The organism is Leptospira congkakensis (assembly GCF_004770265.1).
Taxonomy (GTDB): Bacteria; Spirochaetota; Leptospiria; order Leptospirales; family Leptospiraceae; genus Leptospira_A; species Leptospira_A congkakensis.
In genome coordinates, this window is record NZ_RQGQ01000004.1 from 1 (window position 1) to 115,343 (window position 115,343).

The 115,343-nt window shown below is 39.4% G+C and carries 107 protein-coding genes (1 of these 107 running past the window's edge); 60 read left to right on the plus strand and 47 right to left on the minus strand.

Going from position 1 to position 115,343, the window contains the following annotated elements:
• Positions 1 to 548 precede the first annotated feature (548 nt).
• The 4 genes from EHQ70_RS00965 to EHQ70_RS00980 form a co-directional block, all read right to left on the minus strand.
• Positions 549 to 2,843, minus strand: a complete 2,295-nt coding sequence (locus EHQ70_RS00965; protein WP_135583119.1) for a DNA polymerase domain-containing protein — start codon at positions 2,841 to 2,843, stop codon at positions 549 to 551.
• Between the two features lie 23 nt (positions 2,844 to 2,866).
• On the minus strand, positions 2,867 to 3,124 hold the full coding sequence (locus EHQ70_RS00970) for a DUF8156 family protein (RefSeq protein ID WP_135583120.1): 258 nt from the start codon (positions 3,122 to 3,124) through the stop codon (positions 2,867 to 2,869).
• 1 nt (position 3,125) lies between these two features.
• Positions 3,126 to 3,731, minus strand: coding sequence for a hypothetical protein (locus EHQ70_RS00975; RefSeq protein WP_135583121.1), 606 nt, complete (start codon positions 3,729 to 3,731; stop codon positions 3,126 to 3,128).
• A gap of 310 nt (positions 3,732 to 4,041) precedes the next feature.
• Positions 4,042 to 4,419, minus strand: coding sequence for a hypothetical protein (locus tag EHQ70_RS00980; RefSeq protein WP_135583122.1), 378 nt, complete (start codon positions 4,417 to 4,419; stop codon positions 4,042 to 4,044).
• 425 nt (positions 4,420 to 4,844) lie between these two features.
• On the opposite strand from EHQ70_RS00980, the gene EHQ70_RS00985 reads away from it, so the two are divergent.
• A complete protein-coding gene (locus EHQ70_RS00985; protein WP_135583123.1) occupies positions 4,845 to 5,408 on the plus strand; it encodes a penicillin-binding protein activator LpoB in 564 nt (187 codons plus the stop codon).
• Here EHQ70_RS00985 and EHQ70_RS00990 read toward each other — a convergent pair.
• The 3 genes from EHQ70_RS00990 to EHQ70_RS01000 are packed head-to-tail and all read right to left on the minus strand — an operon-like array spanning position 5,396 to position 9,450.
• Entirely contained in the window at positions 5,396 to 6,682 is a 1,287-nt protein-coding gene (locus EHQ70_RS00990) for a hypothetical protein (RefSeq protein WP_135583124.1), read from the minus strand. The genes EHQ70_RS00985 and EHQ70_RS00990 overlap by 13 nt on opposite strands.
• Before the next feature lie 32 nt (positions 6,683 to 6,714).
• The gene (purL, locus tag EHQ70_RS00995; protein ID WP_135583125.1) at positions 6,715 to 8,961 is read right to left on the minus strand and encodes a phosphoribosylformylglycinamidine synthase subunit PurL; all 2,247 of its coding nucleotides are present in this window, start codon (positions 8,959 to 8,961) and stop codon (positions 6,715 to 6,717) included.
• Positions 8,962 to 8,970: 9 nt separating this feature from the next.
• Positions 8,971 to 9,450, minus strand: a complete 480-nt coding sequence (locus tag EHQ70_RS01000) for a flavin reductase family protein (RefSeq protein ID WP_135584283.1) — start codon at positions 9,448 to 9,450, stop codon at positions 8,971 to 8,973.
• A 104-nt stretch (positions 9,451 to 9,554) separates the two neighbouring features.
• On the opposite strand from EHQ70_RS01000, the gene EHQ70_RS01005 reads away from it, so the two are divergent.
• Genes EHQ70_RS01005 through EHQ70_RS01020 form a run of 4 tightly spaced genes read left to right on the plus strand, consistent with a single transcriptional unit; the run spans position 9,555 to position 13,022 of the window.
• Positions 9,555 to 9,929, plus strand: a complete 375-nt coding sequence (locus tag EHQ70_RS01005) for a Fur family transcriptional regulator (protein ID WP_135583126.1) — start codon at positions 9,555 to 9,557, stop codon at positions 9,927 to 9,929.
• A gap of 41 nt (positions 9,930 to 9,970) precedes the next feature.
• The gene (gene mutL / locus EHQ70_RS01010) at positions 9,971 to 11,794 is read left to right on the plus strand and encodes a DNA mismatch repair endonuclease MutL (protein WP_135583127.1); all 1,824 of its coding nucleotides are present in this window, start codon (positions 9,971 to 9,973) and stop codon (positions 11,792 to 11,794) included.
• Positions 11,795 to 11,854: 60 nt separating this feature from the next.
• Positions 11,855 to 12,460, plus strand: a complete 606-nt coding sequence (locus tag EHQ70_RS01015) for an RNA polymerase sigma factor (RefSeq protein WP_039926724.1) — start codon at positions 11,855 to 11,857, stop codon at positions 12,458 to 12,460.
• 4 nt (positions 12,461 to 12,464) lie between these two features.
• Positions 12,465 to 13,022 carry an LIMLP_12425 family protein gene (locus tag EHQ70_RS01020; protein WP_135584285.1) on the plus strand — a complete coding sequence of 186 codons (558 nt, stop codon included), beginning with the start codon at positions 12,465 to 12,467 and terminating at the stop codon, positions 13,020 to 13,022.
• 6 nt (positions 13,023 to 13,028) lie between these two features.
• Here EHQ70_RS01020 and EHQ70_RS01025 read toward each other — a convergent pair whose 3' ends face one another.
• Positions 13,029 to 13,901: a hypothetical protein gene (locus EHQ70_RS01025; protein WP_135583128.1), complete on the minus strand. Its 873-nt coding sequence runs from the start codon at positions 13,899 to 13,901 to the stop codon at positions 13,029 to 13,031.
• An 8-nt stretch (positions 13,902 to 13,909) separates the two neighbouring features.
• Positions 13,910 to 14,197, minus strand: coding sequence for a ribosome hibernation-promoting factor, HPF/YfiA family (gene hpf, locus EHQ70_RS01030; RefSeq protein ID WP_135583129.1), 288 nt, complete (start codon positions 14,195 to 14,197; stop codon positions 13,910 to 13,912).
• A 103-nt stretch (positions 14,198 to 14,300) separates the two neighbouring features.
• Between hpf and EHQ70_RS01035 the strand changes: the two genes are divergently transcribed.
• The 3 genes from EHQ70_RS01035 to EHQ70_RS01045 all read left to right on the plus strand — a co-directional run bounded on the left by EHQ70_RS01035 (position 14,301) and on the right by EHQ70_RS01045 (position 16,916).
• Complete coding sequence (locus tag EHQ70_RS01035) at positions 14,301 to 15,059, plus strand: hypothetical protein (protein ID WP_135583130.1); 759 nt, start codon at positions 14,301 to 14,303, stop codon at positions 15,057 to 15,059.
• A complete protein-coding gene (locus EHQ70_RS01040) occupies positions 15,056 to 16,642 on the plus strand; it encodes a glycoside hydrolase family 57 protein (RefSeq protein ID WP_135583131.1) in 1,587 nt (528 codons plus the stop codon). Before EHQ70_RS01035 ends, EHQ70_RS01040 begins: the two co-directional genes overlap by 4 nt.
• A 67-nt stretch (positions 16,643 to 16,709) precedes the next feature.
• The gene (locus EHQ70_RS01045; protein ID WP_135583132.1) at positions 16,710 to 16,916 is read left to right on the plus strand and encodes a hypothetical protein; all 207 of its coding nucleotides are present in this window, start codon (positions 16,710 to 16,712) and stop codon (positions 16,914 to 16,916) included.
• Positions 16,917 to 16,972: 56 nt separating this feature from the next.
• Here EHQ70_RS01045 and EHQ70_RS01050 read toward each other — a convergent pair whose 3' ends face one another.
• Positions 16,973 to 17,410: an SET domain-containing protein gene (locus tag EHQ70_RS01050; protein ID WP_135583133.1), complete on the minus strand. Its 438-nt coding sequence runs from the start codon at positions 17,408 to 17,410 to the stop codon at positions 16,973 to 16,975.
• Positions 17,411 to 17,515: 105 nt separating this feature from the next.
• On the opposite strand from EHQ70_RS01050, the gene EHQ70_RS18560 reads away from it, so the two are divergent.
• From EHQ70_RS18560 to EHQ70_RS01100, 11 genes are all read left to right on the plus strand, one after another.
• A complete protein-coding gene (locus EHQ70_RS18560) occupies positions 17,516 to 17,668 on the plus strand; it encodes a hypothetical protein (protein WP_167481681.1) in 153 nt (50 codons plus the stop codon).
• A 23-nt stretch (positions 17,669 to 17,691) separates the two neighbouring features.
• A complete protein-coding gene (gene ribH / locus EHQ70_RS01055; RefSeq protein ID WP_135575361.1) occupies positions 17,692 to 18,159 on the plus strand; it encodes a 6,7-dimethyl-8-ribityllumazine synthase in 468 nt (155 codons plus the stop codon).
• Positions 18,156 to 18,578 carry a transcription antitermination factor NusB gene (nusB, locus tag EHQ70_RS01060; protein ID WP_135583134.1) on the plus strand — a complete coding sequence of 141 codons (423 nt, stop codon included), beginning with the start codon at positions 18,156 to 18,158 and terminating at the stop codon, positions 18,576 to 18,578. The genes ribH and nusB overlap by 4 nt, the downstream gene beginning before the upstream one ends.
• An 8-nt stretch (positions 18,579 to 18,586) precedes the next feature.
• Complete coding sequence (locus EHQ70_RS01065; protein ID WP_135583135.1) at positions 18,587 to 20,689, plus strand: tetratricopeptide repeat protein; 2,103 nt, start codon at positions 18,587 to 18,589, stop codon at positions 20,687 to 20,689.
• Complete coding sequence (locus EHQ70_RS01070; protein WP_135583136.1) at positions 20,686 to 21,534, plus strand: class I SAM-dependent methyltransferase; 849 nt, start codon at positions 20,686 to 20,688, stop codon at positions 21,532 to 21,534. Before EHQ70_RS01065 ends, EHQ70_RS01070 begins: the two co-directional genes overlap by 4 nt.
• Positions 21,535 to 21,542: 8 nt before the next feature.
• Entirely contained in the window at positions 21,543 to 23,147 is a 1,605-nt protein-coding gene (locus EHQ70_RS01075) for a DEAD/DEAH box helicase (protein ID WP_135583137.1), read from the plus strand.
• A gap of 80 nt (positions 23,148 to 23,227) precedes the next feature.
• Complete coding sequence (locus EHQ70_RS01080; protein ID WP_135583138.1) at positions 23,228 to 24,223, plus strand: N-acetylmuramoyl-L-alanine amidase family protein; 996 nt, start codon at positions 23,228 to 23,230, stop codon at positions 24,221 to 24,223.
• Entirely contained in the window at positions 24,198 to 25,025 is an 828-nt protein-coding gene (locus EHQ70_RS01085) for an LIC_10740 family protein (protein WP_135583139.1), read from the plus strand. Before EHQ70_RS01080 ends, EHQ70_RS01085 begins: the two co-directional genes overlap by 26 nt.
• Positions 25,026 to 25,402: 377 nt before the next feature.
• Complete coding sequence (locus tag EHQ70_RS01090; protein WP_135583140.1) at positions 25,403 to 26,248, plus strand: flagellin N-terminal helical domain-containing protein; 846 nt, start codon at positions 25,403 to 25,405, stop codon at positions 26,246 to 26,248.
• Between the two features lie 172 nt (positions 26,249 to 26,420).
• Positions 26,421 to 27,269, plus strand: a complete 849-nt coding sequence (locus EHQ70_RS01095) for a flagellin N-terminal helical domain-containing protein (RefSeq protein WP_002982274.1) — start codon at positions 26,421 to 26,423, stop codon at positions 27,267 to 27,269.
• A 208-nt stretch (positions 27,270 to 27,477) separates the two neighbouring features.
• Entirely contained in the window at positions 27,478 to 28,353 is an 876-nt protein-coding gene (locus EHQ70_RS01100) for a hypothetical protein (RefSeq protein WP_208729485.1), read from the plus strand.
• A 58-nt stretch (positions 28,354 to 28,411) separates the two neighbouring features.
• On the opposite strand, the gene EHQ70_RS01105 is transcribed toward EHQ70_RS01100, so the two are convergent.
• Complete coding sequence (locus EHQ70_RS01105) at positions 28,412 to 28,783, minus strand: hypothetical protein (protein WP_135583141.1); 372 nt, start codon at positions 28,781 to 28,783, stop codon at positions 28,412 to 28,414.
• Positions 28,784 to 28,967: 184 nt separating this feature from the next.
• Between EHQ70_RS01105 and EHQ70_RS01110 the strand changes: the two genes are divergently transcribed.
• From EHQ70_RS01110 to EHQ70_RS01120, 3 genes are read left to right on the plus strand one after another with little or no spacing between them, the layout of a single operon-like run.
• A complete protein-coding gene (locus EHQ70_RS01110; protein ID WP_244288186.1) occupies positions 28,968 to 29,354 on the plus strand; it encodes a DoxX family protein in 387 nt (128 codons plus the stop codon).
• Between the two features lie 47 nt (positions 29,355 to 29,401).
• Entirely contained in the window at positions 29,402 to 29,944 is a 543-nt protein-coding gene (locus EHQ70_RS01115; RefSeq protein WP_135583143.1) for an NAD(P)H-dependent oxidoreductase, read from the plus strand.
• Positions 29,937 to 31,790 carry a monovalent cation:proton antiporter-2 (CPA2) family protein gene (locus EHQ70_RS01120; protein WP_135583144.1) on the plus strand — a complete coding sequence of 618 codons (1,854 nt, stop codon included), beginning with the start codon at positions 29,937 to 29,939 and terminating at the stop codon, positions 31,788 to 31,790. The genes EHQ70_RS01115 and EHQ70_RS01120 overlap by 8 nt, the downstream gene beginning before the upstream one ends.
• 214 nt (positions 31,791 to 32,004) lie before the next feature.
• Here the strand turns inward: EHQ70_RS01120 and EHQ70_RS01125 are convergent, their stop codons facing one another.
• Entirely contained in the window at positions 32,005 to 32,517 is a 513-nt protein-coding gene (locus EHQ70_RS01125; RefSeq protein WP_135583145.1) for a peptidylprolyl isomerase, read from the minus strand.
• A gap of 106 nt (positions 32,518 to 32,623) precedes the next feature.
• Between EHQ70_RS01125 and EHQ70_RS01130 the strand changes: the two genes are divergently transcribed.
• The 3 genes from EHQ70_RS01130 to EHQ70_RS01140 are packed head-to-tail and all read left to right on the plus strand — an operon-like array spanning position 32,624 to position 34,864.
• Positions 32,624 to 33,178 (plus strand): rhodanese-like domain-containing protein, encoded by a 555-nt coding sequence (locus EHQ70_RS01130; RefSeq protein WP_135583146.1) that lies wholly within the window; start codon positions 32,624 to 32,626, stop codon positions 33,176 to 33,178.
• Positions 33,179 to 33,224: 46 nt separating this feature from the next.
• Positions 33,225 to 34,493: a GAF domain-containing sensor histidine kinase gene (locus EHQ70_RS01135; protein WP_135583147.1), complete on the plus strand. Its 1,269-nt coding sequence runs from the start codon at positions 33,225 to 33,227 to the stop codon at positions 34,491 to 34,493.
• Positions 34,490 to 34,864 carry a response regulator gene (locus EHQ70_RS01140; protein ID WP_135583148.1) on the plus strand — a complete coding sequence of 125 codons (375 nt, stop codon included), beginning with the start codon at positions 34,490 to 34,492 and terminating at the stop codon, positions 34,862 to 34,864. The genes EHQ70_RS01135 and EHQ70_RS01140 overlap by 4 nt, the downstream gene beginning before the upstream one ends.
• A 10-nt stretch (positions 34,865 to 34,874) precedes the next feature.
• Here EHQ70_RS01140 and EHQ70_RS01145 read toward each other — a convergent pair whose 3' ends face one another.
• On the minus strand, positions 34,875 to 36,101 hold the full coding sequence (locus tag EHQ70_RS01145; protein ID WP_135583149.1) for a lipoprotein LipL46: 1,227 nt from the start codon (positions 36,099 to 36,101) through the stop codon (positions 34,875 to 34,877).
• A 51-nt stretch (positions 36,102 to 36,152) separates the two neighbouring features.
• Between EHQ70_RS01145 and EHQ70_RS01150 the strand changes: the two genes are divergently transcribed.
• Genes EHQ70_RS01150 through ychF form a run of 6 tightly spaced genes read left to right on the plus strand, consistent with a single transcriptional unit; the run spans position 36,153 to position 41,202 of the window.
• Positions 36,153 to 37,397 carry an exo-beta-N-acetylmuramidase NamZ family protein gene (locus tag EHQ70_RS01150; RefSeq protein ID WP_135583150.1) on the plus strand — a complete coding sequence of 415 codons (1,245 nt, stop codon included), beginning with the start codon at positions 36,153 to 36,155 and terminating at the stop codon, positions 37,395 to 37,397.
• A 7-nt stretch (positions 37,398 to 37,404) separates the two neighbouring features.
• Entirely contained in the window at positions 37,405 to 37,998 is a 594-nt protein-coding gene (locus EHQ70_RS01155) for an LIC_11883 family protein (RefSeq protein WP_135583151.1), read from the plus strand.
• A 5-nt stretch (positions 37,999 to 38,003) separates the two neighbouring features.
• On the plus strand, positions 38,004 to 38,879 hold the full coding sequence (locus EHQ70_RS01160) for a DUF2797 domain-containing protein (protein ID WP_135583152.1): 876 nt from the start codon (positions 38,004 to 38,006) through the stop codon (positions 38,877 to 38,879).
• Complete coding sequence (locus EHQ70_RS01165) at positions 38,863 to 39,552, plus strand: RluA family pseudouridine synthase (protein WP_135583153.1); 690 nt, start codon at positions 38,863 to 38,865, stop codon at positions 39,550 to 39,552. The genes EHQ70_RS01160 and EHQ70_RS01165 overlap by 17 nt, the downstream gene beginning before the upstream one ends.
• 12 nt (positions 39,553 to 39,564) lie before the next feature.
• Entirely contained in the window at positions 39,565 to 40,056 is a 492-nt protein-coding gene (locus EHQ70_RS01170) for a hypothetical protein (RefSeq protein WP_135583154.1), read from the plus strand.
• Between the two features lie 48 nt (positions 40,057 to 40,104).
• The gene (gene ychF, locus EHQ70_RS01175; RefSeq protein ID WP_135583155.1) at positions 40,105 to 41,202 is read left to right on the plus strand and encodes a redox-regulated ATPase YchF; all 1,098 of its coding nucleotides are present in this window, start codon (positions 40,105 to 40,107) and stop codon (positions 41,200 to 41,202) included.
• 135 nt (positions 41,203 to 41,337) lie between these two features.
• Here ychF and EHQ70_RS01180 read toward each other — a convergent pair whose 3' ends face one another.
• From EHQ70_RS01180 to EHQ70_RS01205, 6 genes are all read right to left on the minus strand, one after another.
• Complete coding sequence (locus EHQ70_RS01180) at positions 41,338 to 41,871, minus strand: hypothetical protein (protein ID WP_135583156.1); 534 nt, start codon at positions 41,869 to 41,871, stop codon at positions 41,338 to 41,340.
• An 18-nt stretch (positions 41,872 to 41,889) separates the two neighbouring features.
• Positions 41,890 to 42,459: an RNA polymerase sigma factor gene (locus EHQ70_RS01185; protein ID WP_135583157.1), complete on the minus strand. Its 570-nt coding sequence runs from the start codon at positions 42,457 to 42,459 to the stop codon at positions 41,890 to 41,892.
• Positions 42,456 to 43,325 carry a hypothetical protein gene (locus EHQ70_RS01190; protein WP_135584289.1) on the minus strand — a complete coding sequence of 290 codons (870 nt, stop codon included), beginning with the start codon at positions 43,323 to 43,325 and terminating at the stop codon, positions 42,456 to 42,458. The genes EHQ70_RS01185 and EHQ70_RS01190 overlap by 4 nt, the downstream gene beginning before the upstream one ends.
• A gap of 155 nt (positions 43,326 to 43,480) precedes the next feature.
• Positions 43,481 to 44,824, minus strand: coding sequence for a CHAT domain-containing protein (locus EHQ70_RS01195; RefSeq protein ID WP_135583158.1), 1,344 nt, complete (start codon positions 44,822 to 44,824; stop codon positions 43,481 to 43,483).
• A gap of 9 nt (positions 44,825 to 44,833) precedes the next feature.
• Complete coding sequence (locus tag EHQ70_RS01200; RefSeq protein WP_135583159.1) at positions 44,834 to 45,964, minus strand: cysteine desulfurase family protein; 1,131 nt, start codon at positions 45,962 to 45,964, stop codon at positions 44,834 to 44,836.
• A complete protein-coding gene (locus EHQ70_RS01205) occupies positions 45,942 to 47,198 on the minus strand; it encodes a hypothetical protein (protein ID WP_135583160.1) in 1,257 nt (418 codons plus the stop codon). Before EHQ70_RS01205 ends, EHQ70_RS01200 begins: the two co-directional genes overlap by 23 nt.
• A gap of 38 nt (positions 47,199 to 47,236) precedes the next feature.
• Between EHQ70_RS01205 and EHQ70_RS01210 the strand changes: the two genes are divergently transcribed.
• The 3 genes from EHQ70_RS01210 to EHQ70_RS01220 are packed head-to-tail and all read left to right on the plus strand — an operon-like array spanning position 47,237 to position 51,171.
• The gene (locus EHQ70_RS01210) at positions 47,237 to 49,237 is read left to right on the plus strand and encodes a tetratricopeptide repeat protein (RefSeq protein ID WP_135583161.1); all 2,001 of its coding nucleotides are present in this window, start codon (positions 47,237 to 47,239) and stop codon (positions 49,235 to 49,237) included.
• The gene (locus EHQ70_RS01215; protein WP_135583162.1) at positions 49,234 to 50,022 is read left to right on the plus strand and encodes a hypothetical protein; all 789 of its coding nucleotides are present in this window, start codon (positions 49,234 to 49,236) and stop codon (positions 50,020 to 50,022) included. Before EHQ70_RS01210 ends, EHQ70_RS01215 begins: the two co-directional genes overlap by 4 nt.
• Positions 50,023 to 51,171, plus strand: coding sequence for a CapA family protein (locus tag EHQ70_RS01220; RefSeq protein WP_135583163.1), 1,149 nt, complete (start codon positions 50,023 to 50,025; stop codon positions 51,169 to 51,171). It abuts the gene before it with no gap.
• Here EHQ70_RS01220 and EHQ70_RS01225 read toward each other — a convergent pair.
• The gene (locus tag EHQ70_RS01225) at positions 51,126 to 51,908 is read right to left on the minus strand and encodes a hypothetical protein (RefSeq protein ID WP_135583164.1); all 783 of its coding nucleotides are present in this window, start codon (positions 51,906 to 51,908) and stop codon (positions 51,126 to 51,128) included. The genes EHQ70_RS01220 and EHQ70_RS01225 overlap by 46 nt on opposite strands.
• A gap of 92 nt (positions 51,909 to 52,000) precedes the next feature.
• On the opposite strand from EHQ70_RS01225, the gene rpsF reads away from it, so the two are divergent.
• From rpsF to EHQ70_RS01295, 14 genes are all read left to right on the plus strand, one after another.
• Positions 52,001 to 52,276: a 30S ribosomal protein S6 gene (gene rpsF, locus EHQ70_RS01230; protein ID WP_135583165.1), complete on the plus strand. Its 276-nt coding sequence runs from the start codon at positions 52,001 to 52,003 to the stop codon at positions 52,274 to 52,276.
• Positions 52,269 to 52,709 (plus strand): single-stranded DNA-binding protein, encoded by a 441-nt coding sequence (locus tag EHQ70_RS01235; RefSeq protein ID WP_135583166.1) that lies wholly within the window; start codon positions 52,269 to 52,271, stop codon positions 52,707 to 52,709. Before rpsF ends, EHQ70_RS01235 begins: the two co-directional genes overlap by 8 nt.
• Before the next feature lie 72 nt (positions 52,710 to 52,781).
• Positions 52,782 to 53,066: a 30S ribosomal protein S18 gene (gene rpsR, locus EHQ70_RS01240; protein WP_012389070.1), complete on the plus strand. Its 285-nt coding sequence runs from the start codon at positions 52,782 to 52,784 to the stop codon at positions 53,064 to 53,066.
• Between the two features lie 9 nt (positions 53,067 to 53,075).
• Positions 53,076 to 53,522, plus strand: a complete 447-nt coding sequence (rplI, locus tag EHQ70_RS01245; protein WP_135583168.1) for a 50S ribosomal protein L9 — start codon at positions 53,076 to 53,078, stop codon at positions 53,520 to 53,522.
• Between the two features lie 21 nt (positions 53,523 to 53,543).
• Positions 53,544 to 54,887, plus strand: a complete 1,344-nt coding sequence (dnaB, locus tag EHQ70_RS01250) for a replicative DNA helicase (RefSeq protein WP_135583169.1) — start codon at positions 53,544 to 53,546, stop codon at positions 54,885 to 54,887.
• Positions 54,888 to 54,899: 12 nt separating this feature from the next.
• The gene (gene aspS, locus EHQ70_RS01255; RefSeq protein WP_135583170.1) at positions 54,900 to 56,705 is read left to right on the plus strand and encodes an aspartate--tRNA ligase; all 1,806 of its coding nucleotides are present in this window, start codon (positions 54,900 to 54,902) and stop codon (positions 56,703 to 56,705) included.
• Position 56,706: 1 nt separating this feature from the next.
• Complete coding sequence (locus tag EHQ70_RS01260) at positions 56,707 to 57,714, plus strand: PhoH family protein (protein ID WP_135583171.1); 1,008 nt, start codon at positions 56,707 to 56,709, stop codon at positions 57,712 to 57,714.
• A complete protein-coding gene (locus EHQ70_RS01265; protein WP_135583172.1) occupies positions 57,711 to 60,077 on the plus strand; it encodes an HD family phosphohydrolase in 2,367 nt (788 codons plus the stop codon). Before EHQ70_RS01260 ends, EHQ70_RS01265 begins: the two co-directional genes overlap by 4 nt.
• Entirely contained in the window at positions 60,074 to 60,541 is a 468-nt protein-coding gene (ybeY, locus tag EHQ70_RS01270) for an rRNA maturation RNase YbeY (protein ID WP_135583173.1), read from the plus strand. Before EHQ70_RS01265 ends, ybeY begins: the two co-directional genes overlap by 4 nt.
• Positions 60,542 to 61,291 carry a DNA repair protein RecO gene (gene recO / locus EHQ70_RS01275; RefSeq protein WP_135583174.1) on the plus strand — a complete coding sequence of 250 codons (750 nt, stop codon included), beginning with the start codon at positions 60,542 to 60,544 and terminating at the stop codon, positions 61,289 to 61,291.
• On the plus strand, positions 61,288 to 61,542 hold the full coding sequence (locus tag EHQ70_RS01280; protein WP_167481682.1) for a hypothetical protein: 255 nt from the start codon (positions 61,288 to 61,290) through the stop codon (positions 61,540 to 61,542). The genes recO and EHQ70_RS01280 overlap by 4 nt, the downstream gene beginning before the upstream one ends.
• A 1-nt stretch (position 61,543) precedes the next feature.
• Positions 61,544 to 63,319 (plus strand): arginine--tRNA ligase, encoded by a 1,776-nt coding sequence (gene argS, locus EHQ70_RS01285; RefSeq protein WP_135583175.1) that lies wholly within the window; start codon positions 61,544 to 61,546, stop codon positions 63,317 to 63,319.
• A 6-nt stretch (positions 63,320 to 63,325) separates the two neighbouring features.
• Positions 63,326 to 64,582, plus strand: coding sequence for a nicotinamide-nucleotide amidohydrolase family protein (locus EHQ70_RS01290; RefSeq protein ID WP_135583176.1), 1,257 nt, complete (start codon positions 63,326 to 63,328; stop codon positions 64,580 to 64,582).
• Between the two features lies 1 nt (position 64,583).
• Positions 64,584 to 65,651, plus strand: a complete 1,068-nt coding sequence (locus EHQ70_RS01295; protein WP_135583177.1) for a hypothetical protein — start codon at positions 64,584 to 64,586, stop codon at positions 65,649 to 65,651.
• 86 nt (positions 65,652 to 65,737) lie between these two features.
• Here the strand turns inward: EHQ70_RS01295 and EHQ70_RS01300 are convergent, their stop codons facing one another.
• From EHQ70_RS01300 to gap, 7 genes are read right to left on the minus strand one after another with little or no spacing between them, the layout of a single operon-like run.
• Complete coding sequence (locus tag EHQ70_RS01300) at positions 65,738 to 66,754, minus strand: response regulator transcription factor (protein ID WP_135583178.1); 1,017 nt, start codon at positions 66,752 to 66,754, stop codon at positions 65,738 to 65,740.
• The gene (locus tag EHQ70_RS01305; protein WP_135583179.1) at positions 66,751 to 67,896 is read right to left on the minus strand and encodes an LIC_12097 family sensor histidine kinase; all 1,146 of its coding nucleotides are present in this window, start codon (positions 67,894 to 67,896) and stop codon (positions 66,751 to 66,753) included. The genes EHQ70_RS01300 and EHQ70_RS01305 overlap by 4 nt, the downstream gene beginning before the upstream one ends.
• 2 nt (positions 67,897 to 67,898) lie before the next feature.
• Positions 67,899 to 68,567, minus strand: coding sequence for an LIC_12096 family protein (locus EHQ70_RS01310; protein WP_135583180.1), 669 nt, complete (start codon positions 68,565 to 68,567; stop codon positions 67,899 to 67,901).
• Complete coding sequence (gene secG, locus EHQ70_RS01315) at positions 68,527 to 68,859, minus strand: preprotein translocase subunit SecG (RefSeq protein ID WP_135583181.1); 333 nt, start codon at positions 68,857 to 68,859, stop codon at positions 68,527 to 68,529. The genes EHQ70_RS01310 and secG overlap by 41 nt, the downstream gene beginning before the upstream one ends.
• 9 nt (positions 68,860 to 68,868) lie before the next feature.
• Positions 68,869 to 69,618 carry a triose-phosphate isomerase gene (tpiA, locus tag EHQ70_RS01320; protein ID WP_135583182.1) on the minus strand — a complete coding sequence of 250 codons (750 nt, stop codon included), beginning with the start codon at positions 69,616 to 69,618 and terminating at the stop codon, positions 68,869 to 68,871.
• 1 nt (position 69,619) lies between these two features.
• A complete protein-coding gene (locus EHQ70_RS01325; RefSeq protein ID WP_135583183.1) occupies positions 69,620 to 70,810 on the minus strand; it encodes a phosphoglycerate kinase in 1,191 nt (396 codons plus the stop codon).
• A 1-nt stretch (position 70,811) separates the two neighbouring features.
• Entirely contained in the window at positions 70,812 to 71,819 is a 1,008-nt protein-coding gene (gene gap / locus EHQ70_RS01330; RefSeq protein ID WP_135583184.1) for a type I glyceraldehyde-3-phosphate dehydrogenase, read from the minus strand.
• Between the two features lie 186 nt (positions 71,820 to 72,005).
• On the opposite strand from gap, the gene EHQ70_RS01335 reads away from it, so the two are divergent.
• The gene (locus EHQ70_RS01335) at positions 72,006 to 73,664 is read left to right on the plus strand and encodes a GAF domain-containing sensor histidine kinase (RefSeq protein WP_135583185.1); all 1,659 of its coding nucleotides are present in this window, start codon (positions 72,006 to 72,008) and stop codon (positions 73,662 to 73,664) included.
• A 13-nt stretch (positions 73,665 to 73,677) separates the two neighbouring features.
• Here EHQ70_RS01335 and lepB read toward each other — a convergent pair whose 3' ends face one another.
• Positions 73,678 to 74,208: a signal peptidase I gene (gene lepB / locus EHQ70_RS01340; protein ID WP_135583186.1), complete on the minus strand. Its 531-nt coding sequence runs from the start codon at positions 74,206 to 74,208 to the stop codon at positions 73,678 to 73,680.
• A complete protein-coding gene (locus EHQ70_RS01345) occupies positions 74,201 to 76,696 on the minus strand; it encodes a methyl-accepting chemotaxis protein (RefSeq protein ID WP_135583187.1) in 2,496 nt (831 codons plus the stop codon). Before EHQ70_RS01345 ends, lepB begins: the two co-directional genes overlap by 8 nt.
• A gap of 74 nt (positions 76,697 to 76,770) precedes the next feature.
• Here EHQ70_RS01345 and uvrC point away from each other — a divergent pair, with 74 nt between their 5' ends.
• Genes uvrC through EHQ70_RS01365 form a run of 4 tightly spaced genes read left to right on the plus strand, consistent with a single transcriptional unit; the run spans position 76,771 to position 84,523 of the window.
• Positions 76,771 to 78,612 (plus strand): excinuclease ABC subunit UvrC, encoded by a 1,842-nt coding sequence (gene uvrC, locus EHQ70_RS01350; protein ID WP_135583188.1) that lies wholly within the window; start codon positions 76,771 to 76,773, stop codon positions 78,610 to 78,612.
• Between the two features lie 36 nt (positions 78,613 to 78,648).
• A complete protein-coding gene (locus tag EHQ70_RS01355) occupies positions 78,649 to 81,480 on the plus strand; it encodes an LIC11755 family lipoprotein (protein ID WP_135583189.1) in 2,832 nt (943 codons plus the stop codon).
• Positions 81,481 to 81,494: 14 nt separating this feature from the next.
• The gene (locus EHQ70_RS01360) at positions 81,495 to 82,904 is read left to right on the plus strand and encodes an LA_2168 family protein (RefSeq protein ID WP_208729497.1); all 1,410 of its coding nucleotides are present in this window, start codon (positions 81,495 to 81,497) and stop codon (positions 82,902 to 82,904) included.
• Positions 82,901 to 84,523 carry a phospholipase D-like domain-containing protein gene (locus tag EHQ70_RS01365; protein ID WP_135583191.1) on the plus strand — a complete coding sequence of 541 codons (1,623 nt, stop codon included), beginning with the start codon at positions 82,901 to 82,903 and terminating at the stop codon, positions 84,521 to 84,523. The genes EHQ70_RS01360 and EHQ70_RS01365 overlap by 4 nt, the downstream gene beginning before the upstream one ends.
• On the opposite strand, the gene EHQ70_RS01370 is transcribed toward EHQ70_RS01365, so the two are convergent.
• The 5 genes from EHQ70_RS01370 to EHQ70_RS01390 all read right to left on the minus strand — a co-directional run bounded on the left by EHQ70_RS01370 (position 84,524) and on the right by EHQ70_RS01390 (position 88,540).
• On the minus strand, positions 84,524 to 84,709 hold the full coding sequence (locus tag EHQ70_RS01370; RefSeq protein WP_135583192.1) for a hypothetical protein: 186 nt from the start codon (positions 84,707 to 84,709) through the stop codon (positions 84,524 to 84,526).
• Positions 84,710 to 84,752: 43 nt separating this feature from the next.
• A complete protein-coding gene (locus tag EHQ70_RS01375) occupies positions 84,753 to 85,994 on the minus strand; it encodes an MFS transporter (protein ID WP_135583193.1) in 1,242 nt (413 codons plus the stop codon).
• Positions 85,995 to 86,056: 62 nt separating this feature from the next.
• Entirely contained in the window at positions 86,057 to 87,043 is a 987-nt protein-coding gene (locus tag EHQ70_RS01380) for an LBF_2017 N-terminal domain-containing protein (protein WP_135583194.1), read from the minus strand.
• A gap of 7 nt (positions 87,044 to 87,050) precedes the next feature.
• Positions 87,051 to 87,839, minus strand: coding sequence for a FecR family protein (locus EHQ70_RS01385; RefSeq protein ID WP_135583195.1), 789 nt, complete (start codon positions 87,837 to 87,839; stop codon positions 87,051 to 87,053).
• Between the two features lie 158 nt (positions 87,840 to 87,997).
• Positions 87,998 to 88,540 carry an NUDIX hydrolase gene (locus tag EHQ70_RS01390; RefSeq protein WP_135583196.1) on the minus strand — a complete coding sequence of 181 codons (543 nt, stop codon included), beginning with the start codon at positions 88,538 to 88,540 and terminating at the stop codon, positions 87,998 to 88,000.
• Positions 88,541 to 88,664: 124 nt separating this feature from the next.
• Here EHQ70_RS01390 and EHQ70_RS01395 point away from each other — a divergent pair, with 124 nt between their 5' ends.
• The 5 genes from EHQ70_RS01395 (at position 88,665) to EHQ70_RS01415 (ending at position 94,580) form a co-directional block, all read left to right on the plus strand.
• Positions 88,665 to 89,261 (plus strand): glutathione S-transferase family protein, encoded by a 597-nt coding sequence (locus EHQ70_RS01395; protein ID WP_135583197.1) that lies wholly within the window; start codon positions 88,665 to 88,667, stop codon positions 89,259 to 89,261.
• Positions 89,262 to 89,329: 68 nt separating this feature from the next.
• Positions 89,330 to 91,345 (plus strand): ATP-dependent helicase, encoded by a 2,016-nt coding sequence (locus EHQ70_RS01400; protein WP_208729498.1) that lies wholly within the window; start codon positions 89,330 to 89,332, stop codon positions 91,343 to 91,345.
• A complete protein-coding gene (locus EHQ70_RS01405) occupies positions 91,345 to 92,037 on the plus strand; it encodes an LIC12587 family lipoprotein (protein ID WP_135583199.1) in 693 nt (230 codons plus the stop codon). Before EHQ70_RS01400 ends, EHQ70_RS01405 begins: the two co-directional genes overlap by 1 nt.
• Before the next feature lie 66 nt (positions 92,038 to 92,103).
• Positions 92,104 to 94,227, plus strand: coding sequence for an LIC_12586 family protein (locus tag EHQ70_RS01410; RefSeq protein WP_135583200.1), 2,124 nt, complete (start codon positions 92,104 to 92,106; stop codon positions 94,225 to 94,227).
• Positions 94,212 to 94,580: a hypothetical protein gene (locus tag EHQ70_RS01415; RefSeq protein WP_135583201.1), complete on the plus strand. Its 369-nt coding sequence runs from the start codon at positions 94,212 to 94,214 to the stop codon at positions 94,578 to 94,580. Before EHQ70_RS01410 ends, EHQ70_RS01415 begins: the two co-directional genes overlap by 16 nt.
• Here EHQ70_RS01415 and lpxB read toward each other — a convergent pair.
• From lpxB to EHQ70_RS01480, 13 genes are all read right to left on the minus strand, one after another.
• Positions 94,554 to 95,765: a lipid-A-disaccharide synthase gene (gene lpxB, locus EHQ70_RS01420; protein WP_135583202.1), complete on the minus strand. Its 1,212-nt coding sequence runs from the start codon at positions 95,763 to 95,765 to the stop codon at positions 94,554 to 94,556. The genes EHQ70_RS01415 and lpxB overlap by 27 nt on opposite strands.
• Positions 95,740 to 96,600 carry an LpxI family protein gene (locus tag EHQ70_RS01425; RefSeq protein ID WP_135583203.1) on the minus strand — a complete coding sequence of 287 codons (861 nt, stop codon included), beginning with the start codon at positions 96,598 to 96,600 and terminating at the stop codon, positions 95,740 to 95,742. The genes lpxB and EHQ70_RS01425 overlap by 26 nt, the downstream gene beginning before the upstream one ends.
• Before the next feature lie 9 nt (positions 96,601 to 96,609).
• Entirely contained in the window at positions 96,610 to 96,840 is a 231-nt protein-coding gene (locus tag EHQ70_RS01430) for an FmdB family zinc ribbon protein (protein ID WP_135583204.1), read from the minus strand.
• 11 nt (positions 96,841 to 96,851) lie between these two features.
• Positions 96,852 to 98,306, minus strand: a complete 1,455-nt coding sequence (locus tag EHQ70_RS01435) for an SH3 domain-containing protein (protein WP_135583205.1) — start codon at positions 98,304 to 98,306, stop codon at positions 96,852 to 96,854.
• A 21-nt stretch (positions 98,307 to 98,327) separates the two neighbouring features.
• Positions 98,328 to 99,869 (minus strand): TolC family protein, encoded by a 1,542-nt coding sequence (locus EHQ70_RS01440; protein WP_135583206.1) that lies wholly within the window; start codon positions 99,867 to 99,869, stop codon positions 98,328 to 98,330.
• Positions 99,870 to 99,927: 58 nt separating this feature from the next.
• Positions 99,928 to 100,818 carry a succinate--CoA ligase subunit alpha gene (gene sucD / locus EHQ70_RS01445; RefSeq protein ID WP_135583207.1) on the minus strand — a complete coding sequence of 297 codons (891 nt, stop codon included), beginning with the start codon at positions 100,816 to 100,818 and terminating at the stop codon, positions 99,928 to 99,930.
• Positions 100,819 to 100,830: 12 nt separating this feature from the next.
• Positions 100,831 to 102,000: an ADP-forming succinate--CoA ligase subunit beta gene (gene sucC, locus EHQ70_RS01450; protein ID WP_135583208.1), complete on the minus strand. Its 1,170-nt coding sequence runs from the start codon at positions 101,998 to 102,000 to the stop codon at positions 100,831 to 100,833.
• A 162-nt stretch (positions 102,001 to 102,162) separates the two neighbouring features.
• Entirely contained in the window at positions 102,163 to 103,293 is a 1,131-nt protein-coding gene (locus tag EHQ70_RS01455) for a sensor histidine kinase (RefSeq protein ID WP_135583209.1), read from the minus strand.
• A gap of 82 nt (positions 103,294 to 103,375) precedes the next feature.
• The gene (locus tag EHQ70_RS01460; protein WP_244288188.1) at positions 103,376 to 104,407 is read right to left on the minus strand and encodes an NHL repeat-containing protein; all 1,032 of its coding nucleotides are present in this window, start codon (positions 104,405 to 104,407) and stop codon (positions 103,376 to 103,378) included.
• Positions 104,408 to 104,985: 578 nt separating this feature from the next.
• A complete protein-coding gene (locus tag EHQ70_RS01465; RefSeq protein ID WP_135583211.1) occupies positions 104,986 to 108,165 on the minus strand; it encodes a fibronectin type III domain-containing protein in 3,180 nt (1,059 codons plus the stop codon).
• A 205-nt stretch (positions 108,166 to 108,370) separates the two neighbouring features.
• Positions 108,371 to 109,066: a hypothetical protein gene (locus EHQ70_RS01470; RefSeq protein WP_135583212.1), complete on the minus strand. Its 696-nt coding sequence runs from the start codon at positions 109,064 to 109,066 to the stop codon at positions 108,371 to 108,373.
• A 49-nt stretch (positions 109,067 to 109,115) separates the two neighbouring features.
• Complete coding sequence (locus EHQ70_RS01475; protein ID WP_135583213.1) at positions 109,116 to 110,537, minus strand: Lcl C-terminal domain-containing protein; 1,422 nt, start codon at positions 110,535 to 110,537, stop codon at positions 109,116 to 109,118.
• 47 nt (positions 110,538 to 110,584) lie between these two features.
• Positions 110,585 to 112,885 carry a PP2C family protein-serine/threonine phosphatase gene (locus tag EHQ70_RS01480; protein WP_135583214.1) on the minus strand — a complete coding sequence of 767 codons (2,301 nt, stop codon included), beginning with the start codon at positions 112,883 to 112,885 and terminating at the stop codon, positions 110,585 to 110,587.
• A gap of 137 nt (positions 112,886 to 113,022) precedes the next feature.
• On the opposite strand from EHQ70_RS01480, the gene EHQ70_RS01485 reads away from it, so the two are divergent.
• Together EHQ70_RS01485 and EHQ70_RS01490 are read left to right on the plus strand one after the other, a co-directional pair.
• A complete protein-coding gene (locus EHQ70_RS01485; RefSeq protein WP_135583215.1) occupies positions 113,023 to 113,781 on the plus strand; it encodes an SDR family NAD(P)-dependent oxidoreductase in 759 nt (252 codons plus the stop codon).
• 114 nt (positions 113,782 to 113,895) lie between these two features.
• Positions 113,896 to 115,343, plus strand: partial view of a PAS domain S-box protein gene (locus EHQ70_RS01490; protein ID WP_425270015.1) — the 5' portion only. The gene runs 1,132 nt beyond the window's last position; 1,448 of the gene's 2,580 nt are visible here — the first part of the coding sequence; its start codon is at positions 113,896 to 113,898; its stop codon lies off the right edge, out of view.

Below are 115,343 nucleotides of genomic sequence, written 5' to 3' on the forward strand. Positions count from 1 at the left end.
AGACTTCCGTATAAATAAAAAAGTAAAATAAAGAAACCTGACGAGAACGAAATCTAGCATATTGCAACTAACGAACTTTTTCTGTATTTCTAATATTTCTTACTAGTTGGTAGCTTCTTGAGTATATTTTCATATAATTCTTTCATATAGCGGTTATCTGATTTTCGTCTTTATCGTAAAATACAGAGAATATCTGAATTGCGTATATTTCGCATTTGGCGTTGTTTATTGTATCTCGTTAAGCGGCATGTTTTGGATTGTAATCTGCTACTTCCCCTCAGTATGAGACATAATATTATTCCTGTCTATTCTCTCCAAATAGTTTGTTTTATCTGTTAGGGCATAGCTCCGCCCCCTGAGTCCCAGATGTAAAAACGAATCTGAGTCTTTTTTGTAATATAGTTTGCGCAAACGTTTTTTGAAGGAGTTATCGAAATTCTCATCTAACAGGTATTTTTTATACTCATTTTATTGAATTTTTTTTCAATTCATGCAATAAAAGTAAATTTGCATATTGTAATGAGTTTGTTTTTTTATTTTGTTTATTTCTAAAACTTGAATGGTAATAGCTGTTCGTCGCTAATCAATTCGTTGAAATCTTTGAAACTGGAAATTCCTGCCCAGATTTCTTTGAATGAAGCGAGTAGTCGTTTTCGATAATAGACTTTATCGTAGATTAATAGATTTTGTGGGTTTTTACTTTCTATTCTTTCTTCGGTTTTGTAGCGTTTTCCTTTCTGTTCTGATTTTTGGTTTACTACTAAATAACGAATTTTTTCTCCTGCTTGGACATTGATCCCCATTTCTAATAGGTCTTTAACTGCCACCGCACTAGGTGCGTCTACACTGTAATCTCCCGGATCGTGAGAAGTGGATCTTAGTATGAGGAGCTCTTTCCAGAAAACATCACCTTTTGAGAGTGGGGCATCATATTTTTTGAAGATTTCTAAAATTTCAGTTTCTCTTGATTGCATATCAGCTATCGTTTCAAACTGACACATCCACCGAATCATTTCCTGTTGTGCGGCTTTTATGTAATAAGGGTAGTCTTTTCTCCGTAAGGCGATTCCTCTTCCTTTGAAATGTCCATCGTTGAATCTTCCCATGTAACGATTGGCAACTGGCATTTTTTCATCTTGAGTAGATGGTGGAAAATATAACCAGGAGAAGATAGCTTCTATATCCATTGTTATTTTTGTTTTTACTTTTATTGTTTGGCAAATTTCTTGAAGGTGTTCTTCTCTGATTGGTGATTTATCTTTTTTTTGAATGAAGATACAATCTGTAATTGCATGCACTAGGTTGTATCCATAGCCTTCTGCAATTTCTTTTGCCAAAATTAATTTTTCTCTTCCAAAAGCTGTTACTGCTTCATGGCTTTCGAGTTTTCCGAATTTTGCATTCCGGTAACCCAAATATCCGAAAGAGGTAACCAACATCCATTTTAAACTGGATTGTTTTTGTTCTATATAATGTTTGTTGGTCTGGCTCGGTTCCTTACATTGTTTTTTATAATGGGCTCTGCGTTCTATGACATGTGCGAGTGCTTCAGAAACAACACCTCTTCTTTTGTTACAGATTCGATATCCTAAAGATGGAACCATTTCTACTTCATAATCGTCTTTACAACACAAACAATTGATTGTTTCGGGAGATATATTGTGTGTAACCATCACTTTGGGATACATTTGAGAAAAATCTAATTGAGCAACATTTTCTAATACAAATCCATTTTGAATGTCTGCTTGAAAAACCAGTCCTCCTTTATCTGCGTTTAAAAGATCCAACGCTGTTTTTGGAGCCTCTAATGCACTTTTTTGCCAAGGGACAAGATAGTTCATACGTAGTGCTACATCTACCTCAATATATGTGAGAGCTTTTCCTGTTGATGCTCTTGCCATCTTTTGAATTGGTAAACGAGAGATACGAGCAAGCTCAATAATTCCCATAAGGTCTGCTTCTTTGTAAACAAATCCGTTTTTTGAGTCTATATGCCATCGACCGAACAACGGATAGGATGGTGCTCTAAACACGATTGTCCCGTAAGTATTAAAACTAGTTCCTTGTGTTTGTATCGAACGTCTGATTGTGCTTGTTTTGTCTCTATCAAATTCAATTGGTATATGATTTTCTTGTGAAGCTTTAAAGAGATAAGGAAATAGAATTTGGTCACCGTAGGAGGTGAGAACTATATCAGGATCATATTTTTTGAATATTTGATTTAGTTTATGGATCAGATTTGTAGAATTGTTTGTTGGTATTTTATACTTGTCGGAATTGATTTCAACAATGAGTGTGTTGTGTTCTAAAGAGATCCTTTGGCTTTTTTCTAAGTAGAGAGAGACTACCCTAAAGTTTGGAACTTCGTAATCTAAATCATGGATATCTGATAAACACTGAATGTTTCTAATTTGATTTTGGTTGTGTTTTTTTTCGTAACTTATTTCTAAATAAGCTAGCGGGTAGATCTCTTTTTCTAACATATAACCCGTCGTGATCTCGATATCAGAATGATAGATATCGTATTTTCCATAGAGATTAAAAAGTTTCCTTGTGATTTTGGGTAGGAGTTGTGGTTTAGAAATTACTAATTTTAAGACTGAGACTTTTTTGTTTTCATAGAAGAGAAGTTTTTCTGTGAAAGTGGGGATTTCTGCTAACGCGTTTAACTCATAAAATCGTTTTACTAACTTTTGAAGAATGTTTTTGGATGCGTGAATGTAGATTGTTGGAAAAAACTCATCAGAAAATAATCGAAGTTCTCCTTCGTGAGACCTTATCCAAAGGTAGATTTTTTGTTCAGAGTGGTAGATATCAAACAAGTAACCTTTGAATGTTTCCATAATCTTTTTACTTTAATGCGTAGTCACTTGTCGGGGATTTTCTGTAGGTCTTTTTTGATTTCGTTCACCTCTTTTTTTAATTCTATGAGCATGGATAGGATCATGGAGTCAATTGGATACGGTAGAGAGGCCATAACACCGGCTTGCACTTGCAATTTGGAAGTTCTCATTAGCTCATCGAAAATTTCTTGGTCTTGTCTTCGGAGAGATCTTCGAAAATCCGATAAGTTTCCTTCTATCTGTAACATTTGGCGAGAGTAGGGGGCAATGGTTCTTCCCATGTTAAAATCCTGTGATTGAAGTTTTTCTTGTACGAATGCGAGAGAGGCCTTCTTCCATTTTGAGTTCCCATAGGTTTTGGGTGGTCCGTAGTAGTTTTGGAAAAAAAGTTTGAAAATTTTTATGTGTATAAGTCCAGGATTCGATGATAAGTAGTGGGACATTTTCGCCGGGAAATTTTTCTATAAATTCTAACATCCGGTTTAATAAAAACAAACCTTCGTCTTCTTTGACATCTCCATCTAGAAATTGTTTACATGGAGCTAACAGAAAGTAGATTGTGTTTTCTTCTTTTAAACTTAGAATTGTTTTTAGTGCATCTAATATTTGATAGGGGGTGAAGGCCCTTTGAACTTTGATTTGTTCTAAAAATGGCTCTGGTTGTAAATTTTGTCTTCTGGTTTCTTCGGCAATGGTGAAGGGATTAAATCGAATGGCACAGTCTAGATTGAAAACCTGAAACCCTGAACAAACCATGGCATACTGCCAATAATGAGCCAGCCTGTACATTCCTCTTTCTCCGGTGAGTAAACCGATATCTCTTTGGTTCCAGTTTTTGATGGGTTCGTAAACATCAGCAGAAATGGGAGATGCTTCAGTGAGAATCATAGATACTATTTATTTGTATAGTAAAAATATGTAAAGTGTAATTTCTCAGTAAGTTTCGTTTTTCACTTACTGGAAAAAGTAAGTCACTTACCTTTTTTACGGGAAAACTGAGGGTTGGTAGGCGGTTTGTTTCGATTTGGAAAAATGCTACGGACTATCCGAAAATGAAACTGGCGAGGGTGGGAAATTTCTAGAAAGGTAAGGGGGAACTCTCGCGGCCGGAGATTGCCTCCGGTCCCAGAGTTACAGTCGTAAAAATGGATTCATCTAGTGACTTTCTAAAAGTTACCGATGGATCAGAGCTTAGGATTTATAGAGGAGGAACTTCTTGGACGGTTTTGACTCCGGTCACAAAATAGCTGGTTTCGGCAAAACAACTAAAAGGAACTCCAATGTGTTCTTCGTATTCTAAAACCACTCGTTTGCCAATGGAATCGTTTAATTGTTCGGCTATGGCCTCGTCCCGAATGCTGAAGTAGAATTTTTCTGTCATTGTTCCAGGCATAGTGACAAGGGCCATTTCTCCTTCCCAAGTTTTACAAACCCAACCTTTTTTGGACAGTTTTTGGATATAACCGGCACGATCTCCTTCGGAATAACTCCACTGAAGAGTGAGCCAAGTGTAACCCGCAAAAAGAATCGCGAGGAGGATGAGAAGGAAGCTGAAACGAATTAAAAATTTACCCATAAGTTAATCCAGCATTCTGAAAAGAAAAGAGAAAGTTTCAAGACAATATTTTGGTCAGAAAGGATCAAATATGTAATTTACCGTGCTTTTCTTCGCGCCAGGACTACGGAGGGCTTGGTCTGCCTTTGGCAGACGGGAGCGAACGCGCACCCCGAAGTAGCCCGGTCCGTGATATATGAGAGCCATCTCCACTAACGGGGTGGAGGCGCCCAAAAGGAAATCATACACTGGCCTTAAGTCATAGTATGAACTTTTTAATATAAAAAATTTGAAGGATGTTGATTGAGGTGGAAAGTTTAGGCCGTTCGTGGTAAGTGTGAACCATTGGGTGGCGGGTCTAGTTCCCCACCCTCAAATCGGGCGGGGATACTATATTCCCACATTCTTTCTTGCCAAACTCCCGAACCCCCACCAAACTCTCCCCAATGCGCATTTTATTTTTCTCACTCTTGTTTCCGTTTTTATTTGTTAGCTGCTCTTCTGTTTCCTACCAAAAAATAGATAAGGCCAAGGCCACCAAACAATGGGGAGTTTTGGAAGTCAAAGAAACGGCTCGAAGTATGAGCCATTCCTTATCCACTTATTATAAGGCTGATTTGAAAACTGGGTATTTAGAATGGAAGGCAATCCAAAATTCTACCTCAGAACATATTGATACCAAACTCATCAGTAACGAAATTCTAAACCAACTTACAAAAGACAAGGTTCCGTTTGTGGATACGTCCATTAGGGGAGAGGCAAGTGCAGAGATGGCATTTGGAAAAACGGGAATGGTATCGTCTGAATCGCGTTTGGCGGTTGGAAAGTTCAAATCACCTTCTCATAAAATCAAAGGTGAGATCAATGAAGTGGTGAATTATGAATCCGGGTCTCGGATCCAATACATCACAGTGACACTTTTCCTTGTGAGTTTGGAAACCAACCAAATAGTTTGGTCAGAACAAACTAATTTTTTAAAAACAAGTCGTGTCGAAGGTTACGGCCTTTGATTGTCTGGGAAAAAACCAAATCGAACTTTGATTTTTCCCATAGAAGGACTTAAAGTGTAAGGTAAGGTCTCTGGATGCATTTGAAGTTTCGGCGAAACGAGGGCAGACTTGGATTTTCCCATCCAAACATATTCTGGAAAAAAACGGACATATCGATATTCATCAGAAATATCTAAATCTTTTCTCATATTCCTTCTTGCGTCGTCATAAGAGGTCTCGATCCACTCGGCACCGAGTTTGAAACCAGTAATCATCGCTAAGATACCGAGAGCACCTACTTGATTTGAATTCACTTTGACACCTACATAAACGAGTCCAGCCCCAAAGGCGACGATGGTGCCACTTGCAAGGATGGCGGCTGTGACTTTGACTGTTCCTTTGGTTCCTTCTTTTAGGGCACTGGCAGAAACCAATTGAAAGTATTTAGAGTCTTGGATGAGTTCTGCGATTTCGTTATCGCGAGTTAGGTGGCGTTCATACCAACCTAGAGTATCTTTTTCCAAAACAAGTGGGGTTTTATTTCCACCATCCACAACCATCAGTGGGGTTTGTTTTCCTGTTTGGCGAAATTTTAAATTTCTAAGCCCTCGAATGAAGTTGAGGTTTACTGATGGATCCATCTCAGGTTCAGCACCAGGGCCCCCAAATACTAAAATGAATTCTTCGTTTTCGGAATACCTATCATTTGCCATCGCACGTAAAATACTCGATTGGGGTTTCAATTGGCTTGCTTTTCTAAAATCCACTTTGGCTTCTTCGATGGAACCAGTGGATAGCCAAAGCGAGGCAAGTAATAGTCGTAAGGTGGGATCATCAAATTGGCCTTCCGCACTCCATTCCCCACTGAGTAAGTTTCCGGCATACCTAGCTTGGATTTTTCCTTTATCAAATTCACCGGCTCTTACATAATACAAACCAAGGAGGATGTGGAGGTAGATGATTTCTGCTTCTGAGGCGTAGTATCCTTCTTCTGTTTCCATATAGAAAAAAGATTTTAGGGATCTTGAGGCACTAAAACGAAGGCGTTCCTTACTTTCTTCGGCTAAAGTTTGCAAATGTTTGTAGTCTTTTTCGCCTTTTAAAAAACTCAAATGAGCTCGTTCGAGAATCGCAATAAAACCTTTTCGTTCTTCTGTGGGTAAGTAATCAATTGCCTTTTCTAGATTGGCTTTTTTGTAAGCGCGGAGGGAGTCTTCATATTCTTGTCGTTTGGCGATACTTGTACATTGGATACAAAGTAATAATAAAACAAAAGAATATAAGGATAGGCGCATTCGGCCTATCCTTTAACAAAATTTAGTTTTGTCTATTCGAAATAACCTTTGAGCCCAGCTTCAAATTCTGTTTCTAAAGATTTGGAAGTCCATTCCCATTGGAATCCATTTCCTTTGACAGAAAGAGAAGATTTGGAATTGGATTTACCTAGAGTTGTGAAACCAAGTCCTGCTTTGGTATATTTTTCTTTGACTTTTTCTTCGTCTTGGGGCAGGAAACTCACAACAAAAGAAGCACCTGTTTCACCAAAACAAAGTTCGTCTAGGCGTGAAAAACTTTTTTGTAATCCTTCTAAGTTGACTTCGAGTCCCTTGTCTCCAGAAATTACAATTTTAGCAAGTGCTACAAGAAGGCCACCGAGTGACAGGTCTTTTGCGGAAGTGAGAAGTCCTTCTTTACGGCAAGAGATGAGAGTGTCAATGGTCGCTTTTTCCTTAACAAGAGAAATGGTTGGAATTTTTCCTGTGTCTAGGCCATGGAAACGGTAAAGGTATTCGGAGGCGGAGATGGTAGGTTGGAATTCTCCCACAAGGGCATACACTACTTCTTCCTCAGTGCGAGGGTAGGTATGAATTCCTTTTGCTACATCATCAATCACTCCCACCATACCAATGGTAGGTGTTGGGAACACGGGACCCTCTGGCGATTCATTGTAGAAAGATACGTTTCCACCAGTTACAGGAAGTCCAAGGAAACGACAAGCATCCCCAAGTCCTCTCACACATTCACTAAAGATATAATAGTTTTCTGGGATGTAAGGATTTCCGAAGTTTAGGTTGTTTGTGACCCCGTAAGGTTCCGCTCCCGTAGAGGCAACGTTTCTTGCCGATTCACAAACGGCAATTTGTGCCCCTTCGTATGGGTTAAGATACGTGTAACGTGAGTTACAGTCCGTTGCGACAGCAATTCCTTTTTTAGTTCCGGGAATCCGCACAAGTCCACCATCTTCCCCAGGTTCTACTACTTTTACAAGTCCCACTTCCGTATCATACTGCTCATAGAGAGGTCGTCTGGAACTGATATTTAAGGAGGAAAGAAGGGTGTTTAGAGTTTGGGAAACTGTATCTTTCGATAAATCATTGATTTTTGTTGGATCAAACTTTGTCACCTCATCGAGGTAAGCTGGTCTTTTCTCTTCTCTTACATATCTTGGAGCTCCCCCGCCAAGTACGAGTGAGTCTGCTGGGATTTCAGCTTTGAGTTTTCCATCTTTTCGGATGCGAAGGATCCCATCACCAGTGACTGTTCCAATCTCTACTGCATTCAATCCCCATTTATGAAAGATAGAAACCAGTTCTTCTTCCTTTCCTGTTTCTGGAATCACAAGCATTCGTTCTTGGGATTCTGAAAGCATAATTTCGTAAGCGTTCATATCTGATTCACGGAGAGGGACTTTGTCTAAGTCCACATCCATTCCGGTTTTTCCTTTCGCACTCATTTCAGAGGTAGCACAAGAAATTCCAGCCGCTCCCATATCTTGGATTCCCACAAGGAGATTCTTTTGGATGGCTTCGAGGGATGCTTCCATTAGAAGTTTTTCCATAAAGGGATCACCCACTTGGACTGCGGATCTTTTTTCTTCGGATTCTTTCGTGAGGTCTTTGGAAGCAAAACTTGCCCCATGGATTCCATCTCGTCCTGTTGTGGCACCCACAATGTAAACTTTGAATCCTACTTTTCCTTTGGTAGAAGCAGAAGCCATTTGGTCATGACGAGCAATTCCCACTGTCATTGCATTCACAAGAGGATTTTTGGTGAATGTAGGATGGATGAATAATTCCCCACCACCCACAGCAATCCCAAGAGAGTTGCCATAGTCTCCAATTCCTTTCACAGCACGAGTGAGTAAGTATTTATTACGTGGTTCTTTTGGGTCACCAAACCGAAGTGAGTTGAGAGAAGTGATGGGACGAGCACCCATAGTGAAAATATCTCGCATGATCCCACCAACTCCCGTCGCTGCACCTTGGTATGGTTCTACGGCCGTTGGGTGGTTGTGACTTTCGATTTTGAAAACAACGGCTAGACCATCACCAATGTCCATAGCCCCGGCATTTTCTTCCCCAGCTTGTGCTAGAAGTTTGTCCGACTTTGTAGGCAGTGTTTTTAATTTTAAAATTGAATTTTTATAAGAGCAGTGTTCCGACCACATGGCGGAGAAGATTCCCAGTTCCGTAGAGTTTGGCATTCTTCCTAAGATCTTTTGGATCTCTACAAATTCAGTTTCTGTAAGTCCGTGTTCTTTTGCATCTTCCAGACTAACTTTCTCTTTTTCCATACTGATTCCTTAAACGAGTTCCCTATAATTGCGATTGAAGTAGAGGAGTGGAGAACCTTCTCTGGTGACCACAGCTTCCACAAGACCGATGAGGATCCAATGGTCCCCGGCATCGATGGTTTGGTTCACTGTACAGTCGAGTGAGGCCAAGGTATCCGGTAAAACCGGGGCACCTGTGGAAAGAGTTCCTGGTTTCAGTCCTTCCAAAACAACCGCTTTGTCCAGGGAACCAGAAGCAAAATCAGCGGAAATTTGTTTTTGTTCGGAAGAAAGAATATTCACCACGAAGTTTCCGGCTTTTTCGATGGGTTCTTTGGCGCTAGAGTCTTTGGCCAAACAGAATAAAACTAACGGCGGTTCTAAGGAAACAGAAGAAAAACTAGAAACAGTAATTCCGCCTTTTTTCTCTTTTGATTCATACGTAATCACACAAACTCCACTCGCCCAAAGCGAAAGGGAAGTTTTAAATTGGTCGATGGGTGTTGGCATAAAACCTCGGTATTGACAAATATCAATTTCTGGAAGGATTCTAAAAACCAAATTCCATTTGACCCTTTGATTATTTGCGGATGATTTAGGGGTAAGGCAATAGTATGAAAGCACTCACAAAACATAGAGAACTAATTTTTAATGACCTAAGAGAAAGAAAAGACCACCCCACTGCAAAGATGGTTTTTGAATCCGTAAGAGGGAAAGCTGACAAAATTAGTTTTGCCACTGTCTACAATTCTTTGGAATACTTGGTGGAACACAAGATGGTAAACAAACTCAATATCGAATCGGATTCGGTTCGTTATGATGCGTTTTTAGATGACCACTCCCATTTGCTTTGTTCCGATTGCGGAAAGGTTTTGGATGTAGCCCCTTTGAAACTCAGCGATGAAACTGATTTACAGGGCCTAGGTTTCCAAGTGAAACACGTAGACGTCGTGGTTTCTGGCACCTGCGCGGACTGTAATTCACTCTAAATTTTTCTGGATAGGGAGGTTCCCTATCCCATGATTGTCCTATGGGCATCATTCATTCACTTTCGGCGGATCTTATCAACCAAATTGCCGCCGGAGAGGTGATTGAATCTACCCATTCGATTCTCAAAGAACTCATCGAAAATTCCATCGATGCCGGTGCCACGAAGATAGAAATCGCTACCGATTCCGCTGGGTTCGGTAGGATCCTTATCTCCGACAATGGACATGGAATCCAAAAAGAGGATTTACCTCTTGCCATCAAACGTTATGCCACTTCCAAAATCCAAGACTTCCATGACTTAGAACATCTATTTACTTTTGGGTTTCGGGGCGAAGCTCTTGCCTCCATTGCTTCTGTTTCTCGGATGGTTTTGGAATCAGGGACAGAGGGAAATCGCACCGCCTACCGCGTGACAGTCGAAGAAGGGAAAATCGTGGCAGAGGAAGAAATTCCTTTTTTCTTGGGAGCCAAAATTGAAATCAAAGATTTATTTTATAATACACCCGTTAGGCGTAAATTCTTAAAAACAGAAACGGGAGAAGAGAAAAAAAATAGGTCCCGAGTTCAAACCATGGCAGTCTCTGAACCAAAAATTGGTTTTCGGTATTTGCAAAACGGAAAGGAAGTTTTGAATGTAGTTCCCGAAGACGGTTTGGAAAGAGTGTTATCGGTTTATGGCGAGAATTTACGCGACCATCTTTTGCCGGTGAATTCCAGTCGGAATGGAATGACCCTACGTGGTTGGATCTCTCATCCTGATTTTTATAAATCCTCTCGAGCAGGACAGTTTTTCTTTGTGAACAACCGTTCTGTGGAATTAAAGTTTTCGGCACAAATTCTCAAACGTTGTTATGGAGAACTCCTTCCCAGTGGTGCCTTTCCTTATGCTTATCTTTTTTTTGATCTTCCACGTGAGTTTGTGGATGTGAATGTCCATCCGCAAAAAAAAGAGGTTCGGTTTTTATCAGAAGAAACCATTACAGGAATTCTTTTCCAAGGGATCACTGAAGTTTTAAGAACTTCCACCCCTGTGGAATTTTTAGAAATGCGACGTAGACTTTCGATGCCCATTCCCTATGAAAATCGTGGGGGAGAATCTTATGCCGGAGGGGCTGGGTTTGGTGGCCCAGGATTTGGATTTGGACAAGGGATGTTCGGAAACCTCCAAACCGATGGAGATACACTCATCGGGCCAAGTTCCATTGAAGGAAGACAAGGATTTTCCCTGGAAGGAATTGGTGCAGGAACCAACTTGCATTTGTTAGGAGAAAATCTCACCAAACACAATCTTTTTGTTCCTAAAAAACATTATGGGGTTCTCTTTGAGACCTTCATCCTTGCGGAAGCCGAGGATGGACTTTATATCATCGACCAACATACGGCCCATGAAAGGATTCGTTACGAAGAGGTTTTACGAGACCTAAAGTCCAAAGCGTATAAGTCTCAAAGTCTACTCACACCCATTCGCTTGGAACTGACAAAAGAAGAAGCCGAAGAGATGTTAGAAGAACGGTTTCGGTTTTTGGAACTCGGAATCACTCTGGAACCTTTTTCGGGAGGAACCATTCTCATCCGAGAAGTGCCGTCCTACATTGACCCAGGGAAAGAAACAGAGACCATTTTGGATTTATGGGAGAGGTTCAAACAAAAAGATCCGGAAGACAAAGAACTCTATGATGAAATGGCCAAATGTGTGGCTTGTCGTTCTGCCATCAAAAAGGGAGACCAAGTCTCTGACCCCATCATCGGGGAACTTTTACAAAGATTATCCTATTGCGAAAATCCATCCCTTTGTCCCCACGGTCGGCCCACTCTCATCAAACTCACAAGAAAAGATCTAGAAACCATGTTTCACCGGATCTAAAGCACGAACAAACAACCGAAAAACATTGATAGAATTCTAGGATTCGAAATTCTAGGCCTGATGCCACGCCCCCTAGAAGGCAAAAATATGACCCTGCGGGAGAAGGAAAAAATCCTCCTCCAAAAGATCAAAGCAGGGGATCCTACTGCCTACATGACCTTAGTGTCCCCTTTCCGGGAACGATTGTTCCGCAAAGCTGTTTCCATGGTAAAAGATGGAGACGATGCGGAGGATATTGTCCAAGACGCCCTTATTTCTGGTTATAAATCCATTCAAAACTTCCGCGCGGAGGCAGGGGTTTATACTTGGCTCTACCGAATCGTGGTGAATAAGTCCAAGGATTTGCTCGCTAAGAAGAAAAGGGGTCGGGAAAAACCCATGGATGACTCGGGAGATAACCAATTTGTGGATTCTCGTGTCGGATATGAAAAAAAATTGGAACTTTCTGAAGAGTCTCGTTATCTAATGGATAAGATCGCACTCTTGGAAGATTCCTACAAACAGGTTTTGGAACTTCGTTACTTCGAAAATCTTTCGTATAACGAAATTGCTGAAATCATGGAATGCAATGTAGGTACTGTTAAGAGTCGTCTCTTCAAGGCGAAGGAGTTTTTAAAGCACCTCATCCAGAAAGATGACAAGGGAGAAGGGTTCTTTGAAAAATAAGTTTATGAATTTAAAAGATTGGTTTCGTTCACAATATCCAGCTCTCTTCCCAGAAGAGACAGACAACGTGGTTTTGGAAAATAAGATTTGTTCTCTTTTTCAGCGTGTGAAGGAAAAGGAAGACACCATCCTTCCTAGAATGTCAAAAGACTTCGACACCCGCCTCTTCAACCTTCTTGAATCCGTCACCATCGACAAACCCAATCAAAAGATCTCCTTCACTTTCCGAGACCTAATCGAAAACAGAACCGTTCAGTATTCCTTTTCTGCTGTGATGGCCTTAAGTCTAGTGTTCATTCTTGTGAGCCGCAGTTCTCAAGAACCAACTCTTGCTGGAAATCAAGATACGGCTGGTGTTGTGATTGAACAAAACAACTACCAATACGAACCAACAAGCCTTGATCTAAATGAATCTTACCAAAAACGCGTGTTACTTGATCGTTTGCGATCGGCTCCTGGAGCTGTTTACGGACTTCGAGAACTCGAATTGTATTATGAAAAAACAGGAAGGGAGTCTTCTGCTGATGAATTAAGACTTCTTATTGAATCTGTAGAAAGATAAAATCTTCTAAACAAATCCTTTGGCAAATTGGACGGCATCCCGAGAACGGATGTCGTCAGCCGAATGCAAAATGGCCAGTGCAAACTGTTCGATCCTAGCTTCCAGACGAAACGACCCACCACTTCTTTCTTTACTATCAGCCAGTCTCTTCAGTTCCGAAAACCAAATTTGGATGGTGGATTCGTCTTTTTTGATAGGGGGATTAAAAATTCCTTCTCGCCAAGCAAGGACGGGAACAAGTTCTTTCATCTCTTCTTCCTTTGTCGTGATCTCACTTGCCTTTTGGATGAGGGTGAGAAGGGGCGGCCACCGAACGATAGTATGAGGAAAAAGTTGCGGGTCATTTAAAAAGGCATTTCGATAGGTTTCGATTCCTTCTCTTTCATTTCCTGTCATCACTTGTGTTTCCGCTAAAAAGTAGAGTAGGACGGGAGATTGTTTGTTTCCCCCGTAAAGTAAAACTTCCAAAGCCATTCCATAATCTTTGATTTTGATAAGACAAGCCGCAAGATCACGTAACAAATCTTTATCGAGGGCATTGGCTCCTTCCCATTGGTAAGCGAGTTTTAGGTGGTCTCGTGCTTCTTTTAGAATGCAGTCTTGAGTGGCAAAAAAACTATCGGTGTTATGATACCCACGTTTTCGAATTTCGGATTCAAAATCAGCAAAGAGAGAAAGGAGGAGTTTGCCTCTATCTTTTCCTTCCCTTGTTTTTAGAATTAGATCAAGTCTATGATCCCAAAAACTGGCGATATAAAATCCGCTGATGGAGGCAAGATCAAGTGGATCTCTGTCCAGAAGTACGGAATAAAGTGATTTTGCAGTTTCAAACTCACCATTAGAAAGATAGGTGAGTGCTTCTTCCGACTTCTGAATCATATTAGAGATTAGTGTTGGCTTTTTTTATCGTGGTGTTTGCTTGTTTGGGATAGGATTTTATCTTCTAATCCATCGATACAAACATATACATCTTTGTCTTGGTTGTGAGCATTGAAATTGTTACCATCAGCGAGTAACTTCATGTTAGAATGGATTTCTCCATGAATGGCTTCAAATGATACTTCACAGGATACGATTTTTTGAACGTATTTTGATACTCGTTCTAATTTTTCGTCCGCGTATTTTTCAGCCGCTTCGGAGCGGTCTAAATGTTTCCAGGTATAATTGATTTTCATAGTTTGTCCCAATTTGGTATGGTTCTATTCTATTTTGGAAAAAAAGCAAACGTCAAATAAAAAAGAATTGAAGGTGAGTGTTTCTCGTCTTTAAGCTTGGAGGATGGCAGATGAAGAAAAAAAAGTTGGTGCAAAGAAAAAATCTGCCCCAAAAAAGAAAACCACAGTTGCCACTGCCAATGAGAAGTCAGTAAAAACTGCTGCGAAGAAAGTTGCCAAAAAAACAGCAAAACAAAAGGAAATTTCTTCGCAAGAACCACCGCTAAAATCCATTTACAACGATTCCAAGTTTACCAAACACCCTGAATTTCCCGCCGAGGATCTCATTCGAGTCCTTGTGCGAACACCGAAAGAAGCATTTGTTTTTTGGAAGTTTTCGGAAACAACCTTGAAGAATCTTCTCATCAATTTGGATTCTCCTTCTACCGATGGATTACGATTTCGATTGAAGGTAGAATATAAAAATATCTTTGGAAGCGAAAGAACAGAAATTTATGATCTCGCTCCTTTTACCGAATCTTATTATTTAAAGTTTATGTTTCCCGTAAGGGAGATCCAAACTTCTATCCTTGTTTCATCCGAAAAAAAAGAAGTTTCGACTCTCCACTCTTCAGGTAAGGATCTTCCTGGTGGAACCGAATCCTTTCGTTTGGATAAGGAATGGATCCACCCCCAATGGATTAGTCAAGGACTTGTGGCAAAGTCTGTCGGAAGTGATGAATACTATGTGAAAAACGGAGACGCGTCTGAGTTCTATGTGAACCCTCGCACCAAAGAACAAATAGAAAGGAATCCAGGCCAAAACCAGCCACATTCAGGTTTTGCCAATGGCTCGGGATCAGGCAAAGGACTTTCGGAATGAATCATTTTTTAAAAGGGCATTTGGTTTTTGTATTACATGCCCACCTACCATTCGTTAGACATCCAGGGTATGACACTCCTTTTATTGAAGAAAACTGGTTAAACGAAGCCATTCTTGAAACCTATATCCCTCTCATCCGAGTGTTTCGGAATCTAAAAAAAGAATCCGTTCCCTTTCGGATCACCATGTCTTTCACTCCCACACTCTCCCTTATGTTGACGGATCCCTATTTACAAAATGGATTTCGCAAATACATAAAAAACCTGATCACTCTTGCAGGAGAAGAAACCAAACGAAATGCAAAAGACCCTCATCTCCATTACCTTGCCTCAAGATACTTAGAACATTTTTTAGATACGGAATCTATCTTTGAAGAAACGAAGGGAGATTTAACCAAAAGTTTTTTGCCTTTTGTGGAGTCAGGGGAATTGGAAATCATGACAAGTCCTGCGACCCATGCCTTCCTTCCTTTTTATGATTCCGAACCTTCTATCTTTCGTTCCCAATTGAAAAATGGAAGAAGGACTTTCCGACGCATTTGGGGAAGGGACCCGAAAGGAATTTGGTTATCGGAATGTGGATACACACAAAAATTGGAAGAGGAACTCGACCGGGAAGGATTTCGGTATTTCTTTGTGGACACTCATGGAATCACACATGCGAGTCCAAGACCAAAGTTTGGAGTCTATGCTCCTGTGGAAGTGGGGTATGGAGTGTTTGCTTTTGGTCGAGATCCAGAAAGTAGCAAACAAGTTTGGAGTTCCATTGATGGGTATCCAGGAGACTTCCGGTACAGGGAATACTATAGAGACATTGGACATGATCTCCCTTGGGAAGAAATTTCTCCTTATTTAGATTCCAATGGAGTTAGGATCAATACCGGTATCAAATACTTTCGAATCACGGGCAAAACTTCCGACAAAGGGTATTACCATCCGGACTGGGCGATGGAAGCGGCCGGTAACCATGCGGAAGATTTTTTAAGAAACCGGATCCACCAAGCGGAAGTGTTATTTGAGGCTAACAAACAACAGGCGGTCATTGTTTCTCCTTATGATGCGGAGTTGTACGGTCACTGGTGGTATGAAGGTCCACAGTTTATTGAATTCCTATTTAAAAAAATTCATTTCAACCAAAACACAATCAAACTTTCCCATCCCTTAGAAGCAGCGAGAGCCCTCCCTCGGATACAATCGGTGGAAATGAAAATGTCTAGTTGGGGAGAAAATGGATATGGAGAGGTTTGGTTAAATCCAACGAACGATTGGATTTATCCTCTCATCCATGGTCTTAGCATCCGGATGCATAAGAAGGCCCATGAGTTTAAATCAGGAACAGATTTACAAAAACGAATTTTGAAACAAATGGGAAGGGAACTCCTTCTTTTGCAGAGTAGTGACTGGGCCTTTATTATGAAAACGGGAACTATGGTGGACTATGCGGTTCGTCGTACCAATGTGCACACCAATCTCTTTTTAGCTTTGGAGGAAATGCTTTCGGGCAAACTGGATGAGGCCGTCCTTTTGGCAGCCGAATCAGAGAACAATGCGTTCCCTGATATCCGGATAGAAGATTTCTATTAGAATTTGTCTAAAAATTTCTTGCCGGGAGAGGGGCCGGTTAGAGGCTTATCTTAAGTCGGAGGGTTTTATGTCGAATTCGTATCGTTTTCCCTTGGTTCTTACACTTCTATTCTTTGCTGCCAATTTCCTAGTTTGTCGATTGATGCACAAAGAAACTACAGAGGGAGTTTTTCGTATGGATGACTCTGTCATTCGGTATACGGAAGCATTGGAAGCTTCTGATATTGGAAAAACCTCTACTAAAACTTCTTTTGGAAATAACGGTCTTCTCTAAGAGACCGTTATACAAATTGTCCTCTCGGCCAAATCCATCTGGCCACAAGTTTCCGTTTACTTCGGTTTGAAGTCCACGTTGTCCCAATAGTCATTTCCATAATCAAAGAAAATTTCCGTTCCTTCTGGGATTGTTTTTAATACTTTAAACCTAGCTGTTTTCCATCTGACAGAAGTAACAAGTTCTGCATTAGGTTTTGACGAGTGGTTAATGTAACGAGTGTAATTCGACTCACGTCCTTCCCCATAGATCCACCAGTCTTTACAGATCCAAAGTAAGTATTTTGAGTCTACGTATTTGTTCGATTCCGCTTGTTCATCGGTAATGATTTTACCCATGTAATAACCAACGGTATCTCCCTTGTATAATGTTTGTTTGGTGAATAGTCCCATTCCGATATTGGGAACAGAGGAAGGTTTTACGATAAAGTCACCTTCAGTATATACTACAGGTTTCCTTTTTTTGGCCTTCTTTATAGATTTCTTTTTCTTCATTTTCTTCCTATATGACATAAGAGGAAAACAATTCTACCTTGTAAAGCTATTGGTATTTAAGATTGGATAGTGTGCACTCCGAACTTTAAAGGTGAGAGGGGAGCTATGAACCGGGAACCAGAAAAGCTGCGCGATGAGAAAACCAATGTTGTGAATCTGGCGATCTACCGAGCCAAAAAAGCACTCGAAAAAGATGGGTTTGAAGTGGTAGAAAATCCAGACGGAAAGATTACCCTTGTCATTCGTCTTGCGAAATAACCCCCGCCTAGGATTTTGGATACATGACAGCTACACTGGAAGGCACCCGCATCGGAAACGGACAAAAACACTGTGTCATCGTTTCAAAGTTCAACGAATTCATCACTGAGTCTCTACTCAAAGGGGCAAAAGATGCATACAGACAACATGGGATTAGTGATAGTGATGTCACTGTGATCTATGTTCCCGGTGCCTTTGAACTCCCTCAAACCGTAAAACGTGTCCTTGGGTCCAAAAAATACCAATTCTCTGCCATCGTTTGCCTTGGGGCAGTGATCCGCGGGGCCACTTCGCATTATGATTTGGTTTCTGGGGAAGCCGCCAAAGTAGGATCCGTTGCAGATGGATCTGTTCCTGTGATTTTTGGTGTCATTACGACTGAATCAATCGAACAAGCCATTGAAAGAGCCGGCACCAAAGCGGGTAACAAAGGATACGAAGCAGCCACCACAGCCATTGAAATGGCAAATCTTTTCAAAGAGATCGGATGAGTTCTAGACACCGCGGGCGAAGTCTCGCCCTAATGTGCCTTTACCAAATTGACCTCGTCGGAACCGATCCCGACCGCGCGATGAAATTCGATTGGTATGACAAAAAAATCACTCGTGAAGAAAAGGATTATGCTGTCTTTCTTGTGAAAGGAGTGGTCGAAAATCGAAAAAGCATCGATACTCTAATCAAGAAGTATTCGGAGAATTGGGAACTTTCGCGTATTTCCGTGGTCAACCGCTGTATTTTACGTTTATCGATTTTGAGTTTGCAAAAGGAACCTTTCCTTGCGGCCCCCGTTGTCATCAATGAGGCAGTAGAACTCACAAAAGAATTTGAAACGGACGAATCGGCACAGTTCATCAACGGACTACTTGATGCCTTCTACAAGAAGGAGATCGTCGCGAAAAAACCTGAGTAAGATAAAAAATGGATCCCATCCAAAAAAACCGGTTTCGCATTGAGGAGCAGTCCTCTCAGCCAAGTTATTACCAGGAAGATCCATACTTACGGAACCTGGGTCGAGAAAAAGAAACAACTTACGAATCAGAAACAACGGCACGCCGTCCCGTCCTCTCTTTTCTATTTTGGACATTTCTTGTTCTTCTCGTCCTTGGATTTTTAACCGCCGGATACTGGTGGTATTTACAAAAAAAACAAAACCCAGAAGAGATCGCAAAAGCCTTAAAGAACCTTCCCTCAGATAAAAAGGCACTAAACCTTCTTGTTGATAAACCGTATCTTCCTGATGATTCCGTAAACCCGAAACTCGCAGCCTGTTTAAATGCCTATCACAACCGTTATGTGAACCGAGTGAGGACTGTTTGTGAAGAATTTTTAAATTCCCCTGGCAGTGACGAAGATAAGTCCATCGCACTTACCGTGCTTGGTGTGATGTATGATGAGGCTGGTCGTTATATCAATTCCATCGAACGATTGGAAAAAGCCATCCAATACGATTCCAAAAACTATTTTGCTTATTACAATTTATCACTCGCTTTCAAACATGCAGGAAAATTTGAAGAGGCGAGGCGAGCCGCTGAAAGAGCCAAAGAAATTGCTCCGAATGATTACCGAGTTTCTTTATTACAAGGAAATTTATTCCAAGAGATTGGGGATCCGGCCAGTGCCATCGAAGCATATAAAGAAGGACAGTCTCTTGCCCCCACAGATGTCACTCTGACTTACAACTTAGCCATTAGTTATTTGAAACAAGGAAATATCGCAGAAGCCATTTCTGAATTCCAGAAGGTAATACAAACGGCTCCAAATTCCCAAACAGCTGTTCTTTCTTATGGCCACCTGGGAACTATCTTTTACCAAAGAGAAGATTATGACCGGGCAGAGTTTTATTTCCGCGAAGTGATTCGTTTGAAAACAAACGATGCCAAGTCCTACTATAACCTAGGTTTGGTGTATTTAAAAAAGAAAGTCCCAGAAGAGGCGGCCAAATACTTCCAAAAAGCTCTCGATTCCAATGCCAACGAACCAGAAGTATATCGTTATATTGCGGACGCATTCCTATCGATGGGCCAAACCAATATGGCCATCACGGCCTTAAAAAAAGCTTTGTTACTGAAACCCAGTGATGTGGATTCCCTTTTTGCTTTGTCGGAACTCTATTATAAAAAAGGGGAACTTGTCGAAGCAGAAAGTTTGTTTCGCCGGATCATTCGTCTCACTCCAGGGGATACGTATTCAGAAACTGCTTATGTAAATCTTGGAATCATTTTGGATGAGATGGAGCGGTATTCGGAAAGTATCACTGCTTTTGAAGGGGCCCTTTCCTTAAATCCGAAAAACCAATCAGCCTATTACAATTTAGGACTTGCCTATTTGCATGCGGGAAAACCTACCATGGCCATTGAGTCCCTTCGTAAATCGCAAGCCCTGGATCCAAACCATGCACAGTCAAGGCTCGCCATTGCCGATTATTATTTGGAAAACCGTTTTTATTCGGAAGCCATAGCCGAATACGAAGAGGCCATTGCTTGGAAACCAGAACTGTATGAAGCAAGACTCAAACTTGCCGATGTTTACATCCAAACCAAAAATTATCCGGCCGCCGAAAAGGTGTTAGTTTATGTTTTGGAGAACTCTAAGGATCCAAAAGAAATCAAACTCGCTCATCGAAAACTAGCACTTAGTTACGCAAGTAGTGGGAACTCTGGACTTTCGAAAAAAGCCAAAGAAGAAGCATTTCGTGCCACTCATATCGATCCAGAAGATATGGAATCTAGGCTTGTCCTTTCTAAAATTCTGATTGATTCCGGTTCCCTTGTGGATAGGGAAAAAGCCATTGAGGAACTAACCGTGATCACTCGTTCGGATGTCACACCTACCATTTCCTCGAAGGCTCATAATTATTTGGGAGTTTGTTATTTTAAAAATGGGGAATTTAAACGGGCACTTTCCAGCTTTCAAACAGCAATAGATCTCAACCCAAGCCTAACGGAAGCCTATGAAAACAAAAGGGCAGCGAGAGCTCAGTATGAAAAATCTCTCGAATCCAAAAAGAGAACGTATTTTTGAGTTTATTTGAATTTTTCCCTCATAAAGAATATCCGAACTTTTATGAAGAATGTCGACTTACCGGCGTTCTTCGGTATCTTCCCGCAAAACATAGAGAGTATGGGGATAGTTACTTTATGGAAGAATACAAATCCCAATACAAAAAATCCTACTACGAAGACGAACCAAACCTTCGAGTTATGGCCAAACGTCGGTTATCGATTTTAAAAAAAATGGCAGAAGGCCAGAGAGAGGTAGGAAATTCCACTTTTACTTCCAAGTCAAATTCCTCTTCTAAAAAATCACTTTTGGAAATTGGATCGGCGGCAGGATTTTTTTTGGATGAAGCAAGGATTGCCGGTTACCAAACGAAAGGCCTCGAACTTTCTCCCAAAGAAGTAGAGTATGCTAAATCCACACTTGGACTTGATGTAGAAAAAACTTCAGTTTTGTCTGTGGGAGAAGGTGAGTGGAAGGATGAGTTTGATCTGGTCTCTGCCTTTTTTGTGATCGAACATATTGATGATATCGAAGGGATTTGGAAACGGCTTGCGACTTGGATCCGACCAGGTGGGTACCTTTATTTGGCAGTTCCTTCTAGTTTTGGCCCGAGTTTCCAAACAAATCCAAAGGAATGGTTCTCCACCCATCCCTCTGACCACTTTTTCGACTACTCCGTTCACTCCCTGAAAAAACTCTTGTCAATCCTTGGCTTTGGACTGAACTATGTTAGACCTATGTCGTATCACTCCTACCGGGACTTGGGGCCTCGTGGCAAACTCCCTGAATGGCTGTATCGACTGTATGCAAACCAATTTGCCTACGGTGATACCATCGAACTAATCGCCAGAAAATTAAAACACTGAAATCCATTATGAAATTTAACGAATTACCCTTTCATGAGTCTCTAACGAAAGCCCTTGATAAAATCGGCTACACAGAACTCACACCCATCCAAGCCAAGTCCATTCCTTTCGCCATGGAAGGAAACGATCTCACTGGTCTTGCTCAAACCGGAACTGGAAAGACTATGGCTTTCCTCCTTCCGACTCTCCACAGACTTTTGTCAGCTGACGAGGAAGAGGCATTACCTTATGCTCTTGTCCTTGCCCCTACACGAGAACTTACCATACAAATTGCAGAAGAAGCCAAAAAACTTTTAGAGTTCACGGACTTTGGCGTGGCTACCATCATCGGTGGAACCGACTATAAATCCCAAGAACAGGCGCTTGGCAACAAGGCTTGTCTCATTGTGGCAACACCTGGACGCCTTATCGACTTTGTCAAAAACCACGGTCTCTCTTTGGAAAACATCAAAGTGGTGATCTTAGATGAAGCGGACAGAATGTTCGATATGGGATTTGTCCAAGATCTCAAATACATCTTCCACAAATGTAAAAACAGAAAACAATCTCTTCTTTTTAGTGCTACTCTCAGTTACGAAGTGGTGCGTCTTGCGAGTAAGTATTTGAATGATCCGATTGAAGTTCATATCAATCCGGAAAAAGTCATTACGGAAAGGATCGACCAGTCTTTACTCCATTTAGGTCGGGAAGAAAAACTTCCATACCTCGTAAATTCGTTGTTACACAATGAGATTGAAGGCCTTGGAATCATTTTTACGAACTACAAAATGAATATTCCAAAAATTGTATCCACACTTCGTAAGTTTGGAATCACAGCCACTGGACTTTCTTCCGAACTCGACCAAAAAAAACGAATTCGTCTTCTCAGAGATTTTAAAGAAGGAAAGTATAAGTATCTTATCGCTACCGATGTTGCCTCTCGTGGGATCGATATCGAAAATATCGATGTGGTTTATAATTATGATCTACCCCAAGATGCAGAAAACTATGTACATAGAATTGGACGAACCGCACGAGCAGGAAGAAAAGGCCAATCCATTGGTCTTTGTTCGGAAACTGATTATACAGAACTCGAACGAATTGAAAAATATTTAAATTCTAAAATCCCGATTGCAGAAATTCGCGAAGAGTATTTGGAATTTCCTAAGGGTGAGTTCACTCCTGTATTTGCTGATGAAGCTATCCCTGGTGAAAAGAAATACCAAGACAGAGAGAGGGGAGACCGAGGAGGTCGTGGTGGAAAACCGAAACAGGGAGACCACCACCGAGGTGGAGATCATCGATCGGGAAATCGTAACGATCGTTCCGGAGACCGTCGTGGAAAAGGGAAAGGGGAAAAACACCATCCGCCAGCGAAGATGTCTCACCCGCACCATCATGATGGGGAAGGTGACCACAAACACCCGGCGAAAATGACCCACCATGAAATGAAACATGGTGGGCATTCCAAAGACGGAAAAGGCAAAGGACAACATAAGAAAAACCAATCTGGGAAACATTATCAAAAGAATGATCCAAGACGGAATCTCTTCGATATCAACGAAGTGAAAAAATCTAAAAAACAGAAACAATCGATTTGGCAGCGAATTCTTTCTATCTTCAAAAAAGATTAGTTCTCTTTTGTTTTTGTTTTTTTCCGAGTCTCGTAGTTGCTGAGGTCGCCAAACTTCCGCTCTACGGGAAAGGAAACTACGTGGCATTTTCGGATTTAAAATCGATAATGCCTGAACTTTCTACCAAACTCAAAAAATTCACAAGGGTCGGATCGGTTTACACCCCCCAAGGGAATCTGCAATTTCGACTTGGATCCAGTTTTTATACACTGGATGGAAAAATTTACAAAATCCCAAAAGCTATTTTAAAAAAGGATGAGGATGTATACCTTCCTTTGGATCTTGTGGAAGCTATTTTACTCAACCTCATCTCGTATGATGTTCGTTACCAGTTTAAAGAAACAGAACTTTGGGTTCTAATCCCCAAGGAACCAGTGCCGAAACGAAATCTAAACGTAAAGGCCATTGTGATTGATGCCGGCCACGGAGGAAAAGATCCAGGAACTTCTGATCCTAGCGGGCATTTTGAAAAGGATGTGAGTCTTGGTGTGGCTCGTTATACTTATTTGTACTTACGAAAATACTATCCGGAAATTCGTGTGCAGATGATTCGTAAAACCGATAGTTTTGTAGAACTAGAAGACCGGTCGAAACTCGCAAACCAAATGTTGAATGATACAAGGGATGTGGTTTTCCTCAGTTTCCATTGTAATGCTTCTCTGTCGGATAAGGCAGCTGGTTTTGAAGTGTATTATCTTTCTCAAAGTCCAAGTACAGAAGCCGCTCGTGAAACAGCCCTTTTAGAGAATCGGTATGTGGGAAAACACAAGAACCCGGTTGTCTCCCAGATCCAATCCCAAATGTTGTCTAGTGTCACCCAAAGGCGATCGAAGAAATTGGCTACGGCTGTGGCGGAACAGTATGAAAAAGGTTTAAGCCCTGACATTCCTTCCCGCGGAGTGAAAAAGGCAGATTTTTCCGTCTTGCGAGGAAGCCTTATGCCTGCGGTACTTGTGGAAATGGGGTATCTGACAAACCCTGAGGAAAGTAAGAAACTGCGGGATAAAACCTACCAAAAGAAAATTGCACGCAGTGTCATCAAAGGAATTCATGAATACGCATCTTCAAAAGATTAAAGAACAACTTCGTAAGCTCAGCGAAATCGTCAAAATACTCATCATTCGATTTTACAAAATTGGAACGGGAGAAACCAAACTCACACGTGATTTTATATTTTTGTTTGCTTCTTGGTTTTCCCTTCTCATTTTTTTCAGTTTCTTTATTTTGGCCGAACAAAATCCGTTTCGGTTGTTAATTCCATTTCAACTATACTCTTATCCATCTTTGGACCACAGAGAACCGATTGTAATCTATATTTCCAACGGAGAAGGGGAACAAATTCCTATCCATAGAAAGGTTTTGAAACAGGAAGAAACGGATGCCTTCATTTACCAACTGGTAGGGGAAGTTGGTTCACCACCTTACTTTGATTCTGTGGAAGCATTGGCGAAAGACGGGAAACTTTTTTCTCCCAAAAAACTTTTAGACATTCGATTTGCCTTAAAACAAACCTGGTTTGTTGAAAAAGGATCTAAACTTGTGATCGATTGGAATGTTCAAATTTTGCAAGATGTGATGGAAAAATATAGACTCCCTCGCACTAAGTCCGACGAGGATGCGGATGCAGAAGAAGAAAATCCAAATGCCCCGGTTGACACCATTACGTATTACACAGGTGGAATGGATACAGGTCCAAAAGAATCGGAAGAGGTTGTGAACAAAAGAAAGATTCTTGCCATGGAGTCCACAATACGTGCGTTAAATGCAAGTCTTTTTGAAAACTTTAAAGACCTAAAATCAATCGAACATAAATTTTCTGGAGAAGTGAATCCTGTTTATCACTGGGATTCTTTATCTCCTCTTGCTACCCGCCCTTAATCTTTAGGTACTTAATTTCTCCACTTTCTCTCTCCTCTGGTGCTTGCATCAGGGGAACCCCTATAAATTCTCCCATTTTCCAAAATTTGCTTATGGAAAATGGGGATTTGCCGATCATCGTATTGGAGAAATTAGAACTTTTTTTTAAAAAAAATAAAACGCTAAAGTTCGCAAAAAGTCTCCAAAAACCTCAAAAACTCTCTAAAAACTCCAAAATTACCTCCAAATCTTCGGATTAATTTCTTCTATCCGATCACCGACGTACAAAGGGAACAAATATAGATTTTAGGCACCATAGGGGCCTGAAAGCCAGACACAAAAACCAAAGAGAGAAGGGATTCTCTCTTTTGCCGGATCAAGTTTCAAGGAGGAAACCAATGATCATAAACCACAATTTAGCCGCGATCAACTCACATCGCGTTCTCAAGTTTCAAAACGAGGAAGTCTCCAAAAATATGGAGAAACTATCCTCTGGTATGCGAATCAACCGTGCAGGTGATGATGCATCCGGACTCGCCGTTTCTGAAAAGATGAGAACACAGGTGAATGGTCTTAGACAAGCAGAGAGAAATACCGAAGACGGTATGAGCCTAATCCAAACAACGGAAGGTTTTTTGCAAGAATCGAATGATATCATTCAAAGAATTCGAACTCTTGCAATTCAGTCGTCTAACGGTATTTACACTGACGAAGACAGACAAATGATCCAAGTCGAAGTTTCACAACTTATCGACGAAGTGGACAGAATTGCTTCCCAAGCTGAATTCAATAAAATGAATTTGCTTCAAGGTGATTTTGCTCGTGGATCTAGAGCAACTTCCATGTGGTTCCATATTGGACCAAACCAACACCAAAGAGAAAGAGTGTTCATTGCAACAATGACTGCACGTGCACTTAATCTTAAAGGTCAAAGTGGAGATCTCTTGTCTTTGTCGACAGCTGACAAGTCAAACGATGCGATCGGAACTTTGGATGCTGCGTTAACTCGCATTAGCAAACAAAGAGCAAACTTAGGTGCTTACTTTAACCGTCTTGAGCATGCTGCAAAAGGGCTCATGAACGCTTATGAGAATACCCAAGCTTCCGAGTCTAGGATCCGTGATGCGGATATGGCAGAAGAAACTGTGGCTTTCACAAAGAACCAGATTTTAGTTCAATCTGGAACTGCTATGTTAGCTCAGGCGAATGTTCGTCCACAAGGAGTTCTTTCTCTCCTTCGTTAATAGCCTAACGAAGTGAGTGGTTTGTGTAACTGAAGAGTTGTAATTAGATAATCAGCCGGCTTTCCCCTGCCAGGTGGCAAAATGAAAGCTCATCCTTGACACCGGACAGGGATTGTCCGGCTAAGAACGCAATATATATCGTTCTTGGTAGTACACAAAGGAGTGTAGGCCAATGATTATCAATCACAACATGAGTGCGATCCAATCACATCGTGCTCTCAAGTTTACACAATGGGATGTAGATAAGACCATGAGGAACCTCTCCACTGGGCAAAGGATTAACCTTGCCGGTGATGATGCTTCTGGTCTTGCTGTTTCGGAAAAACTACGAACACAAATTCGTGGTTTACGTCAGGCCGAAAGGAATACGGAAGATGGACTGAGTTTCATCCAGACTGCAGAGGGTTACCTTGACCAGTCGGCTGAAATCATCCAACGAATTCGGACCCTTGCGATCCAGACTTCGAACGGAATCTACACACCGGAGGACAGGCAGCTCGTGCAGGTAGAAGTATCTGCGCTGGTGGATGAGATCGATCGAATTGCTTCACAAGCAGAGTTCAATAAAATGAAACTGTTTGAAGGAGACTTCGCTCGAAAGTCAACGAAGGCATCGATGTGGTTTCACATGGGAGCAAACGCAAGGCAAAGAGAGCGTTTCTACATTGGAACTATGACTTCGAAAGCTCTAAAGATGTCAGAAGGTGCAGTTAAGATTGCGCTCTCTACACCTGGAAAAGCAGACGAAGCGATTGCTAAAGCGGACTTCGCCTTGAACAAGATCATGAAGCAGAGAGCAGATATGGGAGCTTATCAAAATAGGCTCGAAAGTACTGCAAAAGGCCTCATGGGTGCATACGAAAATATGCAAGCATCCGAATCAAGGATTAGGGACGCAGATATGGCAGAAGAAATGGTAGCGCTCACGACGAAACAAATTCTCGTGCAAAGCGGTACGGCAATGTTAGCGCAAGCCAGTCTTCGACCAAATTCTGTATTACGACTTTTGAATAACGCTTAAGTTGTAGTAAGGCAAGAGTTGCCTTAAGACGGTTGCCTCTTTTCGAAGGAATCTTCGGGAAGGGGCTTTTTTCTTTTTTGCGGTAATCATCACTTAATATTCAAAATATATTTTAAATATTCTAATATAAAATTGTAGTGAATTTGATTTACAATTCACCTAACGGTAAATGTTTGACAAAATAACAGGTGACATACGATATAGCTGTATGTTAAAAAAAATGCGTTCGTTTGGGTTTGTTCTAGTTTTTGTCTTTGGTTGTGCCAATGTTTATTCTCCTATGGGGATCAGGGGAGAAGAGGCAAAAAAACAACTCGAAGAGCTTCGTAGTAATTTAGGCATTGTAGGTATTTTTGCTTCACTTTCTGCTGTTATGAATGCTTCCGCCAATTCTTCTAATACTAGTTATACCTGTGCTACTGACAATTCCGCTGTTTTGGGATTTACCACTCCTACAACGACTGCTAATTTTAATTTGCCCTCACAAACAAATTACATTGATTTATCGGTTACAACCAATGGTACGTTCTATTTTCGTTCCAATCAGGCAACAACGACAACAATGCTGTCTGGGAAAATTTTGAAAACTGCTAGTACGTCCGCAAGTGCGAGTTGTTCTTCTGCTACAAGTTCTGTTTGCGGGGCAACAGATTTATCGGGTGTTTCCTTTTTTTCATCCATATCATCAATTATGACAGTTGCTCCAGGTTCTTGTTTTGCGATTCGTTGTACAACACCGGCTTATGTTAGGTTAAAACTATATAACATTGACTCCTCCGGTTTGCCAGGGGTGGACACTTTGATTTCGGGAATATATACTCCATATATATTTGAATCGATAGCAAACATTGGGGAAGAAACTTATTACACTAAAAAATCATTTGAAAGATGTAAAAGAGAAATTGTAAACTACTCGATGATCGAAATTCAATTTGCAAACCTTACTTCCTCTCTGGTCAATGATGCTAGTATTTGTAATAAACCATATTCGAGTATCCAAGGTGCCTTGTTGAATCCTGGGCTTACTGCCGCGATTCAGGCTGATGCATGTGATTTGGAACCGGTCAATCCAGTTGGGTTTTAAAGAAATTTTCTAAATATCTACAATCATATAGGAAATGGGAAGGATCACACGTTCACAACTATTTATAGTTGTAATAATGGTTCGGATCGTCCCATTTTGCCTTTTCTATCGCCTTTAATTTATCTATTGTTTCTCTGTCTTTGATGGCTTCCTCCCATTTGTCTAATTTTTTAAAAAGTGTGATCCTAAGTTCCAGTCCAGGGATATAATCATTCTTAAGTCGTAAGGCCTCATTACAATGTTCCATTGCTTCCATTATTTTTCCTTCTTGGAAGTAAAGGTCAGCTATGAAATACCAGGAGTAGTGGGTGAAAGAAGGATGCACCAAACTCAGATATTCTTTCATTAGTGCGATAGCCTTTGTATTTCGACCTTCCCTTTTTGCAATTTCTGCAAGGTTTCGAATTTCTATGATTTTTTGTGAATCCATGTTTGACTTGCCTGAAGATTCTATCAGAAAGTAAGGAAACTTCCAAGTTTATTACTTTACGGATGGGTATACGCCCTTAAAAAATAAGATTCGAATTCCAGGGAAAAATATTTCCTCGTATGTAATTTTTGTCCCATAGAAATCAAAAAAATCCTTGGAGGGTTTTTCGTTGGAGATTGTTAGATTGAAAACCGTTCTGTTTCACGGGTCGCGTGTGATTGCCATTTTGATTTTAGGACAAACCTTGTATTTTAAATTTTCCGGATCCGAAGAATCCAAGTTTATTTTTTCTGTGATGGGGATGGAACCTTGGGGTCGGTATGGTTTGGCGGTTTTAGAATCCTTTTGTATTCTTTTTTTACTAATCCCTCGTTTGGTTTGGTTCGGGGCTTTACTTGGGTTCAATTTGATGTTAGGTGCCGTATTATCTCATTTTGTATTTTTAGGAATTGTGGTAAAAGACGACGGAGGATTCCTTTTTGTTTTAGCCCTTGTGGTTTTAACTTTATCTATTTATCTTTTATATATGGAAAGAAAAAAGATTCCTTATCTTTCTGAATACTTTGTTTAACCATTTTTTTGTAAAATTTTTTATATTGATTTTTAAGTTCGTAACCGATGCCAAAAATTTTAATTTTTCTTGTTCATCCTAATTTGGAAAAATCAAAAGCCAATCAAATGCTTTTGGATTCCATTCCAAATTCTGATTCCATCACATTACATGATTTATATGAAGAGTATCCTAGTTTTTCTATCGATGTAAAGGCCGAACAAAGTTTAATTCAAAACCATGATATTCTTTTGTTCCAACATCCTTTGTATTGGTATAGTTGCCCCCCTCTTATGAAATTATGGATCGATTTGGTTCTTGAAGATGGGTGGGCTTATGGTATAGGTGGGAACCAATTGTTTGGGAAAAAATGGGTCCAGGTGATTACTACTGGTGGTTCGAAAGGGGCCTACACAAAAACTGGATTCCATGGTTATTCTGCAGATGAATTCCTTCTTCCTTTTCGCAGAACGGCTGAATTGTGTGGAATGGATTATTTAAATCCTTTTTTAGTGCAGGGAACGTTTCAATTGAATGAATTGGATCTCCAAAAAGAATCCAGTCGTTATCTTCAGTTTATCAATAATTTGTTAGGTGGCATTTATGGGTGAATCTAGTTTTTTCATTCAAGCTTTGATTTATCTTACCAGTGCCATCATTATGGTACCAATAGCCAATCGATTGGGACTTGGATCAGTGCTTGGATATTTGGTGGCAGGAATTGTCATTGGACCATTTGTTTTTGGATTTGTGGGAACCGAAGGAAAGGATATGTTACACTTTGCCGAATTTGGCGTAGTGATGATGTTATTTGCAATCGGTTTAGAGTTGGAGCTTGATTTACTTCTTCGGCTTAAGTTTTGGTTATTAGGTCTTGGTGGTTTACAACTCGTATTAACAACGGTTGTCACTGCTGTTTTTTGTTTTTTACTTGGTTTTGGTTGGAAATCAGCACTTGCACTAGGGATGATTCTTTCTTTGTCTTCAACTGCCATTGTGTTACAAACTTTAAAAGAAAAAGGGTTAATGAAATCCATTTCTGGGCAAGCTTCGTTTTCCGTACTTTTATTTCAAGATATGGCTGTGATACCTATCCTTGCCATCTTTCCTATGTTAAGTGACTCTGAATTGACAACATCTTCGGATCACCATTCTTTGGTCGAACATTTACCTGGATATTTGAAAACGATCATTGTCATTTCTGTTGTGGTTGGAATCATTTTTGTCGGGAAGTATTTACTCAGTCCACTTTTTCGACTTTTGGCAAAGTCAGGAAATCGTGAAATTTTTACCGGTGCTAGTTTGTTACTTGTGATTGCCATTTCTGTTCTTATGGGAGCCGTTGGAGTTTCGGCGGCACTGGGAACCTTCCTTGGTGGTGTAGTTCTTGCGAGTAGCGAGTTTCGGCATGAATTAGAAAGTAATATTGAACCGTTTAAGGGACTACTGCTCGGTTTGTTTTTTCTCAGTGTCGGTGCGTCAATGGATCTACCAGTGGTGATGCAAAGTCCAACCAAAGTAATCGAAATCGTATTTGGAATTATACTCATCAAAGCATTGGTGCTTTTTTTATTAGGAATTCTTTTTCGCCTTCCTTTGGATCAAAATTTATATTTTTCAATCGCATTGTCTCAAGTGGGAGAGTTTTCTTTTGTACTTTTTGGATACTCAGAAGGACTGGGGATTTTGGACGAAGGATCCATTGTGCTTTTAGTTGCCTCTGTTGCCGTGAGTATGGCTCTCACTCCCGTACTTCTTTTGTTATATGAAAAAACTATATTTGGATTTTTAGAATCCAAAACTCCTAAAAAAACGACTGAACAAGATATCCATAAACAAGAAAACCCAGTCATCATTTGTGGGTTCGGAAAGTTTGGGAATATGCTCGGTCGTTTTCTTCGTTCCAATGGAATTGGAATTACCATTTTAGATTTTGATGCAGACCGCGTGGAAATGCTCGGCCGATTTGGTTTTAAAGTTTATTTTGGTGATGCCACTCGATTGGAGCTGTTGGAGTCGGCCGGTCTGGAACATGCAAAGATCGTGGTTGCAGCTTTAGATAGTCCAGAAAAACAAGCGGAACTCATTCGAAACGTGAGCCTTCATTATCCCAATATAAAAATTGTCGCAAGGGCGGGGGACAGAGAAGAAGCCTATGATCTCAAAGAAATAGGTGTCCAATATATCTATCGAGAAACTAGAGAAACCGCAGTCCTTATGGGAAGAGATGTTCTTAGGTTACTTGGGACAAGGTCATACACTGCAGAGAAAGCCAGAAACTTATTTTTAAAACATGATGATGAAACCTTTCATGAATTGTTTGATCTCAGAAAAGATCGAGTTCAGTATATGAGTTTAGCAAAACAAAGAAATGCAGAACTCGAACGTTTGATGTTTGTGGATTTAGGTCAGGAAGAAGAGTTGGAAAGAGATTCTTGGAGTGAGATGGAGAGATAAAATTCTGGGTTAGAAAAAAAGAGAAAGTAGAAACTCTATTCCCGAATGATCTTCTTTTTTCTTTCGAGAATAGAGTTTTTTTGACTGTTTGATTTTGGTAGGCTTCATAGTAAAAATCAATCTAGAAGCTTGTTTGATTTGGGAGACTTGTTTCTGTTTTCCTTTGGTCTTCATAGTATTTAGACTTTTAAAAACCAAAAGACAGAATCAATCTTTATTTTTTAGAATCTAGGATTTGGTTCCATTCATCCAAAAATGGTTTTGCTACTGCCAAAACAGAAGACGGATCACCTTCGATCGTGACGGATTCCATGATGTCTCCTTGGCGAATGGCATTGACCACTTGTTGGTCTGTGTCGTCCACAACCGCACCAAAAACAGAATGTTTTCCATCGAGCCATGCTGTTGGAACATGGGTGATAAAAAATTGACTTCCGTTGGTTCCTGGACCTGCATTCGCCATAGAAAGAATTCCTGGTCTGTTGTGTTTCAAACTAGAATCAAACTCATCTCTGAATTTGTATCCAGGTCCACCAGTTCCGGTTCCTTGTGGGCAGCCACCTTGGACCATAAAATCTTCAATGACGCGGTGGAATTTAAGGCCATTGTAAAAATTCCTTTGTGCTAGGTTTACGAAGTTTGCTACAGTATTCGGTGTTTTGTCAGGATACAAATCAATGCGAATTTCGCCTTTGTTTGTTTTGATAATTGCTCTCAATGTGCTCATTCATGTATCACAATCCCGTTAATTCCCCTGGCAAGTCGAAAAAAGGTTTGAGTTTCCTTCGCACCCAATAGTATACTTTTAGGGTCTTTCACAAGGAGATTCTTCTATGCGACAGTTCTTTTTGATTCTACTCGTACTGGTCACAATACCGTTAGTTTCTGAATCTTCTAAAAAGAAGAAGAAGGTCAAAACTGGGCCTGTGCCCATCGAAAACAAACTGATCAATTATAGCGAATTTAAGAAGATTGTGAATCAATCAGAAGGGGAACGTGAAAAGCATCGCCTAACAGAAGATCAATTTCTGAAATCGATGTCGGAGGAAGGAGTGGTCCTTTTGGATGCTCGTAGCGAAAACCGGTTTCGTTTGTTACATATTAAAGGTGCTAAAAATTTACCATTTACTGAGTTTACAAAAGAATCTTTGGCCGAGTTAATCCCTGAAAAAAAATCGAAAATCTTAATTTATTGTAATAATAATTTTGAAGGAAACCAAGAAGCTTTTGCGGCAAAAAGTCCAGCAGCTTCACTCAATCTTTCCACATACAATTCCCTCAAAGCCTATGGTTACGAATCCATATTTGAACTTGGACCCTTACTCGATGTAAAAACAACTGTTCTTCCTTTGGTGAGTGATCCACCAGAAAAAGCAGAAGGACCTTAAAATGAGATTTGTATTTTCTTTAGGAAACTTCTAAACAAACAATCTCATGATCCAAGGTGAACTTTTATCTGATATCATTGAAGCTGTTTCCAATACCTATGGAAATGAATTCTTAAACAGACTCACTCTTAAATTAGCTTCTACCATAAAAGCTGACTACACCTTCATTGCAATTTTTGATAAAGAAAAATATGAATCCCAAACGATCTCCCTTGTTGCGAAGGGCGCGATTGCAGAAAATATGGCATACTCACTGAAAGACACACCTTGTGCCGATGTTTTTGATGATAGTGTTTGTTATTATCCAAATGACGTCCAAAAATTCTTTCCGAACGACCAACTTCTTGTGGAGATGAAAATTGAAGGATACATTGGAACTCCCTTAATCAATTCTAAAAAAGAAGTGATGGGTCTTATCGTCGGTCTTTATGAAACAAAAATTGAAAACACAGATGATATCCTTACTTTATTCCAAATCTTTTCGGGTAGAATTGCAGCTGAATTAGAACGATCCGAATATGAACTTCGTTTGGAAAAATACAATCATGAGTTGGAATCTCTTGTGGACGCGCGGACTCGAGAATTAAAACAAACACTAAACGAACTAACAGAACGTCAAAACCAACTTATTGAATCAGAAAAGATGGCAAGCCTTGGTGTGTTATCTGCTGGAATTGCTCACGAAATCAATAATCCTTTAAACTTTATTCTAGGTGGTTATTTTGGAGTTCGAGGAATTTTGGAAGCCTCTAACTTAGAATCAGAAAAATCTCAAATGTATTTGGAAGCCATCAAAGAGGGTGTGGATCGTACATCAAAGATTGTGAAAGGATTAAACCAATTCACTCGTACGGGAGATTCGTATGACGATCGTTTTGATCTACATGATATCCTGGAAAATTGTTTGGTGGTGCTTCTGCACTCTCTTCGGGACCGAGTTTTAGTTGTGAAGGATTATTTTCCTGAGCCCCTGATTGTAAAAGGAAATTCGGGCAAAATCCACCAAGTGTTTTTAAACATTCTCACGAATGCCATCCAAGCGATGGAGGGAGATTCCGGAATTTTGGGTTTAAAAAGTTTTCGCGACTCCGAGTTTGTTTGTATCGAAATTTCTGATACCGGTGGTGGAATTCCTATAGAATTACAAAATCAAATTAGAAATCCATTTTTTACAACCAAGGATCCTGGAAAAGGGGTAGGGCTTGGTTTACCCATTGCTTATAAAATTATCGAAGACCACCAAGGGTTCATTGAAATGGAATCAAAATGGGGAAAGGGAACTATTTTCCGTATCAAACTTCCGGTGTTAGTATGAATCAAAAATCCACCAAACGTAAGTTATTGTATGTTGATGATGAAATATTGAATTTATATTTGTTTCGTGATTATTTTAAAAATGAATTTGAAGTGATTGTGGCACAATCTGGTGAAGAAGCTATTGAAGAATTGATGGAGAACTTGGATATAGAGTTTGTGATTAGCGATATGCGAATGCCAGAAATGAATGGTTTGGAGTTTATTACAAAGGCCAAAACCATTCGCCCGAAGATTACCTATTGTATTTTAACTGGATATGATTTAACACCAGAAATCCAAACGGCAATTATCGAAAAAAGAGTCGCTCGTTATTTTTCCAAACCATTTGATCCTACAGAGATTGGTGCCTTTCTCTCTGCAGGGTCATAGTTACTTTAAATTATTTGTTTCTAAATTCTGCTTCCACAACACCACGTTTGGAGCTGTTGATACTTAAAGTTTTGCTACTTAAGAATCGGAAACTCGAATCTTTTTTATACATCAATTCTTCTGCAAACATGGATTCTTTCCCAGGATAAGTTAATTCCCATTCTGATCCGTTCATTTCTGTTTTGCGGTCATTGATTTGTTTCACCGAAGTGTATTCCATCAAATCGTTTTTGAAATTGATCGCATCTTCCAATCCAAGTCCTTTGAATTTTAAGATGACAGTGTTTTGTTCTGTGAGTTTGAACCACTCGTCTTTGATTTGTTTTCCCACTTTTCCTGAAACAAGGTTTGCCCAATCTTTGACGGCTTGTTCTCTGGAAACTTCTTGAGTGATATCAGCACCACGTCCTTCTAAACTTCCTGATCCAAAAATTTTTCCATCACCCCAAAGTTGGATGATACGATAAGGTCCTGTTGCTGCTGAACTGAGGAAATCGGTTTTTTTCCCACCAGGCAAAACCACTGGTTTTTGGTCTGTTGTTGTCACCTTGGCAATGATCAAAACTTCTGCCCCGGAATCTTGTGCGAGTGTGAGTAAGGGACTTCCTTCTTCCACAGATGTAAGGTCTAGTTTGGCAAGGCTTGGATTTTTTTTGAGAAGGGCTGTGAGTTGGGAACTATCCACAACCTTGTTTCCTTTGGCTCGGAGTTTTTCAATGAGTTCTGCTTCTGCTATGTTGGTTGCAGATCCAATTGGATATGACTTTCCATTCACAACGGTTTGTACAAGGACAGCGATTCTAGGATTTCCTACATCATCGAGGAGGGCATCCACTGCCGTAGAAAGTTTGGTTGCTTCCACTTCACATCGGACATTCAGACGGATCATGTCTTGGGTGTCCAATTTCCATGGTTCTTCGCTGATGATGTCATATTTTTTTACGAAACTGTCGGTTTTTCCGTAGAGTTTGGAACCTAGGGATTGTCCATCGGAGACTCCCGATTTTTCTGTAATTTGTTCCCCGACTAGTTTGCGGATGGCGTTGAGTTTTGCGTCTTTCAAAGCTTTGTTTCGCGCGAGAGCCAAGTCTCCTTGGTAGATTGGTGCCTCTCCCATTGCTGTTACCACATTGTCTGGCAGCGTAGGTTGTTTCTGGGCTGAATTGGATCCGGCACATGCCAAAATGGTTAGGATGAGAACTCCGGTTAAGGGAGCCAAACGAAGTCGGTTGAACATGAAGGACATTTCTCCTTGAAGATTTGCTATATTATAGAAACATATACTTACATGACCAATTACTTTTTTAGGTTTTCTCTCTGCTTTCTAGTCCTTGCTTGCCATGGAAACACAGTTCCGCAATTTCGCGTCCATCCACTTGATTCCAAGTTGCGGGTATCCCAGGACATTTTTTATGAAAAAATCCTCCCGACTATGGCCGGGAAAAAATTGATGCTTGCGACAAACCCTTCGGGAATCGGAACCAATCCCAAAAAAATCATCTCTTCTTTGGAAAAACATAAAATTAGGTTAGAACATTTGATTGGGCTCGAACATGGATTCCTAGGTTTAGAAGAAGAATTTAGCCAAACCCCTGTTACTATGGACTCTACCTTCAATCGTCCTTTATATCATATTTATCGAATTAAAGATTCTGAATTAAGAGAACTTGTTACAGAAGTGGATTATGTTGTTTTTGATGTTCAAGATGTGGGTATGCGTTGTTACACTTATCTCAGTGTATTAAAACGACTTATGGATGCAATGAAGAATACAAAAACAAAACTCATTGTACTCGATCATATCCATGTGGCTATGCACCTTCCTCCTATGGGTGAAAAAATGAATCCAAGGAATATAAATTTTGCCGGTGAGTTCCCGTCACTTCTCATCACGGGAATGACAGTTGGTGAAGCCACAAGGTTTTATAATAAGGAATATTTAAAAGACAGTGTGGATGTAATGGTAGTGCCTGTGGAAGGGTATCGCCGAGGAATGTATTTCGAAGATACTGGAATTCCATGGACAACTCCATCACCAAACTTACCTATGGTGGACTCTGCTAGAAATTATCTTTCTTTAGTTCTTCTTGAGGGAGTGAATGTTTCTGTGGGTCGGGGAACCCAAGCTCCATTTGTGTATTTTGGAGCACCTTGGATGACAAATCCAGAAGAACTGGCGAACAAACTGTCTTCACTCGGAAACAAATCTTATTATTTTTCTCCAGTGTATTTCAAACCAACCTTTGGTCCTCATAAAGGCAAAATTTGTTCGGGACTACGAATGAATTTAGTTCGTCCTGATTATGATCCCATCCAATTGGCTTATGAATTGATTCGATTGATGAAAGAATCCTATCCAAATGATTTTAAGTGGAGTAAAGGTGCATCCAACCATTGGGTAGACCAACTTTGGGGAAATGATCATTTTCGTACTTCTATCAATGAAGGAAAAACATTTGCCGACTTCCACAAAACATATTTGTCAGAAGAAGAAAACGAACAGAGTAGAATTGCTCCTTATTTGATGTATTGAGGTGATGATGAAACGATTTTTTATTTTATTAACTATTTTCTTTTTTACTTTTACAGTTTTTGCTTCAGAGAAAGAACTAAAAAGTATTCCCAAAAGTAAAACCGCCAAGGTTTTAAAATCTGTTGCTTATGCTACGATTCGTTCTACACTCCTCGTTTCCTATGCAGATGGGGTAGAAAAACAGTCAACATACACTCCCTGTTCTGATAATTTTCCAAGTATGCCGGGAGACTTTCCTTGTAACTATTTGGACTATGAAGGAACCACTCTCGAAGTGGCTCCGAATTCTGCTGTAAACGAGGGAGAAGCTACAGAAGGATCTGATCCTGAAGATGTTTACCCTGGTGGAAAGGTGACAATCAAACAGATCAAACAAAAATCACCGAATTTAAATGGAAAGGTAGTTTTACTCGGAGAAGGAGAAGACCAACTCAAATTGTTTTATGGACCAAAAGGTCAAATTTCCCACTATATATTTCGACAAACTCTTGTTATTTTTAAGTGGGATGTGTCGCGGTCGGAACCAAGTCTTATTGGGTTACTTTTTGTGAATGTCAACAGAGACTATTTTCCACAAGACGTTAAGGAATATTCCTTCTAAAATTTATGCCAATCCTCCAAGGTTATGTTAGAAAGATGTCTCACAAAGGTACTTCGCCTGTTTCTTATTTTTGGGAAACAGCAAATTACAACGAGGCGGACAAAAAAGACTTAAAGGCCACAGAATCCACTTCGGAAAAACCTGTGGAGACTTGGATTGGAAAAAAAATCACATTATCCACTAACGATGAAATTCGTTGTTTGCATTGTGGAAAAAAAACAAAAAAATCATTTAGCCAAGGGTATTGTTTTACTTGTTTCACTAACTTAGCCGAAAACGATCTTTGTATCCTAAGACCTGAAACCTGTCATTTCCACAAAGGCACATGCCGAGAGCCAGAATGGGGAAAAACTAATTGTTTTAAAAAACATACGGTTTACTTCGCTAACTCCAGTGGATTAAAAGTGGGAATCACCAAAGAAAATCCTGTATCAAACCGTTGGGTAGACCAAGGGGCAAAATTTGGGATTCCCATTTTGGAAGTGGAATCTCGCAGAGACGCTGGAATTTTAGAACATTATTTAAGTCAATTTTTACCTGACAAAACCACTTGGCAAAAAATGGTTGCTGGTGATCCACCTGACATGGATTTGGTGCGTGAAGCAGGTAAGTTTTTAAACCATTTAGAAAAAAATGAATATTTTTCCCCACCCGATAGTAAGTCCAAACTCATTTGGAATCGGTTGGATCTCCCAAGTGGTATCACAGAAATTAAATACCCAATAGAAACCTATCCTGAAAAAATCAAATCCCTCAAATTGACAAAAGAAACTCCCATCACAGACACTCTTGTGGGAATCAAAGGGCAGTATCTTCTTTTTCGATCGGGAGTGATCAATATCCGTAGTCTCAGTGGTCTTTGGATTGAAGTTTCCACCTAAAAAAATCCAACTCCTACCGAATATCGTTACCAACATTCTTTATGAATGTGATGAGTTTCTGTTAGCAGAAAAACCTGAAGGAATCCCCGTACACGAAACCAAAGATCCAAACCGAATGGATTTTACAAGATTGCTGGCTGCCAAGTTGAATCTACCAGAACTCAGAACAGCAAACCGTTTGGATTTAGGGACAAGTGGAATTGTATTACTTGGGAAAAATCCAGAAAAAAATGCTGAGATTGATTCTTTGCTAAAAGCAGCGGAGAAGGAATATATTTTTTTATGTAACGGAATTCCTGATTGGAAAGAGAATCGTTTCGAATGTTTTTTAAAAGATGGAAATAAAGAAGTTAAAATTGTGAGGAGTGGGGGAAAAAAAGCCATCACCGAGTTTCGAATCCTTTCCACTCATTCAAAAGAAAATTTATCTTTTGGAATGGCAAAAATTTTAACAGGAAGGAGGCACCAAATTCGCGTTATGCTTCGTGAACTTGGTTTCCCTGTTCTTGGTGATCCCGTGTATTCGAAAGGCAACCCTTCAAAGAAAGAAAACAGGATGTACCTTCATTCTTTTCGATTGTGCTTTACCGACTTCCAGGGGGAAAAACAGTGGGTGGAGACAGAGATCCCTCCGGAATTTTTAAGCCGTGTCGGAAAACAACTCTCCGTCTAGATTTAGAACCGAATGTTACACGAAGTTTTCCATCAGTTTTTAGAAGAACAAAAATTATATAAAATCCTCTCTCGTATTGCGAAATATGTTTCGATTGGTTTTCTCATCATTTATTTGTATTTGTTATTTAGTTCCAGTTATACGGCAAGTCCACTGATTGTGGTGATCAATTATTTAGCCATCCTTACCAGTTTTTCTGGAATCATCACCTTTAAATACTTCGAAATCCCAACCTTACTTTTGGATGTGTTTCCTTTGGGAATGGCTGCGCCTTTTTACCAATTGGGCGTCGCCGAGCGACAAATGGTTTGGAGAAAGGCCGGGCGCGAGGATGTTTTGCCTTCTGATCCAACACCGGAACTCATTGTGAATGCTCTTTATTTACATGATCGTTATCCTTGGAAACGAATTGGGAAAATTTACTCTGTTGGTTATCTAACCCTGATTCTCAGTTCTATTTTTTATCTAACTTCGGTATATCTCGAGACAGGATTTCAAAACTAAGAAAGCAATTTTCCTTGTCTTACCATCTCTCGGTTAAAACCTATCCCTATGGCTTTGAATTGTGGTATTGTAGGTCTCCCGAACGTCGGTAAGTCGACTATTTTTAATGCACTCACTAAGGCAGGAGCGCAAGCTGCCAACTATCCGTTTTGTACAATAGAACCCAATACTGGTGTTGTCGAAGTACCCGATAAAAGACTGAACCGATTGGCCGAAGTTTACAAACCAAAACGTACGGTTCCTACTATGATTGAGTTTGTGGATATTGCGGGCCTTGTGAAAGGGGCAAGCCAAGGGGAAGGTCTTGGAAATCAGTTTTTATCTCATATTCGCGAAGTAGATGCAATTTGTCATGTTGTACGTGCTTTTCAAGATGAAAATATAACACATGTTCATGGGAAAGTAGATCCCATCGAAGACATCACGGTGATCAATTATGAACTGATCCTTGCTGATTTGGATAGTTTAGAAAAACAACAACAACGTGTGGCCAAAACTGCTAAAACAGGAAACAAAGAAGCAGGAGAAATTTTGTCTGTGATGGATAAAATTCTTGATGCCTTAAAAAAAGGAAATCGTGCATCTACAGTGGAACTTGGTGAAGAAGAAGCAAAAATTGCCAAAAAATTCAACCTAATCACCATAAAACCAGTATTATACGTTGCTAATATTTTAGATTCTGATGTCAAAACCAGTGAAAATCCCCTTGTGAAAACCATCATCGACTTTGCTTCAAAAGAAGGAGCACCTGTTGTTGTGTTATGTGGTCGTTTCGAAGAAGAAATCTCCGGTTTGGATAAAGAAGACCAACTGGCCTTTTTAGAAGAGATTGGAGAAAAAGAATCAGGCCTTTCTCGAATGATTCGCGCTTCTTACAAACTTCTTGGCCTTCTTACTTTTTTCACTGCTGGAGTGGAAGAGGTTCGGGCTTGGACAACACACCAAGGGAGCACAGGCCCTGTGGCAGCCAGTGTCATCCATTCCGATTTTGAAAAGGGATACATTCGCGCCGAGGTGATGCGATACGAAGATATCGACAGAACTGGGGACGGAGCCAAAGTCAAAGACGAAGGGAAACTCCGAGTGGAAGGGAAAGAATACATTGTCCAAGATGGGGATGTGATATATTTCCGAGTGAACGCATAAAAAAAATCCCGACTTTCGCCGGGACTTGCAAGTGTGAACTAGTTTGGAAAAGAAAGTATGTTCCTAAAAGTAGGAACGTTTCTTATTCAATGAATGCCTTCTAAACCTTAGTTTATTGCATCCTTTCACAAAAAATTACGATTGTAACATAAAATGATACCGGCCGATTTCTTTGCCGGATTCAAAAATAGCCAACTCTGGACTGGAATCCAGAGTGATGGGGGAATCAAACATAGACTGAGCGCCCAGTTTTTGGAGGGTTTCTACAGGAGTTCCATCCAGAAAGAGTTTTGCCGAGAGACGTTCTGAGTTGGAAGCCTCAACCGAAAGGAAAACTTGGTTTTTTTCGGAATTGGGTTGGAAAACAAAGTCCAAATCCCTCCCACCAACCTGCCTATGCACGCGAAATGCCCCTCCCGAACTTCCATCTCCACGGAATGCCAATTCTGGCGAAACTAGATTTGATTCGGAGATGTCTGTTGTGACGAGTTTTAGGGTATCTTTGATGAATTGTAAGTAGAACTGGATCGTGTTAGTGTTTGAGGGGAGAACGGTTTTTAAGATCCGATCCACCGTAGGTGAGTCCGCATCTTCCCCTTGGGACATGAGATATAGGGCTTCTTGTAGTTTGAGTCGGTTCATAAATTCATTCGGATCTTTTGGTTCCATAGTATTTATTTCCCCCCGCTAAGGCTTTATTTCCTTTGTAAGGATTTTTTTTATTTTTTCTTTCGCCCGATTGGCTCGAGCAAGGACTGTTCCTAGGGGAACATCGAGAATTTCGGCGATCTCCTTGAATTTGTATCCTTTGAGGCGTAGGATGAGGATTTCTTTATGTGTATCATCCAAACTTTCAATGAGATCGTAGAATTCCCTTTTTTCTTCCCAAGCGAAGTAAACATCTTCTTGGGTCTGTCTATCATCTAAAATGTCGATACTCAAATCCAAAGAAATTCCCTCTCGATATTCATACCGACGAATAGATCTTGTCTGAGACATGCTGATATTTTTAGAAATTTCACTTAAATAGACAATAAATGCAGGTAAACTATCCCCTTTGAACTTTCGGAGCAGATGGTAGTCATTTTCCGTGAGTTTTAGATACACTTGTTGGGAGGTGTCTGTCACTTCTTCGCGGGGGACGTAGTGGGCACAGGTTCCCATGATCAGCCTATGAAACTTTTTGATGAGTTCTTGCCAGGCATCTCCTTTGCCAAGAAGACAGTTGTCGATTAACTTTCGAATGTCGTCACTCATAGTTCTTTTATCGATAACACGGAATTTTTACAAGATGTCAGTACATTTTCTAGTCTTTTGTGAAAATGGTGGGAACGGAATAAGGTTTGTTTGATGAACCTTACCCGTGTTTGGTTGGGTTTAGAAAATGTAGTTTGGTCTTTGGATGTAAATCTACCATAATCACTAAAAAATCCAAAAAAACCCAAAATTCGAACTTTCTGATTTGAATTTGGTATTTCTTCTAAACAAGATTGGAATTCTTTTAATGAGCTAAGTTTGTCAGGATCAAAATCTGGATCTATTTTCCACTCCTCAATTAAGTTTAAAAAAAACTTTTTTGATTCTAAGTTTTCATCGTTTATGTTTGCTGAGGACCAAGGATTTTGTTTTGAATAATAAAACATTTGAAAGGAGCCTTTGTTATGTTGTTTCATATCTTGAAGGAGTCTTAAAATTAAAGTTTTCCTTCTAGTTTCAGGCATTTCTGAATATAAAACTCTATTGATTGCCAGTGTATATTCTCTTTCTTTTCCTAAAAATAAAACTTCATTGGATTTATACAAATTAGAAAAAATGTATATGGTTTTTTCCCATTCCTTTTTTAAATCTGTTACCAAAGGAATCAGTTCTTCATTTGTAATTTCTGTTTCGAGGATTTCAAGTTTTGGTAATACGGTAAGATCAAAGATTTTTTTCTTTGTTTGTTTTTCTATTTGAATGAGTTCCTCTTTGTTGGATTCGGAACATTGCCTTACGGTAAGAATGGCGTCATAAAAGGAAATGTATCTTAATATTTCTGTTAGGTCTTTTATTTCTGGATGGTTACAGTTTTTCCAAAAGTACAAAAAATCTTGTTCTTCTTCTGGGGTTTCGATTCGGATCATGTCCCGAGTTTGGATTCCGTAAGCCAAACTAAATAGATTTTGGTTGCTATCATAGGAATTCCAAACATCATCAAAAGACTTTGATTTAGGAAACCACTCAGCAAGTAGGGGAAAAGAAAGACAGAAAAGTAAAAGGGAAAACCTGGAAAGTGGTTTCAAAATCCACTCCTTGTTTTGAACTCATAATACATTTTTTCTTCGGAATTTTCTTTAGAAAGAATGGATTCTAATAATTCTCGTCTTTGAGAATCATCCAAAAATTCATGTTTGGTTCTAAGAAATTGCACTGCCATTTTGCGAAATTCTGAATTTTTTAAGCGAGAGATTTTGTCCACTAGAGGGTCTTTGGGAGAAACCACTTCCGTTTTGCGTTTTTTGGCCACAACGGATTTTGGTTCAGATTCCTCAAAATTCTCTACCTTGATAGGTTCTTTCTTTTCGCCTGAAAAAACAATACAAAAAAGTAAAACAAACAAAACAAAGGTTAAACCTAGAAGTTGTCTGAATTTGGATTTTGGCTCTTGGGTAGAAAAGTGAACTAAACTAATTGCTGTTATGATTTCTATTGAAGAACCATTGTATAAGTTTTTTCTAATTTTGGCTAAAGTCTTGTACGAGTTTTTTGAATTTAAATAGGAATCCCAAAATTGAATGCCAATGGTTTTTGCCATATTGGTTTCTACAGGAAATAAAAAACCAATAACTTCTTTGGCCCCTGCTTTTAAAAAACTTGTTGTGAGTCCAGATAGTTCGATTGAATCAAAGGAAGAATGGCAACTGTTCAGGAAAACAAGATGTAAATTTGAAAAAGAATGTTCTGAAATTTCTTTTGAATATAAAAAATCATTCGCTCCGAGTGGAATTCCTTTTTTTTCCGTGTGTCCCGCATAGTGTAAGTATCTTACTGAACTAATTTCTTCAATGAATCTGACTCTTGTTAGATGATTTTCTTTTAAGATTCTTAAGTTTAGTTTCTTTTCCAAGATGGGAAATAAAAGAGCACATTCTTCTTTTACGGTAGCAATTAGATTTGGTTTTACAGGATTACAAACGAGTAAAATGGAATCTAACTTTTGATGAGTTTCTTTTGGAATTGTATCAATACGGATTCCACGTCTGTATTCTCTGTCTTGGAATAAAAAACCTTTATGCGTACGTAAAATTTCCCAAGGTACAGGCGAAAATTCTGGATCGATCAAAAGTTGGATGGAACCTTGGAATCCTGGATTTCTCCAGATAGGAAGTGATTTCCCAAATATAATTTGTTCTAAGGTATCTGATTTTTTTCCTAGTTTTTCTAGGAATTCTTCTTTGCCGGGATTTTGTGCAAGGACTCGTTCTACAAAAAGAGCCCAATCCATTTGAAATTCACTCAGTAATCTTCCTGAGAACTTAATGGTACGTTCTACGGTTCCTAATTGGTCTTGTTTTTCTTCCCAAATACATTCGCCGTCCATAAATCCGTCTCTCGAGTATTTGGCGATAATTCTTAATTTCATACTTGAGGTTTATTTAAACTTGAGGATCAATTCTTCAGCACGAGATAATAACTGTTTCACATCATCTTCTGTTGTGAAGTAACCCGTTGAGATTCGGATACAACGCAAAGCTTCTTCTTCTGTGTAACCCATATAAAGTAGGGATTTGGATGCTTCTCTGGCTCTTGATTTACAAGAACTACCCGTTGAAACTAAAATTCCTTTTTCTTCCATTCCCAAAAGAAAAAAATCAACGGCCTGGATGGGTAAAATAAGAAAGGTTGTGTTCGGAAGTCTTTTTGAATTTTTTGCAATGATTGTACATCCCAATCCTTCTAATGTTTCTTCGATCGTGGATTGAAATTTAAGAAGTCGTTTGTTTTTTTCTTCTAAGTGTTGGAGTTGGATTTCTGAAACACGGTGGATGCTTTCGATTGCGAATGTATTTTCGGTTCCGGCTCTATGATCGTTCTCTTGGTTGCCTCCGCCAAAAACTCTGAAGTTTGTATGGGCTTTTGGTAGGTAAGTTACGGCCGCACCCATTCCCGCACCAATTTTATGGCCAGAAAAAGTATATCCATCAAACAAAGAAAATGGAACTTCCACTTTTCCAAAACCTTGCATTAGATCACTAAAAAATAATTGTCCAAATTCTTTTGTGAGTTTGTGGATTTCTTCCGCTGGTTGGATCACCCCGGTTTCATTTCCCGCATACAAACAAACAACTGGTCTTGGATTTGTTTTTAATTTTTCGTTTAAGTCTTGTAAGTTGATGGTTCCTGTTTTGTCTGTTTTGATAAGGTCTGGAGTAAAACCAAACGACTCTAAGGCTGCATACATACTTGAATGTTCCAAGGGAGAAACAATTACAGAATCTAAGTTGGGGTAAAGGACTCTTAAACTTTGGATGAGTAGGTAGTTTGCTTCTGTCCCTGTAGCGGAAAATACAAATTGTTTTTCCTGTCCCTTCGTGATGGATGCAAAATACTTTCTGGTTTGTTCTATTTTCCCTTGGTTTTTTAAGGAATAACGAGTGATTCCAGAAGGATTATAGAAGCCAGAAAGATACGTTGCCAAACAAGATTCCAGAATTTCTGCGAAAGGAGGGTGTGTGGCATTGTAATCAAAGTATTTTATTTCATTCGTTAACGGGGATTTCATCTGCTTCTTCGTAGCGACCCAGTTTGCGAAGAACGGATCTTGTTAATTTATGATACGATTTTAGAATCTCGTCTTTTTTACCACCAACACTTCGTTCGTCGATATTTCTAAGTTTTGGTTTGAGGGCATCCAGAATCGAAATGCTTTTTGAGTTTTCCTTTAGTTTATGATAAGATTCTGCTTCTTTCATTTTGGATTCGAATTCGTGAACAAGAAGTGCAGGAAGATTGATATCCTCAATTTCTGAAGCCAATTGTATATTCGATGCTTCTTTAAATTCTGTAGCTGCACGTTTGTAGAATATATCTTCTTCCAATCCTAGCTGGAAAAATAATTCAGCACGGCGGAATTTGAATTTTAAGTATTCTCTTTCATCCGCACCAACAAAGTAAAGGATCCTTTCGTAAATATCATCCATTTCTCTGGGAGAAAAATTTTTCATTCCAGTGAGTAGAATTTGTCTGAGTAAAGATTCTAAATAATCATTTGCTGATACTTCCGAAAAATCACTTCGTTTGATAGAGGAAAGAACAACGCTTCGTTTTTGAACAGCACTGAGGCCACTTGGTACCTTTTCTAGTTCTGTTAGTTTTTTAAGAACAAAGTTTTCCGTTTCCAACATATGGGTTTTGTAACCGAGTAGAATTTCGCTTGGTCGACAACTTGCCCAGGCTACGGATTCAATTTTTTTGGGAGCAATGAGTTCTGGTCCAGAGAAACGTAACGCGCGTTTGTAGTAGTCAAGTGCGGTGAGAACGGCATCAATATGGGAATTCCAATAGGCTTTGGGATTGGGACCAAGAGTGAGTTCCCCTTGGGGAGCCATTCTTTGGAAAAGGGGAGAACCCCAGTCTTTTGCTTTTTCCCGCCAAGTGAGTTCTAAAAAATGATCTTCCACATGTTCTTTGCTTCGAAAATACAAACATGCCTTTTCCATAAGAGCCAAGTCTAAGGGTAAGATACTACCTTTTGTATTTTCTTCCGAACTAAAGAATTGGCCTATGGTTTGCAGGACATCCGTACCACCTTCCTTTCTACCTTCGAGGACAGCGTCCCCCTTGGCTATGAGTTGGTGCGCGATTCGAGGATTGGGATAACCAAAAAACGAATTGTAGGCGAGGGTGAATTTGGCAAGGAGATTGTCCTTGTTTCTCAGAATCCATGGGAAAGTGATTGCCCACACGATGAGAACGGCCAGGATGTATTTTAAATTTTCTCGGAAGATTTGGTTCAAGGATTTTCCCTGTTCCCGATCTTTGCCGGAATCTACTGATGTTTCAAGCAATTAAAACTTTAAACCGCCCCTTCCTCTTTGTTTTCTTTTGTTTTCTTTCACTTTCTCTGTTCGCCACTGAGCCTGGGACAAGAACCAAAGAATGTTCCCGTTTAGAACCGGGTGTGCCGGCTGAGTTTTTACTTTCTCGGGGACTTCGGGAACAAGTGGATGGATTCCAAGCTTTACAGCGCAGAAAACCGGAAGACTCCAAACTTTCCTTTGAACGTTCCGTTTCTTTTTTAGATTCTTACCACTTATGTTTGTTAGAAGTGGGGAAAGAACCAAGTGCTCTCAGTGCGGAAACACTTGCTTTGGATTATTTGGAGCTTGGGAGTTTGGAGAAAGCTTGGGAATGGTCAGAAAAAGCCATAAACAAATCACCCGAAGTTACGAAAGACCTAATCCTTTTACAAACAAGAATTCGTATCCGCCAAGGAGAACTGGCAAAAGCTTCCGATGTATTAGAAACTTCTCTTCATAAGTTTCCGAATGATCCTGACTTTTTATATCTGCTTGGAAATTTGAATTTTGAAAGGAAACTTTGGAACCAGTCTATATTGTATTATACGGCTCTTTCTTTTGTGATCGAAAGAAGAGACACACATTCCAAATATAAATATCTTACCGCCAAAGCTCTTGGTGAACTCAATTATAAATTAGACCATCCAAAAATTGCCATCAAACGTTACCAGGAATACACAGCCGGTTACAAAAATGATATGGAAGTTTTGTTTCGATTGGCACAAATTTATTTTGTGTTAGGTGATTTTAAACAATGTCGGATGTATCTAGAACAAATTCGAGAAAAAAATCCAAGAGATACTGATGCTTCTCATATGCTTGCAGAAATTTATTTTATGGATTCTCGTGATGCAGCTCCCATTTACTTTGCTACACTTAAAAAAGAAAAAAAAATACCGAAAGAGGGAATTGTTTTTTTATTAGATAAACTCATTGCCGGATCCAAAACTGGACTCGAAACAAAACTAAAATCATATATCCAAGAAAATCCAGGAAGACTCTCTCCTCGGATTGCCCTTTTGGAACTTGCTGAAAAAGAAAACCTATCTGATTACGAAGTTCTAAATGCAGACACGGCTCAATATGCCTATGAATATAGACAATATCTCACGGCAGAAAAGATCTTACGTAGAGGACTCTCGCGGATTAGTTCTAAAGAAAATGCCGATGAGGAAAAATCGTTATTTTTTGAAAAGATATCTTCCTGCCAAGAGATGTTAGGCCTTTGGAATCACGCGATTCTATCCACAAAAGAGTCCTTACGGCTTACGAATGAAACGGATAAAAAATTTCGATTACGATTCCGTTTGGCGTATTTGTATCTACAAGGAAACTTAAAAAAAGAATCATTATCAGTTTCTGTTTTGTCTGAAACCATAAAAGAAAATCCAAATCCGACTCATTATTATTTGAGAGGCCTTGCTTACTTTCAACTTTCCAAATATAAAGAAAGTGTGAATGATTTTACAGAAGCCATCAAAATTGACCCTAAAAATTTTAATTATTACTTTTACCGAGCCACCGCATTTGATAAATTAAAAAAGTTTAGCGAAACCGAATCAGATTTAAAAACTACCATCTCATTAAATCCAAATGCATCCAATGCAATGAATTATTTGGGTTATTTATACGCCGAAAGGGATATCAACCCAGATGAAGCAAATAAACTTTTAAACCAGGCCATTTCTATCGAACCAGACAATCCCGCCTTCCAAGATAGTTTGGGTTGGGTATTGTATAGAAAAAAAGATTTTAATCGTGCTCTTCTCCATTTGAACTTTGCAGCTTCTTTAGCGTTAGAAAGAGGGTTTGAAGATCCAGTGATCTACGAACATTTAGGTGATGTTTATATGGCTAAAAAAGATCCAGTGAATGCACTCCAGTTCTTTAAACTTTCTGAGTCTAAATTAAAAACTGAGACAAACAAAGATCTACTCGCAAAAATCAAAAAATTACAAAAGGAAATTTCTGAATGAAAGAAAACCTAATCCTCATTATCGCTTTATTTCTTTTCGTTTCTTGCAGTTCGGCAGAGGTAGAAGATCCTAATTTTATTGGTCGTGATAAAGGAAAATATTTATCTGCAAAAGAAGTGGAGTCCAAATCGGTTCTCAAAGAAATTTTAGACAAACAAACTGAATACTCTAGTTTTAAGTCAGAGTTTTCGATGCAGATCCAAACCTTTGTTCCTAAAAAAGATAATGTTTCTTTGGATGGAAAGTTGTATTTTTCCAAAGAATCCAAACAAATCAAAATCCAATTGATGGATACTTTTTTTGGAATGGTGTTTACAGAACTCATCGCAGATCCAAAACAAATCCAAATCAAACCCACTAGCACAAAAGAAATTCAAACCTTACCGATGGGAGACATTCTCATCCAAGATCCAAATACAAAGAAAAAATTTGCGATTCCTTTTCCTGTGATTTACGAATACCTTACGGGAACCTATTTGAATGAAATCCAAAATCCAAAGGCAAAGTTTAATACGGCAGATTCTAGAATTGCCCTGACAAAACCAGATGGGGAATATGAGTATTTTTTTAAAGAGGGAAATTTGGACAGGCTTGAACTTTCTAGCGCCAAACGTGGATTAAAGGCCATTGCGATTGTTAAAACCAAACCAGAACAAATCCATCCTCCAAAAGAAATTTTAACCAAAGTGATTAGTTTGGATACAGAAAAGGAAAACGTTCTGATCCAAATTAAATTGAAAAAATCGCAAATTACGGAACCACCAGCAAATACATTTCGTTTTTAAATGTCTAAGTTTCGTTCCTTTTTATTCCTGATTTTTTTATTGCCGCTGTTTTTATTTTCTGCGGACATTCCTGAGTCGGAAGAACCAAAAATAGATCTACCCATAAAGGATCTTTACCATTTCCGGACGGAAACTGGAGAAACCATCCAATATCCTAAATCCACTAAACTTTGGTTTGGTGGGGATGTGATGTTCAATTGGGGAGTTCGGGATTCAATGAAAACGGAGGATCCGTATTTTCCTTTTCGTAGTTTTTTTAGTTATCTAAAGAATTTTGATTTTCGATTTCTCAATTTAGAAACGCCCATCCTTCATAAAACACCAGCTGCCGACCAGAGGAAGTCCTATGTTTTCTTTGGTGAAAGAAGAGACCTTTTGGTGCTTCGTATGTTTGGGATCGATGGGGTTTTTCTTGGGAATAACCATACCATGGATTTTGGGGAAAGTGGGTTATTCGAAACTTTAGAACTTCTAGATGAGTTTGGAATTCCTCATGCGGGGGCTGGTAAAAATACCGATGAGGCTCTAGTTCCCATCACTGTTTCGAAACAAAATACAGAATACAGAATTTTTTCTTTTTCGGATACGGGAGAAACGAGGTTATTTTCTGGAATCAAATCTCCTGGTGCTGCATACTTCCGAGTGGGAACAGCAGAGAGATTAATCAAAAAAACCAAACCAAACCAAGTCAATCTTCTGTCGGTGCATTGGGGAGTGGAATATAGTCCCTTACCGATGGAAACAGAAAGAAATGCGGCCAAATATCTGGTGAATGCGGGTTATCAAGTCATCATCGGACACCATCCCCATGTCCCGCAAGGGATCGAAGTATTTCCCAAAGGAGTTGTGATTTATTCTCTTGGAAATTTTCTATTTGGTTCTAAAAACCAATATTTGAAACACAATATCTCTGTGGTTTTGCATTTTGATGCCGATAAACTTTTGTTTGTTGAAGTGGTTCCAGTTTTTGGAAAACACCAAACGCTCATTGGTGATCATTATTTTTTTCCTTTGGGTCCAAAAGAGGCTGAGATTTTTTTAAAAGAATATGCGATCCTTTGCAAACAACTCGGAACCGATTTAGTGATTTCTGGGGGTAGGGGTTATGTTTTTTTTGATAAGGAACTAAAAGCCAAACTAAAACCGTAATGGAACCAACTGCAGGTAAGTCCCACTGCAAAAAACGGAAAACTGAGTTCTAATAGATTGGTTTTATAAATCGAAAACAACTGTAGAAAAAATCCTGTAAAAAACAAAATCGAAGCCGTTCTTAAAATCCAACCTTTTTCATATAACCAAAAGTAGACGGAAACTATGGCAACATAACCAAACAAACAAAACCATTTGAGTTGGGATGTGGGTTTTAAGTATTCTAGAGAAGGGGTCATTTCTTCTGCCGTTTTTGCATCCAAAACATTTAAGATTAAAATGTTTTCGATTAAATCGGCAAAACCAGCGATCACTAGAAGTAAAACCATTCCCATAAAAATTTTTAGAAATATGGGCCTTACTTTTCTTCCCGCATAATGGCCGGTATACGTAAGAAATGCCAGATAACAAAAGATAAATCCAAAGTCAAAATAATGAACCCTTCTGTATTCAGCAGATAAATTGAAAAAATCGATGGTGTCGGGAATTCCAATTAGGTCTTGGACTTGTTTAGGGGTTTCTGCCATCTCAAGACCGAGGAGGGTGGATTCAAATCCGGAGTGGTTGTCGAGAGCCGGTTCTTTCGGGGTGATGTGGTTTAGAAAACCAGCATAAAGTGCTAAAAATAGGCCAAGGCCAAGGCCCCAAACTTCTGGAAAATTTGATTTTTCACCCATAAAAATGTTAGAAATTACATGGAATTGGAAAGGTTTGGGAACTCCAAGAAGAAATTCCATTGACCCAAGGCCCCATTGGCAAAACCCTAGTGGAAACTAACAAATTCTTCTACCTACAAGTGTTTCTATGTAGGTATACCCATAGGAGAAATATGAGAAACTACGAAATCACGAATATTCTTCGTGAAGGTAATGTAGAAGAGACGAAGTCTGCAGTAAAAGACTTACTCTCCAAATACAACTTCACGATCCAAGGCGAAGAGGATTGGGGTTCTAAAAGACTCTGGCATCCCGTTGGACAAGACGAACAAGGTCACTTCATACTTATCAAGTGTTCCGGATCCCCTACAGAAGTTTCAAAGATCGAACATGAGTTTAAACTCAATGTAAATATCTTAAAAACCCTCGTAATCAGGGCAAATGGCTAACGATCTAAACAAAGTACTTATAATCGGTCGAATGACCCGTGATCCGGAATTTAAATCGGTGAACGGAAGTTCTGTTGTCAATTTCTCAATTGCGAATAACAGAGTTTATGTGACTAACGGTGAAAAGAAAGAGGAAACTCATTATTTTGACTGCGTTGCATGGGGCCGACTTGCTGATATATTAAAACAATATGCTGGCAAAGGGAAACAAGTAGCGATTGAAGGTCGACTTCAACAACAGTCCTGGGAAACTCCTGAAGGCAAAAAAGCCTCCAAAATCCGTGTCTATGTCGAATCCGCGCAGTTACTTGGCGGCCAAGGACAAGGTGGTGGATCGGGAGGAGACCGTTCTGACAGTTCCAATTCTTATGATTCCGGCGTAAGTAGTGGTTATGATGATTATCCAGCCGGTGATGACGACATTCCTTTTTGATAGGTTATGACAATGAGCGAAACAGCAAATATTGATGAAACAAGAACAGATTCCCGCGAGAGTATGGACGGGATGGAAGACGACGAAAAAGGCGGTTTCCGTGGTAAAGACGGAGAAGGCAAATTCGGTCGTAAAAACGCAAAATATAAAAAGAAAGTATGTAAGTTCTGCGCTGACAAAGCCTTACTTGCAGGTCTTGATTACAAACGAGTAGACATCTTAGAAAGATTTGTTACCAACCGTGGTAAAATCATTCCAAGAAGAATCACTGGAACTTGTGGCAAACACCAAAGAGCCCTTGCTCGTGAAATCAGAAAATCCAGATCTATCGGCTTATTGCCGTTTAAAGTTCTGTAGGAGTAACGGATGAAAGTTGTATTACAAAAAGACGTATTGAATCTTGGTGATGCCGGTGATGTGAAAGAAGTTGCAGATGGTTATGCACGTAACTTCCTCATTCCTAGAAGATTTGCTGTCCGTGCGAATGATGGAAACACTAAAGCCGCTCTCCACCAAAAAAGACTTGCTGAACTAAAACGCGACAAACGCGTAAAAGTGATGAAAGAACTTTCTTCTTCGATTGATGGTAAAACATACGAAGTAAAAGTAAAAGTGGGCGAAAACGAGAAACTTTTTGGTTCTGTGACAGCGAATGACATTGCAATTGCAATCAAAAACACTGGGGTAGAACTCGACAAACGTAAGTTAGATTTAGGTGAGCCAATCAAGTCAGTTGGTGAGTTTAAAATTAAAGTTCGTTTGGCTGAAGGTGTTGTACCTCAAATCGTAGTTAAAGTCGTCGGCCAAGCATAGTCTTACACTAAAGCTTTTTCGATGAATTCTAACCCCCTTCAGGAGATAGAGTCTGAGAAGAACTTAATCGGTTACCTACTCATGAGAGGGGTAGCCGGGCAGGAAGACTTAGGTCTAAGCCCGGACGACTTCTATATGGACACACACAGGCGTGTCTTTGAAGCCGTCACCGAACTCATCAATGAAGGAATCAACATTGATTTAGTTACGGTCACAAACCAAATGCGAGAAAAACATCTTTTCAAAGATGAATCTCGCGACTTGGAATACATCACTTCCCTTTACAAAGATACAGTTCCTTTTCAACCGTTGGATTATTATGTTCGGCGGGTGAAACGTGTTTCGGACAGACGTAAGTATGTTGAAGCATTAAACCAGGCCATTGACAAAGTAAAAGTAGAACCTGGGGAAAATGATTCTATTTTCAGTCTCGTAGAACAGTCGCTAATGGATATCTCTCGCCAAGAGAGATCCAAAGGTTTACGAAAAGTAAAAGACGACGCCAATGCACTCATTGATTACATTAAAAATGTAGTGGCGGCCAGCCAAAATGGAACCGGTGGTATTAATGGATTAAAAACCCATTTTACGGGCCTTGATATGGCAACCACGGGATTAAAATCTCACGAATTAATGATTCTTGCTGCTCGTCCTGGAAATGGAAAAACAACTTTTGCTTTGAACATTGCGGCCAACGCTGCTTTGAAAGAGCGCAAAACGGTTGTTATTTTTTCGTTAGAGATGAGTCGGATTGAATTACTTCTCAAACTCATTAGTGCGGATGCAAGGATTGATTCTTATGCCTTAAAAGCGGGAACTCTTACTTCGGCACAGATGACCCAACTCAAAGACAGTATTGGAAATATCACTTCTGCAAGTTTGTACATTGATGATTCAGGATATTTAACCATCCAAGAATTTTCAGCGAGACTTCGCCAACTTCGTACCACAGAAGAAGTGGGACTTGTGATTGTGGATTATTTACAGCTAATGAGTGATCCCAAAGCAGCCATGGGAGGAAGGCAACAAGAGGTTGCCAATATTTCCAGGGGACTGAAACAAATGGCACGGGAAGTGGGTTGTCCTATCATCGCATTGTCGCAGATGAATCGTTCCATTGAAAATCGCTCCAAAGACCAAAGGCCACAACTTTCCGACTTACGGGAGTCAGGTGCCATTGAGCAGGATGCGGACATTGTTTGTTTTATTTATCGGGAAGAAATGGTGAAACCTCCCGAGGAGCTTGACCCTAACAAAAGGGGAATGGCAGAGATCATTATCGCCAAAAACAGAGCGGGTGCTACGGCCGATTTTCCATTGATGTTCAATCCGAAGATCAGCCGTTTCGACAACGTTCCATTATAAAGAGGTTTTCAATTGAATCACTGGGTTACGTCAGAATATAAAAATAGAATTAGCGCAACGAGTGTCTCTGATACATCGGTTGGTAAAACTTTATTCCTTTCCGGTTGGGCTTTCCGTTACCGTGACCAAGGGGGAGTGATCTTTATCGATCTTCGTGATCGATCTGGTATTTTGCAAATTGTTGCTCGTAAAGAAATTTTGGGAGATGACTTCTCCAAAGTAGAAAAAATTCGTTCTGAGTTTGTGATTGCTGTGAAGGGAAAACTATCTCTTCGTGATGCAGAATCGGTAAATCCAAAAATGGAAACCGGCAAATACGAGTTAATTGCTGAATCAGTAGAAATTTTAAATACATCCAAAACTCCTCCATTTACCTTAGATGAATTTGATCCATCAGGTGAAGAAATTCGTTTGAAGTATCGTTATTTGGATATGCGCCGCGAAGAACTGCGGGATCGTTTGATTCTTCGCCACAAACTAACATTTGCTCTTCGAGAGTATTTGGATAGTAAATCCTTTTTGGAAATCGAAACTCCTATTCTAAATAAATCCACTCCAGAAGGGGCTCGTGATTTCCTTGTTCCTTCGCGTTTGAATGCCGGTGAGTTTTATGCTCTCCCGCAGTCCCCACAACTTTTCAAACAAATCTTAATGATTGGGGGAATGGAACGATATTTCCAAATCGTAAAATGTTTTCGAGATGAAGACTTACGTGCAGACCGCCAACCGGAATTCACGCAACTTGATATGGAGTTTTCTTTTGTGACGGAAGACGACATTCGTTCTGAGATCGAAACCATGTGGGCTTTTGCCTTAAAAAAAGTTTTTAATTTAGAAGTGAATGCACCGTTTATGACCATGCCATATCACGTGGCGATGGAAGAATACGGTTCTGACAAACCAGACATTCGTTTTGGAATGAAACTTGTGAATGTATCAGAAATTGTAAAAGATGCGGACTTCCAAGTTTTTAGTGCAGCAGTTTCCGGTGGTGGAGTGGTAAAGGCGATTTGTGTTCCTGGTGGTTCTGTGATTTCCCGTAAGGAAATCGAAGACCTAACTTCTTGGCTGTCAAGAGACTTCCGAGCGAAAGGTCTTGCTTACATGAAACATGGGGCAAATGGACTGGAATCTACAATCACCAAACGATTCACTCCAGAAGCACTTGCCGCCATTGCGAAAGCAGTTGGATCCAAAGAAGGGGATATGGTATTTTTCGGAGCAGACACATCTAAGATTGTGAATGCTTCCCTTGGTGCCTTACGATTGAAATTATCGGAAAAATATGATCCACCAAAAGTTCCTTATAGTTTCCATTGGGTCGTGGACTTCCCTATGTTTGAGTTAGATGAAACCACAAAAACTTGGACCTTCCTCCACCATCCTTTCACTTCTCCCAAAGAAGAAGACTTTGACAAACTAAGAGATTGGAAAGCTGGGAAATCGGTTGACCTTTCTTCGATAGGTGCTAAAGCTTATGATCTAGTTCTCAATGGCACAGAAATTGGCGGTGGTTCCATCCGGATTCACAACCCAGAAATCCAAAGTCTAGTTTTGGAAGCCATTGGAATTGGAGAAGAAGATGCTAAATCCAAATTCGGATTTTTACTCGATGCTCTTTCCTTCGGCGCACCACCACACGGTGGGATTGCCTTCGGAGTGGATCGTATCATGATGTTACTCACTGGAGGAACTTCCATTCGTGATGTCATTGCTTTCCCAAAAACACAAAAAGGGACATGTATGATGAGTGAAGCACCAGGACCTGTCGAAGGAAAACAACTAGAAGAATTAAAACTCAGGGTAGTCACTATCTAATATGGATGAAAGTTTTACATTTCAGGAAGAATCCCTCTACCAAACGGTATGTGGGATTGGAGACAGCAAACTCCCGTTATGGGAAAGTCGCCTCAATGTAAAACTCATCCCCAGAGGAAAATCTCTTATCATCCAAGGGAGCGAGGATCAGATCCAAGTGGCCTTGGATACCTTCCATAAGGTGGAAGAAAATTTCAAACGTAGACCGGACAAGGCCGATTACTCTTTTTTTGATATTGATTACTTAGTAGGTAAGGTAAAGGATTCTAGCGGTGGTTGGCCAACCCCTGGTTCTTCTGACTTCCAAAAGGAAGGAGAAACTTGGACTCCAAGAGATAAAATCTTTGTTACCTTCAAAGGAAAACCCATCTTTCCTCGTACAAAAAACCAGGAAAGTTTTGTAGATAGCCTTCATAAAAACTACATCACCATTGCCATGGGCCCTGCCGGAACCGGTAAAACTTTTTTATCCATAGCCACTGCTTGTCGTATGATGCAAACAGGAGAAGTGGATAGGCTTATCCTCACAAGGCCTGCAGTCGAAGCAGGTGAGAACTTAGGTTTTCTTCCAGGCGACTTAACACAAAAAGTGAATCCCTATCTTCGTCCCATCTATGATGCGTTACACGAATGTATTGGTTTTGAAAAAACCAGCGAATACTTACAAGTGGGTAAAATTGAAATTGCTCCCATTGCTTTTATGAGAGGAAGGACTCTCTCTCATTCCTTTATTATTTTAGATGAAGCGCAGAACTGTACTTTGCCTCAATTAAAAATGTTTCTCACAAGGTTTGGTAAAAATTCTAAAATGGCAATCTCTGGGGATGCCACACAAATTGATTTAGCTCACGGACGTTCTGGCCTTGAAAAAACGGTGTATACCTTAAGAAATCTAAATGGAATTGAGACGATTTTCTTTGGTAGAGAAGATATTACACGCCACCCGATCGTCGAATCTATTGTAAGACGATTCGAAGAGAACGAAAGTCTATTTACTAAAAAACCATGAAAGCAATATTAGATTCCTCCATGACGCAACTAACTGACTTTCTAACGAGAGTGAGGCCGGTTTCTGTTGTCAGAAACATCCAAATTATTCTGGTTTTTCTAACTTTATTGTTTGTCACCTATGTACTTTCCATCCCATTTTTTGGACAAACAAAAGTAGATACAGATCCGGATGGATTGTTTTCAGAAGGAAAAATTGCCCCTGAAACGATCCAATCGGTAAAAGAATTTTCCTATGAAGATTCTGAAAAAACAAATGGGGAAAAACTAAAAGCAGTTTCGAATGTTCCTTTTGCTTTCGATAAAGACTTTGGAATTTTAGTCGCAGGCATTGATACCAACCTTTCTGAGGATGTAGAACTCTTACGTTCGATTTTAGCAGAAGGGAAGGGAACACCCGCCATTGTAAAAGATAGAATCCCAAGATGGCGCAATCGAACCAATGAAGAAATCCAAGCCATTCTGGATTACCCACGGAAAGATAAACTCAAGAATTTTATCGAACAATATACCAATTTGATTTTTTCTAAGTATTGTATCGTCAAAGAAGATTTACCTTTTATCAAAGATTTGGATCGGGCAGGGGCAAAAATTCGAAACATCGGAACCCAAGACCAAACATCCATTATCGATGGAAACTTAGTCATTCCTAGGTCTCAGATTTATAAAGAAGGACCTGTTGCATCCGTATTATCAAAGTTAGCCTCTGAGAAATTGCCGAATGTTTCTGAATCTTTATTAAAAGCAGTCTCTCGTATTGGACTTTATTATGTGTATTCTTATCCTGCTTGTAATTACAATGCAGAAGAAACAGAAAATGCTCGAATGCGAGCCGCAAATTCGATTCCCATCCAAAAGAGTCGTATCCAGGCAAATGAAGTAATCGTTCGTTCTGGAGATGTGATCACTCCAGAAGTAAAACTAAAATTAGATATGATGAACCGGTATGCAACTCGTGCAAACTTGGCATCAATTGTTTCAATTTTTTTGACTCAATGTGTATTGATTGTGATTGTTGGGTTTTACCTGATCCGTTACCGACCAAACAGGTTGAATGACCTTTCGAGTAATCTCATCATCTTTTTTACGCTTTGGATAGTCATTGCGTCTATTTATTTACTTTCAAAGGTTTTTTATGCAACTGACAGTGATTTGTCGGGTGTATATTATTTTGGAATGTTTGTTCCTGTGGGAATGTTGTGTTTGCTACTTGGTTTTGTTTACGATGAACAACTCTCCATTGCCATTGGATTTTTCTTAGCATTTGCTGTGTTTTTTGCATCTCGATACAATCCAACTTCCTTTATGTTGGCCTTTACAGTAGCCGTCATGAGTTCTATTTATGGAAGGCGGCTACTCAAACGAATCGATTTTTTAAAAGCTGGGTTCCTTCTTACCTTTGTTCAAATTCTAATCACAACTGCTGGTTATTTGTTTGATGGGAGGGAGTTTTATGTTTCAACTGGTTCTGGTTTTTTTCGCGATCTAACCAATTCCAATTTGTTCCGAATCACAGTAATGTGCTTTGTGAATGGTTTTGCCAGTGCCACTGCGGTTCAGTTTTTGTTACCAATGTATGAATATATATTTAATATTCCTACACGTTTCAAACTGATTGAACTTGCGGACACGGGTCATCCACTCCTGCAACAATTGTTAACCAAAGCTCCTTCTACCTACACACATACATTTATGGTAGCAGCTTTATCAGAACGAGCGGCGCAGAATTTAAACTTAGATCGGCTTCTTGTAAGGGTAGGTGTATATTTCCATGATATTGGAAAAATACCGAATGCAGGGTTTTTTGTCGAAAACCAACATTTAATTCCGAAACCAGAACATATCGATAAAAACAATCCGGCTCTTGCTGCGAAAACAGTCATTGATCACGTGTTAGATGGGATTGAAATGGCAAAAAAGGCAAGGTTACCTCGGGAAATTATTAGTTTTATTCCTGAACACCACGGCACCTCAACTATGGCATTTTTTTATCATAAAGCTCTGCAGGAAATTTCTCCTTCGGCTAGAAAAAATATAAACAAAAAAGATTTTCAATACCCAGGACCAAAACCTCAAAGTAAAGAAACGGGAATTGTTATGATTGCCGATTCACTTGAAGCTGCCTCTCGTTCGTTAGATGAGGTATCGCAAGAAAGTTTGGATGAACTCATTCGTAAAATTGTAAATTCAAAACTTGCTGAGAATCAATTGGACGAAAGTGGACTTACCATTGGAGATTTAGAAATTATCAAATCTAGTTTTAAAGAAGTATTACTCTCTAGTTTACATCAAAGACCTAAATACCCAAAACCAGAAGATACTAAAGCTTTGGAAGTTGCTGGTTCCAAAAAAATTAAAAAATGAATTCCTCTCTTAGTGTGCTGACCCACTTGAATGGCCAGTGGGGTGGTGACACCGAAATCCGTCCTGAGTTGGTTTTAGAAAATTCTGAACTCATTCTTAAATTTTTAAGCCCCAATTTTCTGCAAGCCTTAGAACTTTCGATTCTCCTTGTTGATGATGATTTGATGCGAGAAATCAATTTGGAAAGAAGAGGTTTTGATAAAACTACAGATGTTTTATCCTTTCCATTGTATTCGGAATCACCTCCTATCCCATTTCAAATTTTGGGTGAAGTTGTTATTTCAATGGATACTTGTCGTGATCAGGCAAAGGAAATCGGACATTCCCTTGTTGATGAGTTCTATCGTCTTCTTGTTCACGGTATATTACATCTGTTTGGTTATGATCATGAAACTAATGAAGAAGATGCTATTCAAATGCGTAGAAAAGAAGACGAGTGTTTGGAACTGGTGTTTGAACGTTAGATGGCAATTCGAAAGGAAAAGGGGATTGTCATTCAGAGTCGTGATATTGGTGACAGTGATAGACTGATTAGTTTGGCTGGTGAGTCGCAAGTGAGGATGAATTTTCTAAGCAAAGGAATTCGTAAGTCTAAAAGACGAGCCATAATTACCACAGAAATTGGTTCTCTTGTGGAAGTTGATTATTATGATCAGGCGGAAAAAGATTGGAAGTCGATTAAGGAAGTTCATTTAGTCAATCGATATGATGAATTAAAATCAGATTATTTAGGAACTTTGTTTGTTTTGTATGTAACGGAACTAACATCCTTTCTTTATCCAGAAGGAGAGAGTCATCCGTTTCTTTTTCAACTTTTATCTGGTAGTTTGGATACATCCAATGAAAAGGGATTTCAAAAACAAATCCTTCCTTTTTTTAAATTGCGAGCTCTGTCTCATATGGGCCATTTCCCGACAGAATTTTATTGTCATACTTGCGGCGAAGAGGTTCTTTCCAAACAAGCAGCTTACTTTTCGGTGGCTGATCGTGAATTTTTATGTTCCGATTGCCATCCTATTCCTAAAGATCATTTGCCTGTTTTGAAACTATTTCATACTATGTTATCAAAGAAATTTTCGAATGTTTTGGGAATCTTTCCTCGAGAATCTGATTATAGGGATGGGGATTTAATTTTGAATCAGTTCCTCCGTTCTCTATTTGGGAAAGAGTTAAAATCATATTTTGAGTTTTATAAAACAATAGGGTACTTATGAATTCAATTACAAAGACCATTTTACTTTGTATGACTTTTTCCGTATTTTTTGCATTGTTTCAACTCCTTCTGAAGGGTGAGAACTTTCGAAAGACAGAAAAATCTAGTTTGGAAAAGGGTAAGTCTGAATCCTTCCAAATTACCCTCCGGGAAGAAAAAGAAAGTATTCCCCATTTTGTATCCAGGTTCAAAGCCAGAAGTTTTGAACTTTGGCAAAATTCAGACAAATTAAAGATGGAAATCAAATACTAGAATGAATGCAAATCAATTATTGAAACAACTTGTTCTTTCTGAATTAGAGAAAGCGGTCGATATCTATTTAGAAAAAAATAACCTTACTTCTGTTAAAGAGAATTTAAAAATAAGAATCGAATATTCACGAGATGAAAAATTTGGAGATTATTCGTCGCCATTTGCCTTAGAAAATAAAAATATTCTAAATAAAAATCCAAAAGAAATTGCGGAAGCAGTTTTATCAGAGATTCAAAATAATTCTTTTTTTGAATTTGTTAGTTTTTCACCGCCGGGGTTTATTAATTTCAGAATCCAAACTCAGTTTTTAAATAAATATGTAACTTCTGTTATGACCCCTCATGTGTCATTTGCTGAAACACCAAAAAAAGAAAAGATACTACTCGAATTTGTTTCAGCCAACCCAACCGGTCCTATGAATATTGTTTCTGCCAGGTCAGCAGCTTACGGAGATGCGTTGGCAAATTTGTTATCAAGTCTCGGACATACCGTCAAACGAGAGTTTTATGTAAATGATTATGGCAATCAAGTTTATTTACTTGGAGTAGCTGTTTTACTTCGTATTTTCGAATCGAAGGGAGAGACGATCCAATTCCAAGAAGAAGAGTCGGATGAATCAGTTATAAATTTAATCAAAAAAAGAATTCTACCTAAGGAAAGTTATCGAGGGGAATACATTAAAGACATTGCCAGTCAATGTTTGGAAGATGATAAAAGAACTAAATTTGTATTTGATTCTGTGTCTGCAGAAAAATGGGATGATGTGATAAACTTTCTTTCTCTTTATGCAGTAGAATACAACTTGAGTCGTCAAAAGGAAGATTTAGCACTTTTTGGTGTGAACTTTGATTTGTTTTTTAGTGAACGTAGTCTACATGAAGCTGGGGACGTGGAAAAGGTTCCAACGATTTTAAAAAAAGAAGATGTAGCCACAATCGATGGGAAACTCCACTTTCTCTCCACTCTCTATGGTGATGATAAAGATCGTGTGATCCGAAGAGAAGATGGTCGTCCAACGTATTTGATGGCTGATATTGCTTATCATTATAATAAATTCACACGAGGATTTGATACGCTGATTGATATTTGGGGACCTGACCACTACGGATACATTGCTCGTTTGAAAGGAGCCGTGAAGTCTTTTGGGAAAACAGATGAAAGTTTTCGAGTACTGATTGCCCAACAGGTAAACTTAATTGAAAACAAAGAAAAGGTAAAGATGAGCAAACGTTTGGGAATTTTCCAAACAATGCGTGATCTTCTCTCTTATTTGGGAAAACAAGGTCGAGACGTCGGCCGTTATTTTTTCCTTATGAGAAGTTCCGATGCCCCTCTTGATTTTGATTTGGATTTGGCCAAAGATGAATCGGATAAAAACCCCGTTTTTTACATTCAATATGCACATGCGAGAATTTGTTCTATCTTTCGTGAATTACAAGTTCCTATGGATTTAAAACTTTTAGAGTCAGAAATTTCTGTGGAATTTTTGAAACAAGAGGAACGAACTCGGTTGTTATTTTGGGTTGCGAGACTTCAAGAAGAAGTTTACGATACAGCAACTAGTTTCGAACCACACAGACTTACAAACTATCTACAATCTTTGAGTAAGTCTTTTACTAAGTTTTATTCACAAAAAGACAACCGTATCAAAGACAAAGTAGGCCAGGAAAGAGATACTCTATTGGCGCTTGTTCTATATACAAAGTTCGCTTTGGAAAGTGGATTGGCACTTCTTGGAATTTCTGCTCCCGAAAAGATGTCAAAAGAAGAGACTTAAAAAAATATGGAAGCACCATATATTGTCATCATTTCCACCGGTTCTGAAATTACAGCCGGAAGGAGTTTAGATACTAACTCTGGTTGGATGGCAAACCAATTGTTCGAATTAGGTTGGAAGGTGAAAAAGTTTATTGCTTTGCCTGATGATCCAGAACTGATCCTTTCTGAATTAAAAACTTTAAAACAATTGGCAGAATCAAAACCTGTTTTAGTTCTGATGACCGGTGGTCTTGGCCCAACTGAAGATGATTATACTTTAGAAACCGTTTTAAAACTCAGTGGAAAAAAATCTTACTCTGTTGAAAAAGCAAAGATCCGTTTACAAAGAATTTATGAATCTCGTGGAAAACAATATAGTGATATCCTTCCTACCGTAATGCGCCAAACACATGTTCCAGAAGATTGCAAAACTTTAGACAATCATGTTGGGATTGCTGTTGGATTTGTGGAACCTATCGGAGTAGATTCATATTTGGTTTGTATGCCAGGTGTTCCTTCAGAAATGAAGGAGATGTTCGCACGAAGGTTAACCCCAGAACTAAAAAGAATTTACCCACGAGAAAACTTAGTCCAAAAAACCAAATGGTTATGGAATATTGGTGAATCACTTTACCAAAAAGATTTTGTCGAAGCCCATCGGGATAGACTTTTTTCTGGTGTAGAATGGGGTGTCACAGCAAACAGGGGTTATATTAAGTGTATTTTTCAATCCCTCGATTCTAAAAAATTAGAAAAGGTGGTCGCTGAGTTAGAAAACCAGTATCCGAAAATTATTTCCGATGATGTATTCACCTTTGTTCACGAAGAATTAATTTCTAAAAAACTTACAATTGCGGTAGGAGAAAGTTGTACGGGTGGCCTTCTTGGGAAAAAACTAACTGACTCTCCCGGTTCTAGTTCTTATTTTGTTGGTGGGTTTTTGACCTATTCCAATGAGTTGAAAGAATCTTTACTCGGTGTTCCAGAGGATACTTTAAATCAGTTTGGAGCTGTGAGTAAGGAAACAGCAACTGCTATGGCAAAAGGGATATCTGAAAAAACCAAAGCAGATTATTGTATTTCGATCACAGGAATTGCGGGCCCAGATGGCGGAACGGATGAAAAACCAGTTGGTATGGTTTGGATTGGGATCAAATCACCTGAGGGATCGATCGAAACTCATTCTTATATTTTTCCAGGAAACAGAGAAAGTATCAGAGAAAATGCAAGTAATACAGCTCTATTTTTATTATACCAATCATTAAAACAAAGGAACGTTTAAGATGTTACAAACGATTGTATATTCCATAGGTTTTTTTCTATTATTCTTTTTTAGTTGGGATGTTGATTTAAATTTAGTTCCGAACATTAGGGAAACTTGGGTATGGAACAGCGAGGGTAGGTTTGGAACCACCTCACCTAAAATAGGTGAAGATCCCTTAAAAACCATTAATGGATACAAAACAGGAGGAAGATACTATTCCTTTCGAACGGGTAAGTTTCCTGAAATGGATCCTAAGTATTTAGTCGACTTTCCTTTGTTATCGAATGGTTATTTATTGTATGAGAAAATTGGAGATGAGGTAAATTTTTTCTCAGATACGGGGGAATTGTTTTGGAAAAAACCAATCAACTCTTATCCAAGAAGTGGATACTTTGCTTCTCCTGTATTGTATTTGTCAGGTGATAACAACACAGTTTTTTTGATGGATGAAAGCGGGAACCGAGTGGGTAAATCTGAATTGAACGGAAGATTCCTTACTGATTATCAATTTGATTCTAAAAACAAAGGTGTGATTGTTTTATTTTCAGGCGGAGAAATCTATCGTTTGGATGAAAAAGGCAATGTCATTTTTGAGATAGATCTTTCCAAAGACAAAAAAGATTCTTTTTTTAAATCTGTTTCTATTTCTCCGGACGGAAGGTTTTCATCAGTTCATTATTCATTATTAAACAATGATTTTGTTTTAGTTTTAGATGAGAAAGGTGAACCGGTTGAGGAGTTTGCATTACCAAAATTTTATCCTCACAAACTTTATTTTGTTACAGGGAATGATGGTTCTATCATTTTCAACTTACCAGACTCAATCACTTTCTATCAAGATGGAAAATTGGTTTGGGAAAAAACAAAACAGAAAACAGGTGGAGTTTACCAGTCCATATTTGCAACAGATTCGATTTATGCAGTACTATCGGAATCAGAAATTCAGTTCTATAATACTAAGGGAAATTTGATTCGTTCCAAACGAATTCCACCATCAGAGTTACCAATTCGTTTTTTTCCAGGAAAAGTTAATTCAGTTTTTTATATGCAATCCAAATCTGATTTGATGCAATTTCAAATTTTTTGATTTTGCGAGTTTAAAATTGCTAATTTTTAATTAACTCTTGTTCTGTGGGGGTTACGGACGCTTTCGCAGAACATTCTATTTAATATTTAAGAATTTGATTTGGATTTTGGATCCACTTCATAAATGGAAAGTGACTTGAAACCAGTCCTTCCTTCTCGGTTGATCATGGCAATGGTTTCCGTACAAACTCCAGGTTCGATATTAAAGATGAGTTGGTCTGAAATCTCGCGACAGATATAAAGACCACGGCCATGACTATCTTCCAAACCTTTTGGAAAACCAGTAGAATCGTCAATGCTGATATGACGGTCAAGCCTATGTAAAATTTCTTCTTTTCGTAGTGATCCAAACTGGTCACGAACCACAATAAAAATTGTACTTTCCGTGGCACCATACCCGATCAAAAAATAATCATCAGGCATAAGTTGTATATTGTCGAGTGGAACTACCATATCATGACTTGGAATTTCAAATTGGTATTTGTATTCCCCTTCATGGGTGCGGGGAGCTCTGATCATAGCATTTGAGGTAAGCTCTTCTAACACTTGTTGGATGGCCTTCGGAGCACCTAGTTGGATTAAGTTTTTGGAAATTTTTCCACAAAGTATCGAACGATCTTGGTCCGATTTGATCTGTTTGTAAATGATTCCATTGTTTGGTGCTTCTTCAAATTCACTATTGATGTTTTGGATATTTACTTTAAAGTCATTCGAAAAGTATTTTTCAATTCCAAATATATCGTTGGAAAGTAACTTTTCTACCATCACTTCGATGAGATGGATATCTAAAAAACTATATTTAGGTATGATATTCCAAATATGTAGGTCTTTCGCATATTTTATATATTCGTTAATATTATACGCTGTCATGAGTGCATATAATATATGTGGGAATTCTTTTTGGATGAGGTTGACCAAATCGATTCCTGATTTTCCTGGGAGACGAATGTCAGTAATGGTTAAATCTATTTTTTCGTTGGTCAAATACCAAACTGCTTCTTCAAAATGTTCTGCTCCAAAAACATTGAACTTTGTGCTTAGTAAATCCATAATCGCTTCGCGAATGGAATGAATGTCTTCAACAATCAGAATTGATTTTTTCATGGATTTTGCTCCGTGATATCATTGGTGAGTGGAAAGGAAATGGTAAAACGAGTTTTTTGTTCACTGGATTTAACAGAAATATTTCCGTCATGTTCTTTGACGATGGAGTGACAGATGGAAAGTCCAAGTCCTGTTCCTGTCCCGGATTTATTACTCGTAAAAAATGGATCAAATATCTTTTGGACAATGGTGTCTGGAATTCCTCCAGCATTATCTTCGACAATGATATGAAGCCAGTTTTTAGTTTTTCGGAGTTCTATGGAAATTTCACCAGGCCTATAATCAAATGCTTGGAGTGAGTTTCGAAACAAATTCATAAATAAACGTTCCATCTTTCCTGGGTGGAAGGGGAATTGGTAATCGTAATCACATGAAATTCGCCATACGATATTCTTACTTAAGTGAGGATAAAGTCGGATGACCGTATCTTTTGCACGGTTGATTGTTTCGACAATATCACCCAGTGTGACTTTTACTTTATCTGTTTTGGCAAAAGAGATGATATCGGAAACAATGATTGCAGCCCTAGAGATATCATTTTTGATCATATCCAATCGTTTTTCGATTTGTTCGGGAGGTTGGTTTTGCCAGTTTGCCTTTAGGTTTTGGAGGGTTAAACTAATTCCTGTTAGTGGATTGTTTAATTCATGTGCAATTCCGGATATTAAAATCCCAAGAGAGGCAAGGTTACGCATCCGAAAGGATTCTTCCTCTTTTTCTCTTTGTTTGGTAACGTCAGAGATTTTTTCCACCATCCAAAAAAGGTCTTCCTGCTTGGGGTAAGGATAAAATTCTAAAAGAAGAGTTTGTTTTTTATCCTCTGAGCGAAAAAAAATCTCTCTCGTGATTGGAGTGGAATAGGTTTGATTTTTGTCTTTAGACTTTACGTTAATTTTGGGACAATAGGGACAAATGTCTGTTCGTTGGTATAAAACTTCATAACACTTTCGATCAAGAAGTTCATCATACTTGTTATTTTTGGCAAATAGAATGGTAGCGAGATTGGCTCTTTGGATATTAAAATCAGAATCAATCAGAACCAGTGGGTCTTGGACCACATCGTAAATGGCTTCCAGTTCACGAGCTTTTTCCGCAACCTTTTCTACGGATGCAGAATCACCATTTTGTGAATTCTCAGGCACAATCAATACCCCAAGGACTGGTTTAATTGTTTGAACATAGACTTTTGATTTTTGTTCCCACCAGTTTTTTGTAAGGCGATGATAGAAGCTAATTGGCTATGAAAATCTAAAAGAAATTTGATATAAAAGTCTTTTTTAAAATCATTTCGTTCTTGTTTGATTTCATCATTACGAAGAGAAGAAAGTGGAAAACTATCCGACCCATCGAGTCCAGAAAAACTAATTACCATGTCATTTAAGGATTCATCCAAAGGTGAAGTATCTGAAATTTTAGTTTTTGTTTTTTGTTCGATTTCTGTATCTTCTGTAACTACCAAAACTTCCACTCGGGAAAGAACAGAACCATTAAACTCGAGTAAAATCGATTTTTCTTCCGAATGTTTGATTTTGTTTTTGTTTTGTGGGTCTGGATCTATTTTGTATTTGCGAATCCGGATTCCAGTTCTGTTAGGATAGGTTCCAATAAAACTAATAGTCGTGTTGGCAGGAAGAGATGTTAGGTTTTCGTAGGACAGAAGATCCCTAGCTTTAGCGATGTCTCGGTAAAGGCTGAGGATTTCCTTATCTAATCTATTTTCTTTTTCGGAAATACCGGTCTCTGGAAAAAGACCGGCAGTCCAGAAGAATAAATTAAGGAGTAGTAGGAGCCGGTACTTCGGAAGGTGTTCCATCAGTTTCTACCGGAGTTTCTAAACTTGGTTCTAAATCAGGTACTAACACTTCGTCTTTTTTTGCGAAAACAAAGGAAAGAGCCAGAGAAAGAACGATAAATAGAATTGCCGCAACTCTTGTTGTTTTTGTCATTACGTCGGCAGTTGATGCACCGAAAACCGATTGGCTAGCGGTAGATCCACCTAACATTCCTGCACTCCCGCCTTTTCCGGTTTGGATCATGACAAGAAGGATGAGAAAAACTGAGAGTAGAATAAAAAGTGTGAGGATGGTTCCTGCAAAAAATCCCATATTGTTTCCTTATTTTAAAAGTCCTAAAAATGATTCTAATTTTTGACTGGCTCCTCCTACGAGGCCACCGTCTATATTTGGTTTGGCGAGTAATTCTTTGATATTGTCCGGTTTTACCGAACCACCATAAAGAATTTGAATTGTTTCTGCAATTGCAGAAGCACCCACAAATAAATTTCCAATTTCCTTACGAATAAAGGCATGTGCTTCTTCAGCCTCTACCGGTGTTGCTACCTTTCCGGTTCCAATGGCCCAAACTGGTTCATAAGCAATCACAAGTTTTGAAAATAGGTCGCTTGTAATGTCTTTTAGACCTTTTTTGATTTGGTCTTCTAACACAGCAAAGGTGTTTCCTTTTTCTCTTTCTGCCCAAGTTTCTCCTACACAATAAACAACGCGAAGACCCGCTTTCAAAAAGTATAAAATCTTTTGGTTGTCAAATTCGGAAGTTTCCCCAAGGAATTGGCGTCTTTCGGAATGACCAACAAGAACCGTTTGGATTCCCAGTTCTGCCAGTTGGGTAGGAGAAATTTCTCCCGTCATCGCAGTGAGTCCCGACTGATAAGCGTTCTGCGCACCCACAATGAGTTTGGATCCTTTGGCAAGATTCGCAACAGATTCCAAATGCAAAGCGCTTGGGAAAATCATTACCTCATGAGCAGACGAGTCACTCGCAGATACCAAACCTTTGGTGATGGTCACAGCTTCCGCCAATGTCAGATTCATTTTCCAGTTTCCAGCAATGATTTTCTTTCTCATCTTATTTTTCTTCCTTAGGGAGTAAACATTGTACACCAGGAAGAGTGCGTCCTTCTAAAAATTCTAAGGAAGCACCACCACCTGTGGAAATATGAGTGATTTTGTCTGCCACACCCGCCTTGTTTACGGCAGCAATGGAATCGCCACCACCCACAACGGTTTTGGCCTTGGATTTACTGATGGCTTTGGCGATCTCAATGGTTCCTTTCGAGAACTTGTCCATCTCAAACACTCCCATCGGCCCATTCCAAAGGATGGTTTTCGCTTCTTTGATGGCTTTGATGTAATTATCTACAGTTTTCGGGCCAATGTCCATTCCCATCCAACCGTCAATGATTCCCATTTTATCAACAGACTTGGTTTTGGCATTAGGATCAAAATTATCGGCAATGATATGGTCTACCGGAATTTGGAGGTCGACCCCTTGGATTCCGGCTCTGTCAATCAGTTGGAAGGCTTGGGATTCAAAGTCTGGTTCCACAAGGGACTTACCTACGGGAACCGCTCTGGATTTGAGAAAGGTATAAGCCATCCCTCCACCAATGAGTAGGTGGTCTACCTTCTCGAGAAGGTTCTTTAAAATTGCAAATTTAGAACTGACTTTGGAACCACCAACAATCGCCACAAAAGGACGTTCCGGTCTTGCGAGAAGTCCACTGAGTACTTCAATTTCCTTTCTCATGAGAAGTCCTGCAAAGGCAGGGAGTAGGTGAGCCACACCTTCCGTAGAAGCGTGGGCGCGGTGTGCGGTTCCAAAGGCATCGTTGACATAGACATCAGCTAACTTGGCCAGTTCCTTACAGAAACCGGCCTCATTTTCCTCTTCTTCCTTATGGAAACGAAGGTTTTCTAAAAGGAGGATTTCCCCTTCGCCCAGTTCGTTTGAAAGTTTCACTACAGGGGCACCAATCACCGAGTCAGAAAAACTGACTTTGGTTTTAACGAGTGTGGAGAGAACATCAAACACTGGTTTCATGGAATATTTTGCCTCAGGGCCACCTTTTGGGCGACCTAAGTGACTTCCAAGAATGATCTTTGCCCCTTTGGAAATGAGTAACTCCAAAGTCGGGAGGGTTTTTTCGATCCGAGTTTTGTCCGTAGCTTTTCCGTTTTCCACAGGGACATTGAAGTCCACACGAACAAAGACTCGTTTTCCTTTTAGATTTTGTTCTTCTAGAAGAGGTAATTTCATCTTAGCCTTTTTTTGCCATGTAACGAACTAGGTCGAGAACTCGGTTAGAGTATCCCATTTCATTGTCATACCAAGATACGAGTTTGAAGAAAGTAGAGCTAAGTTCAATACAAGCATCGGCATCAAAAATAGAAGAACGAATGTCTCCGAGGAAGTCGTTTGAAACCACCATATCTTCTGTATAACCAAGGATTCCTTTCATGGAACCTTCACTTGCTTCTTTCATTTTCTTTTTGATTTCAGCGAGTGATGTTGGTTTTTCTGTGCGAACGGTTAAGTCCACAACGGATACGTCTGGAGTCGGAACTCGGAAACTCATACCAGTAAGTTTTCCGTTTACTTCTGGGATACAAAGCCCTACTGCTTTTGCAGCACCAGTCGACGCTGGGATGATGTTTTGAGCGGCACCACGTCCACCACGGAAGTCTTTTTTAGAAGGACCGTCAACGGTTGGTTGGGTTGCTGTCATCGCGTGGATGGTAGTCATGAGTCCTTCTACGATTCCAAAGTTGTCAAGAACCACTTTTGTGATCGGAGCTAGGCAGTTTGTTGTACAAGATGCGTTAGAGACGACATTGTCTTTTCCAGAATCGTATTTTTCGTGATTCACACCCATTACAAAAGTAGGGATGTCTTTGTCTTTTGCGGGAGCAGAGATCACCACTTTTTTGGCACCTGCTTTGATGTGTTTTTCGGCACCCACTCGGTCAGTGAAAAGACCAGTAGATTCAATCACGAAGTCCACTCCAAGTTCTTTCCATGGGAGTTTTTCTGGATCTCTTTCTGAGAAGGTTTTTACTTTTTTGCCATCGATAATGATTTCGTTGTCTGTGTGAGAAACTTCACCGTCAAAACGACCGTGAGTGGAGTCATATTTGAAAAGATAAGAAAGGTTGTCCGGTGTAACAAGGTCGTTGATTGCGACAAATTCTAAATTGGGATCTTTGATTCCGGATCGAAGTACAAGTCGTCCAATGCGACCAAAACCATTGATTGCGATTTTTACCATGAGTTTCTCCTAAAAGGCTCGTATCGAGAGATGAAACGATTTTTTAATTACAGAATTTCGAATTCGGGGTCTCTGTCACTCATTTTAAGAGGGAAGTACGTATAGAACCCTTAAGAAATTGAGAATTTCCTACCTTGTTTGGCAAGAATTGCCGGTAGAATCCGTCGAATAGGATTCTAAAAACCCATGAAAGGCTTAGAAAAAGAGCTAAACCGGGCGCGGGCCGAACAAAAAATTTTGGCCGAAGTCTCCTCCCATCCAGCGATTCGTTCTGGAGAGATCCTTGTATTTGCAGCATTTGTCACAGAGCTTGTCTCTAGTTTTCTCAGAATTGAAAGAGTCGGAGTTTGGTTGTTTAATGAAACCAAAGACGAATTACACAATATAGATTCTTATTTTTTAAGCAAGGGAATACATAACTCAGGGGCTGTTCTTAAGGAAGTGGAATTTCGGGAAGAGTTCCAATACCTGTTATCGGAAAAATATGTGGATGCAAATGATCCATATACTGATCCAAGAACCAAAGGATTTATTGAATCTTACTTAAAACCGAATGGAATCACCGCAATGTTAGATGGTGTCATTCGTATGGGTGAGGAACTAATTGGAACCATTTGTTTTGAACATGTGGGGAAAACTCATACTTGGGAAGAAGATGAAATTATTTTTTGTAGCCAACTGGGAGACCAAATTGCACTCACTGTTAGTAATTTTCGAAAAAATGAAATCAACAAAGAATTGCAGGCTCGTGAAAAAGAACTAAGGGACTTAAATGAAAGTTTGGAAAGGTTAGTCGAAGAAAGGACGAAGAATCTTAAAAAAACTAATGCAGAGTTGGAAGTAACCATTACTAGTCTTAAAAAAACCCAAGCCCAACTTATCCTCTCTGAGAAGATGGCAAGCCTTGGCCAACTCGTTGCGGGGATTGCTCACGAAATCAATAATCCGATTGCTGCCATTAATGCTTCTGCACAGAACTTAAAAGAAACTCTCTTTGAATCCGAAATTTCACTTTTTCAAAAGGAACTGAGAGACCTTATTCCGAGTTCCGAAAAACAAAAATTATTTCTTAGTTGTTTGGATATTTTGAAGTCGAGAGTGGAGATGGTTTCTGGAAAGGAAAGGATGAGGCGGAGAAAAGAAATTGAATCCTGGCTGAAATCTAAAACTATTCCGGAATCCTATTCTTATAACTTAATTGATTCGGGGTTTGACCTCCATATTCTGGAAGAGTTTGAGATTTTGTTTCAAGATTCGGATGTATTTGCCGTCATTTCTTTGTTAGTGGAAGAAGTTTCTGTATTTCAATCTTTGAGTATTATGCAACTTGCAGTAGAACGTGCCAGTAAAATGACTTTTGCCTTAAAAAACTTTGCTAGGTTTGAAGTGTCATCCAGTCCTGTAAAAACAAATCTTCAAGAGAATATCGAAACCGTAATCACTCTATATCAAAATCAGTTTAAAAGAAATGTAACTCTAATCAAAGAATATGAACCAATTCCACTGGTTGATGGTTATCCAGAAGAGTTATTACATCTCTGGACAAACTTAATTTATAACGGACTACAAGCGATGACCTTCCGTGGAGAATTAAGAATTCGAACAGAAGTTTATGAAGAAAAAGTAAGAGTGACCGTGGAAGATACTGGTTCTGGAATTCCTTTGGAAGTACAAAGTCGAGTATTTGAGCCTTTTTTTACTACCAAACCTGCTGGGGAAGGGAGCGGGCTTGGTCTTGATATTTGTAGAAAGATTGTGGAAAGGCATAATGGTCTGCTCCACTTTGAAACGAAACCTGGGAAAACAAAATTCTTTGTGGATTTGCCTTTGCAACTTGGAACCTAATAGTCGTTTATTGTTACCATAAGGTAGCAATGATTTGGTTTTCCTGGATCACACCCAAAGTTCTGGAATCAACACCCAGTTCTCTGTTGTCAGCTAGTAAGAAAAAAGATTTATCGGGAACTGTTAGTTTGGGCATATCATCCGACTCTGTTTTTCCTTGTGGGATGAGGGGGATATTATTCGCGGATGATTCTGGAAAACTAGTTGGATCTAGGATTGTGTCATTACGAAAAACCATTCTTTTTTGTACATAAATCGTATCTCCTGGTTTCCCAACAATCCGTGCAATCAGAACGGATTCAGGATCAAGTGGGGAACGAACGAGAACCACATCCCCAATCCCTAATTGTTTGGTGCGAAACCATTTGTTAAAATAAGCAGTAGATCCGCTTTTTAAAGTAGGCTCCATAAACTGGTTAGGAATATGAACGGGTGTGATGATAAAGTATTTCACCCCAATTGCCAATATGAGTCCCAAGCAAAGTGGAATTAAAAATTCATATAGTCTTGTTTTGAAAGGTACTTTGTTTTTGGATTTAGACATGGAAATAATTGATCTCTCTTCGTAGGCTTTCTGAAAGTTGGTTCATGTTTTGTGAACTGGATTTGGTTCCTTCACTAGACATTGCAGTGGTTTGGGCATGGGTATTGATTTCTGCCATTGATCTGGAAATTTCGAGCATCGCCATTTTTTGTTCGTCGGTGGCTTCTTTAATCATTTCCGAAAGTTCTCGGATTTGTGTTACACCTTCGTTGACTTCTTCGTTTGTTTCAATTTGTTTTTGAACAACGGAGCGAATTTCTTTTGTCATTTGGTTGATGGAATTCACACCAGAAATGGTTTCACTTAAAATCACAATGGATTGGTCAATTTTTTCCTGACCTTGTTTGATTTCACCTTCATTCTGTTTGATGAGTTCTTCAATATCATCAATGGATTTGGCAGTTTTGTCGGCAAGTTTGGAAATTTCATCGGCAACAACGGCAAATCCCCGTCCACTGACTCCTGCTCTTGCCGCCTCGATGGCAGCGTTCAGGGCGAGTAAATTGATTTGTTCCGAGATATTGTGAATGATTTCCACAACATTTGTCATCTCTGAGGAAGATTCGTAGATTTTGTCCATAGAAAGTTTCATCTCACTTAAGGACTTTTCACCTAACTTGGCATCGTTTGTGATTTCTTCTACTCTTGTGTCTGCAATTTGGAATTTTTTATCGATATCGGAAACAGCTTGGTTTAGCTCCGTCATTTTTTTCATGAGAGAAACTAAGGTAAATGATTGGGTTTCCGTTCGTTGGGCTACACTTTCAATCCCTGCTGTGATTTCTTCTACAGAGGCAGAAATTTCTTCGCTACTTGCAGCTTGGTTTTGTGCAGCATCGGAGAGTGATAACATAGATTCATAAATATCGGAACTTGTGTTTGTGAGTTCATTCGATACAGTTTGGGTTTTGTTTACAATTTGGCGTAGTTTGGTTTGGAAATCAAACATAGCATTGGCCATACTTCCAATTTCGTCACGACTCGAATCATAAAAATCGGATTGTAAGTTTCCTTTTACCATATCAGCGATTCTAACTTTGATTCTATCTAATGGTTTGAGTTTGGATTCGATGACGAGGACTGTGATGATTCCTATGATCAAAACTACAAAAATTGAAATTCCAAGTGTTGTAAAAAGACTAACTAAAGTTTTTTCATATAACTCTGCATTTTCAAAAATACAAAAGATAACGTAATTGAATTCTGGGTTTTTGACAAAGAAAATCCTTTTGAAGGTTCCATCTTCTGTGGAATCGGCATAACCGAGAGCTTCTTCTCTTTGAAAAGGGATATCAAAAACTAACTTTGATTTGGCGTTTGTTCCAATTTCCTTTTTGTTTGTGTAGTAAATAACCGCACCATCTCCATCGAAGAATCCAACCTTTCCTGAAATCCCGATTTTGATATTTCCTAAGATAAAACTAGAGAGTTTTCCGATGTTTAAAAACCCACCTACATATCCTAAAAACTTATCGTTTTGATAAACGGGGAGAGTATAAGGGGAGATGATATCTCCAGAGACTTTCGAACGAATGCTTGTATGACGAAGAGGCCCTTGTTTTGCTAGTTGTTCCTCTTCGATAAAAAATATGGAACCTGTTTTGTTACGGTCATATTCATTTGTAGAAACAAAAATGCCTTCGTCTGGTTTGTAATAAAAAAGAGCCTCTACCGCATGGTTTGTACTTTTTAATTGGATTTCGTTTAGGACATTTCGGATTCCTTGGATGTCTTTACGAACAATTTGGTCTTTTAATTTGTTTTCTGCAAAAATAGATAAAGTGAGGCGATCGCGAAAATCAACTAATGTCACACGCATCAGTGTTTCAGAATCCATTACAGCTTGTTCCATACTCGTGTTGACCAAATTCAACTCTTGTCGGAAATTCATGCGGTAGTTGATGATGAATAAAATGAGGATGGCCGCAAAAAAAGAAAGAACCGTTTGGAATCCTAAATTTCTGGAAAGTTTTCTCGTGTTGATTCGTTTGGTATGATCATTTCTGATTGTAAGTAAAATTCCTTTAATGTTGAATTTGTTTTCTACATAATCAACAAATATGGATTGGAAAATGACGGTAATGGCAAGAGTCAAAAAAAGGCCAATGGCCATCTCGCTCATAAGAACAAAGTTTTTGGATTTTAAATAGAAAAGAAGGGCTCCGATGACAAACAAAAATCCAATGGCATAACGAATGATCATGTCGATGATCGCAACTTTCCCTAGATGGTCCAACCAGAAGTAAGCCAATTTATGATCCCGTTTTGTGACTTCGGGTTTTCCAATACGAGAGACCGGTGCAAATCGAACCCAATAAAAACTAATACAAAATCCGAGGATGAAAAAAACTGCGATGGAAGTCGAAATTAGAATGATTTGAAATTCTTCTCCCGACCATTCTGTAAAAAAGTATATATATCCGAGGAGAGTGGGGACACCGATTCCGTAATTAAAACCTTCCAGACCAAAAATTATAAATTTGATCATTTTACGTATATCCATACCCTAGGGATACAGACCGTCTAAGAATTGTAAACGTAAAATTCCCATAAGAATCCATAATGAAAGACTCACTCGTTCTAAAAACCATCCAGGAAAAGATTAAAAACTTAGGAAGTTTACCTGGATGTTATCTTTGGAAAAATCAAATCGGCGAAGTGATCTATGTTGGTAAGGCACTAAAACTTCAGTCAAGAGTTCGCTCTTATTTGAATCCCAACCAAAAGGATCGTAAAACCAGAGCCCTTTATGTGGAATTGTATGACCTTGATTGGATTGCAACAAGTACGGAAAAAGAAGCTTTGCTTCTAGAAGCCACCTTAATCAAAAAATACAATCCCAAGTTTAATGTAAGACTAAAAGACGATAAAAATTATCCCTTCCTTTGTGTGTCTACAAGCGAAGATTACCCAATGGTGTTTATCACTAGAAAGGTCAAAGCTAATGGAGATCGGTATTTTGGACCCTTTACTGATGTCAAAGCAGCCCGAGATACTTTGGAATTGATACATAGAATCTTTCCAATTCGTAAAACCAAACTGAAACTTCCACTTTCGAAACCTCAAAGACCTTGTCTTAACTTTCATATGGGACGTTGTCTTGGGCCTTGCCAAGGAAATATAACAAAAGAGACCTACGCTGAGTTAGTTGATGAAATTCTTAGTTTTTTGGAAGGGAAAAAAGAAAGACTGGTTTCTGGATTAAAATCTGCGATGGTAAGAGCCTCCGAAAGGATGGAATATGAAAGAGCTGGATATTTAAAAACACGAATCGAAAAAATCAACCAAGTCCGAGAAAAGCAAACTGTTGTTAGTATGGATGGAGGAGACGAGGATATTCTTGGTATTGGCAAACGAGATGATGAAGGTCAAGTTGTGATTTTAGAAGTGCGAGGCGGAAGGCTTGAAGGGAAAAAATCATTTCCTCTCACTGGACTTTCTTTTTCCGATGATGAAGAAGTATTTACATCATTTCTTCGTGATTATTATCTAAATGTCACCCTTCTTCCAAGTATTGTTTTTTTACCTCCATCGGCGAAAGGCAACTACGATGTGTTTATGGAAGCCATAACCGAAAAATTTGGGACTTCTGTAAAACTTAAGTTTCCAGAGATGGGTCCTAAAAAATCACTCCTTCGTTTGGCAGAAAAAAATGCTGAACTAAGTTTGACCGAACGAATCCTTGCCACCAAACTCCGAGACCAATCGGTCGCAATGAAAGAACTTCAGGAAAAATTAAATTTACCAGTTTTACCAAGAACCATCGAATGTTATGATATTTCTCATTTTCAAGGTTCTTCGCCTGTTGCCAGTGGTGTGATGTTTGTGGATGGCAAACCGTATAAGGCGGGTTATAGGCATTATAAAATGCGCGGGTATGAAGGAATCAATGATCCAGGGATGATCCATGAAGTGATTGCAAGAAGGCTCAGTCATTTGGTGAATGAAGAAGAACCACTTCCCGATCTCATCGTGATTGATGGGGGACTCACTCAGTTGTCAAGGGCAGCAGAGGCCGCAAATGCATTAGAACTTGGTCATATTCCTATGGTCGGCCTTGCTAAAAAACGAGAGGAAATATATTTCCCTGGTGAAAAACACCCATATAGTTTTGATATTCATTCTCCTATGATGCGGCTCCTTCGGAATTTACGAGATGAGGCCCATAGGTTTGGAGTCACTTTCCAAAGAGTTCAAAGAAAGAAAAAAGCCCTAAAAACCATTTTGGATGATATAGAAGATATTGGAGCCAGTCGTAGAAAAAGTATCTTATCCTATTTCCAATCCAAAAAGAAAGTTACTGATGCCACAAGAGAAGAATTAAAAAACGTTCCGGGAATTGGTCCAGTCCTTGCCGAAAAAATTTTTAACGGCATCCAAAGTTTACGAAAAATAGAACCATAAATTCCGTTTTCCCACCTGCAGTCATTGAGGTGGGAGATGCGAAAACAAACCATAACCTTTATTTTATTTTTCCTTGTTGGATGCCAAAACAAGGGAGAGGCCCCATTCCTCTTGTTTGGCGATGGTTTTACCGATACACCTCAGTTCGAATTCCAATATGGAAATCTCGAATATGATGGAGAAATCGTTGATAATACCAACTATGTTAGTTTTAATTCAGAGGTATTATGCATTCATTCTCTTCCAATTTCTCTATATAGACGTGAGTTAGGTGGAAAATTTCGTGTTTGTTGGAAAACAAACGAATCTTTTTCTGAAAAATGGAACTCAGGTTTTTCCTTATTAGAAAACGATTCTTCTGAATATCCATCTTGGAATTTAGGAGGGAAGGGTTGGGTTGCCTCTGTTGTCGAATACGGAAAATGGAAAAAAGAATCAGACACTAAGGAAGTTCTTTCTTTCTGGGACTCACAAATTTGGTCAGGTGGGCTTGTCACTTACCAAACCTTCGCCCTCCCGCATCCTATTTTCATCCAAAGGACAACACAGGTTTGTGAAGTTGTATTTCCCTCACATAAACTGACTGGTTCAGAAAACAAACAACGAACTCTTGTTTTCGAACTCCCTTGTCCCGATCTAGGAGAAATTGCCGAACGAATTGAAACTCAAAATGAGAACTGGCTTGCCGAATGTGATCCTACTGAGCCCGTTGTTTCCGAACTTTTTCGGCATTCAGACTCTTCTTACCAAAGGTTTATCGAATGGGAAAATCCAAAAGACAAAGTTCTTTGTCCTAGATTTTCTTCTATCGATTGGGAGATTGCTGGGATCAGAAAAACATTTCAGTCTGAATTGTTTTCCAAAAGAACCAAATTGATTCTACCTAACGCGATTCTTCTTTTATCGGATGAATCCAAATTCCATGGAATTCCAATTCCTAAAGATTTCCTCGCGGATCTTGGATCAAATTCTCTGATTCGTTTTGGAGATTCAGAATTTAGAGATTTTAATTTTTTCTTTCGCCAAGGAAATGAATTTTTTTCAAACCAAACTCATTCAGTATCTTGTCGCAACCAATTCAATCTTTGGATAACCACAGATAACTTTTGTGGAAACCCGGGGTTACCAAACTCTTTGGAAAAAAAACAAAATGAGGATTCCGTAGCCGGTTGTAAGACAGACCAAATCCAAATTACTGAATTTTATCCTGGGAATCATTTTGATTCAGGGATGCCAATCCCCGGATTCTTTGAATTTCAAAACATAGGAGGGGCATGTGACGGATCCTCACTCAATTGGTTTTTTGAGAATGCCATTTATCCTTTGTCAGCTGGTGAATGGATTTTACCATCCGGCTCTATTTTCCTTCTTACAAGAAAACTTTGGGTTGGTTTAAACCTCTTAGAAAAGGAAAAACCATTTTCTCTTCCAAAGGTAAGTTTTCAAGTTCCTAGTTTTCACTTTGAAGATAGAAAAACTAAAACAACCACTTCATTTTTAACGAACCCAGATCATTTTCATTTGCTTCGTTTTAAGGAAAAAAATCGGTATTCAATCCAAATCAATTTAAAAAATGAATCCCCTCATCCTTTACTCGGTAGTTCCCCTTTTTTTAACTTACATGGTTTTCAAATCAGTCCAGGACAAGTAAACAATAGTTTGGTGAATCAGATTTCTACAGAAATTTTGGAATATGGTTCTGGACAATCTCCGTTTTTAGATTTCGGATTTTCTGGATTTGGGGAAGGTGTTGTTGTTTTTGAAAGAGAAAATGGTAACCGGTATTCCTTTTGGAAACCAAATGGAACAGAAATTTTAACATTCACAACTTCTCCTTCTCCCTGTAATGGAGAAGAGAATTACCGATTGCCGGATGATTTTTTTTCAGAACCATTTCGTTCTCTTCTTTATCAAAACAGAAATACGGGAGCGGACACCACGATTTCTTTTGATCCGAATTGGATTCGCGAAAAGAGTATGGGTGGCAAACGTTCCCTCCATCCAGAATCTTTTCCAATTCAATTTTCTCGTTCTCTTCTTCCTTCTCCTCTTTGTCTGGGGGAATATCGTAGTCCTGGACTTAAAAAAGAGAGAAGTCTGGAAATCGAGAAGTTATCCTCTCCCTTTACCTATGTTTCCAATCTTCCACTTGATCCTGAACCAGAGGTTTTGATAGGGAACGGGGCGGGAAAAGTAGCTTCTATTTTACAACCATTAGGTGGTAATGCCTACCAGTGGACTTTAGGACCTTCCCATCCATTTCTTCCCGAAGAACAGATCTATTCTTATTTTTCTCATCCAAAACTGATTGAATCAAAAAGTTTTTTAGAAAGAAAAGGACCGGTTCAAATCGAAGCCATTTATCCAAACCCATACCAATCACAAAATGAGTGGATTTATCTTTGTAATCGGGGATTGAATCCTGAGGATTTGAATGCCTATTTGGTGGAAGATGAAGGAAATACAGATGAACTTGTTTCTTACCAAACTCGATTTCCTCATCTCTCTCCTTTGGGGAGTGGAGGCCAAAGTTTTTTATACAATTCTACCATTCTAAGTCCCAATGGATGCGCCTGGATTGTAGATCCTGATGGTAAGGATTGGTTTATGCCCATCTTCCAAAAAGAATCCGATTTACTCCTTACTGTTCGTACAACGGCAACGATTGGAAACGGGATCTCCTCTGGTGAGTCCATCCAAATACGAAAGAAAATAGGACAAAATTCCATTCTAATTTCTTCCTTTGGTCACAAGGAAAGTAATTCTCCACTTCGCATCTTGGTAGCAACGGGTGAGTTTCTTTGGTTGAAAGCAGGCTCTTTGGGTATGTCTGCTGCAGATTTTGAAATCTTTCGCGAGTCACTTTGAAATTTTTATATTTAATTTGTTCTTTCGCATTATATCTGTTATTTGGGAATCTTTCCTTATTGGCAGTGGGTGTAGAAGTGGGGATTCTGGGATATGAACTGTTTCTAAAAGAAGTAAATCCAAAAAAGTCGAATCAAATTCCTGGTTGGGATTTGGAAATTGATCGGTTTAGTCAAAATTTCCAAAACTCTGCTTATTTGAATCGAGTTTCCGGCGAATCGATGTTTGTTGGCCTAAAAGATAAAAACAGAAAAGAAAAAATTGTTTGGGATTTAGAAATCAAACTCACTACGGGAAAAGAAACGGGTTTAAATCCTTTTTATTTAGGAAAAAATCATTATATTGGTTATGAAACATCGAAGTTTTTTTTTGGAGTGGGTAGAAGAGAACATTTATTTCGACCAAAGGCTTTTCAAACTAGTTATGACGGAGGAGAGGGCGTTTTTATCGAATTTTTACCGAGTCAGAATTTAACATTACAGTTTTTTCTTTGGGATCGGTATTCAGGTGCAATTTTGTTTGAAAAAGACCGGTTCCATTCTGTACTTCCTCGTGCATTGGAAGAAGAAAGAGGTTTATCCGGAAACTCGGAACCAAACAAAAACAAACCGAACCATCACAGAAGACATTCCTTCGGACTGAGTTTCGGAGAGTTTCTTGTTTTACGTCTTGGACTCCAATACATCGAACTGGGAAGTTACGGGCGACATGTAAAAGATAGCCAACGAGAAACGAAAGTATCTGGAGCCGATGGAGATTCGTTGGTGAATGGAAATTTGGGGATTGGATTTGATATGGAAGTTTTAGACCTTCAGTTTGATTTTCTCTGGGCCAAAGGAAACGATAGAACCAATTCCAAATTGGCAGCAAAATCCGGCTCCATTCCCGTTTCAGGAGAAGCTTTACAAATGGGAGCAGAACTTCGATTTGGTGATTTCCTTTTCCGAAGTTCTCATTTTTTGTCTGACAGAGAAGAGAGGAATGCAAAAAATCAAATCATTCGAGATGGATATGTTTCTTTTGGTTCCCATCCCGCACAAACTCCGTATCTATCACAAATCTTGCAGGTTTTTCCTTCCGCAGCTGTTACCGATTCTGGATATGAAAAAAATTTCGCTTTAAAAGAAGGGAGGTGTTTTGGGTATTTAACGGAACTTGTTTTTCAGTTCACCTATCATCAGTTTGTTGCAAAAATGATAGGTTCTTATTTTTTACCATATAAAGTTGGGGCTCCCTCTGATGGTCGAATTAGTTTTCAAAAAAGGGATTTTGAAGTTTTTGCCATCGGGGAAGGTGTTCTGGAACTTTCTTTAAAGGAAGATTCTTCATTTGAATTGGGTATGGGTTTTTCTCAAGTGTTTTTACCCGAGTCCATTGGCCTAAAGTCAAACTTTGGATATTTTTTTGGGAGAATCCAGATATGAATCGAATCCTAATCCTTCTTTTGTTTTGTTCCCTAACGCTTCTTAGTTTTTGCAAAAATCAAAAATCTGACAAAGATCTTTTATCTCTACTCGTTCCGAGTCCTCCTATTTCTGAGTTATATTTTTCTTATCCTGGTCGGGACGTAGCGGAAGACAAAAAAAGACTCGTGAAGGATGTTTTACTTTCTGAAATCAAAAAAGCAAAGATATCTATACGTGCATATCTCTATTCTATTGATGATTATGAAATCATCTCGGAATTGTATTTGAAACAAAGAATGGGAGTAAAGATCCAACTTTTTGGAGACAAAGAGGAAGATTATTCGGAACTAGAATCCTTTGGTTTAGAAATCCAAAGATGGTCGGGTTCTGGAATCCATCATACAAAAATTTGGATCATTGATGGAATTCGTATCTTTACGGGAACCGGAAACTTTACCACTCACGGACTCATGACGGATCATAATGTTTATTGGATCCAAAATATTTTACCAAATGAGTTAGAAGGGTTAGTGGCAACCCTAGAGGGAAAAAATCCCCGAGGTTTTTTTCAAATTGGCTTTTTACGATATTTTGTTTCTCCCGAAGCTGGACTCGAAATCCAACAAGAATTAATCGATGCAGTAGATACGGCAAAACACTCCATTAAATATTTAATTTATTCTCATTATGATCCCGTTCTAAGTTTAAAACTTTTGGAGGCTAACAAACGAGGAGTTCGCGTCGAAGGAATCTACAATGGTCCCATGTCTACTAACCCTGAAGGTATTTTCCTGAGTCAAAATTTAAGTTCTCCTTCGCAGATTTGGGAAGATGGAAATGTTGATTTTGTTTATAAAAATGATCGTTATTTGGGTGGGTTGTTGCATCACAAAACAATGCTGATTGATGATCGGATTGTTTATACTGGTTCGTATAATTTTTCCGTATCGGCAAGAGATAAAAACAAGGAAATTTTCGTAAGAATGGAACATCCTAGTGTTGCGAATGAGTTCCTGATGGAATGGAAGAGGATTTTATGGATGGCAAATTCTGTTACGAATCCAAATACAAATTCAGAACAAACAAATCCAAATAACGATTCGGATTTGAAATTTTATTTTATTCAGAGATTCCAAAACTCTTTGTTCCAAACAAATGTTTTGTTTAATAGTGACGGATACTTCGATACCAATTCCAATGCGTTATCAAATGCTTACAAACAAAGTTTGGGATTAACGGGTATTATTAGAAATAAAATTGGAGATCGGTTTTTATTTTCTTCCAATCTTATGGATCCTATTTGGGAAGAATCGGAAGGTTCCCTTTCACGACTTATTTTACAAAACTATTTTTTGGGAACTGCGGTCACTCTTTCTAGTGGAGAGAAAGTTCTTTCCTTTTCTTTTTGGGACGGTTCCCATCCTAAACAATCCTTTATACCGGATGGGAATTCTACGATTTTGGGTCAGACAGATTTTTGGAGGGGAAAAAACTTATGGTTTTGGGTGCGGACAAATCAAGGAAACTTTTCATTTTGTCATACAAAAGAAAAAAATAAACCACCCGAATGGATGGTATTTTTAATGAACCGTTTAGAAGTTACAGGAAAAATAACACCGGTTTGTTCTAACGACTGATCATTCCATTTTGTCTTCGATGATAGGAAGTAAAATCTTCGCAATGTCATCTTGGAGTTTCATATAGTTATTGATTCCTAAGTGAGTGATTTGTTTATTCACATCGTTTAACATTGTTTGTATGAGAAGAACAAGAGTGTGTTTTTTGTCTTCAGGAAGTTTAGAATCATGGATCAAATCTGACATGGCCTGTCCAGTTTTCCCTACAAAAGAGATTTTCCAAGCATTTTTAAACCCAGTCTTTCAGTTCTAAATCTTTCAACTTAGGAGATAAACGGAATGTAAAGAACACAACAAGGATGGTCATAACTCCTCCAAAAACAACCGACCCCACTGGGCCCAGAAATTTAGCGGAAACCCCTGACTCAAAAGCCCCAATTTCATTGGAAGAACCGATAAAAACTTTATTGATAGCGCTCACTCGACCACGCATATCTTCGGGAGTCATGGTTTGCATGATGGTGGAACGAACCACAACGGATACGCTATCAAATACACCGGACAAAAACAAGGCAGTTAGCGAAACGAGAAAGGAATGGGAAAGACCAAATACTAGCATACAAACTCCAAATCCAAACACGCAGAGTAATAAAACTCGGCCTGACTTTTCTAGCGGAGGTTTGTATGTGAGATAATAGGCCATAAGGAGGGCACCGAAAGAAGGGGCAGCTCGTAAATATCCAAGACCTTCGGAACCAACAAATAAAATATCTTTGGCATAGACCGGTAGGAGGGCAACGGCTCCGCCAAATAGAACAGCGAACATATCGAGAGCCATGGCACCTAACATAATTTCGTTTTTCAAAACAAAACGAAGCCCTTTGAGAAGACTGTCTTTTAAAGCTTCTTTTTCTTTGCGTTCCGGAAGATCACGTTTTGCGATCCAAAAGAAAAGTAAAAAGGGAAGGCCAATACAAATAGAATCCAGAGCATAGGCAGCTTGCATTCCCATACTTCCATACACAATTCCACCAAGAGCAGGTCCAATTACGGCACCGGCTTGGAAAGATGTTCCCATCCAAGCCGCCGAGTGCGGGTAATGTTCTCTGGGGACTAGTTGTGTGACGAAACTAAAAATAGCAGGAGAGATAAACCCTCTCGCAATTCCAGAAACTAGTATCACTAAAAAGATAGGATAAGCTTTGTAGGTATCCAGTAAAAAAGACAGGGGGCCTGTGAATGCAAAAAGAGTAAGGGAACAAACAAGTAAAAAGAATAAACAGATAACAATGATATTGCGGCGGTCTCGTAAGTCAGCAAGATGTCCAGCATAAAGGGCAACGACGATAGAGGGGATAGCTTCAAAAAGCCCAACAAGGCCTAGGTCAAGGACACTTCCTGTCAGTTCATATACTTGCCAACCGACGATGGTGGCCTGGATGTTGATCGCAAGAACCATAAAGAATCTTGCGACAATAAAGTAACGAAAGTCACGGTGTTTGAAAATGGCCAAAGAAAGGTTTTTCTTCATCTCTTAGGCCAGTGTTTAGAAGCCCTAAATTTGGGGCAATCGACAATCTTATAGTTTATTTCTTAATTGGATTCGCTACCCAATTGGAAATTTAACGTTTTGACTGCCTCTTCATTCCCTACATTGTCTACCGCATAATAGAATAATTGGAATGAACCTTTACATGTTGTTTTTAACTCAAAAATTGAGATCTCAGCCGTATATGGTTTAAATTCTGATTGGTTTCCCGACTGACAAGTGTAAGCAACAAGAATGTCTTTGGTTCCACTCAAACGATCTTTCGAGGTGAGTTTGATTTTTGTTTCCGGAGAAAGAAATTTAATCCCACCTTTGCCATTGGCACTTTGTCCAACCCAATCCAGCTTTGTTTCTGGTGGTGTGGAATCTTTGATAAAGTCCAATACTTGAACTGGTTCTTTGTTTCCAGCATGGTCTAAAGAAAAATACAAAAACTTATAATTCCCTTCTTCTTGGACTGGAACCGACGTCATTGCTTTGCTGGAATTCCAATGCCCACCATTCATACGATAACGAACTTCGGCCACACCAGATGCATCATCCACTGGATACAAAGTCAATTGGTCTTTTGTAAGATAACGAATCGATTCTTCTTTGTCTTTCACAATGACAAAACTATCACCTGAAATTACTGAAGTTGCTTTTTTCGGTTCTTGTTTGGGAACAAAAACTTTTTTGGTAGCAACGTATTCCTTCGGAACAGAAAGAGGGGAACCCGGATCCACATTTGTCGAATACACTTGTGTCCAAAATCCTTTAGCACCATATTCACCTAACCTTCGAACACGAAAGTATTCGAAATCATCTTTGGGAGTGACTGTAATTTTGTTTCCCTTAAACTGAATGGTTTCAGGTGGTTTTGGGGCAATACTATCCCCATTTTCATTTGGTTTCTCTTGCCAAAGTTCCAATTCAAAATTGGCTTCTGGTTCAGCATCGATCGCAATTCGAAGTTCTCTTTTTGGTTTAGAAACTAGAGAACTAAATGTTAAAAAAACAATCCCAAGGATCAGTAATAAATTTCGATTCATATTCCTTCTATTCTTCTTTGAGGCGAGGTGCTTCTGGAATTTTGTAAGGTTGTACTGGAGATTTACCTTTCTCTACAAAAGTTGCCATCCCTTGTTTCAACTCAACAGTTTTTCCTTGCGCTGCTACATCTACCACTCCTTCAAAACAGGAAATGGTGGAACTTAACTTTTCATCTAATTCTACACGGAATTCTGTTCCCCGAACACCCGCAGTGGAAGAGGGACTTACGATGTTAAACTTATGTTCGGTGGTTGGTGGATTGGATTTTGTGACTTTGGCATCCAAACTTCCTTTGAAAAGGGCGACTGCAATGGTTCCACCTTTCTTTTCAGCCCCTCTAACTTCAAAGTGGCTATTGTTTAAAATGCGCACCATACCAACATTATTGATATGAACATCTGTTTTTCCCTTACCTGCCGTTTTGATTTGGTCATTGGGATGGAGTTCCTGTCCTAATTTCAAAGGAACCCAAGGTCCTTTTCCACCAGTTCCATTCCATTCCACTTGTCCCATCACAAATTCAGTGACACCAACAACAGGTTTTCTCAGAAAAACAGGAACCACAAGAGACAGACCTGGTTTGATTAGGTCTGGATTAGGAATTTTGTTATGTTTTAAAAGTTCTGGCCAACGTTTGGGATCAGAAAGATGTCTTTCTGAAATGAGAGAAAGGGTTTCTCCCTTTTGGACCGTGATGGTAATAGGCTCTAAGGTTTCACCATCTTCCGCAAAAAGCGAAAACTGACTGAATACTATGATAAGTACTAGGATTGACTGTGCGATGGACTTTCTCATATATATACTGTCTCAAACCAATGTTTAATTTTCCAGCAATTTCGAAAATCTTGGGGATTTTTCTAAACATAGTTTTTTATCATTTTTTAGAATTCATTAAAGAATGAATGTGAATCTCCGAGGGGTAGTTAGTAAAAAACTCTACAATCGTTAGGTTGTTACTTGGATTGTAAAAAGTAAAGTCCAAGGGCTGCGGCCATATGAGGGTGATGGATGGTTCCATCGAGTAACAATTGTTTTACTTCTTCTGGTTTTTTCAAAACAATCTCAATGTCTTCACCTTCATCAAATTCTACATCGTGAATCAAGTCCACATCGTAAGCCACATAGGAATAAGACCAGTTGGTAAACATAGCTGGGTTTCCGGAAAACTTAGAAAGTAATTTGTATTTTTGAATCTCTGTGGCGTATCCAGTCTCTTCCCTGAGTTCTCGAATTGCGGATTCTAGTTCGGAACCCGGTCCTTCCTCATCAACAATCCCTCCTGGAATTTCCAAACTTTCTTCACCGATTCCATGCCTGTATTGTTTGATGAGCAAAATATCACCAGACTTAGTGACGGGAACTACGTTGACCCAATTTTTGGATTTTAAAACATAATATGTTTTTTCTTTTTCGGATCTCGGAAGTTGGATATCAAAACTGGCAAGCGTATAAATAGGAGTAGGGAATAGGTCTTTCCAGTTTTTTCGTTCTTTCAATTTGTTTTTCCTTCGTACAAGGGATATCCTAATCCAAAGAATTGTATAGAGATTTTCACACTTTTTTAAAAATATCAAAATCTTACTCTTGAAGGATGAAAGGGATCGAGAATACTATCTCTATATGAAATTATATGGTAGCATCACTTCTCCTTATGTAAGACGAATTCGTTTTCTTTGTTTGGAACTCGGAATTCCATTTACCATTGTGGATACAATGACAGAAGCCGGCCAAAAAGAATTACGGGAAAAAAATCCTCTTTGGAAAATCCCTTATGCGGAGATCGACGATGTAAAAATTTGGGATAGCCATACCATCACTGACTATATTCTTGAAACCAAAGGATCCGGCAACTTCCGACCTAAAAATGGTTCCCACCATTACCGAGAGGCAAATTTACTCACTGCCATTGACCAAGCCCTAGACAATGGAATCCTCTTATTTTATTTGAATAAAGAAGGGATCAAACCAGATGCTGCCCCTTATCTCACTAAAAATGCTCTCAGAATCAGTTCTATTTTAGATTATGTCAAACGCGAGTTAAACGGTCATTTTTTCTTTACCGATGGAAAAACGGGACTTTCGGAAATGGCACTTTATACGGCCCTTGATTGGATCCGATTTCGTTCGGTTTTACCGGTGGAAGAAGATCCTGTTTTTGCTAGTTTTTTAAACTTTCACGGCCAAAACAAATCTTGGAAGGAAACCGCTCCTAAGTAATAAAGAACAGCCGTTTTTCACTCGACCGGATCGGATTTGCTTGGATTATGTCCCTTACCGGTCTCCCTATGAAATTGAATACGGCACAAATGGAAGCAGTCTCCACCATCCAAGGACCTCTTTTGGTCTTCGCTGGCGCAGGGTCTGGAAAAACAAGGGTCATCACCAACCGGATTGCACATATGGTAGAAGGGGTAAAAATCCCTGCGGGCAAAATTGTTGCCCTTTCCTTTACCAACAAAAGTGCGAAAGAGATGGCCGAACGCCTTCGTAAGATGGTCCCTAGAGAAAAATTAAAAGGGATCACTCTTTCCACCTTTCATTCGTTAGGTTTAAAGATTTTAAAAGAACATATTACCAAACTTGGCTATAACGAAACCTTTTTGTTATTCAATGGAACCGACCAGGAAGCCTTTGTTTCTGACCTATTAAAATCCAAACGACTGGATCCTAAAAAAGTTCCTCCCAAAGAAATCCTTCGTCGTATATCTTATGCGAAAAATACACAAGTTCATCCGAGAGACAATGGTCAAACAGGTGAGTTTGATCTCATCGCAGCTGAAGTTTTTTCAATGTATGAAGATGGACTTAAAGAAAAAAATGCCATCGACTTTGATGATTTGATTTTACTTCCCAAACGTTTGTTAGCTGAGTTTCCTGAAATTGCAGCATACTATCAGAGAAAACATGAATATTATCTTGTGGATGAATTCCAAGATACAAACCAACTCCAATACGAGTTTTTATCTTTATTTCGAGGCAAAAGTGATAACCTTTGTGTGGTAGGTGATGATGACCAAAGTATCTATGCCTTTCGTGGTTCCAATGTCCAACTCATCCTCAACTTCGAAAGAGAATTCCCTCACGCCAAAGTAGTGAGGCTTCTCGAAAACTATCGTTCCACTTCTCTCATCATCCAAGCGGCCAACTCTCTCATCCAAAACAATAAAGGTCGTAAGGAAAAAACTTTATACAGTCGGATTCCGTCTGCAGAACGAGTGGAATACTATGAAACCGCAGATGAAAGGGAAGAAGCCATCTTTGTCGCAGGAAGGATCCAAACCTTACTCATCAAAAATGAATTTAAGGGAAAAGAAATTGCCATCTTATTTCGCACCAATTTCCAATCCCGTCCCTTTGAAGAAGAACTCCGAAATCGGAGCATTCCCTACAAAGTAGTGGGTGGTTATAATTTCTTTGATCGAAAAGAAATCAGGGATTGTATTTCATACTTACGTTACGTGGCAAATCCTAAGGATGATTATTCACTACTTCGAATCATCAACTACCCGAAACGTGGGATTGGTCCTGGCACCATGCAAAAGCTCCAAGAGGAAGCCTTTACCCACAAACTTTCTCTTTATGAAATCTTTCATAAAATGATTGAGAGTCCCGACTATTTGCCCGAAGTTAAAGCTAAGGTCAGACAAGAAATCTACCAATTTGTAGAAATGGTAGATGCCTTTAAGAAGAAGTTTGCGATGTCACCGAAACTGGCACCCATCCTTCGGGAAATGATCACTCAAATCGGTTTTGAGCGGGAAATCTCCCTGGAAGAGACCGAAGAGAAGGTGGTCAAAGCCCGGATCTACAATTTGAGTGAACTTGTGAATATGTTGTCCTTTTTTGAAGAAGAAGAGGGCCGTGAGGGCAAAGCGACAATTTTCGACTTTTTACAGAGGCTTGTCCTCCTGATGGAAGACGAGCCCAAAGAGGACGAGGAAGACCGCCGGGTGCAGCTTTTGACCATGCACCAGTCCAAAGGGCTAGAATACGATTTAGTTTTTTTAGTAGGCCTAGAAGAGGGAATTTTACCGAACTCACGTGTTATAGAAGAAGAAGGGGAAGTGGTCGATGAAGAACGACGCCTTCTCTACGTGGGTATGACTCGCCCAAGGCGAAAATTGTACTTGACTTCGGCTCGTACAAGACGCAAATTTGGGGAGCAAATCGAGAGTGCCCCCTCTCGGTTTTTAAATGAGCTGTCTCAGGACGCTGTTCTTTTTTTCCCGATGGAAACGAAGGATAGAGACACAGAAACTAAGAATTTCTTAGAGGAATTAGACAAACTAAAGGTAGGCTAATGAAATCGATTCTCCCACTAACCCTCATTTTAGCGATGGTTGTGGTATTTGAAAATTGTGCATCAAATCAAGGAAACCAAAGAACAGGAGTTTCCAAAGTCAATACAGGGTCTCATTTGGCCCAAATCGAATCCATCGATGCTGATCTCAAATCCTCTACACTATCTGACGAATCCCGAGACAAATTAGTGATCCGAAAAGGAAAACTTTTATTAGATCTAGGAAAATACGATGAAACTATTTCGACACTCAACCAAGTGAACCAGGCAAAGTCCAACCCGGTACAACTTTCTGAGTGGAATCTCGCAATGGGGAAAGCCTATGTGGGTAAAAACGAGTATGCGAAAGCCATTCAATTTCTAAACCAATCGGAACGATTGGATAAAAACACCAACCTTATGGAACGTAAAAAACTAGTGGTGCAGTCTCTAGTAGCGGAACGGGAATATTACCCGGCCCTTGCAACACTAACGAAAACGTATACCAAAGGAAATCAAAAGAAAGACGAATTCTATTATGAAACAGCGGCAAAAACTTACTTAAAAATGGGTTTCGAATACAAAAATACCGGTTTTTATCAAAAAGGTTTGTTGGTTGCTAACTTAGGTCTGGAAGAATTTCCAAACAATGAAACTTTGAAGTCCATTCAAAAAGAATGTTTGGACGTGTTGCAGCCGGAGGGCAAACTCTAAGTTCTTTTGGAACGGATCTTCTCCTTTGAAAGCCTATACCAGTATAGGTTATCCCTTCTAAACTTAATGAATAGAATCCGTGAAAACAAACGGGTTCTATTTTCATTTTTGGCATTAGGATTTATTTTTTTCTGTTTTACCTTATTGTACTATGGTCTCGAATATTACCTTCGTAATTACCGTATTCCGTTAGTGCAACTTAGGAAAGTGGTTTCCTTTACCATCAATAAGGAACTAGGAAAGGCTGTGGACATTGGTGTCCTAGACTTTTCCCTCAGAGAGGGTCTTATCATCGAAGACCTTGTGGTTTCTAATGAAGAAGACTTTTCATTTAACGACCATATGTTGAAGGTAAAAAAAGTCACCTTCCGGTTATCGAGTTATTTTAAAGATTCCCCAACAGTGGAACAAATTGATTTTTATAGTCCCCACTTGGTTTTAAATGAAAACGTAAGTTTGCGAAACCAACTGATCGAATATGCACAGAAAAACAAATTAAAAGACATTCGTTTTCACGATGCAAGGTTAACTGTCAAACAGAACGATTCTACTTTGGTGGATTGGAAAGAAGGTTGGGACATTGTAATGAAACGAAAGAGTAAAAAATTATATCTTTCGTATAACAATGGTTGGTTTTGGATTCCCAATACAACAAGAATCAAAGGGGAGGGAGTGTTTTCTGAAAACCAATTGGATGAATTCCAATTTGAGTTTCAATGGAAAAACTATCCATCCGAAGAAGCCATCATCTTAACAAATTATTTATTTGGCTCCAATGTACATTCTGCTGTTCTTTCAGGAGAAGGAAAAGTGGTTCGTGATCCGGTTTCCGGGTTCACTGCCAGCGGAGATGTAGAATTTGAAAACTCTCTTATCCCTGTTCCTTTTTTTGAGAATTTTATACTCGATGGATTTCGCTTCCGAGAAGTATTTTTATTCACGGAAAACAAAGAAGAAAGAGAATTTTTAGGAACAGATTTTCGAATCAAAACTTCAGTAAAAACAGAAATGGCCAAAGAACCAATTCTCGATCGCCATTTCGAATTCCAAATTCAGTCCTTAGAAGGAATCACGGAAAGGATTTCCGATGTATCTGGAAACTTTATCCTTCCTTTGACGGGAACCTTAAATGGAAATTTGGATCTCACCGAAACAGGAGACAGAAACAAATGGTTCCAATTACGCGGCGAACTTATTGGTTCTGACATTGAATGGGATTCGAAACTTTTACAACTGGAAGATGGTTCTTTTTCTTTGAAGTTTACTGAAGGAAATGAATGGAATTTGAATTTTGATTCTTTGTTATTTGGCAAACCGTCGCATCTATCCGGTGGCGGAGTGAATGTTTGGGGAAGGTCTAAAAAAACAGATGGATCTTTTTATTATCCACTAAATTCCAAAACGAAACTTAATTTCAAAAGTCCTGACTTTACTGCTAACGATTGGAAGCCATTATATGAAGATTGGAAGTTAGAAACCTTAGAGGAAATCAAAGAAAGGCAGGAAAAATTAATTTCAGAAGAATACTTTTATCAAACCAAAGTTTATAAATATTTTTTAGAAGCCATGAATTTGGACTTAGGAATTTCTATTGGAAACTATTTTCCTTATAGTGGATCCAAATCTCTTGGGGAATCAAAAGGAAATCTCCAGGTCAAAGATGGCCGAATGAATTTTAATTTGGCGTTGGGAAATACAGGTTCGAAAGTTACTATGATTTCTTATTTTGCCAGTAAAACTCCAAACTTTGGTTTTAGTTTGTTGTTAAATGAATATCCTTGGTCCGATCCTTGGATGCAATTCTGTGGTGCAGAGTTGAAACCTTCTCAAGTGAGTTTGGATTATAGTTTTAATAGTATGGGAAGCGATTATTATACCTTACATAAAGATGCGAGAACCTCTTACTTTTTGAAACTGTTTGGAGTGAGTTTTCAGGATGCCGATTTAATTTCAAAATTAGATATGGATCTGACTCCCTTCAAAAAACCCTTTCAAATGGAATTTGATTTGAGTCGGTATTCTGATATGGATTATATTTCTAATTTAGTTGTTTCTAGTGAATCTTTGGACCTGAAAGGATATGGAAATAATAAAAATGGAAACTATGGTTTTACAACCTATGGTCTCGTAGGAGAATCCAGAGGAACTTTTAGTTTTTCAGAGGAGGAAAATAAATGCGTAATCAAATAGTTTCTATTAGTTTTATTTTTCTATTATTATTTTCTATCAGTTGTACGGAGAAAAAAAATCCTGCAGACGTTGCTCCTGAAGTATCTAAGTTACCAGCTTTTGGTGGGGAATGGTTTTTAGAGTGGGAAAATAAAACACACGTGGTTTATCTCCAACCGGAAGAAAACAAGGTCCTTTGGAATGGAGGCGATGGTTTTAGTTTGGAATTGGATTCTGTAGGAATTCGTCTGAGAGCAAGCGATGAAGAAAATATCAAAGGTTATTTTTTATATTCTGATCTGAAACCCAAGTCCTGGATTGGTACTTGGGAAAACCGAGTTGTTAGGCTAATTCGAAAGGCTTCGAAGGAGTGATTGGATTTCCTTTGCTGCTTTTTTAGAAGCGTTGCTTGTTCCTAGTTCTCTTTCTTTCGCATCCCTTAAAATCCCTTTCATTTTGTTTCGAAGTTTTGCATTGGAAAGAATCTTCCATGCTTCTTGAAAAATATATTTAGGTTGGCATTCGTTCTGAGTGATTTCCCGACAAACTTCCTCACCTGAAAGAATATTGGCAAGGCCAATGAATTTCGAACGCATGAGTAAGGATCCAAGGAAGTAAGTAAACAAACTCACCTTATAAAGGATCACCATTGGTGTTTCAAAATAAAGTCCTTCTAGAGTGGCAGTTCCTGAAGCAATCAGGAGGAGATCACTTGTTTCCATCACTCGAAGGGATGCATTCCATAAATAATGGATTTTGATGTCCGGATGGATTTGTTTTAAGGCTTCTATTTTTTCTAAGATAAAAGGTTCTTCTTTTGTATTGATGTTCGGAAGAAGGAATACGATTTTCTTTTTTTCTAATTTGCTCTGTTCATGGAGGAGGGCAGCAGTTCCGAGGATGGGATCAATGAGTCTTCGAATTTCACCTTTTCTGGAGCCAGGGAGTAGACCTACTGTATACCCGTGGTGGGAGTCCGGAAGTTTTTCCGTGATCACCGGTTCCTTTTTTAATTTTTCAGGAATCCTTTTGGTGATGGGATGACCCACAAATTTTGCATTCACACCATATTCTGTATAAATCTCTTCTTCAAATCGAAAGAGAGTGAGCATGAGTGCAATTTGTTCTTTGATAAAATAAATTCGGTTGAATTTCCAGGCCCAAATTTGCGGTGAAACATAAAAAACAGTGGGGATACCACGAAGTTTTAATTCCTTCGCCAAACGTAAGTTAAATCCTGGGTAATCAATTAAAATGGCAAGTTTGGTTGGTCTACGATTGGTTTCCTCTAAAACGCGATAAAAAATCTTTTTTAAGAAACTATATTTTTTTAAGGCTTCGGAAAATCCTATCACACTGAGTTGTTCTAACTCTTCCATGGAATCAAGTCCAAATCCAATCATCCCTTCACCGCCAATTCCATAGAATTTGTATTCTGGTTCGAGGATGGCCAATTCTTGCAAAAGATCAGCACCAAGTAAATCACCGGAATGTTCTCCGGCAATGACTAGGATGTTTTTGTCTGATTCATGATTATGGGATTTTTTTTTGGTTACCATTGAGAACCTTACTTCCGCTTTTTCCTATGACACAAAAATTTAATTTATGTTTGGTGGCAAATTCTATCGCATTTTTCGGATCTACTATCAAAGTTTCACCTTCTCGAATACAAAGTGTTTTACAACCACTTTCGAGCATCATTTGGAAGGTATGAATTCCGATGGTGGGTAAGTCAAAACGATCATCTTGTTTGGCTTTGGGGCTTTTACAAACAACGGCATCCCCTTTCTTTTTGGTATACAATCCACCACGTTTGATGGTTTCATCCGTTCCTTCTACCGCTTCCACTGCAATTACGGATTCATCACAGACCACTACCATTTGCCCAATGTCTAAATCCGCCATTTTCTCTGCATAAAACATCCCAAAGTCTATATCTTTCAATTCTTGGGATTTGAATTTTTTGGGTGTGTACCTTCCTTCAGGAAGCAGCAAGGATTTTAAGTATAACTTTTGGGAGATGACTTTGACACCCATGGCTTCGAATTCATCAGCGATGGCAAGAAAGATGGGGTAGTCATTTCGATTGATGGTACGGGCAAGGATTGCCAAAGCTTTCAGATCAAATTTGAGTTTTTGGAAAAGTAGGTCTTTACGAACTTTTCCAAGCATTAAAATCCGAGTGATTTTTTCTTTTTGAATGGTTTTTAAAATTTTACCGACCTGAGTGATATGTACTGGGATCGTGCGTGCACTATGTTCTCTCGGAGAAAAATCAGATTCAATGAGTCCCAGAAATAGGGGATCCTCACCGGCAGCAAGTGCTTCCAACATTCCAATATGGGGTAGTTCCCCACCACCAGCAATGATCGCTAATCGGCCTTTAGGTGCCAAAGAATGACCTTAGGATTTTCCTGAATCGCTACTACCCGTAGCTGGGGCGGAATTGTCTTTTTTGTAATCGGTTACGTAGAAGCCAGTTCCTTTGAAGATAATGCCAGCGCTTGCGGAGATACGGCGTTCGACAGATCCATTTTTTCCACAGAGACACTCCGTAATGGCGTCATCTTTCATGGATTGAACGTGTTCAAAGTCTTTTCCGCATGTATTACAATGGTAATCGTAGGTAGCCATAAACTTTTCCCCTAATGGATTCCTGTTCTAATTTCAAAGAGTAACACTTGTTCCCGATTTGGTTCTTTTGTCAGCGGAAGACAAATTTCCCAGGAGTATCGACCTGATTGGAGAACCGATTCATCCAAGGATAAGGAACGAATGGACTGAATGAGTCCTGTGTTTCGCCTCCAGAGGCTAGCGTTCCATTTGTCCCCCTCGCGGGATTCAATGTGTAAGGACAGATTTTCTCTTCTTTTTTCGCCGTCGAGGACATATCGATTTTTATTTATCCAAATCGATTCCTGATCTAAGGAAATGGAATAGGCAAGGTGTTCTCGGTTGTCGTAATTCAAATGCAGTTCTAAAAAGGTAATAGGAACTTCGGAGTCTGTTGGGCTAAAAGAAAACTCAAAATAGTTTTTGTCACCGGAGAGTTTTTTACAAATTCTTTGGGTGCCCTTGGAGTTTTTTGCCTTCCCATAAATGGGAAATCCGGTTTCCCCCGAAACTCGGACGGATTCCCTCGAAATGTATTCACCAAAAAAAGTGGCGGGAATTTGGTTCCCATTCCAACCTTCGAAGTCGATTCGAATTTCGTTATCTACGGATTTAAATCGTTTTTCAAAATCACCAATATAGCTTGTGTTTGGTGACACGGCGGTTAAAAATCCAGAAAAGATCCAAGTGGATTTTTGTAAGTTGGGAAAGTAACATCGTTTCCAATGACCCACTTTCCCTGCAATGGTTTCGGAACCGGAGTCTTCTTCTAAACAAAAAGTTAATTCAGGTTCGCTGATTTTTCCAACTTCAGCATTTTCACGTCCCGGGCCACTTCGAAGATTTACATTTTTTCCTCGAACGACAGCTGTTTGGTGGAATAAAACTGTGTTTTGTGTGTTTGCCAAAAAATGTAAACTCTGGAGTAAAAATTCGGATTCAATTTCTCCAATTGGTTCAAAAGGAAAACTGAGTAGGTTTGCTAGAGAACGACTAAAACTTTCCTCCATCCCGCGAGGGTCTTCTAGGATGAGTAGGAGGAGAAGGTGAGTGACTTCACGTTTCGGAATTGGTTTGGATAAACTTCCAATTTTAGTGATGAGAGCCCTTTTGTATCCATCTCCATGTTTTTTCAAATGTGAAAGATATGGGTCTTCAATATGGTAATAGGTTCCTCTAGTTGTTTCCCATTCGATGAGTTTGGTTAAGGAACGTTTTTTGAAAAAAGAAATAAGATCTTTGGGTGAACCTTTTTCGTTTAGTTTTTTTTCTAACTGGGAAATGGTTTGGGATAGAATGGTAAGTTCTAATTCACTGGAAGGAATTTCGGTATCGGAGTAGAGTTTTAGAACTTTGAGGTACGCTTCTGATTGGTAGAGGTCATAGGCCTTGTCTTCCCTCTCACGAAAGTCAACAAAAGCATAGGTTATGATGACAATGAGTGAAAAAAGAAGACCAAATGCGAGAAATACACGGGAGCGGATCAAAAAGATTCTCCCGTTTTTAGATTAAAGATTTTCAGGCAGGAGTTTGGATCTTTCCACTCCGTATTCTTCAAATAAAGCATTCTTAGAAACATAATATCTGTGTAAATTGATGTTGTAATCTACTTTCGCACGAACCAGTGACAATTGGTCTTGCACATGAGTGTCTAAAGCATTTTTGACTGCCAGTGCATTGAATCTTCCTTGTTGGAAGGAACGTAAAACACCGTTATAATATTTTTTAGATTCTTCTTCTGTGCGTTTTGCATTTTCCATCACTTGGAAAGATGCTTTTAAAATATCGATTCTTGTTTTGACATCATCAGAAACTGCCTTTGTCAGGTCTGCTTCTTCCAAAGAAACTTGGCGTTTTTGGATTTCTGCATCACGAATTCCAGCCTTCACACCTTTGTCCATAATGGGGTAACTTAGGTCTAAAGATCCTTGCATCACAGGGTATTGGTAAGAAAAAACTCCCGCACCTTTGTCAGTATAATTGTTTTGAGGACTGATGGTATTTTGTGCTTGGTATCCATAAGTTCCTGCAGCTTTCAAAGAAGGAAGAGCTTCGTTTTTGGCAGTTTTCATGGAAAGTTCAGCATTTTCTTTTTTGCGAACAAGGGCTTTGAAATCGGCTCTATGTTTGTAAGCATAGTCGATATCTGATTGGTAATCCAATCTGGATGGAAGTGTTTCCGAAAGAGGAGTTGTTTTTTGGAAAACAGTATCTTCGGGAAGGTTCAAAGAACGAATGAGTTTTCTTCGTGCCTCTTCTTTTTCCGCAACGGCCTGAGCCATCTGACCTTCTACTTGAGAGAGAAGGGCATTCCACTGGTTGACTTCGAAACTTTCAGAAAGTCCGAGTCCTTGTTTGCGAATGGTTAGGTCGCGAACATTCTTTGTATTTTTTAAAAGTTGTTCGAAGGTTTGGTATCCAGATTCTTTTACAGAATAGTTCCAATAATCAACAAGAGTGGCGACCACTTTGTTTGCAACTTGGTCTTCCATTTGCTCTCGCATGATCTCTGTTTGGTTTTCTAGGATTTTTTCCATATTCCTTTCGTTGGCACCAAAAGCATTTTTTAGTAAATCCTGTGCAATCGTAACGGAAAGGGTATCTGTATATAAAGGCGGAAGGCCAAGAGCGGTAAATCCCGCAGGAGTTTTGTTTGGATCTTCAAAAGCGTTCGAGTCAAAACGTTGTGACTTTGCTTCTAATTTGAAGTAAGTTCCCGTTGTGAATAGTTTTTCGAGTCCAGCACTATAAGTGGTGGTTTGGGTTTTTGTTCCCGTAAAGATGTTGTTTTGGTTGAAAGGGAATTTTTTTTCATCCAATTCCGCTTTAGAAAGGGCACGCCAAGAATACTTTCCCTCAAACTTCATAAGGTTGGAGTCAGCTTTTGCCAATTCTAACCGAGCCTGCATGACCTCGCGGTTGTTTTCTATGGCATACTTGACTGCATCTTGTAAGCTAAGTGTAAATCCCTTATCTCCAGATTCCGCAGCCAGTAGGCCTACGGAAACGAGGAGAATCAATGTACTTGAAACCCATGAACGTTGTTCCATACTCTTAATTCAGACTCCTCATTCCCCTTGAATAGCTGTTTTTTTTTAAAGCCTACCCTTATTTTTTAAGGGCAGCTTTCATTTTATCACCAACTTCACCAATATGCGCACAAATGCTGACACCAGCGTCTTGCATTGCCGCAATTTTAGAAGTGGCAGTTCCCATTCCACCGGAAATGATCGCACCGGCATGGCCCATACGTTTTCCTGGAGGAGCTGTTTGTCCTGCAATGAAACCAACTACTGGTTTTTTGACATGAGCTTTGATGTAAGCCGCGGCTTCTTCTTCTGAAGTTCCACCAATCTCACCAATCATTACGATTCCTTCTGTGTCCGGATCTTCGTTTAAGAGGCGAACCGCTTCGACGTGGTTCATCCCTGGAACTGGGTCTCCCCCGATTCCGATACAAGTGGACTGACCAAGGCCTGCCGCTGTTAAGGAAGCTACAGATTCGTAAGTCAAAGTTCCAGAACGAGAAACAATCCCGATTTTACCTGGAGTGTGGATGAAACCTGGCATAATTCCCATTTTTACTTTGTGTAATGGGTTGATGACTCCAGGGCAGTTCGGTCCTACCAGTTTGGTTTTGGAATTACGAAGTACGCTATATACTTTTAGCATATCGTGAGTAGGGATTCCCTCTGTGATACAAACCACGAGTGGGATTTCTGCAAAGATTCCTTCCAGAATCGCATCAGCAGCGAATGGAGGTGGAACAAAGATAATTGCTGCGTTTGCACCATCTTGGGTCATTGCATCTTTAATGGTGTTACGAACAGGAGCAGTTTTTCCAAATTCAGATGTCCAGATTTGTCCACCTTTACCTGGGGTCACACCAGCAACCACTTTTGTACCATATTCTAACATTTGAGTCGCATGAAAGGATCCTTCCTTACCGGTGATCCCTTGAACGACTACTCTTGTGTTTGCGTCAACTAATACAGTCATGTTTTATAGTTCCTATTTTTTGATTAGGGAGACGATTTTGTCTGCCGCGTCACGGAGTCCTTCCACTCCCACAATGTTCATACCGGATTCGTTCAGGATTTTTTTTCCTTCTTCCGCGTTGGTTCCTTTCAATCGAACCACTACTGGAACTGATACGTTTACCTTTTTCGTAGCTTCGATAATTCCAAGAGCCACTCGGTCACAACGAACGATTCCACCGAATACGTTTACAAAGATACCTTTTACGTTTGGATCAGAGAGGATGAGTCTAAAACCGTTTTCTACTGTAGTAGGGTTTGCTCCACCTCCGACGTCCAAAAAGTTTGCAGGTTCTGCACCAGCTAACTTAACGATGTCCATAGTTGCCATCGCAAGACCGGCACCATTTACCATACAACCGATGTTTCCATCTAACTTAACGTAGTTGAGGTTGTATTCTTTTGCTTTTACTTCATACGGATCTTCTTCAGAAATATCACGAAGAGCTTCGTTTTCTGGATGGCGGTAAAGAGCGTTTTCATCCAAATCCATCTTGCAGTCACCTGCAATGATTTCGTTTTGTTTTGTGAGGATGAGGGGGTTGATTTCAAGTAGTGCCGCATCTTCTTTGATGTAAGCATTGTACACTGCGTTCACAAGAGCTGTAAAAGACTTTTGTGCTTCGGCCGGGATTCCTAAAGCAAATGCGAGTTCACGCACTTGAGAACCTTGGACTCCGATACCTGGATCAATTTGGATTTTGATGATTTTTTCTGGGTGAGTTTCTGCAACTTCTTCGATTTCCATTCCACCTTCGGTAGAAGCCATAATGATGGTTTTGCGGAATGCTCTGTCGAGTAGGATGGAGAGGTAGTATTCCTTTGCGATTTCAAGACCTTGTTCCAAATAAATTTTGAGAACTTTTTTTCCTTCTTCGCCTGTTTGAGGGGTGATGAGTTGCATTCCGAGAATTCTCTCTGCAGCTGCTTTTGCGTCCTCTTTGGTTTTGGCGACTTTAACCCCGCCACCTTTTCCTCGTCCACCTGCGTGGATTTGGGCTTTCACCACAACTACTGGTGATTTTTGGACAACTTCGTTATATGCCTTTTCGAAATCACCGACTGTGTCGATGACCTTTCCGAACGGAACGTTGGCATTGTGTCTACGTAGGATTTCTTTGGCCTGGTATTCGTGGACTTTCATGGATTTCCTTATGTCATTGGTACGTCCGTTGGGCACGCCGACGGATCACTAGGGTAAGGCTCGTCGGACAGGGGAGATTGTCAAGACCGAATGAGAAGAAGTTACCAGCCAAACTCAGGGGATGGAACCATTCTTTATTGTATAGAAACAGAACAAAGGCAACTAGATGTAGAGTGAATCCTCTGGAATGTCAGGGAGTAACACTGTGAAAGTGGAACCTTTTCCTTCCAAACTTTCGACAGTAATTGTTCCACCGAGAACTTCCACCTGGGATTTTGTAATAAAAAGTCCGATCCCCCTTGCGTCTTCGTTTTTGTGAAAGGTTTTAAACATTCCAAAGATTTTGGCACCGTGTTTTTCTAAATTGATTCCAAGTCCATTGTCCTCAAAAGATAGAACCACTTGGTTTTCTGTTTTTTTGGCAGTGATTTTAAGAGAGGCACCAGTTTTCAAACGTACATACTTCACTGCATTCGAGATTAGGTTGAGGAGGATACTTTCTAGGTATACGGGAATGATTTTTAATTTTAAGTTCTTTTCTAAGTCAATGATGATTTGGATGTTTCTAGATTCAATCGATCCTTTGAGTATGTTCAAAGTTTTTTGAATTTCTTTTTCTAAATCACAAACTTCCACTGGTTTGTTTAACATCTGTCCTATGGAAACAATATCGTTTAAGTGAATGATTGTTTCGTTCAGTTTGTCCGCAGATGTGTGTAACATTTCCATGATACTTTTTTTTTCTTCATCTGTAGGATTTTCTTCTAACAAACCAATCAGAGATTTAAAGTTGGCAGAATGTTGTCTGACATTGTGTGAGATGATATAAGCAAAATTCTGCAAACGACTGTTTTGAATCCCTGTAAAATGTAACATCTTATCCGTGTTCTCCATCGCTTCTACAGTTTCTGTGATGTCTTCTAAGAGAAAAGAAAACTGATTGGATGTGAGAATTGATGTTCGGAGGGAATAGATTTTTTTGATACTTTTATCTTTGGGAAAAAGTTCCGAGTGATTGATGAGAATTCGGGATGGTTTTCCTCCTTCCAGGGAGTGGACGATCTCAGAAAAAAATCCATCTGATTGAAACGTTGGAAATAAATCTAGGAGCGACTGGGTATTTTTCTGATTTATTTTTTGATCAAAAATCGATCTAGCCATCGGGTTTGCATAGATAAGATTACTCTCTAAGGAAAGTTCAGAACTGGGAGATTCAAAAACTAATACAGAATGAGGTAGGCCATTCGCAAACAGAACGAAGGTAGTCGGGAGTGAATTTTTAGAAGAAAACATAAGGGTTCAAACTTTTGCAAGGTAAACTACCCTTACCATCCATCTGACGAAGCAAATCTAAAAATTATGTCATTCTTTTCGGCTAAAGTTTATTCCAATAGGGAGAAAGTCTGAGGGAATTGCAGAACCTTCCTTTCGATTTCGTTTGGATGAGATCGAATCGATTGGCTCCATGCGGAGCTAGGTAGATATTGCCATCTGGACCTAAGGCACCACCCCGATAGGAATCTCCTGCAGTAGTTTTAGGAAAGAGAGTTGTGATGGTATTGTCTTTGGTATCAATCGATATAAAATCTGTAGCATTATCACTCGGAACGGGATAGATTTTTCCGTTGGGAGCAAGAACAGCACCATTGAACATATTTGTTGTTGGAGCCGGAAGGTAAGCTGCTATGTCAATTTGATTCGTGGTCGGGTTTAAATAAATCACAGGATGTGCATTGTATGGAATGAAATAAATTCGTCCATTCGGAGTGAGGACACCGGCAATATAAGCACCACTACCGGGAAATACATAAGGGTGGAAGGAGACCGAATCATCTTTTGTATCCAGAATGGCCATACTTGTCGCTAGAAACGGAATGAAATATATCTTTCCTTGAGGGGTTAGAACCGCCGAAGAGTAACCACTTCCGGTTGGGGTTGTTACGGATCCAATGGAAGCTTTGTTTGTATCATAATAACGAATGATGGTTTCCGAACTTGGAACAAAGTAAATTTTTCCATTGGGAGCATACATTGCTCCGTTATAAGCTGTTGCCGACATACTTGGGTTACCCATAGTCGCCTTTGCGTTGTTATTTGTAGTGTCTATCGATTGGAAATCATTCAATTGATGTGGTGATAAATATATTTTCCCCGAAGGTCCAAGTGAACCACCGATAAACTCAACATAACTACTTTTCGAACCAACATTCGTATAAGCTTTGGTTACTGGGTTAATGGATAAAAACATCTCAGATGCATACGGTAGAAAATAGATCTCTCCATTCGGCGCATTGAGAGCCCCTTGGAAAGCGGTGGAGCTATTTCCCGTTATGGAACCGATGGTTTCCGATCTATATTGAAATAAATCTTCCGTTCCATCGGATCCTAGTGCAAACTGTGATTCCATCTCTGCTTTGACCTGGGGCCAATTCTCGGCTAAATGAGTTTCTTCGTAGGAAAGGTCGCAGGCGGGTAACTTTATGGACAGATTGTAACCACACTGGTTACTTTTATCCTTTGTAATGAGCCTGTAAAAAATGTTGGGTAGAAAAATAGAGTCCTCTAGGTCGCAAGGATTGTCAGCTTTGGGGCTGGCGCAGGAAACTAATAAAGAGAAAAAGAAACATGAAACAAAGAAACGGTTCATAAAGGTTTAAATTTGGATGTTATGGAAAACAGGACAGCAGAATCAAGCGAGAAAGATATTTCTTGATACGGTAGAATCCGTAGCGAAAATCTTTAGGATTGGACAGGTTTGAACTTTGGACCCTATGTTCAGAAATTAATCATTGTTAAAGTAAGTGAAAATTTGGGTTCCCCGTTCCGATTTTTTCGGCGGTTGGCATGATTTGAAAGAACTGGGATCTTTCGCTTGTTAGCAAGAAGCAGGCCATAAGTGAATTTTCACTTATGGCAATTGTTCTAATCGATCAATCAGAACCCGGCCGCCGTTCTCTTTTAGAGTGAACAGCCGAGTCTTAGGAATTAATGCGGATCTTCCGAGCAATAGATTCCGACTTGTCGATTGTGAGTCAATTCGGTTGTCACACAATAATTTGGTGGCGGTGGTGGATTTGCGTGAGAAAAATAAAAGGCCGCAGTATTCGGGCCATTGATAACTTCGTAATATGTTGGATTCTGGTTAAGGAAAGTTCCTCGATAGATAGCTCCGCAAGCCCAACCTTCTCCCCAATAATCTCCCCAAACACGTACAGTATGATATCCGGGATTATGATATGTGGTCATATTCGGGCCCCGAGTATAGCCAGCTGGACAACTTACGTAAGCACTGATTCCATTCGCCGCAACGTCGTAAAAGCCACGATTTACATAGCAACCTCTTACTTGGCAGGAAATGGTTTCTACACCGGTGCCGCCGCATCCCGCTACTGGATCGAGGCAAATTCGAGATCTTGATCGTGTGCCAAGACCACAATTTGCACTACAATCACTCCATGCCGTCCAAGCTCCCCATCCAGAGGTTCCTGCAAGGGTTGTCACTGTGAGTCCGACATTCGCTTGTCCACGGTTTCCCACTTCATCCAACCCAACGATACAAACATTGTAGGTTGTGTTTTGAAATAGACCACCAACGACAGTTGCCACTTGTGCATTGGGAACAAAGTTGCTAATGTTAGGTGAATGTTTCCAAGGTGCATTTTGGCATTCTGCATCATTTGTGATTGGGCTTATGGAAATACCAATTTCATAATGGTTGATATTTCCTGTCATTCCATCATCCCCAACATTCAACCAAGTCAATTGGATCTGGTCTTGTGAAATTCCTGTACCAAGAAAGGAACTGACTTGGGCCGGAGCTATGAGATCAGCTTCATATACCATAATTTGAACAAAGTCTGTCCCCATTCTAGGTCCACCATAACAAGTGGAACTGGAGTCAGTGAAACTCAATTCAAGTGTATACATTCCTGCTACATCTGGAATAAAGGAAGCATTCAATTGGTTTCCATTCGTAATTTGTGCATTGGTTAAATTAGAAGTCGGTGGTTTCGAGATGAAGGTCCAATGATAAATATAACTTGCAGGGTTTGCGGAACAAACACCGGAGTCCGGGTCATAGGATTGCGAACCATTGAGTAGGACTGGTGTTGTTGCCATTGCATTCAATTGGTCTGGGCCTGCATTAACAATCGGTGGTAAGTTACCGAGCATTGTCGTTGCAGAAACAACCCCATTCCATCGACCTTTGTTTCCAACTTCATCATAGCCTCTCACACAAAAGTAGTATTTTGTATCGGCACTGAGTTGTGTTACTAGAAAGTTGACATTGGTTCCTACTGTGACCCCACTAATGGAGTTTGTCACTTCGTGGCTATTGTCACAATCTGCGTCCGTATTGATCACACTTGCTGATCTTCTAATTTCGTAAGAAGATGCATTTCCGGTGTTTCCATCATCACCAACGGCTGTCCATGCGAGTTGGATGGTTTCATTTGTCATTGCCGTTGCGGTGAGAGTGGTTACATCGGCTGGTCTCACCGTGTCGCTCACAGCATAGGTAGTGGCAGATACGTTAGAGGAAGCCCATTCATTGCGATTTCCATTATGATCATAGGCACGAATACAATAAAAGTAGGTAGTGTGTGGTGCATGGCCGTTTGCATCCCATATTTCCACCGAACCTGCGTTCTTTGGAGTTAAGGTATGGAAGATTGTACTTGCTGCAGAACATTTTGCGTCCGTGTCGATATTGGTAGTGGCTCGACGAATTTCGTAAGCACTCACTTTTCCAAATGAACCATCGTTCCCTGGAGCTTGCCATCGCAAACGAACTCTCGTTGTTGACATTGCCGTTGCCGTCAGAGTTGTAATATTGTTAGGTGGAACTGTGTCAATGACAGTCACCGTGGAGGTTGCTTGGAAAGAACCAACGGTTACTTGAACTCCTGCGATCCCAGGGGCAATGGCTTGGAATACAGAGGAAGAAAATTCACCGACTGGTGTTCCACTGAGTCCGTTCCCCGTTGTGACAAAGGTCGATCTTACATACCTTGGGGAGCCAAGATAAGATGCTAAAATAGAGAATGTAATTTTTTCATCTAGATACATCCTTGCTTGGTTAGGAATGACAGTCAGGGAATCAATCAATGGATTGAATTCACCGTTTGGTGTATGGTCGGCAACATTTGGAATTCCATCTAAATCCGTATCAGGAAAAGAGGCTGCATTCGGAGAAGACGCACTGTTTGGATTGAATCCATTGTCAATCTCCCAAGCATCCAAGTAACCGTCGTTATCTCTATCGGTATCGTAATTGCTGACGAAGGTAGGGTCTCCAGAACTTGCAGGATAGATAAATATATTTGAGGTTGGCCTAGTCGTGTTATTTCCATACACATCTACAGCTAAAACTTGGATTTGAATTCCTGCTTGGACCATTGCTTCATAAGGGATGAGTGCGGAAAACCAATTGCCCGGTTCTGGGGTCATTCGGATAGCGACAGTGCCTTGTCCAGATGGTCCTGTGATGAGATATACTGACATCGTATCTCCATCAGGTTCGATCACTTGTGCTCGCACACGGAAAGGTAAATACGAGGATCCAGGTTTAAAATCGTAAAAGGCTCCTACGATATTGGGGGCATTATTTCCTGGTGGCGGAGTTCCTCCTCCAAAGACAGAAAATGTTCTAGATTGGAATTGGATTTTGTCGGTACTCGCGGATGTTAGAGTTCCATCCCAGCCTCCACTCACTCTCCCTGCGTTGCTAGCATCAGCAGTTGTGGAATAAATAAAACCTTGTGATTTGTTTTTTACTAGGTTGAGAGCTTCAATTTTTTCAACGTCTTGTGTAAGTGAGATCACAACATCTTTTTTAAATCGGTAGGAAGGAGTCACTTCATACGCATCGGTTGTGGGAATGAATCCATTGGGCAAACTGGTTGGAGTAACAGTGTATTTTTTGATGGAAAAAGTTTTTTCCTCGTCCATTGCTCCTGGAGGAATCAAAACTTCAAAATTTCCATCTGATGATTTGATCAATGTTCCTGCGGGTCCTGCAGTGGCACTCCCCACGCTCGTTGCTGAACCAACAACAAGTCCTAATGTTTCTAGTTTTTTATCAGCTTCTTTGGAAAAATCCAAAAGAGCGATACAAGAGATCATGAGTTGGCTCACGATTAGAAGGTTTATAATTTTTTTCACTTTCTTGTTACCCAGTATTTTTAATATGCGCTACCCTCTGATTGGGCCAAAAGACTGTCGAACTAATTTGTTATGCGAGGTTAAAAAATAAGTTTTAACAGCTGCTTTGTTTAGGGATTTCCTTGGTGCGTACGATTCGAACGGTGTTCAGATTGTACGGATTGGACAGGTTTGAACGTTTGTTCAGTGGTCTTTGGTAGAGGTCCTAATCTTTGTTAGAATAGGTTAAAACCTGGGTTCGGTTTAGAATTTTTTTTCCTGAAGTCGTCAGGTTTGGAAAAAAGCTCGGATCTCTTTCTGGGTCATTAAGCAGGAGTTTCACGTCCCTGATTTTTTCATAACATTCTTTCATAAAGAGTTGGTGGCCACAACCTAGTAGATGGTAACCTTCGTGGATGAGGGTGGATTTGGGGCTCGTAAATAGAAGTTGGATGGTGGATTGGTATTTTGCTTTGATATAACCTCTTGTATTGGACTGGCCTTCCACAGCCCCTTGGATTTCTAATTTGATACCCACACCTGCAAAGATTCCGAGAGTCAAAACTTCAAAAGCCATATCTCCCCAAGTTCTTCCTTTTAAATATACAAGTCTGTCACAATCTTTTGTTAGGGGAGTTGACATTAGGTATCCCAAGATATCAGCTCCCCAAAATCCAGGCCTATCCATAACACCTAAATGGGTAGGTTCCGCTTTAAGTTGGTACAAAGACAATTCTTCGTTCCAAGCGGTAAATAAATCAGCAATTTCTTCTTTCGTGATATCTGGTTCCGAGAGTAGGCAAGCTCTGAATTTGGATTCTTGGCCGAAGGAAATTTTTTCTCGGGTATCTTTTTGATGAAATCCAATGGTGGTGCAATGAAAAAGAAAAAATAGAAGGAGAAAAGGAAATGTCTTTAACATATAGAGTAGAGAGTCCTAGTTTTCTTTCGATTTGTTTTTACGCCAAACCTTAAAAATCGGAAACACAACGGATACGATTGTCCGCATTGTTTGATTTTGCAATGGGACCACCACTGGAATAACCAAAAAAAACGATAAAAGCTTCTGAAGGATCTGCTAGCCGAGTCGTTGATGTCCAGTAATGAACACTAGGGGGGCCGAGGGAAACATTAGTATTCGGAAAGTAAATAGGGTCAACTCCAGGATTCCCATAAGTAAGATAGAAATCGAGTAAACTTCTTAGTTCATTGGCATTAGGAAGTCTCCAGGTTCTTCCTGCCAGGTTTAAACTTTGACAATAGCTGATGGCCCCAGACCAATTGGTGGTGAGTTCTGCTCCGCCAGTGCAAGTGGTAAGGTTCGTTAGGCCAGCGGTACATCTTTGCCAAACGAGAGAAGTATCTAGGTCAAGAATGGTTCCATCGTTATTGTTTTGGAGTCGTTTGTTCTTGGGAGGAGTCCCGTTGGAAACACAACGCAAACGGTGATTGTCAGAAAAACTTCCAGTTCCAATACTAGATTCAATAAAAGTGGGATAGAATGCAGCAGTTCCTGGGGTAATTTCTGTATTTGTTTTATAATTATAACTATCGGTTGCTGGAAAATAGGTTTGGTTGATGGAAGGATTTGCTAGTGAATAATCAAAGGTACTTACGTACTCATCGATTTCCGGAACCCGCCAGTCAGTGCGACCGGCAAATCCAGATCCTGCATTGAGACTGGCGCATTCAGTTCGAGCGGCCATAAATTGAAAGTCTGTTAGCCCGGTTGGTGTACAGCCAATGGAATTTTTTCCCCTTTGGCAACTGGTCCATACTAAGCCCGTATTGAGATCGGTTGTGATTTCTACACCTGCGACAAGAGTTGGGCCGATAAAACTTTGAGAAATCCCTTTTTGAAGGTTGCCATCTTGGCCGGATACACTTGAGCAGATGGCTGGGTTGTTGGCCGCATCGTAACAAGTTGTGAGATTGGTTTTTAAGGGTAGTTTACCCATCCACGCTGGTTGGTAAGTACAACTGGCACTCCCTTTCGGGTTACTGGCGGTAATGGTATAGGATTCTCGATTTGCTTTCCAGCCGGAATAACTTCCTTGGAGAGAATTGGAGAAAGGAGAAAAAGAAATTCCTTCTGGAAGTGGGGGTGTTGCAGAAAAACTCAAACGATTTCCATCAGAGACAAATCCTTCCGTAAAGAAAGTTCCGTTCACTCTAGGGATGAGTGGGGGACAAATTAAAAATGTGGGCGGTTCTACTTTCAAAGCAACTCCACAATGAGCTGTCTCATCGAAGTTAACATACCTTAGGAACAAACTTTCGAGGTAATCATCTGACTTGGGATCACAGAGGTTGTTGAAATTTGATTTTTGGCAAAAAAAAGAGAGAAAAGGAACCAGAAAAGTACAGATTGTTCTTTTGGTTCTTGATAACATGAAAATCTACGCGAAGGAGATGATCCTTCCTCTGATTTCTTAGGGATTTAATCAAGAACTTTCTTTTTATAATCTTCAATTTGTAATTTAAAACTTTCGATTCGTTTGGAATCGGCAGTAAGAAAGGAAGTGAGTCCCAAAGTTTTCTCTGCCTTAGGCAAATTGCCCACTAAAAGATAGAGTTGTACAAGTCGTAACAGATTGGATAGGTGACCTGGGTTACGAAGCCGGATCCTTTCTCCCATATCAATGGCCTTTCCATATTCCTTAGTTTGTTTGTAAGTGAAGGAAGCCAAATAAATAAGGTCTGTGTCCCCTGGAAATTCTTCTATATAGGCATTCAATTTTTCGGAAGCAAGGGAATAGTCTTTCATTCGTACGAGAAGACGGATGAGAGCCCTTTGGATTTCTTGGTTTTCGGGATTAATTTTATTGGCATCGATCAAATTGGATTTTGCTTTTTCCAATTGGTTGTCTTTGATATTGGTTCTGGCCTTTCGCATGAGCTCATAGGATTCTTTTCTTATGGAACGTGCGGGTAGGGTGAGGTTTTCTTTAAAAGAGATTCGCATCAAACTAAGATCATCTGTGAGTTCTCCCGTTTCTAAAATGGATTGGTAAATGGATTTTAGATCACCTTTCCCTTTTTCTACATGGTGCAAAAATAATTCTTCGTCATGATTGATTTTTCGTAAGTCTTCCTCGCTTACAAACTCAATATCATCTCGGCCGTCTGAACCTAAAATCAAAACATCGCCAGGTTGCAACTGTAAGGTGGATATCTCTAATGAGTTTTCTTTGACAGGGGTTCCTAATTTTCTAAGTTCCGAATTATTTTTAATGAATTCTGCCGCATCGTTTCGAAATAAAACAGACCAAGGGTGTTCTGCATTTAAATAATAAACGAGTCCAGTTTCATCATCAATTAGTCCCATAACCATGGAAACTAACATAGAACAGTCGAAGCTTTCGAATATATGATGGAGTTCTTGGTAGGCATTTTTGATCCATCTTTCTGCATACAGGACTTTGACAGACTGGACGGCGATGGAACGTTCTAAGATGGATTGGACGGCAGCACCCAGAACAAGAACTCCTCCTGCCCCTTGTAAAGATTTTCCCATGGCATCGGCATTCAGAAAAAAAGTATAATCCTTTCCCCGAAGTGACAGAGTTCTAGTGATACAAATGTCCCCTCCAATTTCATTTTCTCTTCCGTGAAAGGTAAAGGTTTTCTTTTGTTTGATAAAAAAGTCTGTTTTTACGTTGGATCCAAGTGTTTTGTTTAAACTGAGTGGTTTGATGAGAAGTGAGGTAAGGAAATAATCTCCATCCTGTTGTTTTTTTAAATATTCAACTGTTTCCAAACTATTTCTGAGTTCAGAAGTTTTTGCTTCAACTAATTCTTGTAAGTTTTCTCTAATCCTTCCTACTTCTCTAGTTGCTTTTTCGAAATTTTCTGCGAATTGAATGAATTCTTTGTCGATCGAAAGTATGGGAAGAGAACCCCGCCCCCCACTTGCCAAACTATTTGCGGATTCATTGATTTGTTCTAAGGTTAAGTTGATGGATTGGAAAAACATAAAAATCAAAATGACCGCTTCAAAAAAAGTCATCGTAATAAAAGCCGAAATCTTGACGAGACTAGCATTTTCAAAAGAGATAAAAACAGCGAGTACACTTAAAGAAAGTAATATGAGGATGAGTAAAAAGATAAATTTACCCTTTAGGCTCATGATTCCATAATTTTTATGAATGGTCACATCTCTATAGGCTAAGATCTTTTTGATTTCCACGCGTTTTGCTCCGGTGAAATAATCGGAGATGATATAGGAAAATCCTCCATACACAAAAACAGCCGCAAGCCAACCGATAAAGATTAGAGATAGTTCGTAGAACGGATATTTGTATATGATATAAGTGATCGTTACGGAGATAAATACAAAACAGGCATAACGAACTGCAGCAAACATATTTTCTTTGGGAAAATCAATAATGGATTTTAAAATGTTTTCTAGTTCGAGGATATCCTTGTGGCGGATGGTTTCATTGGGTCGGAGTGTTATGTTTAATTTTTTGGTATCGGATCTAAATCCCTTATAACCAATTGGTGACAAAATTCCAAACTCAACACTATGGCCTACTGCAGCAAATAAAGTTGTGATCACAAAAACAAAAACCACTTCGGGATGGTTGGCTGCGGTAAAGTCGGGGATTAATGCCGAACCAAAGAAGTAAGCATAAAATGCCCCAAAAAAGGCACCGAGTAATGAAAAAAATACAATGGCAAAACTATAGGAAATGTATTTATAGAAAAATTTGAAAATACGATCAAAAAAGCTACTCATTCAGATCCCTCGAGGAAAACAAAATCTAGAGATAAAAAATACTTAGTAAAGATTTTTTATAGAAATGTTCTAAAAAAGTTAGATGTCTTATTAAAAAGAACTTTATTCTGAATCTCTCTAGTTTAGGTTTCTACCATATGGAACTAATAAACAGAAAAATTGTGATTACCGGTGCAGGATCCGGAATCGGAAAAGAAACCGTATTACAAGCATTAAAGCATGAAGGTGTAAAGATCCTCGCCTGTGATTTGAATGAACAAAACATTCTCGTCCATCCCAATGTGATTCCTTACAAATGCGACGTATCGAAAAAAGAAAACTTGGACAAATTATTGAAAGATGCGGATAAAAAATTGGGTGGAATCGATATATTTTATGCCAACGCTGGTTTTGCTTATTACGAAGTGATTCCTGATGCTGATTGGGATAAAATTGATCGTATTTACCGTACGAATGTTTTTTCTCCTTTGTACACCCTGATTGCCCTCAACCATACGAGAAAGGATCCGTTTTTATTCATTGTGACGGCATCCGCAATGAGTCATTTGGCATTGCCTGGTTATGCTCAGTATTCTTCGACAAAAGCGGCAGTTCGTTCTTTTATCGATGCCTATCGCTATGAATTAAAACCCGGAAATCGAGTGATGGTGGTTTATCCCATTGCAACAAGAACCAAATTCTTTGATGCAGCAGGAAATAAAGTTCCAGTTCCGTTCCCAAGCCAATCACCAGAAACAGTCGCTAAAAAAGTTGTGAATGGAATTTTGTCCGATGCGAAAGAAGTGTATCCATCTTTTCTATTTCGTTTCATCCAAATATTGGATCGATTTCTATTTTTCATCTTACCGGCGTATCAAAAAATTGAAGCCTCAAAATTGGATTCTTTGAAAAAATAAGTCTACAGAATCGTGGATTCTCAATTTTCAAAAGACGAAGGTAAGGACGAGAAATCACTGAGAGGTCTCTCCGTCGAAGAAACTTTTGTCGAAGCAGAACTTTTGACAACCATCATGAATGTCAGTTCCACTGCCATGATGGTTCTCAATCCTTTGGGACAGGTTCAATATGCAAACCCTGCTTCCGAGACTGTCCTTGGGGTCAAACTGAATGATATCCTTTCCCGCACTTATAATGCGCCCGAATGGAAAAATACTTCTCTGGATGGAAGTCCTTGGCGAGACGAAGACCAACCATTTGATATTGTTTTAAAAACCAAAAAACCGGTAACAGACATTCGTCATGCTATCGAAGATTCTTCGGGAAATAAAAAATATTTATCGATTAACGGATCCCCCGTTTTTAATAAACAGGGGGAATTATCTTTTCTTGTTTTTCTCATCACAGATATTTCTGAAAATGTTTTAAAACAAAAAACCTTAGAATACAATGAATCTAAATATCGTAAGATCACCGAACTTTCCTTAAGTTTAGTTTATGATATGGACATCCAAACCGGTGTGAACCTTTGGGGTGGTGCCATCCAAGAAATCACAGGTTATACGGAGGAGGAATTCCAAAAAGTTGGTTTTACTGAGTGGTTTGCTTCGATCCATCCAGAGGACAGAGAAAATACATTGAAGTTGTTTCGGGAATCTTCTGCGTCTCGTCAAAAATTTTCTGCCGAATATCGTTACCAAACAAAATCAGGCCGTTATGTTTACATAGAAGATAATGGAATTTTTATATATAACGATAGTGGAGTCGCCTATAGAATGTTTGGTGCTATGATCGACCGAACAAAACAACAAGAAGCAAATTTTGCACTAAAAGAATCGGAATCACAATTGATGATGGCTCTTGATGCCGCAAAAATGGGAATCTGGAGCTGGGACATGGAAACAAGGAAAATCTATTGGTCCCCACAAACTTACAGTATTTATGGATTTCCTGGTGAAAACTTTGAAGTCACTGTTGAAAAATTTTTCGAGCTTACATACAAAGAAGATTTGGAGTTTTTAGGGAAAGAAACAACTCTCCTTCTTGAGGATGAAAATCGTTCTGCTTACCGACTTCGGAACCGGATCAATCACACGGATGGAAAATTACATTGGGTTGAAGCCATCGGGAAACTCACGAGATCCAAAGATGGTAAACCCTTAAATCTAAGGGGAACCATTCTTGATATCACTGACGTTAAATTAAGTGAAGAAGCCTTAAGGAAATCTGATGAAAGGTTTGAAGCATTTTATCAGTTTTCTACAGAAGCTTTTCTGATTTTTGATGAAAGTGGATTAACAGCAAAAGATTCAAATTTTGCATTTCAAAAGTTATTCGGTTACGAATTTGAGGACACACCAAAACTTAAAATCAGAAATCTTTTATCTGGTTCCTCCCTTCGTAAAATTCGAGAAAAAATTGGAGCCAATCAAACTGGTTCTATTGAAATTGTTTGTAGAAAAAAAAATGGGGATTTTTTCCCAGCTTTAGTTTCTATCAAACGATTTCTTTATAAAGAAAC

Coding starts and splice junctions, on each gene's coding strand:
- EHQ70_RS00965 (WP_135583119.1), bottom strand. CDS start 2,843: ATGGAAACATTCAAAGGTTACTTGTTTGATATCTACCACTCTGAACAA.
- EHQ70_RS00970 (WP_135583120.1), bottom strand. CDS start 3,124: ATGGGAAGAACCATTGCCCCCTACTCTCGCCAAATGTTACAGATAGAA.
- EHQ70_RS00975 (WP_135583121.1), bottom strand. CDS start 3,731: ATGATTCTCACTGAAGCATCTCCCATTTCTGCTGATGTTTACGAACCC.
- EHQ70_RS00980 (WP_135583122.1), bottom strand. CDS start 4,419: ATGGGTAAATTTTTAATTCGTTTCAGCTTCCTTCTCATCCTCCTCGCG.
- EHQ70_RS00985 (WP_135583123.1), top strand. CDS start 4,845: ATGCGCATTTTATTTTTCTCACTCTTGTTTCCGTTTTTATTTGTTAGC.
- EHQ70_RS00990 (WP_135583124.1), bottom strand. CDS start 6,682: ATGCGCCTATCCTTATATTCTTTTGTTTTATTATTACTTTGTATCCAA.
- purL (WP_135583125.1), bottom strand. CDS start 8,961: ATGGAAAAAGAGAAAGTTAGTCTGGAAGATGCAAAAGAACACGGACTT.
- EHQ70_RS01000 (WP_135584283.1), bottom strand. CDS start 9,450: ATGCCAACACCCATCGACCAATTTAAAACTTCCCTTTCGCTTTGGGCG.
- EHQ70_RS01005 (WP_135583126.1), top strand. CDS start 9,555: ATGAAAGCACTCACAAAACATAGAGAACTAATTTTTAATGACCTAAGA.
- mutL (WP_135583127.1), top strand. CDS start 9,971: ATGGGCATCATTCATTCACTTTCGGCGGATCTTATCAACCAAATTGCC.
- EHQ70_RS01015 (WP_039926724.1), top strand. CDS start 11,855: ATGCCACGCCCCCTAGAAGGCAAAAATATGACCCTGCGGGAGAAGGAA.
- EHQ70_RS01020 (WP_135584285.1), top strand. CDS start 12,465: ATGAATTTAAAAGATTGGTTTCGTTCACAATATCCAGCTCTCTTCCCA.
- EHQ70_RS01025 (WP_135583128.1), bottom strand. CDS start 13,901: ATGATTCAGAAGTCGGAAGAAGCACTCACCTATCTTTCTAATGGTGAG.
- hpf (WP_135583129.1), bottom strand. CDS start 14,197: ATGAAAATCAATTATACCTGGAAACATTTAGACCGCTCCGAAGCGGCT.
- EHQ70_RS01035 (WP_135583130.1), top strand. CDS start 14,301: ATGGCAGATGAAGAAAAAAAAGTTGGTGCAAAGAAAAAATCTGCCCCA.
- EHQ70_RS01040 (WP_135583131.1), top strand. CDS start 15,056: ATGAATCATTTTTTAAAAGGGCATTTGGTTTTTGTATTACATGCCCAC.
- EHQ70_RS01045 (WP_135583132.1), top strand. CDS start 16,710: ATGTCGAATTCGTATCGTTTTCCCTTGGTTCTTACACTTCTATTCTTT.
- EHQ70_RS01050 (WP_135583133.1), bottom strand. CDS start 17,410: ATGAAGAAAAAGAAATCTATAAAGAAGGCCAAAAAAAGGAAACCTGTA.
- EHQ70_RS18560 (WP_167481681.1), top strand. CDS start 17,516: ATGAACCGGGAACCAGAAAAGCTGCGCGATGAGAAAACCAATGTTGTG.
- ribH (WP_135575361.1), top strand. CDS start 17,692: ATGACAGCTACACTGGAAGGCACCCGCATCGGAAACGGACAAAAACAC.
- nusB (WP_135583134.1), top strand. CDS start 18,156: ATGAGTTCTAGACACCGCGGGCGAAGTCTCGCCCTAATGTGCCTTTAC.
- EHQ70_RS01065 (WP_135583135.1), top strand. CDS start 18,587: ATGGATCCCATCCAAAAAAACCGGTTTCGCATTGAGGAGCAGTCCTCT.
- EHQ70_RS01075 (WP_135583137.1), top strand. CDS start 21,543: ATGAAATTTAACGAATTACCCTTTCATGAGTCTCTAACGAAAGCCCTT.
- EHQ70_RS01085 (WP_135583139.1), top strand. CDS start 24,198: ATGAATACGCATCTTCAAAAGATTAAAGAACAACTTCGTAAGCTCAGC.
- EHQ70_RS01090 (WP_135583140.1), top strand. CDS start 25,403: ATGATCATAAACCACAATTTAGCCGCGATCAACTCACATCGCGTTCTC.
- EHQ70_RS01095 (WP_002982274.1), top strand. CDS start 26,421: ATGATTATCAATCACAACATGAGTGCGATCCAATCACATCGTGCTCTC.
- EHQ70_RS01100 (WP_208729485.1), top strand. CDS start 27,478: ATGTTAAAAAAAATGCGTTCGTTTGGGTTTGTTCTAGTTTTTGTCTTT.
- EHQ70_RS01105 (WP_135583141.1), bottom strand. CDS start 28,783: ATGGATTCACAAAAAATCATAGAAATTCGAAACCTTGCAGAAATTGCA.
- EHQ70_RS01115 (WP_135583143.1), top strand. CDS start 29,402: ATGCCAAAAATTTTAATTTTTCTTGTTCATCCTAATTTGGAAAAATCA.
- EHQ70_RS01120 (WP_135583144.1), top strand. CDS start 29,937: ATGGGTGAATCTAGTTTTTTCATTCAAGCTTTGATTTATCTTACCAGT.
- EHQ70_RS01125 (WP_135583145.1), bottom strand. CDS start 32,517: ATGAGCACATTGAGAGCAATTATCAAAACAAACAAAGGCGAAATTCGC.
- EHQ70_RS01130 (WP_135583146.1), top strand. CDS start 32,624: ATGCGACAGTTCTTTTTGATTCTACTCGTACTGGTCACAATACCGTTA.
- EHQ70_RS01135 (WP_135583147.1), top strand. CDS start 33,225: ATGATCCAAGGTGAACTTTTATCTGATATCATTGAAGCTGTTTCCAAT.
- EHQ70_RS01140 (WP_135583148.1), top strand. CDS start 34,490: ATGAATCAAAAATCCACCAAACGTAAGTTATTGTATGTTGATGATGAA.
- EHQ70_RS01145 (WP_135583149.1), bottom strand. CDS start 36,101: ATGTTCAACCGACTTCGTTTGGCTCCCTTAACCGGAGTTCTCATCCTA.
- EHQ70_RS01150 (WP_135583150.1), top strand. CDS start 36,153: ATGACCAATTACTTTTTTAGGTTTTCTCTCTGCTTTCTAGTCCTTGCT.
- EHQ70_RS01155 (WP_135583151.1), top strand. CDS start 37,405: ATGAAACGATTTTTTATTTTATTAACTATTTTCTTTTTTACTTTTACA.
- EHQ70_RS01160 (WP_135583152.1), top strand. CDS start 38,004: ATGCCAATCCTCCAAGGTTATGTTAGAAAGATGTCTCACAAAGGTACT.
- EHQ70_RS01170 (WP_135583154.1), top strand. CDS start 39,565: ATGTTACACGAAGTTTTCCATCAGTTTTTAGAAGAACAAAAATTATAT.
- ychF (WP_135583155.1), top strand. CDS start 40,105: ATGGCTTTGAATTGTGGTATTGTAGGTCTCCCGAACGTCGGTAAGTCG.
- EHQ70_RS01180 (WP_135583156.1), bottom strand. CDS start 41,871: ATGGAACCAAAAGATCCGAATGAATTTATGAACCGACTCAAACTACAA.
- EHQ70_RS01185 (WP_135583157.1), bottom strand. CDS start 42,459: ATGAGTGACGACATTCGAAAGTTAATCGACAACTGTCTTCTTGGCAAA.
- EHQ70_RS01190 (WP_135584289.1), bottom strand. CDS start 43,325: ATGATCCGAATCGAAACCCCAGAAGAAGAACAAGATTTTTTGTACTTT.
- EHQ70_RS01195 (WP_135583158.1), bottom strand. CDS start 44,824: ATGAAATTAAGAATTATCGCCAAATACTCGAGAGACGGATTTATGGAC.
- EHQ70_RS01200 (WP_135583159.1), bottom strand. CDS start 45,964: ATGAAATCCCCGTTAACGAATGAAATAAAATACTTTGATTACAATGCC.
- EHQ70_RS01210 (WP_135583161.1), top strand. CDS start 47,237: ATGTTTCAAGCAATTAAAACTTTAAACCGCCCCTTCCTCTTTGTTTTC.
- EHQ70_RS01215 (WP_135583162.1), top strand. CDS start 49,234: ATGAAAGAAAACCTAATCCTCATTATCGCTTTATTTCTTTTCGTTTCT.
- EHQ70_RS01220 (WP_135583163.1), top strand. CDS start 50,023: ATGTCTAAGTTTCGTTCCTTTTTATTCCTGATTTTTTTATTGCCGCTG.
- EHQ70_RS01225 (WP_135583164.1), bottom strand. CDS start 51,908: ATGGAATTTCTTCTTGGAGTTCCCAAACCTTTCCAATTCCATGTAATT.
- rpsF (WP_135583165.1), top strand. CDS start 52,001: ATGAGAAACTACGAAATCACGAATATTCTTCGTGAAGGTAATGTAGAA.
- EHQ70_RS01235 (WP_135583166.1), top strand. CDS start 52,269: ATGGCTAACGATCTAAACAAAGTACTTATAATCGGTCGAATGACCCGT.
- rpsR (WP_012389070.1), top strand. CDS start 52,782: ATGGAAGACGACGAAAAAGGCGGTTTCCGTGGTAAAGACGGAGAAGGC.
- rplI (WP_135583168.1), top strand. CDS start 53,076: ATGAAAGTTGTATTACAAAAAGACGTATTGAATCTTGGTGATGCCGGT.
- dnaB (WP_135583169.1), top strand. CDS start 53,544: ATGAATTCTAACCCCCTTCAGGAGATAGAGTCTGAGAAGAACTTAATC.
- EHQ70_RS01260 (WP_135583171.1), top strand. CDS start 56,707: ATGGATGAAAGTTTTACATTTCAGGAAGAATCCCTCTACCAAACGGTA.
- EHQ70_RS01265 (WP_135583172.1), top strand. CDS start 57,711: ATGAAAGCAATATTAGATTCCTCCATGACGCAACTAACTGACTTTCTA.
- ybeY (WP_135583173.1), top strand. CDS start 60,074: ATGAATTCCTCTCTTAGTGTGCTGACCCACTTGAATGGCCAGTGGGGT.
- recO (WP_135583174.1), top strand. CDS start 60,542: ATGGCAATTCGAAAGGAAAAGGGGATTGTCATTCAGAGTCGTGATATT.
- EHQ70_RS01280 (WP_167481682.1), top strand. CDS start 61,288: ATGAATTCAATTACAAAGACCATTTTACTTTGTATGACTTTTTCCGTA.
- argS (WP_135583175.1), top strand. CDS start 61,544: ATGAATGCAAATCAATTATTGAAACAACTTGTTCTTTCTGAATTAGAG.
- EHQ70_RS01290 (WP_135583176.1), top strand. CDS start 63,326: ATGGAAGCACCATATATTGTCATCATTTCCACCGGTTCTGAAATTACA.
- EHQ70_RS01295 (WP_135583177.1), top strand. CDS start 64,584: ATGTTACAAACGATTGTATATTCCATAGGTTTTTTTCTATTATTCTTT.
- EHQ70_RS01300 (WP_135583178.1), bottom strand. CDS start 66,754: ATGAAAAAATCAATTCTGATTGTTGAAGACATTCATTCCATTCGCGAA.
- EHQ70_RS01310 (WP_135583180.1), bottom strand. CDS start 68,567: ATGGAACACCTTCCGAAGTACCGGCTCCTACTACTCCTTAATTTATTC.
- secG (WP_135583181.1), bottom strand. CDS start 68,859: ATGGGATTTTTTGCAGGAACCATCCTCACACTTTTTATTCTACTCTCA.
- tpiA (WP_135583182.1), bottom strand. CDS start 69,618: ATGAGAAAGAAAATCATTGCTGGAAACTGGAAAATGAATCTGACATTG.
- EHQ70_RS01325 (WP_135583183.1), bottom strand. CDS start 70,810: ATGAAATTACCTCTTCTAGAAGAACAAAATCTAAAAGGAAAACGAGTC.
- gap (WP_135583184.1), bottom strand. CDS start 71,819: ATGGTAAAAATCGCAATCAATGGTTTTGGTCGCATTGGACGACTTGTA.
- EHQ70_RS01335 (WP_135583185.1), top strand. CDS start 72,006: ATGAAAGGCTTAGAAAAAGAGCTAAACCGGGCGCGGGCCGAACAAAAA.
- lepB (WP_135583186.1), bottom strand. CDS start 74,208: ATGTCTAAATCCAAAAACAAAGTACCTTTCAAAACAAGACTATATGAA.
- EHQ70_RS01345 (WP_135583187.1), bottom strand. CDS start 76,696: ATGATCAAATTTATAATTTTTGGTCTGGAAGGTTTTAATTACGGAATC.
- uvrC (WP_135583188.1), top strand. CDS start 76,771: ATGAAAGACTCACTCGTTCTAAAAACCATCCAGGAAAAGATTAAAAAC.
- EHQ70_RS01355 (WP_135583189.1), top strand. CDS start 78,649: ATGCGAAAACAAACCATAACCTTTATTTTATTTTTCCTTGTTGGATGC.
- EHQ70_RS01365 (WP_135583191.1), top strand. CDS start 82,901: ATGAATCGAATCCTAATCCTTCTTTTGTTTTGTTCCCTAACGCTTCTT.
- EHQ70_RS01370 (WP_135583192.1), bottom strand. CDS start 84,709: ATGTCAGATTTGATCCATGATTCTAAACTTCCTGAAGACAAAAAACAC.
- EHQ70_RS01375 (WP_135583193.1), bottom strand. CDS start 85,994: ATGAAGAAAAACCTTTCTTTGGCCATTTTCAAACACCGTGACTTTCGT.
- EHQ70_RS01380 (WP_135583194.1), bottom strand. CDS start 87,043: ATGAATCGAAATTTATTACTGATCCTTGGGATTGTTTTTTTAACATTT.
- EHQ70_RS01385 (WP_135583195.1), bottom strand. CDS start 87,839: ATGAGAAAGTCCATCGCACAGTCAATCCTAGTACTTATCATAGTATTC.
- EHQ70_RS01395 (WP_135583197.1), top strand. CDS start 88,665: ATGAAATTATATGGTAGCATCACTTCTCCTTATGTAAGACGAATTCGT.
- EHQ70_RS01400 (WP_208729498.1), top strand. CDS start 89,330: ATGAAATTGAATACGGCACAAATGGAAGCAGTCTCCACCATCCAAGGA.
- EHQ70_RS01405 (WP_135583199.1), top strand. CDS start 91,345: ATGAAATCGATTCTCCCACTAACCCTCATTTTAGCGATGGTTGTGGTA.
- EHQ70_RS01410 (WP_135583200.1), top strand. CDS start 92,104: ATGAATAGAATCCGTGAAAACAAACGGGTTCTATTTTCATTTTTGGCA.
- EHQ70_RS01415 (WP_135583201.1), top strand. CDS start 94,212: ATGCGTAATCAAATAGTTTCTATTAGTTTTATTTTTCTATTATTATTT.
- lpxB (WP_135583202.1), bottom strand. CDS start 95,765: ATGGTAACCAAAAAAAAATCCCATAATCATGAATCAGACAAAAACATC.
- EHQ70_RS01430 (WP_135583204.1), bottom strand. CDS start 96,840: ATGGCTACCTACGATTACCATTGTAATACATGCGGAAAAGACTTTGAA.
- EHQ70_RS01440 (WP_135583206.1), bottom strand. CDS start 99,869: ATGGAACAACGTTCATGGGTTTCAAGTACATTGATTCTCCTCGTTTCC.
- sucD (WP_135583207.1), bottom strand. CDS start 100,818: ATGACTGTATTAGTTGACGCAAACACAAGAGTAGTCGTTCAAGGGATC.
- sucC (WP_135583208.1), bottom strand. CDS start 102,000: ATGAAAGTCCACGAATACCAGGCCAAAGAAATCCTACGTAGACACAAT.
- EHQ70_RS01455 (WP_135583209.1), bottom strand. CDS start 103,293: ATGTTTTCTTCTAAAAATTCACTCCCGACTACCTTCGTTCTGTTTGCG.
- EHQ70_RS01460 (WP_244288188.1), bottom strand. CDS start 104,407: ATGGAATCACAGTTTGCACTAGGATCCGATGGAACGGAAGATTTATTT.
- EHQ70_RS01470 (WP_135583212.1), bottom strand. CDS start 109,066: ATGTTAAAGACATTTCCTTTTCTCCTTCTATTTTTTCTTTTTCATTGC.
- EHQ70_RS01475 (WP_135583213.1), bottom strand. CDS start 110,537: ATGTTATCAAGAACCAAAAGAACAATCTGTACTTTTCTGGTTCCTTTT.
- EHQ70_RS01480 (WP_135583214.1), bottom strand. CDS start 112,885: ATGAGTAGCTTTTTTGATCGTATTTTCAAATTTTTCTATAAATACATT.
- EHQ70_RS01485 (WP_135583215.1), top strand. CDS start 113,023: ATGGAACTAATAAACAGAAAAATTGTGATTACCGGTGCAGGATCCGGA.